The organism is Paenibacillus polysaccharolyticus (assembly GCF_023714295.1).
Lineage (GTDB): Bacteria > Bacillota > Bacilli > Paenibacillales > Paenibacillaceae > Paenibacillus > Paenibacillus polysaccharolyticus_A.
In genome coordinates, this window is sequence record NZ_JAMAUN010000001.1 from 1 (window position 1) to 115,343 (window position 115,343).

General features: G+C 45.2%; 114 protein-coding genes, 1 pseudogene and 1 riboswitch (1 of these 116 running past the window's edge). Of the genes and pseudogenes, 86 read left to right on the forward strand and 29 right to left on the reverse strand.

The features are described 5' to 3' along the window. Window positions 1-413 precede the first annotated feature (413 nt). On the reverse strand, window positions 414-1,835 hold the full coding sequence (locus M3629_RS00005) for a PLP-dependent aminotransferase family protein (RefSeq protein WP_435368156.1): 1,422 nt from the start codon (window positions 1,833-1,835) through the stop codon (window positions 414-416). A gap of 120 nt (window positions 1,836-1,955) precedes the next feature. On the opposite strand from M3629_RS00005, the gene M3629_RS00010 reads away from it, so the two are divergent. Next, complete coding sequence (locus M3629_RS00010) at window positions 1,956-2,879, forward strand: DMT family transporter (RefSeq protein ID WP_251502349.1); 924 nt, start codon at window positions 1,956-1,958, stop codon at window positions 2,877-2,879. A gap of 319 nt (window positions 2,880-3,198) precedes the next feature. Here the strand turns inward: M3629_RS00010 and M3629_RS00015 are convergent, their stop codons facing one another. Together M3629_RS00015 and M3629_RS00020 are read right to left on the reverse strand one after the other, a co-directional pair. After that, on the reverse strand, window positions 3,199-4,002 hold the full coding sequence (locus tag M3629_RS00015) for a Cof-type HAD-IIB family hydrolase (protein WP_145333445.1): 804 nt from the start codon (window positions 4,000-4,002) through the stop codon (window positions 3,199-3,201). 367 nt (window positions 4,003-4,369) lie between these two features. Beyond that, window positions 4,370-5,374 carry a lipoate--protein ligase gene (locus M3629_RS00020; RefSeq protein WP_090918025.1) on the reverse strand — a complete coding sequence of 335 codons (1,005 nt, stop codon included), beginning with the start codon at window positions 5,372-5,374 and terminating at the stop codon, window positions 4,370-4,372. A 263-nt stretch (window positions 5,375-5,637) separates the two neighbouring features. On the opposite strand from M3629_RS00020, the gene cobD reads away from it, so the two are divergent. The 11 genes from cobD to M3629_RS00075 all read left to right on the forward strand — a co-directional run bounded on the left by cobD (window position 5,638) and on the right by M3629_RS00075 (window position 17,141). Continuing rightward, window positions 5,638-6,828, forward strand: a complete 1,191-nt coding sequence (gene cobD, locus M3629_RS00025; RefSeq protein WP_251502350.1) for a threonine-phosphate decarboxylase CobD — start codon at window positions 5,638-5,640, stop codon at window positions 6,826-6,828. After that, window positions 6,825-7,622 carry an adenosylcobinamide amidohydrolase gene (locus M3629_RS00030; protein ID WP_251502351.1) on the forward strand — a complete coding sequence of 266 codons (798 nt, stop codon included), beginning with the start codon at window positions 6,825-6,827 and terminating at the stop codon, window positions 7,620-7,622. Before cobD ends, M3629_RS00030 begins: the two co-directional genes overlap by 4 nt. A gap of 37 nt (window positions 7,623-7,659) precedes the next feature. Beyond that, complete coding sequence (gene cbiB, locus M3629_RS00035) at window positions 7,660-8,637, forward strand: adenosylcobinamide-phosphate synthase CbiB (protein ID WP_251504360.1); 978 nt, start codon at window positions 7,660-7,662, stop codon at window positions 8,635-8,637. Then, on the forward strand, window positions 8,631-9,278 hold the full coding sequence (locus tag M3629_RS00040; RefSeq protein ID WP_251502352.1) for a histidine phosphatase family protein: 648 nt from the start codon (window positions 8,631-8,633) through the stop codon (window positions 9,276-9,278). The genes cbiB and M3629_RS00040 overlap by 7 nt, the downstream gene beginning before the upstream one ends. Window positions 9,279-9,464: 186 nt before the next feature. After that, a riboswitch (adenosylcobalamin (AdoCbl) riboswitch) is annotated at window positions 9,465-9,613 on the forward strand. A gap of 332 nt (window positions 9,614-9,945) precedes the next feature. Beyond that, window positions 9,946-10,938, forward strand: a complete 993-nt coding sequence (locus M3629_RS00045; RefSeq protein WP_251502353.1) for an ABC transporter substrate-binding protein — start codon at window positions 9,946-9,948, stop codon at window positions 10,936-10,938. Next, a complete protein-coding gene (locus M3629_RS00050) occupies window positions 10,935-11,981 on the forward strand; it encodes a FecCD family ABC transporter permease (protein ID WP_251502354.1) in 1,047 nt (348 codons plus the stop codon). The genes M3629_RS00045 and M3629_RS00050 overlap by 4 nt, the downstream gene beginning before the upstream one ends. Then, window positions 11,978-12,790: an ABC transporter ATP-binding protein gene (locus M3629_RS00055; protein WP_251502355.1), complete on the forward strand. Its 813-nt coding sequence runs from the start codon at window positions 11,978-11,980 to the stop codon at window positions 12,788-12,790. The genes M3629_RS00050 and M3629_RS00055 overlap by 4 nt, the downstream gene beginning before the upstream one ends. Window positions 12,791-12,836: 46 nt before the next feature. After that, complete coding sequence (gene cobT / locus M3629_RS00060; RefSeq protein ID WP_251502356.1) at window positions 12,837-13,994, forward strand: nicotinate-nucleotide--dimethylbenzimidazole phosphoribosyltransferase; 1,158 nt, start codon at window positions 12,837-12,839, stop codon at window positions 13,992-13,994. Beyond that, on the forward strand, window positions 13,991-14,551 hold the full coding sequence (cobU, locus tag M3629_RS00065) for a bifunctional adenosylcobinamide kinase/adenosylcobinamide-phosphate guanylyltransferase (RefSeq protein ID WP_251502357.1): 561 nt from the start codon (window positions 13,991-13,993) through the stop codon (window positions 14,549-14,551). Before cobT ends, cobU begins: the two co-directional genes overlap by 4 nt. Continuing rightward, a complete protein-coding gene (cobS, locus tag M3629_RS00070) occupies window positions 14,548-15,447 on the forward strand; it encodes an adenosylcobinamide-GDP ribazoletransferase (RefSeq protein WP_251502358.1) in 900 nt (299 codons plus the stop codon). The genes cobU and cobS overlap by 4 nt, the downstream gene beginning before the upstream one ends. Before the next feature lie 149 nt (window positions 15,448-15,596). Next, entirely contained in the window at window positions 15,597-17,141 is a 1,545-nt protein-coding gene (locus M3629_RS00075) for a cobyric acid synthase (RefSeq protein WP_251504362.1), read from the forward strand. 238 nt (window positions 17,142-17,379) lie between these two features. Here the strand turns inward: M3629_RS00075 and M3629_RS00080 are convergent, their stop codons facing one another. Then, window positions 17,380-19,080, reverse strand: a complete 1,701-nt coding sequence (locus M3629_RS00080; protein ID WP_251502359.1) for a methyl-accepting chemotaxis protein — start codon at window positions 19,078-19,080, stop codon at window positions 17,380-17,382. 349 nt (window positions 19,081-19,429) lie between these two features. On the opposite strand from M3629_RS00080, the gene M3629_RS00085 reads away from it, so the two are divergent. The 3 genes from M3629_RS00085 (at window position 19,430) to M3629_RS00095 (ending at window position 22,378) form a co-directional block, all read left to right on the forward strand. Then, window positions 19,430-20,827, forward strand: a complete 1,398-nt coding sequence (locus M3629_RS00085) for an L-cystine transporter (protein ID WP_090918005.1) — start codon at window positions 19,430-19,432, stop codon at window positions 20,825-20,827. A gap of 383 nt (window positions 20,828-21,210) precedes the next feature. Continuing rightward, window positions 21,211-21,894: a queuosine precursor transporter gene (locus tag M3629_RS00090; protein ID WP_154890919.1), complete on the forward strand. Its 684-nt coding sequence runs from the start codon at window positions 21,211-21,213 to the stop codon at window positions 21,892-21,894. 130 nt (window positions 21,895-22,024) lie between these two features. Continuing rightward, window positions 22,025-22,378, forward strand: coding sequence for a hypothetical protein (locus M3629_RS00095; RefSeq protein WP_154982787.1), 354 nt, complete (start codon window positions 22,025-22,027; stop codon window positions 22,376-22,378). A gap of 214 nt (window positions 22,379-22,592) precedes the next feature. Here M3629_RS00095 and M3629_RS00100 read toward each other — a convergent pair whose 3' ends face one another. Then, entirely contained in the window at window positions 22,593-23,681 is a 1,089-nt protein-coding gene (locus tag M3629_RS00100; RefSeq protein WP_251502360.1) for a M24 family metallopeptidase, read from the reverse strand. 408 nt (window positions 23,682-24,089) lie between these two features. Here M3629_RS00100 and M3629_RS00105 point away from each other — a divergent pair, with 408 nt between their 5' ends. Beyond that, the gene (locus M3629_RS00105; RefSeq protein WP_251502361.1) at window positions 24,090-25,298 is read left to right on the forward strand and encodes a PQQ-dependent sugar dehydrogenase; all 1,209 of its coding nucleotides are present in this window, start codon (window positions 24,090-24,092) and stop codon (window positions 25,296-25,298) included. Between the two features lie 778 nt (window positions 25,299-26,076). Here the strand turns inward: M3629_RS00105 and M3629_RS00110 are convergent. Further along, entirely contained in the window at window positions 26,077-26,811 is a 735-nt protein-coding gene (locus M3629_RS00110) for an MBL fold metallo-hydrolase (RefSeq protein ID WP_251502362.1), read from the reverse strand. Between the two features lie 120 nt (window positions 26,812-26,931). Next, entirely contained in the window at window positions 26,932-27,498 is a 567-nt protein-coding gene (locus tag M3629_RS00115) for a hypothetical protein (protein ID WP_251502363.1), read from the reverse strand. A 168-nt stretch (window positions 27,499-27,666) separates the two neighbouring features. Here M3629_RS00115 and M3629_RS00120 point away from each other — a divergent pair, with 168 nt between their 5' ends. Continuing rightward, on the forward strand, window positions 27,667-28,530 hold the full coding sequence (locus M3629_RS00120; protein ID WP_251502364.1) for an SDR family oxidoreductase: 864 nt from the start codon (window positions 27,667-27,669) through the stop codon (window positions 28,528-28,530). Window positions 28,531-28,534: 4 nt separating this feature from the next. Here M3629_RS00120 and thrS read toward each other — a convergent pair whose 3' ends face one another. From thrS to M3629_RS00135, 3 genes are all read right to left on the reverse strand, one after another. Next, on the reverse strand, window positions 28,535-30,559 hold the full coding sequence (gene thrS / locus M3629_RS00125) for a threonine--tRNA ligase (RefSeq protein ID WP_251502365.1): 2,025 nt from the start codon (window positions 30,557-30,559) through the stop codon (window positions 28,535-28,537). A 563-nt stretch (window positions 30,560-31,122) separates the two neighbouring features. Beyond that, complete coding sequence (locus M3629_RS00130; protein WP_251502366.1) at window positions 31,123-32,874, reverse strand: sensor histidine kinase; 1,752 nt, start codon at window positions 32,872-32,874, stop codon at window positions 31,123-31,125. After that, window positions 32,871-33,638: a response regulator transcription factor gene (locus tag M3629_RS00135; RefSeq protein WP_251502367.1), complete on the reverse strand. Its 768-nt coding sequence runs from the start codon at window positions 33,636-33,638 to the stop codon at window positions 32,871-32,873. The genes M3629_RS00130 and M3629_RS00135 overlap by 4 nt, the downstream gene beginning before the upstream one ends. A gap of 220 nt (window positions 33,639-33,858) precedes the next feature. Here M3629_RS00135 and M3629_RS00140 point away from each other — a divergent pair, with 220 nt between their 5' ends. Next, entirely contained in the window at window positions 33,859-34,914 is a 1,056-nt protein-coding gene (locus M3629_RS00140; RefSeq protein WP_251502368.1) for a M23 family metallopeptidase, read from the forward strand. A gap of 398 nt (window positions 34,915-35,312) precedes the next feature. Next, complete coding sequence (locus tag M3629_RS00145; RefSeq protein ID WP_251502369.1) at window positions 35,313-35,849, forward strand: GNAT family N-acetyltransferase; 537 nt, start codon at window positions 35,313-35,315, stop codon at window positions 35,847-35,849. Between the two features lie 76 nt (window positions 35,850-35,925). On the opposite strand, the gene M3629_RS00150 is transcribed toward M3629_RS00145, so the two are convergent. Beyond that, complete coding sequence (locus tag M3629_RS00150; RefSeq protein ID WP_221787235.1) at window positions 35,926-36,420, reverse strand: DinB family protein; 495 nt, start codon at window positions 36,418-36,420, stop codon at window positions 35,926-35,928. Window positions 36,421-36,711: 291 nt separating this feature from the next. Here M3629_RS00150 and M3629_RS00155 point away from each other — a divergent pair, with 291 nt between their 5' ends. The 10 genes from M3629_RS00155 to M3629_RS00200 all read left to right on the forward strand — a co-directional run bounded on the left by M3629_RS00155 (window position 36,712) and on the right by M3629_RS00200 (window position 46,389). Beyond that, window positions 36,712-37,131: a hypothetical protein gene (locus tag M3629_RS00155; RefSeq protein ID WP_090917976.1), complete on the forward strand. Its 420-nt coding sequence runs from the start codon at window positions 36,712-36,714 to the stop codon at window positions 37,129-37,131. After that, window positions 37,128-38,417, forward strand: coding sequence for an ammonium transporter (locus M3629_RS00160; RefSeq protein WP_251502370.1), 1,290 nt, complete (start codon window positions 37,128-37,130; stop codon window positions 38,415-38,417). The genes M3629_RS00155 and M3629_RS00160 overlap by 4 nt, the downstream gene beginning before the upstream one ends. A gap of 146 nt (window positions 38,418-38,563) precedes the next feature. Continuing rightward, entirely contained in the window at window positions 38,564-39,514 is a 951-nt protein-coding gene (locus M3629_RS00165; RefSeq protein ID WP_251502371.1) for a DUF1963 domain-containing protein, read from the forward strand. Window positions 39,515-39,743: 229 nt separating this feature from the next. Next, window positions 39,744-40,205 carry a DinB family protein gene (locus M3629_RS00170; protein ID WP_251504365.1) on the forward strand — a complete coding sequence of 154 codons (462 nt, stop codon included), beginning with the start codon at window positions 39,744-39,746 and terminating at the stop codon, window positions 40,203-40,205. Window positions 40,206-40,348: 143 nt separating this feature from the next. Then, entirely contained in the window at window positions 40,349-41,302 is a 954-nt protein-coding gene (locus tag M3629_RS00175; protein WP_251502372.1) for an aminoglycoside phosphotransferase family protein, read from the forward strand. A 68-nt stretch (window positions 41,303-41,370) separates the two neighbouring features. Beyond that, window positions 41,371-42,075 carry a response regulator transcription factor gene (locus M3629_RS00180; protein WP_251502373.1) on the forward strand — a complete coding sequence of 235 codons (705 nt, stop codon included), beginning with the start codon at window positions 41,371-41,373 and terminating at the stop codon, window positions 42,073-42,075. A gap of 30 nt (window positions 42,076-42,105) precedes the next feature. Further along, window positions 42,106-43,239, forward strand: a complete 1,134-nt coding sequence (locus M3629_RS00185; protein ID WP_251502374.1) for a sensor histidine kinase — start codon at window positions 42,106-42,108, stop codon at window positions 43,237-43,239. Window positions 43,240-43,387: 148 nt separating this feature from the next. Further along, window positions 43,388-43,828 (forward strand): hypothetical protein, encoded by a 441-nt coding sequence (locus M3629_RS00190; RefSeq protein ID WP_251502375.1) that lies wholly within the window; start codon window positions 43,388-43,390, stop codon window positions 43,826-43,828. Next, on the forward strand, window positions 43,822-45,699 hold the full coding sequence (locus M3629_RS00195; RefSeq protein ID WP_251502376.1) for a transglycosylase domain-containing protein: 1,878 nt from the start codon (window positions 43,822-43,824) through the stop codon (window positions 45,697-45,699). Before M3629_RS00190 ends, M3629_RS00195 begins: the two co-directional genes overlap by 7 nt. Before the next feature lie 138 nt (window positions 45,700-45,837). Beyond that, window positions 45,838-46,389, forward strand: coding sequence for a DUF2569 family protein (locus M3629_RS00200; RefSeq protein ID WP_251502377.1), 552 nt, complete (start codon window positions 45,838-45,840; stop codon window positions 46,387-46,389). A 139-nt stretch (window positions 46,390-46,528) separates the two neighbouring features. Here the strand turns inward: M3629_RS00200 and M3629_RS00205 are convergent, their stop codons facing one another. From M3629_RS00205 to M3629_RS00265, 13 genes and pseudogenes are all read right to left on the reverse strand, one after another. After that, a complete protein-coding gene (locus M3629_RS00205; RefSeq protein WP_251502378.1) occupies window positions 46,529-46,987 on the reverse strand; it encodes a threonine/serine exporter family protein in 459 nt (152 codons plus the stop codon). 18 nt (window positions 46,988-47,005) lie between these two features. Further along, a complete protein-coding gene (locus M3629_RS00210) occupies window positions 47,006-47,785 on the reverse strand; it encodes a threonine/serine exporter family protein (RefSeq protein WP_251504368.1) in 780 nt (259 codons plus the stop codon). A 194-nt stretch (window positions 47,786-47,979) separates the two neighbouring features. Continuing rightward, on the reverse strand, window positions 47,980-48,285 hold the full coding sequence (locus M3629_RS00215) for a hypothetical protein (protein ID WP_145328501.1): 306 nt from the start codon (window positions 48,283-48,285) through the stop codon (window positions 47,980-47,982). 114 nt (window positions 48,286-48,399) lie between these two features. Then, complete coding sequence (locus M3629_RS00220) at window positions 48,400-49,737, reverse strand: DUF4179 domain-containing protein (protein ID WP_251502379.1); 1,338 nt, start codon at window positions 49,735-49,737, stop codon at window positions 48,400-48,402. Continuing rightward, window positions 49,734-50,249, reverse strand: coding sequence for a sigma-70 family RNA polymerase sigma factor (locus tag M3629_RS00225; RefSeq protein WP_251502380.1), 516 nt, complete (start codon window positions 50,247-50,249; stop codon window positions 49,734-49,736). The genes M3629_RS00220 and M3629_RS00225 overlap by 4 nt, the downstream gene beginning before the upstream one ends. A 286-nt stretch (window positions 50,250-50,535) precedes the next feature. Continuing rightward, window positions 50,536-51,081, reverse strand: coding sequence for an ankyrin repeat domain-containing protein (locus M3629_RS00230; RefSeq protein WP_251502381.1), 546 nt, complete (start codon window positions 51,079-51,081; stop codon window positions 50,536-50,538). 107 nt (window positions 51,082-51,188) lie between these two features. Then, the gene (locus M3629_RS00235) at window positions 51,189-52,064 is read right to left on the reverse strand and encodes a helix-turn-helix transcriptional regulator (protein WP_251502382.1); all 876 of its coding nucleotides are present in this window, start codon (window positions 52,062-52,064) and stop codon (window positions 51,189-51,191) included. Next, window positions 52,061-52,507, reverse strand: coding sequence for an NUDIX domain-containing protein (locus M3629_RS00240; RefSeq protein WP_251504370.1), 447 nt, complete (start codon window positions 52,505-52,507; stop codon window positions 52,061-52,063). The genes M3629_RS00235 and M3629_RS00240 overlap by 4 nt, the downstream gene beginning before the upstream one ends. Before the next feature lie 141 nt (window positions 52,508-52,648). Further along, window positions 52,649-53,134 (reverse strand): annotated as a pseudogene (locus M3629_RS00245) (GNAT family N-acetyltransferase); the annotation flags it as partial. Between the two features lie 640 nt (window positions 53,135-53,774). After that, on the reverse strand, window positions 53,775-54,185 hold the full coding sequence (gene flgB, locus M3629_RS00250) for a flagellar basal body rod protein FlgB (RefSeq protein ID WP_090917944.1): 411 nt from the start codon (window positions 54,183-54,185) through the stop codon (window positions 53,775-53,777). Window positions 54,186-54,421: 236 nt separating this feature from the next. Beyond that, on the reverse strand, window positions 54,422-55,237 hold the full coding sequence (speD, locus tag M3629_RS00255) for an adenosylmethionine decarboxylase (protein WP_090917942.1): 816 nt from the start codon (window positions 55,235-55,237) through the stop codon (window positions 54,422-54,424). A gap of 145 nt (window positions 55,238-55,382) precedes the next feature. After that, complete coding sequence (locus tag M3629_RS00260; RefSeq protein WP_251502383.1) at window positions 55,383-55,961, reverse strand: DUF1273 domain-containing protein; 579 nt, start codon at window positions 55,959-55,961, stop codon at window positions 55,383-55,385. 81 nt (window positions 55,962-56,042) lie between these two features. Beyond that, window positions 56,043-57,185, reverse strand: coding sequence for an RluA family pseudouridine synthase (locus tag M3629_RS00265; protein ID WP_251502384.1), 1,143 nt, complete (start codon window positions 57,183-57,185; stop codon window positions 56,043-56,045). Between the two features lie 190 nt (window positions 57,186-57,375). On the opposite strand from M3629_RS00265, the gene M3629_RS00270 reads away from it, so the two are divergent. Further along, window positions 57,376-57,783, forward strand: a complete 408-nt coding sequence (locus tag M3629_RS00270; RefSeq protein WP_090917938.1) for a hypothetical protein — start codon at window positions 57,376-57,378, stop codon at window positions 57,781-57,783. 277 nt (window positions 57,784-58,060) lie between these two features. Here M3629_RS00270 and M3629_RS00275 read toward each other — a convergent pair whose 3' ends face one another. Beyond that, complete coding sequence (locus tag M3629_RS00275; RefSeq protein WP_251502385.1) at window positions 58,061-58,771, reverse strand: GT-D fold domain-containing glycosyltransferase; 711 nt, start codon at window positions 58,769-58,771, stop codon at window positions 58,061-58,063. 312 nt (window positions 58,772-59,083) lie between these two features. Between M3629_RS00275 and M3629_RS00280 the strand changes: the two genes are divergently transcribed. From M3629_RS00280 to M3629_RS00300, 5 genes are all read left to right on the forward strand, one after another. Continuing rightward, a complete protein-coding gene (locus M3629_RS00280; protein ID WP_111268253.1) occupies window positions 59,084-59,773 on the forward strand; it encodes a glycosyltransferase in 690 nt (229 codons plus the stop codon). Between the two features lie 17 nt (window positions 59,774-59,790). Further along, window positions 59,791-60,780 carry an SDR family NAD(P)-dependent oxidoreductase gene (locus tag M3629_RS00285; protein ID WP_251502386.1) on the forward strand — a complete coding sequence of 330 codons (990 nt, stop codon included), beginning with the start codon at window positions 59,791-59,793 and terminating at the stop codon, window positions 60,778-60,780. A 34-nt stretch (window positions 60,781-60,814) separates the two neighbouring features. After that, window positions 60,815-62,704 (forward strand): nucleotide sugar dehydrogenase, encoded by a 1,890-nt coding sequence (locus M3629_RS00290; protein WP_251502387.1) that lies wholly within the window; start codon window positions 60,815-60,817, stop codon window positions 62,702-62,704. Then, a complete protein-coding gene (locus M3629_RS00295) occupies window positions 62,691-63,437 on the forward strand; it encodes a class I SAM-dependent methyltransferase (protein WP_251502388.1) in 747 nt (248 codons plus the stop codon). Before M3629_RS00290 ends, M3629_RS00295 begins: the two co-directional genes overlap by 14 nt. Window positions 63,438-64,279: 842 nt before the next feature. Beyond that, entirely contained in the window at window positions 64,280-65,386 is a 1,107-nt protein-coding gene (locus tag M3629_RS00300) for a glycosyltransferase family 2 protein (RefSeq protein ID WP_251502389.1), read from the forward strand. A gap of 326 nt (window positions 65,387-65,712) precedes the next feature. Here the strand turns inward: M3629_RS00300 and M3629_RS00305 are convergent, their stop codons facing one another. Together M3629_RS00305 and M3629_RS00310 are read right to left on the reverse strand one after the other, a co-directional pair. Then, the gene (locus M3629_RS00305) at window positions 65,713-66,237 is read right to left on the reverse strand and encodes a DUF5412 family protein (RefSeq protein WP_251502390.1); all 525 of its coding nucleotides are present in this window, start codon (window positions 66,235-66,237) and stop codon (window positions 65,713-65,715) included. A gap of 16 nt (window positions 66,238-66,253) precedes the next feature. After that, window positions 66,254-67,147 (reverse strand): AraC family transcriptional regulator, encoded by an 894-nt coding sequence (locus M3629_RS00310; RefSeq protein WP_251502391.1) that lies wholly within the window; start codon window positions 67,145-67,147, stop codon window positions 66,254-66,256. Between the two features lie 211 nt (window positions 67,148-67,358). Here M3629_RS00310 and M3629_RS00315 point away from each other — a divergent pair, with 211 nt between their 5' ends. From M3629_RS00315 to M3629_RS00495, 37 genes are all read left to right on the forward strand, one after another. Beyond that, window positions 67,359-69,131 carry an ABC transporter ATP-binding protein gene (locus tag M3629_RS00315; protein ID WP_251502392.1) on the forward strand — a complete coding sequence of 591 codons (1,773 nt, stop codon included), beginning with the start codon at window positions 67,359-67,361 and terminating at the stop codon, window positions 69,129-69,131. Between the two features lie 309 nt (window positions 69,132-69,440). Continuing rightward, on the forward strand, window positions 69,441-71,324 hold the full coding sequence (locus tag M3629_RS00320; protein ID WP_251502393.1) for an ABC transporter ATP-binding protein: 1,884 nt from the start codon (window positions 69,441-69,443) through the stop codon (window positions 71,322-71,324). 337 nt (window positions 71,325-71,661) lie between these two features. Continuing rightward, entirely contained in the window at window positions 71,662-73,542 is a 1,881-nt protein-coding gene (gene recQ, locus M3629_RS00325; RefSeq protein ID WP_090921798.1) for a DNA helicase RecQ, read from the forward strand. Between the two features lie 1,264 nt (window positions 73,543-74,806). Next, a complete protein-coding gene (locus M3629_RS00330) occupies window positions 74,807-76,849 on the forward strand; it encodes a B12-binding domain-containing radical SAM protein (RefSeq protein WP_251502394.1) in 2,043 nt (680 codons plus the stop codon). Between the two features lie 132 nt (window positions 76,850-76,981). Next, window positions 76,982-77,215 (forward strand): hypothetical protein, encoded by a 234-nt coding sequence (locus M3629_RS00335; RefSeq protein ID WP_251502395.1) that lies wholly within the window; start codon window positions 76,982-76,984, stop codon window positions 77,213-77,215. A gap of 60 nt (window positions 77,216-77,275) precedes the next feature. Continuing rightward, a complete protein-coding gene (locus M3629_RS00340) occupies window positions 77,276-78,091 on the forward strand; it encodes a tyrosine-type recombinase/integrase (RefSeq protein WP_285887954.1) in 816 nt (271 codons plus the stop codon). Window positions 78,092-78,261: 170 nt separating this feature from the next. Continuing rightward, complete coding sequence (locus M3629_RS00345) at window positions 78,262-78,954, forward strand: hypothetical protein (protein WP_251502396.1); 693 nt, start codon at window positions 78,262-78,264, stop codon at window positions 78,952-78,954. A gap of 386 nt (window positions 78,955-79,340) precedes the next feature. After that, window positions 79,341-80,396, forward strand: coding sequence for a GTP pyrophosphokinase (locus M3629_RS00350; RefSeq protein WP_251502397.1), 1,056 nt, complete (start codon window positions 79,341-79,343; stop codon window positions 80,394-80,396). Window positions 80,397-81,025: 629 nt separating this feature from the next. Beyond that, window positions 81,026-81,649: a DUF3885 domain-containing protein gene (locus M3629_RS00355; protein ID WP_251502398.1), complete on the forward strand. Its 624-nt coding sequence runs from the start codon at window positions 81,026-81,028 to the stop codon at window positions 81,647-81,649. A gap of 216 nt (window positions 81,650-81,865) precedes the next feature. Further along, complete coding sequence (locus M3629_RS00360; RefSeq protein WP_251502399.1) at window positions 81,866-82,948, forward strand: phospholipase D-like domain-containing protein; 1,083 nt, start codon at window positions 81,866-81,868, stop codon at window positions 82,946-82,948. Window positions 82,949-83,158: 210 nt separating this feature from the next. Next, window positions 83,159-83,812, forward strand: a complete 654-nt coding sequence (locus tag M3629_RS00365; protein ID WP_251502400.1) for a hypothetical protein — start codon at window positions 83,159-83,161, stop codon at window positions 83,810-83,812. A 154-nt stretch (window positions 83,813-83,966) separates the two neighbouring features. After that, window positions 83,967-84,683 carry a hypothetical protein gene (locus M3629_RS00370; RefSeq protein WP_251502401.1) on the forward strand — a complete coding sequence of 239 codons (717 nt, stop codon included), beginning with the start codon at window positions 83,967-83,969 and terminating at the stop codon, window positions 84,681-84,683. Window positions 84,684-84,857: 174 nt separating this feature from the next. Further along, window positions 84,858-85,976, forward strand: coding sequence for a DUF3800 domain-containing protein (locus M3629_RS00375; RefSeq protein WP_251502402.1), 1,119 nt, complete (start codon window positions 84,858-84,860; stop codon window positions 85,974-85,976). 160 nt (window positions 85,977-86,136) lie between these two features. Continuing rightward, window positions 86,137-87,183: an ankyrin repeat domain-containing protein gene (locus M3629_RS00380; RefSeq protein WP_251502403.1), complete on the forward strand. Its 1,047-nt coding sequence runs from the start codon at window positions 86,137-86,139 to the stop codon at window positions 87,181-87,183. Window positions 87,184-87,314: 131 nt separating this feature from the next. Continuing rightward, window positions 87,315-88,229, forward strand: coding sequence for an HNH endonuclease (locus M3629_RS00385; RefSeq protein WP_251502404.1), 915 nt, complete (start codon window positions 87,315-87,317; stop codon window positions 88,227-88,229). Window positions 88,230-88,705: 476 nt separating this feature from the next. Then, complete coding sequence (locus M3629_RS00390; protein ID WP_251502405.1) at window positions 88,706-89,197, forward strand: NUDIX hydrolase; 492 nt, start codon at window positions 88,706-88,708, stop codon at window positions 89,195-89,197. Between the two features lie 55 nt (window positions 89,198-89,252). Further along, window positions 89,253-89,741, forward strand: coding sequence for a hypothetical protein (locus tag M3629_RS00395; protein WP_251502406.1), 489 nt, complete (start codon window positions 89,253-89,255; stop codon window positions 89,739-89,741). Window positions 89,742-89,786: 45 nt separating this feature from the next. After that, on the forward strand, window positions 89,787-90,209 hold the full coding sequence (locus M3629_RS00400) for a GNAT family N-acetyltransferase (RefSeq protein WP_251502407.1): 423 nt from the start codon (window positions 89,787-89,789) through the stop codon (window positions 90,207-90,209). Between the two features lie 73 nt (window positions 90,210-90,282). After that, window positions 90,283-91,050 carry a nucleotidyltransferase domain-containing protein gene (locus M3629_RS00405; protein WP_251502408.1) on the forward strand — a complete coding sequence of 256 codons (768 nt, stop codon included), beginning with the start codon at window positions 90,283-90,285 and terminating at the stop codon, window positions 91,048-91,050. A gap of 16 nt (window positions 91,051-91,066) precedes the next feature. Next, on the forward strand, window positions 91,067-91,459 hold the full coding sequence (locus tag M3629_RS00410; protein ID WP_251502409.1) for a hypothetical protein: 393 nt from the start codon (window positions 91,067-91,069) through the stop codon (window positions 91,457-91,459). A gap of 19 nt (window positions 91,460-91,478) precedes the next feature. After that, window positions 91,479-91,898 (forward strand): DUF7674 family protein, encoded by a 420-nt coding sequence (locus M3629_RS00415; protein ID WP_251502410.1) that lies wholly within the window; start codon window positions 91,479-91,481, stop codon window positions 91,896-91,898. Window positions 91,899-91,966: 68 nt separating this feature from the next. Beyond that, the gene (locus M3629_RS00420) at window positions 91,967-92,461 is read left to right on the forward strand and encodes a GNAT family N-acetyltransferase (RefSeq protein WP_251502411.1); all 495 of its coding nucleotides are present in this window, start codon (window positions 91,967-91,969) and stop codon (window positions 92,459-92,461) included. 183 nt (window positions 92,462-92,644) lie between these two features. Beyond that, window positions 92,645-93,226, forward strand: a complete 582-nt coding sequence (locus M3629_RS00425; protein ID WP_251502412.1) for a DJ-1/PfpI family protein — start codon at window positions 92,645-92,647, stop codon at window positions 93,224-93,226. Window positions 93,227-93,260: 34 nt separating this feature from the next. Next, window positions 93,261-93,584, forward strand: coding sequence for a hypothetical protein (locus M3629_RS00430; protein ID WP_251502413.1), 324 nt, complete (start codon window positions 93,261-93,263; stop codon window positions 93,582-93,584). A gap of 81 nt (window positions 93,585-93,665) precedes the next feature. Further along, window positions 93,666-93,989: a DUF2834 domain-containing protein gene (locus M3629_RS00435; protein ID WP_251502414.1), complete on the forward strand. Its 324-nt coding sequence runs from the start codon at window positions 93,666-93,668 to the stop codon at window positions 93,987-93,989. A gap of 88 nt (window positions 93,990-94,077) precedes the next feature. Next, window positions 94,078-94,539 carry an SRPBCC family protein gene (locus tag M3629_RS00440; RefSeq protein ID WP_251502415.1) on the forward strand — a complete coding sequence of 154 codons (462 nt, stop codon included), beginning with the start codon at window positions 94,078-94,080 and terminating at the stop codon, window positions 94,537-94,539. A gap of 140 nt (window positions 94,540-94,679) precedes the next feature. Continuing rightward, window positions 94,680-95,255 (forward strand): dihydrofolate reductase family protein, encoded by a 576-nt coding sequence (locus tag M3629_RS00445; RefSeq protein WP_251502416.1) that lies wholly within the window; start codon window positions 94,680-94,682, stop codon window positions 95,253-95,255. 141 nt (window positions 95,256-95,396) lie between these two features. Beyond that, window positions 95,397-96,152 (forward strand): hypothetical protein, encoded by a 756-nt coding sequence (locus M3629_RS00450; RefSeq protein WP_251502417.1) that lies wholly within the window; start codon window positions 95,397-95,399, stop codon window positions 96,150-96,152. Between the two features lie 35 nt (window positions 96,153-96,187). Continuing rightward, window positions 96,188-96,778 (forward strand): GNAT family N-acetyltransferase, encoded by a 591-nt coding sequence (locus M3629_RS00455; protein ID WP_251502418.1) that lies wholly within the window; start codon window positions 96,188-96,190, stop codon window positions 96,776-96,778. A 47-nt stretch (window positions 96,779-96,825) separates the two neighbouring features. Next, window positions 96,826-97,383 carry an HAD-IIIA family hydrolase gene (locus M3629_RS00460; protein WP_251504376.1) on the forward strand — a complete coding sequence of 186 codons (558 nt, stop codon included), beginning with the start codon at window positions 96,826-96,828 and terminating at the stop codon, window positions 97,381-97,383. Between the two features lie 19 nt (window positions 97,384-97,402). Beyond that, complete coding sequence (locus M3629_RS00465) at window positions 97,403-97,912, forward strand: hypothetical protein (RefSeq protein ID WP_251502419.1); 510 nt, start codon at window positions 97,403-97,405, stop codon at window positions 97,910-97,912. Between the two features lie 56 nt (window positions 97,913-97,968). After that, window positions 97,969-98,469: a hypothetical protein gene (locus M3629_RS00470; RefSeq protein WP_251502420.1), complete on the forward strand. Its 501-nt coding sequence runs from the start codon at window positions 97,969-97,971 to the stop codon at window positions 98,467-98,469. 29 nt (window positions 98,470-98,498) lie between these two features. Then, window positions 98,499-98,813, forward strand: coding sequence for a hypothetical protein (locus tag M3629_RS00475; protein WP_251502421.1), 315 nt, complete (start codon window positions 98,499-98,501; stop codon window positions 98,811-98,813). A gap of 492 nt (window positions 98,814-99,305) precedes the next feature. Further along, on the forward strand, window positions 99,306-100,100 hold the full coding sequence (locus M3629_RS00480) for a hypothetical protein (RefSeq protein ID WP_145328601.1): 795 nt from the start codon (window positions 99,306-99,308) through the stop codon (window positions 100,098-100,100). A gap of 148 nt (window positions 100,101-100,248) precedes the next feature. Then, the gene (locus M3629_RS00485) at window positions 100,249-100,914 is read left to right on the forward strand and encodes a hypothetical protein (protein WP_251502422.1); all 666 of its coding nucleotides are present in this window, start codon (window positions 100,249-100,251) and stop codon (window positions 100,912-100,914) included. Window positions 100,915-100,942: 28 nt separating this feature from the next. Beyond that, window positions 100,943-101,506: a hypothetical protein gene (locus M3629_RS00490; protein ID WP_251502423.1), complete on the forward strand. Its 564-nt coding sequence runs from the start codon at window positions 100,943-100,945 to the stop codon at window positions 101,504-101,506. A gap of 86 nt (window positions 101,507-101,592) precedes the next feature. Next, on the forward strand, window positions 101,593-102,072 hold the full coding sequence (locus tag M3629_RS00495; protein ID WP_251502424.1) for a hypothetical protein: 480 nt from the start codon (window positions 101,593-101,595) through the stop codon (window positions 102,070-102,072). 66 nt (window positions 102,073-102,138) lie between these two features. Here the strand turns inward: M3629_RS00495 and M3629_RS00500 are convergent, their stop codons facing one another. Then, the gene (locus M3629_RS00500; protein ID WP_251502425.1) at window positions 102,139-102,744 is read right to left on the reverse strand and encodes a hypothetical protein; all 606 of its coding nucleotides are present in this window, start codon (window positions 102,742-102,744) and stop codon (window positions 102,139-102,141) included. Window positions 102,745-102,915: 171 nt separating this feature from the next. Here M3629_RS00500 and M3629_RS00505 point away from each other — a divergent pair, with 171 nt between their 5' ends. The 9 genes from M3629_RS00505 to M3629_RS00545 all read left to right on the forward strand — a co-directional run bounded on the left by M3629_RS00505 (window position 102,916) and on the right by M3629_RS00545 (window position 109,836). Continuing rightward, window positions 102,916-103,449 carry a hypothetical protein gene (locus tag M3629_RS00505; RefSeq protein WP_251502426.1) on the forward strand — a complete coding sequence of 178 codons (534 nt, stop codon included), beginning with the start codon at window positions 102,916-102,918 and terminating at the stop codon, window positions 103,447-103,449. Next, window positions 103,446-104,132: a hypothetical protein gene (locus M3629_RS00510; RefSeq protein WP_251502427.1), complete on the forward strand. Its 687-nt coding sequence runs from the start codon at window positions 103,446-103,448 to the stop codon at window positions 104,130-104,132. The genes M3629_RS00505 and M3629_RS00510 overlap by 4 nt, the downstream gene beginning before the upstream one ends. 33 nt (window positions 104,133-104,165) lie before the next feature. Beyond that, window positions 104,166-104,747, forward strand: a complete 582-nt coding sequence (locus M3629_RS00515; RefSeq protein ID WP_251502428.1) for a chloramphenicol phosphotransferase CPT family protein — start codon at window positions 104,166-104,168, stop codon at window positions 104,745-104,747. Between the two features lie 467 nt (window positions 104,748-105,214). Then, window positions 105,215-106,042 (forward strand): transporter substrate-binding domain-containing protein, encoded by an 828-nt coding sequence (locus M3629_RS00520; RefSeq protein ID WP_251502429.1) that lies wholly within the window; start codon window positions 105,215-105,217, stop codon window positions 106,040-106,042. A gap of 27 nt (window positions 106,043-106,069) precedes the next feature. Further along, window positions 106,070-106,765 carry an amino acid ABC transporter permease gene (locus M3629_RS00525; protein WP_251502430.1) on the forward strand — a complete coding sequence of 232 codons (696 nt, stop codon included), beginning with the start codon at window positions 106,070-106,072 and terminating at the stop codon, window positions 106,763-106,765. Continuing rightward, window positions 106,762-107,472 (forward strand): amino acid ABC transporter permease, encoded by a 711-nt coding sequence (locus tag M3629_RS00530; RefSeq protein WP_251502431.1) that lies wholly within the window; start codon window positions 106,762-106,764, stop codon window positions 107,470-107,472. The genes M3629_RS00525 and M3629_RS00530 overlap by 4 nt, the downstream gene beginning before the upstream one ends. After that, window positions 107,469-108,221, forward strand: a complete 753-nt coding sequence (locus tag M3629_RS00535; RefSeq protein ID WP_251502432.1) for an amino acid ABC transporter ATP-binding protein — start codon at window positions 107,469-107,471, stop codon at window positions 108,219-108,221. The genes M3629_RS00530 and M3629_RS00535 overlap by 4 nt, the downstream gene beginning before the upstream one ends. A gap of 48 nt (window positions 108,222-108,269) precedes the next feature. Further along, window positions 108,270-109,280, forward strand: coding sequence for an LLM class flavin-dependent oxidoreductase (locus tag M3629_RS00540; RefSeq protein WP_251502433.1), 1,011 nt, complete (start codon window positions 108,270-108,272; stop codon window positions 109,278-109,280). Between the two features lie 61 nt (window positions 109,281-109,341). Next, window positions 109,342-109,836: a DinB family protein gene (locus M3629_RS00545; RefSeq protein ID WP_251502434.1), complete on the forward strand. Its 495-nt coding sequence runs from the start codon at window positions 109,342-109,344 to the stop codon at window positions 109,834-109,836. A 142-nt stretch (window positions 109,837-109,978) separates the two neighbouring features. Here the strand turns inward: M3629_RS00545 and M3629_RS00550 are convergent, their stop codons facing one another. Next, window positions 109,979-110,317: a hypothetical protein gene (locus M3629_RS00550; RefSeq protein ID WP_251502435.1), complete on the reverse strand. Its 339-nt coding sequence runs from the start codon at window positions 110,315-110,317 to the stop codon at window positions 109,979-109,981. Window positions 110,318-110,488: 171 nt separating this feature from the next. On the opposite strand from M3629_RS00550, the gene M3629_RS00555 reads away from it, so the two are divergent. The 5 genes from M3629_RS00555 to M3629_RS00575 all read left to right on the forward strand — a co-directional run. Beyond that, window positions 110,489-110,782, forward strand: a complete 294-nt coding sequence (locus tag M3629_RS00555; RefSeq protein ID WP_251502436.1) for a hypothetical protein — start codon at window positions 110,489-110,491, stop codon at window positions 110,780-110,782. A gap of 157 nt (window positions 110,783-110,939) precedes the next feature. Next, complete coding sequence (locus M3629_RS00560; protein ID WP_251502437.1) at window positions 110,940-111,986, forward strand: ABC transporter substrate-binding protein; 1,047 nt, start codon at window positions 110,940-110,942, stop codon at window positions 111,984-111,986. Window position 111,987: 1 nt separating this feature from the next. Then, window positions 111,988-112,764, forward strand: a complete 777-nt coding sequence (locus M3629_RS00565) for a (2Fe-2S)-binding protein (protein ID WP_251502438.1) — start codon at window positions 111,988-111,990, stop codon at window positions 112,762-112,764. 45 nt (window positions 112,765-112,809) lie between these two features. Next, complete coding sequence (locus tag M3629_RS00570; RefSeq protein WP_251502439.1) at window positions 112,810-114,537, forward strand: helix-turn-helix domain-containing protein; 1,728 nt, start codon at window positions 112,810-112,812, stop codon at window positions 114,535-114,537. A 297-nt stretch (window positions 114,538-114,834) separates the two neighbouring features. Next, window positions 114,835-115,343 carry the start of an S-layer homology domain-containing protein gene (locus tag M3629_RS00575; protein WP_251502440.1) on the forward strand. It continues 2,260 nt past the right edge of the window, so the window shows 509 of its 2,769 coding nt (coding positions 1-509); it begins with the start codon at window positions 114,835-114,837; the stop codon falls past the right edge of the window.

The following is a 115,343-nucleotide window of genomic DNA, read 5'->3' on the forward strand; positions in this document are numbered from 1 at the left end:
GTTTCTTGAATTCTTCATTGTATCGTTGCCGTTGTTCTCCCATGTGGACACACCTCCGTTAGCCTTATTATCCTTCTGTCCGTTAATGGGTGTCCACTTTTTATTCTAGTTCCATGGTGATCGTTAGCGTTGGCATAAGTGGACGTAAACGTGCCCACAGAGGAAACAGCCATTTTTGACGATAGACAAAAAGTGGTCTGAGCTAAGCCTTGGACACCTTTCCCCATTCTCGTTGGCTCTCTGAGTTTTCGTTTACCGACTGTCAGTGGGTACATTCAGAATTCTGCACACTTCTAAGGCTTGCCGAGGTTCAATCCACTTTTCAAACTTCCGTATCTCACCTGAATTCCGCTACTACTTCGTATCTCTGTTGCTCTTAGGTTCTCAATGTCGATCCCAAACTAAATTTCGTTTTAACTTCTCGCTGCCAAGGTGACCAGTCTATCCATGCCTTCCCGAATCTGCTGTTCACGGGCATAGGAAAAGGAGAGGCGAAGTTTGCGGCTACCGGATGCGTGTGAGGGATCAAACACGGTGCCAGGCACAAAAGCAATGGAGTGCTCCATGCTTTGGTGTAACAACCTGCCTGTGTCGATCCCCTCGGGAAGCTCGGCCCAGATGTTCAGACCGCCCTCGGGGCGTGTCCATGTCCAGTCAGTCTCCAGCAGACACTGCTCCATAACTTCCATTCGCAGCTGAAGCGCGGTTCGTAGTTTGGACAGATGTGGATGCATGCGTTCCGATTGAAAATACCGCAGAAAAAGTTTCTGATTCAGTAGCGGTGATCCGTTGTCGGTTAAACCTTTGATCGCTTGTAATCCCGGCATGAGATGTGGACGGCACATAATAGCTGCGATGCGCAACCCCGGAACAACATATTTACTGTAGCTACGGATGTACAGTGTATGTCCAGAAGTATCATAAGTGAAGATCGGCGCAGGCGGTTTTTCTTTAAAATAAATATCGTATGTGCTGTCATCCTCTACCAAGAAACAGCCGTATTGTTCAGCCAGTTCAGGTAACTGTTTGCGTTGCTCTACAGATATGCTGATGCCTGTTGGGTTTTGAAACGTCGGTGTCATATAAAAGAGACGCGGCTTCTCTGTTCTCATCAGATGCTCGATCTGCGCCAGATCATACCCTTCGGGACGGATATCGGTAAAAACAAGCCGTGCACCCTGTTTGCGGAAAATTTCCATGGCAGGGCCGTAAGTTGGTCGCTCAATCAGTACCCGATCTCCGGGTTTGACTAATGCGCGTGAAATCACATCAATCGCCTGTTGAGCGCCGGATGTAATCAGCACTTCGTCAGATGACAGGTAGAAACGTTCTTTCGCCGTCAGATGACTTGCCAGACTGCTACGCAGTTCCAGATCACCTTGAATGGTCGAATATGTGCCGAGTAGACGAGGGTATTGATCCAGCAGATCGCGCATTAACTCTCCCCAATACCGGTTAGGAAGGAGGGATGGATCGATCAATGACTTGGAGAACTGATACTCTGCTTCCAGTGATTGCACACGATCCAGTGTATCCCAATGGAGCCATGCTGACACAGAGGGATCGTCCGCTTGATCCGTGAGCGATAATGGTTTCGCAGGACTGACGAAATAACCAGACTTGTCTCTGACATAGACGATGCCTCGCTGTTTTAAATCCTGATACGCTTTGAAAACCGTTAGCCGGTGTACGCCGAGCAGTTCGGACAAGCTTCGTACCGAAGGCAGTTTTTCCTGTTCAGCCCATTCCCCTGCCTCAATCCGTACCATGAGATAGTGGATAACTTGCTCGTACCGTTTCATGCTGTTGTCTGCCATCATTACCGTTCTGCTCACCCGACCCACGCTCCTTTTGATCTCCATTGTAACAGTTAATGAGAGATAACTGTTCTATTTTGTTCATTCTGTTCTATAGACCATGAGCTATGATGGAGAACAGATAAAGGAGTGGTTAACATGGTAGGGATTGCATTTACCGTAATGTGTCTCGTTTTTGGAACAACGTTTCTGGCGATTAAAATTGGTGTGGAGGCAGGCATGCCGCCTTTTCTATCTGCTGGACTACGGTTTGTGATTGCGGGAGCTTTAATGTTTACATGGATGTGGATGAAGGGGAAAGTGAACTTGTCCCTGTTATTCCGCAAAGAAATGCTGATCACAGGTGCAGGTCTGACATTTGCGACCTTTGCCACGTTATATTGGGCGGAGCAACATGTCAGTTCCGGTGTAGGAGCTATTCTATCGGCAACAGGACCGCTGATGATTATGCTCATGCAAACGGCATTATTGCGGCAGAAAACCTCTGCCCGCATGGTGATTGGCTGCCTGATCGGGTTTACAGGCGTTGTACTAGTCGTTTTGCCAGGCGTATCGCTTGGAGCAGGTTCTTTATTTTTGTGGGGATGCATCGCAGTGCTGGTGGGGGAAGTCTGTTATTCCGCAGGTACGTTATATTCCAAAAAAGTCATTCATCAATTCAGTGAGATGAATCCTGTTACCATCAATGCGGTGCAGATGATGTATGGCGGTGTGCTGTTATTCATCCTCTCTGCACTGACGGAATCCTGGAATATGTCGACACTGGATGTGCTACCGGCCGTGTCGTCCGTAATCTATCTGACGGTCATCGGTTCAATGGTCGGGCACAGTCTGTTCTATTGGATTATGTCACGCACTAATCCGCTGTTCCCGGCAACCTGGTTATACATATCGCCTCCAATTGCCGTTGGGCTCGGTGCGATCGTGTACGGAGAGCATGTCAGCTGGGTGACGTGGGTCGGTGTCGTTTTGGTTATTTCGGGGCTGTTAACCATGAATGAGAAGGTGAGCAGCTGGTTGAAGAAAGGGAGACGTACGAAGGTGATCGTACAAGGCTCTTAGAATACTGCGTGAATCTTCTCTATAGTATAATAGTAAGAGTTCTTACTTTGAGGAGTTGTGTGTAGTCTATGAGGAAAATCTTCCTGAATTTCCTAACCAGTGTGATCCTTTCTATCCTTGTATTTATTCTTGTTTTATTTTTCGTTCATATGTCCGATTCAACGAATATCATGGTCTCGGTTGGGATTACTGTGTCGTTACAGATTTCTTTTTTTACTGCAGTATTGCTGGCCAAAAATAAAAAATAAAACTACAAACAAGAAAGCCCGGAACCACAAATTATTGTGGTATCCGGGCTGTTTTTTATAAGAACTTTCGTTTATTCCGCATTCAGTACAAACTTCTCGATAACTTCTTTTACGCCGTCTTCGTTGTTGCTCGCCGTAATGTAGTCTGCTAATTCTTTCAGCGCAGGGATGGCGTTGCCCATCGCTACACCAAGACCAGCGACTTCCAACATCTCGTGATCGTTCCAGGAGTCGCCGATGGCGATGCACTCGCTGAGTTCGTGACCGAAATGGTCGGCCAGGAACGTCAAGGCGTGACCTTTCGTGCCTTCTTTATGCATAATTTCGAGGAAATACGGCTTGGATTTGGTGATATGCACTTCAGGCCCGAGCAACTCACGCAGCTCTACAGCCACTTGGTCCAGATAGTCTGGCTCGTCGATGATGAGCAGTTTTGGTGTTGGTTGTTCGATGACTTTGATGAAGTCAGACTCGATGTAATATTGCGTGCCGTTTAACTTGGCATAGTCGAGCAGTTTTTGATTTTCTTCGCGAGCATACAGTTTGTCGTCGATGTATGTTTGCAAGTGCAGATTTTTCTCCAGGCAATAATCAAACAGTTTGCGGGAAGCTTCTTGCGGTACATAACGTTCGTAGAGTACTTTCTCATCCAGCAGGTTTTTCACCAAAGCACCTTGATAGGTAATAATTGGCACGTTCAGCTTGGTTTGGCGTGCAAGTGCCTGTGCGGAAGCGTAAGCGCGTCCTGTCGCGAGGGTTACTACTACTCCGTGTGCTACCGCTTGTTCCAAAGCCGTTTGCGTAGCGGGTGTAACTTCCTTGTTGTCGTTAATCAGGGTGTCATCGATGTCGATAGCAATGAGTTTGTAAGTCATATGATGTTTCTCTCCTTTTTATCTGGTTCTATTTCATTGAACGAAATAAATAGATTACACGAGTCACTCCAAACGCAGAACCACCGATGATTTACACGAACACTCCGAAGACAGAATAACCTTACGATCGCTGTTATCCCCAGATTTTTTGAATCCCTTTTAGAAGGGGGGAAATCCGGTGATAAGCATATGCTTCCGATGTAGCTTTCTTGCAGAAAGCTTTTAGGCGAACGCTTCACTTCTCCAGGTTTTTTCTGTCTTCTCCGTTATTTTGTAAACGAATAGTTCTGCCTTTTCCGTTAGATGTGTCATCGAAAATTCGTTCAAACAACCTGTACCCATCTAAATGTCGTATTTCCTTCTTTATTTACTCTTCCAGGAAAACAAGACCGATAAAGTCTTCCAGCTCCAGGTTGCCGAAGTAATGTTTTACATCGAGACCTTCCAGGGCTGAACGCACTTCAGTCTCGTCATAACGTTTGCCACGCAGCATGTCCTCGATATCCGCTACATCGCCAACACCGAAGAAATCGCCGAAGATTTTGATATCTTCGATGCGTCCATCCTTGATGTTCATGCGCAGATCGATGATGCCCACCGGGAATTTGCGAGTATGCTTCACATTGCTTTCCGGTGACAGGCCGTAGTTCCAGTCCCAATTGTTATAACGCTCCGCCGAGATCTCCTTGATCTTATCCCAGTCCTTCTCGGTCAGCTTGTACTGAGGAACGTCCTGTGGCTCCATGCGGAAAATGTGACGGAGCAACTCATCACGGAACTCTTCAATTGTCAGATTGGTGTCAATCAGATCACGAATGTTGGCAACGCGGCTGCGTACCGACTTGGTGCTCTTGGATTTGAATTTCTCGGGATTGACGTTCAGAGATGCCTGAACGTGCTCCAGATTCAGATCAAACATCAGCGTGCCGTGACTGAACATGCGTCCGCGGGTAGCGAATTGGGCGTTGCCCGAAATTTTCTTTTCGCCGACTTGAAGATCATTGCGCCCAGTCAACTCGGCATTGACGCCAAGTTCGTGCAGCGCTTCAACCACAGGCTGGGTGAATTTGCGGAAGTTATGGAAGGACTGACCGTCATCCGCGGTAATAAAACTGAAGTTCAGGTTGCCCAGATCGTGATACACCGCCCCGCCCCCGGAAAGACGACGTACCACCTGCACACCGTTATCCTGAACGTATTCGATATTAATCTCTTCAATCGTATTTTGGTGTTTGCCAATGATGATTGACGGACGGTTGATGTAAAACAGCAGGTAGCTGTCATCCTCCATCGGCAGATGTTTCAAAATGTACTCCTCAATCGCGAGGTTTACAGAAGGATCTGTAATGCCCTGGTTATCTACAAACAGCATGGTCATTCCTCCATTAATGTATGTGAGAGGCGCGTAGCCCCTTATGTAGTGATACTCGTGCAAAAGAATCAGAAAACCGAAGTTTCTGAAATTCCTCTTCTATTGTAAACGAATTGTCGTTGGGACACAAAGAAAACAAGTAGATAAAGGCGGATTTGGGCCCGACTCTTGACAAACAGATGAATGGAGAAGGAATACAGGATTGACCCATCCCACGTACGCCATCCATAATAAAAAGAAGATACAGAGAGGATGACGGAAGAATGACCGGTTATATCGAAGTGTTCGGACATGGTGGAGATGTGGAGACCGCAGCTTCGAGGTTTGGTGGAAGTGCAGCGGCTTTTCTGGATTTTAGCGCTAATATCAACCCTTTAGGCCCTCCCAAAGAGGTTTTGGAAGCATTACAGCAAGGTCTGCATTCGGTGCTTCGTTACCCTGACCCGGGCCATCGGGGATTCAAAGCGCTTCTGGGTGAACGTTTGGGAGTAACACAAGAGCAAATTTCCGTAGGGAATGGTGCGGCTGAAAGTATGGCATTGATCCTGCTGGCACTTGCTCCGCGTAAGGTTGGAACAGTGGAACCGGGTTTCTCGGAATATCGCGCTTTGGCTCGGCAATTTGGTGCGGAGATTCTGCATACGGAAGGGTTTGAAGAGCTGAATTGGAAAGCGCCAGCTGAACATATCGAACAGTTGATGGAAAAGGTAGACCTGCTCTTTCTTGGACAGCCAAACAACCCAAACGGTGTACAATATCCGGTGGAGACACTGCATAGGTTAGCGCGTAAAGCCGAAAAGACGGGTACCGTGCTCGTTATTGATGAAGCGTTTATCGATTTTATTCCACCGGCCCTGCGACAGTCACTTGCTCCTGATCTGAATCAATATCCGCATGTGATCATCATCCGTTCGATGACGAAGTTTTATGCGATTCCGGGCTTGCGTCTCGGATATGCTATAGGTCATTCGAAGTACATACAGGCGATGACGGAGAAACAAGTCACCTGGAGTGTCAACGGACTGGCTCTTATTGCAGGAGAAGCCTGTCTGCGTAGCGGGGAACGGTTCGAGCTGGACACGATATCGCAGATTACGATTGAACGGACACGTTTAATCCAGGCACTGGAGTCGTATGGGTGTAGCGTAACGTCTGGTGAAGCCAATTTCATTTTGGTGCGTGTGCCAGAGCCTTGGACGGCAGCTTCTATGCAGGAAGCTTTGGGGCGGCGGGGTATTCTGATTCGTAGCTGTGCCATGTATCCCGGGCTTGAGGCAGGACATGTACGTTTTGCGGTCAAAGGTGCTGAAGCCAACGACAGGTTGCTAGACGTGCTCGGAAGTGTGCTTGAACAAAGCGGGGATCAGGACGTGGATATGGCATCTGTTGAGCAGGGGATTCAGCAGGGGCATACGCAACATGTTGAAAAAATAAAGGGAGGGAAACGCTTGTGACACTCCCGTTTTATAACTATTTTACAGATGGAAATAGAGACGAGAATATCTACGTGTCCTCTTCCTGGCCGGGTCTGCACATCGCTGCCCATGAACGGCATGTTAAAGCTCAGAGCCCACAACCTGCTCTCGCACTTTCCAGCGCTGTATATGGCGGCGGGATGCTTGAATTAAACCGCGTCTTTAACATCTATGTGGACAAACATTACCGATGTGATGATCCACCCCGTGATATCGCAGAGGCGCTGTATGAATGGCAAGAGCAAGCCGATCAGTGTGCCGGATTGTTAACTGCGGTCAGATTGGAGCATACCTCCATTCAGGAGTATTCGAGTTCGGCATTTGGTCTATTGTGCTGTACAACTGCCGGCGTATCCAATGCAGCACGAGCAGGTTCCGATAGAACCGTGTTTGATGTCCGTGGGAAAAAACAAAACAGAATTCCATATATCCCTGGTACGATTAATATCATGCTGTGGTTCAACGGACAGATGACCCCTGGAGCGATGGTTAATGCGGTTCAGACGGCCGTGGAGGCCAAGTCCGCTGCCCTTGCCGATGCAGGTATTGCCGATTCGGAGAACGGACTTCCTGCCACAGGTACAACAACTGATGCCATTGTATTTGCTGTAAGTCAGATTTCTGCAGATGATAGCCAGCCGCTTCACTCATATGCGGGCACGGCTACAGCATTGGGAGCGGTTATCGGCAGACTCGTATATGACACGGTGACAGAAAGCCTACAGGCCGGATTGCAATGGAAAGAAAGGAACGGACACAGTAATGACATTTGAATTGGAGCATCTATGGACATCATCGTTCTGGATTGGCATGTCTGGAGCTTGGATCATCATTCTTGCATACATATTAGACCGATGCATCGGAGACCCGCGCTGGATTCCGCATCCCGTTATTGGAATGGGGAAAGGCATCTCGGCACTGGAGCGTATTATTAGGGCACGTGTACATACCAATAAAGGACTGAAAAAAGCGGGGATCTGGTTCCCGATCTTGATTGCGGGAGGTTCTTTTGCTGTCACATGGGGTCTGCTCCTTCTGCTGGGTCTGATTCATCCGATCTTGGCGGCTGCAGCCGAAATTATTCTGATTGCCACAACGATTGCTTCCAAAGGATTGCGTGATGCAGGCATGGAAGTGTACCGCCATCTGAAAGAGCAGGATTGGCCTGGAGCCAGGCGTTCACTCGGTATGATTGTGGGACGTGATACGGCACATCTGGATGAGCCGGAGGTGGTTCGGGGAACGGTGGAGACCGTTGCAGAAAACATTGTGGATGCCATTGTATCGCCGCTATTCTATGCACTCATTGGTGGTGCTCCGCTGGCTATGGCCTACCGTGCCGTCAATACGCTGGATTCCATGGTTGGATATAAAAATGATAAATATCTTCATCTCGGCTGGGCTTCCGCACGGCTGGATGATTGGGCTAACTGGATTCCCGCTCGCATGACCGCTCTGCTGTTAATTGTAGGCGCATGGGTGCTGAAACTGGATGCCAAAGGCGCAGCGCGTATGGTTGCCCGGGATGCGAGACTACACCCCAGCCCGAATAGCGGTTTTCCCGAGTCGGCAGTCGCTGGAGCACTAGGCATTCGGCTGGGCGGGCATAACGTGTATCACGGCGTTGCTTCATTTCGAGCTTATATGGGCGAGGCTACGCGGCCGATGGAGTCGGAAGATATCGTGCGAACGACACGGCTGATGTTTTGGTCGGCGGGAGCTTTTGTGGGCCTTTGTTTCTTGGCAACCTTGGGAGTGTGGTTAGCAGGAGGTGCGCTATTGTGGTAATTAAAGAATTAGAACAGCTTGGATCAAAACAGTCTCCGTACAAGCGTAGCATCGTACTGATCCGTCATGGAACAACCCAGTGGAATGTGGAAAAAAAATATTTGGGGCATACCGACATGGGGCTGTTGCCTGATGCACAAGAAGAGCTGGCTCAGCTACGCGAGCAGTGCCGCGAGCTTATATGGGATGCGGTGTATTGCAGTGACCTGCTTCGTTGTCGCCAGACGCTGGCACACATCGCACCGCAGCTGATTGAACAGGCGAAGTTTGATTCGCGCCTGCGCGAGAATGATTTCGGACAATGGGAAGGCCTGAATTACGAGCAATTGAAGGATAACTCCTTGTACCGGAGCTGGATTGATGATCCCCAGAAGGTAATCCCGCCTGAAGGAGAATCGTGGCAGACTTTTGCGGAACGAATGGATTCTTTTCTTCACGAACAGATCTGGTCGGAGCATTCACACAAGGCACTTATTGTGACTCATGGCGGTGTCATCCGCTATATGATGTCCCGGCTTATCAACGGCGTAGGTTTTTGGGATACTCATGTTATCCCTGGACAGGCAATTCAGGTTCAACTTGAAAAGCAAGGGGATTACTGGCTTGGCAGACGAATGGATTTTCCGTACATCGGGTTGTAAGGTGGTGCAATATACCCTATAATCACAACAGAAGTGTGACTCGGACGGACATATTGGGTATGATGGGCTGAGACGCCTGAACTGACGTGATTCGTGCGAAGAGCACTGCGACTATGTTTGACCTGAATTAACCATCTTTAGCGACTAAGGGTCCCGCGTGCCAATCCGTTGTTCATGAAGAACAAGGACAAGTTATCATGCGCACAAGGGTAAAATGGGGAAGCTGGTGCAAATCCGGCACGGTCCCGCCACTGTGAAACAGGAATCATCCTGTAAGTCAGATTACCAGCCCTTGACGTACAAGCCGGTGTTCCTTCGAGGAAAGGACAACGTTTCGGGCCATTCTGTGCGCATGGACAGCTAGCCGCTGTTACATGTACAGATTGCCGTATGCGAGACGTCATCCCTGATCCTTGTTTTAAGGATAAGGGATTTTTCTTGTTGTACACGATATAGTGGAGTCATCATATACACGTTTAACGGAGAGTGCAGAACCAATTTGGAGAAACGAAGTGTTCGCATTTATCACCGGATTTTTCCCTTTGAAAAGGAATCAAAAAAATCTGGGGATAACAGCGATCGGAAAATGGTACTGCAATCGGAGTGGCCTCGTGTATATAACAAAAGCAACAACAATAGTACAGATAGAGAAGGGGAGTTTAAATCAATGATTAAGAACTGGAAAGCACTCACATCACTGTTGAGCGCAGCAATGCTGGCACTGGCGCTGGCTGGATGCGGTAATGCCGCAACAAAAGAAGGCGCGGGCAGCTCACAGCAACCTGCACAGGAGCAGTCGCAGGAACAAACGCAAGCGGATCTGAAAACTCAATACCCACTGACCGTTACAGATGCAACGGGTGAGTCTTTCACTTTTGAAAAAGCACCAACCAAAATCGTCTCTGTATCTCCAGCTGAAACGGAGTCGCTGTTTGCCCTCGGACTGGATAATGAGATTATTGGCGTATCCGACTATGACGATTACCCAGAAGCGGCAAAAACCAAAACGAAAATGGGCGGTGTCACCAAGCCAAACGAGGAGTCCATTATTGCAGCAGATGCGGACATTGTGTTCACTGGCATTTCTATGAGTGAGGATGCGGTGAAGAAGCTGCGTGAACTGGGCATTACCATTTTCAAAACGGATCCTAAATCTATCGACGATGTAATAAACAATATCGAAACCTTCGGTAAAATCACCGATCATCAAGAGCAAGCTCAGAAGCTTGTCACGCAGATGAAGAAAGATGTAACGGATGTAACGGAAGCGGTAAAAGCCGTAAAACCGGAAGAGAAGAAAAAAGTATACATCGAGTTCTCCCCAGGCTGGACGGTTGGTAAAGGTGAGTTCATGGACGAACTGATCAACGTAGCCGGGGCTACCAATATTGCTGCTGACAAAGAGAGCTGGTATCAGATTAACGAAGAAAATGTCATTGCCTCGAACCCGGATGTTATCTTGTACGCCAATGACGTAGTTGAGGACAACAAGACGCTGGATCAGATCATCAAGGCACGTAGCGGCTGGGATCAAATTACGGCGGTGAAAAACAATGCTGTAATTGGGCTCGATGCTAACTTGCTGAGCCGTCCAGGACCGCGCGTAACTCAAGGGTTGAAAGATGTTGCCAAAGCGATCTATCCTGACCTGTTCAAATGAGCAGAAAGCTGATCCTGTTCGGAACGATGGGCATGGCGCTGCTGGTGCTTACCGTGCTCGTCTGCACGGGCATTGGTTCAGTGGCGTTGCCCATCGGGGACATCGCTGGTATTCTCGTTCACAAAATGCCATGGGTGGGTGACTGGATTACACCTGATTGGAGCAAGGCTGCCGAACAAATCATATGGAAGGTGCGTTTCCCGCGTGTCTTGCTTGCGATGCTCGTAGGTGCTTCGTTAGCGATTGCAGGTGCAGGATTTCAAGGTGTGTTGCGTAATCCGCTTGCTGATCCATTCACACTGGGGGTTTCCTCTGGTGCTTCGGTGGGGGCGGCGTTCCTGATATTCTTTGGTTTGCAGTACGCTATCATTGGTATTTGGACACTGCCGCTGGTTGCTTTTTTGACCGGGGTAGTCACGTTATGGTTCGTGCTGTCGCTGGCTCGTGAAGGACGTAAAATACCAACGCATAGCCTCATTCTGGCAGGTGTGGTCATGCAAAGTTTCTTGGGGGCGGTCGTTTCCTTCCTATCGACCATGTCGAAGCAGACAATCAACGAAATTATATACTGGACGATGGGAAGTCTGGCACTGCGCGGGTGGTCGTATACGACCATCCTTTTCCCGTATTTTCTGCTTGGACTGATTTTTCTATGGAGCCGGGCACGTTCGCTGAATGTTTTGGCACTAGGTGAACGTCAGGCAGCGCATATTGGTGTTGGTGTGGACAGGCTCAAGTTATCTGTGCTGGCTGTAGGTACATTGCTAACGGCAGGAGCTGTTTCGGTTTCGGGAGTCATCGGATTTGTTGGCTTGGTAATTCCGCATATTTTGCGATTGCTGGTGGGGCCGGACTATCGATTGCTGGTACCTTTGTCTGCGATTGGCGGTGCGATTTTTATGGTATGGGCAGATACCATAGCTCGCTCCTTGCTGGCACCGACTGAAATACCGCTAGGCGTCGTGACTGCTTTTGTCGGCGCTCCGTTTTTCGCCTATTTGCTGCATCGGAACAAAAAGCTGCAGAAGGGGATGATGCCGTGACGACCGACAAAAATTATGCTGCCGCTTCTCTAGTATCTGTTGTCCGGGCGGGCAAAACATACGGTGAACATCATGCCCTGCATCCTACCGATTGGCAGATCGCAGAAGGAGATTGGTGGGGTGTCGTTGGCCCAAACGGAAGCGGGAAATCAACATTACTCCAGCTTATAGCAGGAACGGAATCGTTAAGTGAAGGCCAGATCAGCATTGCTGGTCGTGATATCCGATCATATAGTCGTAAGCAATTGTCACGGATGATCGCGGTTTTGCAGCAGGATGGCTTACCCGCAATCTCCTATCCGGTTCGGGATGTCGTCGAAATGGGACGGTATCCGTACCAAAATTGGTTAGGCCGGGAAACGGCGGATGGAGCACGTGTGGTGGACAGAGTGCTCGAAGAGCTGGGACTAATGGAACTTGCGGATCGGCCGCTGGATTCCCTAAGCGGCGGACAACGGCAGCGAGTGGCCCTAGCCAAGGTCATGGCACAGGAGCCGCGATTATTATTGCTGGATGAACCAACGACGTTTCTCGATATTAAATATCAGTTGCAATTTATGGAATTATTAGCTGCATGGCAAAAGAAGAGCAATATTACGATTGTAGCAGTGTTACATGATCTTAATTTGGCTGCATTGTTCTGTAATCATATTTTGGCTTTACGGGAAGGCAAGGTGGTTGGAGAGGGGGCACCTCACAGCTTGATGACGGGAGAGCAGATTCAAGAGATTTTTCGCGTTAAACCTGCGATGGTATCCCATCCGGATCATGCTGTTCCCCAACTGTTGTTGCGGCGGGACATGGATTAAATGAGGACGAGAGAGCCTCTATTTTGATGAAGGAAGTGCTGGTTGAATGAAGACAGAAGAACAGAAGTTGGAGCAAGTATTAAATAAGATTGTTGCTCCTGACCCAACCATTGCTGCGGAAACGTCTGCTCATGTGGATATACTGACGAAACCGCCGGGTAGTCTCGGGAAATTGGAAGACCTTGTGATTCGACTTGCAGGGATGACAGGTCAGGCTCGTCCATGTTTTGATCGCAGGGCTGTGATCGTTATGGCTGCGGATCACGGGGTCGTAGCTGAAGGGATCAGTGCTTTTCCAGCCGAGGTTACACCGCAGATGGTCATGAATTTTCTGGCTGGAGGCGCTGCAGTCAATGTCCTTGCTCGTCATGCCAGAGCAGAAGTGATCTGTGTCGATATCGGTGTAAATGCTGACCTTGATCATGCTAACCTGCTCTCCCGTAACATTCGTAAAGGCACGGCCAACATGGCTCAAGGAGCCGCGATGACTCGGGATGAGGCGATTCAGGCTATTTTAGTAGGTGTGGATGTCGTTACCGCGGAAGTAGCAAAAGGGACAGGGGTGTTTGTCACCGGAGAAATGGGGATTGGCAACACAACGGCAAGCGCCGCAGTGATGAGTGCGCTCACCGGTATTGCACCAGCATCAGCTGTTGGGAGAGGAACTGGCTTGGATGATGCAGGTGTGCTACGCAAGGCTGCTGTTATAAGTCAGGCTTTGAATGTTAATACACCTGACCCTGAGGATGCGCTGGATGTGCTATGCAAGGTGGGTGGATTGGAGATTGCAGGACTCGCGGGCGTTATTCTCGCAGCTGCGGCCCATCGTTGTCCAGTTGTTATAGATGGTTTCATCTCGACTGCGGCGGCACTAATCGCAAGAAAGCTGGCTCCCCTGAGTACAGCTTATATGATCGCTTCCCATACCTCCCATGAGAATGGACATGCGGCGCTGCTTCGTGAACTTGATTTAAAGCCGATGCTGGACCTGGATATGCGCCTTGGAGAAGGCACAGGTGGAGTACTCAGTCTGCATCTCATTGATGCAGCATGTCTGATTTTGAATGAAATGGCGACCTTTGCAAGTGCGGGTGTGTCAGACGGAACGAATCAGGCTTCCGACTCTGATTCCAGTGAGAAAGAGCATTCGACGGGTTCCTCCATTTTAACGGTCTCACCTGTTCTAGGAGATGGCTCCCGATGAGTGTATTGGTTACTGGCGGTGCACGCAGTGGTAAGAGTTCGTTTGCCGAACGTCTGTGCATGCAGCGTTCCTCCGAAGCCTGGTATGTAGCCACTGCTCAGGCGTATGATGACGAGATGTGTGAACGCATAGCAATGCACCAGAAGCAGCGTGAAAGTTCCGGTTACCTCTGGCGTACGATGGAGGAACCCTTGGCTTTGCCTGCGCTAATTCAGCAGATGGGCGAAGGGCATACGGGCACGTCCGCACCAACGATTCTGGTGGATTGCTTGACTCTCTGGCTGACGAATGTGTTACTGGCCCATGAACATGACGAAGGTCACGTGTTGCAAGGTCATCTGGATGCACTGGTAGAAGCGGTCCAAACCTATCCCGGATTACTTGTGCTGGTTACCAATGAAGTAGGGGATGGAATTGTACCCGAATACAAGCTTGGTCGTGTGTATCGTGATCTGGCAGGTGTTCTTAATCAGCGCATTGCAGCAATCTGTCGTGAGGTGTTTCTCGTGACGGTAGGCATTCCAATCGAATTGAAAAGTAAGGAGTATCGCTTATGAAGCATGGCTCAGCGGGTTCAGCCGTTCCGCAGCGGAAACATGCGGCTGCAGCGGCCTTTCAATTTCTGTCTCGTTTTCCTGTGAAAATGCAGCTCGATTTTGTTCCGCCATTGCTACGAGAAAGTGTGGTGTATTATCCACTGGTCGGTGCTGCAATCGGTCTCTGCGTGTGGCTGGTCGCCGCACTGAGCGGTGCCCTGCTTCCGGCTTTTCCGGCAGCGGTTTTGACCTTGACCGTATGGGTCTGGCTTACCGGAGGATTGCATCTCGACGGATGGATGGATACAGCAGATGGCCTGTTCAGTTACCGCAGCCGTGAGCGAATGCTGGAGATTATGAAAGACAGCCGAGTGGGCGCGATGGGGGTTATTGCCTGTGTGCTGCTCCTTATGATGAAGGCGGCACTGATTGCCGATATGATTGCTCGTGGGAACTGGTTGTACGGTGCGTTGCTGATTTTGCCTATGATCTGGAGCCGATGGTTTATGGTCTATGCCATGTCAGCCTGGCCTAATGCTCGTGGGGATGATGGACTTGCCGTTCTATTCAAAGGGCTGGGGGAGTGGAATGAAGTCCAGCGAGCACGTCGCGCTGCGATTGGACTTACGCTGGTCTCAGGAATCATTACAATGGCTGTCGTGTCGCTGTTTAAACCGGATATAGCGATTGCCGATGCCATGGTGAGCGGGTTTGGGTCGCTACCTTGGTGGCTTTATCCTGTAACGTCAGTTATCGTACTGCCTGTGGCCTGTTATTTTATTGGACGTTTCGTAGCCACGCGGATCAGTGCCCGGCTCGGAGGGCTTACTGGGGATACGTATGGTGCCATGAACGAATTGTTGGAAGCGGCCTTATTGACGATATTAAGCGTGCTTCAAGGACTGTTTTGGCTGTAGAGGTTGAGGTGTAGATGTTGAGTTGCCCAGAATTTCACTTGCGAATTTTCGCTTGGTTTGAACATTATCGTTGTGTAGCAAGTTAATTGCGCGAAAGACAGGGGTGAGGGACCGTGGAAGATCAGGTAAAACAACCAGCGGCTGTACTCATGCTGCAAGGCACGGCTTCTGATGTAGGTAAAAGTGTCATTACAACGGCACTGTGCCGGATTTTCAAGCAAGATGGTTTCAGTCCCGCGCCGTTCAAATCGCAGAATATGGCGCTGAACTCTTATGTTACGGAAGACGGCAAGGAGATTGGGCGGGCACAAGGGGCACAAGCTGAAGCATGTGGCATTGAAGCAACTACGGATATGAATCCGATTCTAATTAAACCCGTAAGGGATATGCATTCACAGATCGTGGTACATGGCGTACCTTTTGCCCAGATGAGTGCGTCGGATTATCGTCAGCATTTCTTACCTGAAGCGAAGCAGACCGTAATGGATGCGTTAAATCGGTTGCGCGATACATATGACATCGTTTTAATGGAGGGAGCAGGCAGTCCGGCAGAGATTAACCTGAAAGATCGGGATATTGTGAATATGAATCTGGCGGGATGGGCCGATGCGCCGGTTATTCTGATCTCTGACATTGATCGTGGCGGCGTGTTTGCTTCGATCGTGGGTACGCTCGAACTGCTGGAGCCACATGAGAAAGCCCGTGTAAAAGGATTTATCATCAATAAGTTCAGAGGGGATCTCTCTCTGTTGCAACCAGGGTTAGACTGGCTTGAAGAACGGACTGGAATACCTGTGCTGGGTGTGCTGCCCTATATAAGAGATATTCAGATCGAGGCAGAAGATTCGGTGGTGCTGGACTCTCTTCGACATGGCAAAAAAGAAGAGACAGAACTGGATATCGCCGTCATTCGTTATCCGCGCATCTCCAACTTCACGGACTTCGATGCATTATCCCGTGAACCGGACGTGAATGTACGTTATGTGACTTCACCGGAGGAATTGGGTAGCCCGGACGCCATTATTTTGCCAGGCACTAAAGATACGATCGGAGACCTGATTTATGTAAGGGAAATTGGATTGGAACTGGCGATCCATTCTCACTCAGAGCTTGAACATGTTCAACTTGTGGGGATATGCGGTGGGTATCAAATGTTGGGGCAACACTTGGTTGATCCGTATGCTGTCGAGGCAAACCAAGCTCAGGAAGCGGTGGGACTTGGCAAACTGCCTTTATCAACAACATTTCTTCAACACAAACAGACGGTCAGAGCTATGGGGAACGTACAGCCTGAACATCCCCTTCGGCTACATGGCGGAAAACAAGTTGAGCCTTCGGCCATATCTGTTAAGGGATACGAAATCCATATGGGTGTAACGGAATGTCACGAACCTGAACAGGTAACCGCTTTGTTTGAGATCGCTCATGCTGGCGGACAAGCATTCTTGGAAGGATGGGGCACATCAGATGGGAAAGTGTGGGGAACGTATCTGCACGGTTTGTTTGAAAGCGACCAATTCCGGCGTTCCTGGTTGAACGGACTGCGTACAGCAAAGGGACTTGCTCCGCTGGAGGAAACATACAGTGCTCAGGAGCGCAAAGAAATGGAGTTTGATCGAGTAGCCACCTCTTTGCGCTCATCACTGGATATGCAACGAGTGTATGAGATTATGGGCCTGACACAGCCTGAATAATTAACATGTGCACTTTGTTCAGGACTTATCTGTAATGATCCGAGTGAGAAATATGGATGAATAGCAAAAAACACCCCCATGACCCGCGATCTGTTCAGTCATTGAACGATCGCATCTGGTAGGGGGTGTTTTTTTATTGGAGTATTTACAATGTTTAGTATAGCAAATGCAGGGTTATAGATATGTGATCATTATTGATGATTGTTGACGGATGATTCGATTGAAGCTTAATCAATCATTAGTCGATTTTAAACTTCTTCATCGCTGTTTGCAGCTCGACAGCTTGTTCATGCAGATGGCGCACCGTGCTCGAATGAGAGTCCATCTCGCTGAGTTGCATTTCTGCGGTAGTTGCAATCTGTTCCATGCTCTCACGAGACTTGGATGTGATCTGTGCTGTTTCTTCCACCGAAGCGCTAACTTCTTCTGCACCTGCAGAAACTTGCTGTGTGGAGGAGGAGACGGTTTGAATGGTGAGATTGACATTCTGGATCAGTTCATTGAGTTGCTGGAAGGCTGAACCTGCTTGCTGTACAACAGCAGTTCCAGAACCAATCTCTTGCGTTACCCGGTTCATCGCACTTACGGATCGTTCGGCATCTTCACGAATCGTACCGAGATAATCGGCGATTTCTTCGGTCGCTGTCTTGGATTGTTCCGCCAGCTTGCGGACTTCTCCAGCAACAACGGCGAATCCTCGTCCGTGTTCACCCGCACGGGCCGCTTCAATGGATGCGTTAAGGGACAGCATGTTAATCTGTTTCGTAATTTCAAAAATAGAATTAACAATGGTTCCGATGGCAACGGAACGTTCGTTCATCGTTTCGATATAACGCAGCGATTCGCTGGCGGTTTGTCCGACAAGTTCCATCTGATTCACTGCATTTTGTGCCAGTTGATTGCCGTTAAGCGCCTCTGTTGCAGCTTCATTGATTTGTTCGGATACTTCGGCGGCAGAAGATGCGATATGCATAATTCCTTGGGTGATCTCTTCCATCGCTCTTGCGTTCTCGGATGCACTGGAAGCGATACTGACGCTACCTTTTCCCGCTTCTTCAGCAGCATGGCTGGAGTTCTGCACCATACCGGACATGGACTCTACACGCTCAAGCAAGTCATTGGAACCGACAACGACCTCATTAGAGGTAGTTAGGGCACGGCTAATCATTTCTTTGAGATTATGTGTCATCGTCTGGAAGCTGAAGGCCAGTTGGGCGATCTCGTCTTTGCCTTTAATCTGCAGCTCAGCGGTAAGATCACCTTGAGAGATTCGTTTACTATGTTCTACAAGTTTAATGATGGGTTTGGTGACTCTTTTGATCATACTAGTAGAGATGAGCCAGCCAAGGATAAATACCAACGCGGTAATCCCAAGGCATAGCCAGAAAATTTGAGCAATTTTATCCTGAACAAACTTGGCATCCATGCTGACGGCCATGAGCATATTGCTTCCCGCAATCGGCATAAATGCTGCTTTATGTACACCATAAGAATCAGAGAAGACCGGGCTGATGACCACTTGTTTCTTCTCGCTTGCTTGGGCCATGGAAGGTTCTACATCAATAGCATCTCCAGTCTTGAATTTGGAGTTGATGCTAGCGACAACAACGGTGGCTTTGCCATCCTGTACGGCAATGACATAAGCCGCATCCAGGCTATGTTCTTTGGATTGATCCGCCAGGTAGGATCCGACCGTCATGGCCGCTCCTTCAGCGCCTGCACCGCCACTTTGGATCTGCAGAAGTTTGGATGAGGATGTATTTTTGTAAATATCCTGAATGGACGTATTCAGAACTTTGTCGAACTGAGGTAGCACGTAACTTTGAATAATATTCATGGATACGGCATAAAAACTGATACTAAACAACAGGGAGGCAACGAGTAACACTAGGAATAACGTGCCCCTGATCTTGCCAGCAACGGTGCGTTTGCGAAACATAGAATCACCCTTTCACGTCATCTTCAATAACATTGTCCCTTATTCCGTTCTCTATGGCCTTTTTTACTAACGAATAAAGACCTATTTTTTAGTTTTACGAAACTCTCGAATAAGCGGATATACCCATTTTACAAAATTAACCGCGGGTTGAATAGCAGAATTTTCATAAAACTGCATAATTATTTTCATTGATCCAGAATGATTAACATGAATATTACATAATATCAATTAATACCTACCAGAATAGTTTGATATATGTTATATTGTTCATTGTCACATTTGAAGGCCAAATATAAATTAGAAAATCGGTTCAAGACCGATGATACATGTCTGAGGAGGAACAAAGGTAATGAATACATTTCTATTAATTGTGAATGTAGTGGTCATGCTGGCGCTGCTGGGTGTTCTCTACTGGATGCAGAAGAAACACATCTCGTTTACGAAACGTGTATTTGCGGGTCTAGGTATGGGTGTTGTGTATGGTGTTATTCTGCAATTGATCTACACATCGGGTTCGGATGTGATTACGAAGTCAGTCGATTGGTTTAATCTGGTCGGTTCAGGATATGTCCGTCTGCTACAAATGGTAGTTATTCCACTCATCATGGTGTCGATTATCTCGGCGATCATGAATCTGAAGGGCAAGCAAAACCTCGGCAAGATGAGTTTCTCCATCATCGCTATTTTGCTAATTACGACAGCGATTGCTGCTGGAGTCAGCATTGCAACAAGTCTGGGATTCAACCTGACTTCCATTGAGATTCAAGGCGGAGATCGGGAAACGGCTCAAATCCAGAAGGTGGAGGAACGTTTGGCTGATGTGAAGGATCAGACGATTCCACAGCAGGTGCTGGAGTTCATTCCTTCCAATCCATTTGCGGATATGACGGGTGAACGCCGTACGTCTACACTGGCTGTCGTTATTTTCTCAGCCTTTATTGGTGTAGCTGTATTGGGACTGGATCGCAAAAAACCGCAACAGGCGGAAACGTTCCGTGGCATGGTGAATGCCGTCTACGCCGTTGTAATGCGGATTGTCACGCTGGTACTGAGGCTTACGCCTTACGGCATTTTGGCGCTCATTACGAAAGTAACGGCGACCACCAATGCAGAGGAAATTTTGAAGCTGATCAAATTTGTCATTGCGTCTTACGTGGCGCTGGCGATTATGTTTGTCATCCATCTGATCATCATCTCCCTGTCCGGATTTAACCCGGTTACGTATGTGAAAAAAGTACTGCCAACGCTGGTATTTGCTTTTACTTCTCGTTCAAGTGCGGCAGCGATTCCGCTGAACGTGGAGACACAGACGAAGAAGCTCGGCGTATCCGACGGGATTGCCAACTTGTCCGCAAGCTTTGGTGCTACGATTGGGCAAAACGGCTGCGCCGGTGTATATCCGGCCATGCTGGCGGTTATGATTGCTCCGACGGTTGGAATCGACCCGCTGAGCTGGGACTTCATCGTGACGTTGATCCTCGTCGTTATGATCAGTTCGTTTGGTGTGGCAGGCGTCGGCGGCGGGGCGACCTTCGCTTCCCTGATCGTCTTGTCCACATTGAATCTGCCTGTGGCTCTGGTTGGACTGTTGATTTCCGTTGAGCCGTTGATCGACATGGGTCGTACAGCGCTCAACGTGAACGGGTCCATGACATCCGGATTGTTGACAAGTAAAATTTTGAAAGAAAACGATCGGGACACGTTCAACGATCAAAGCCGTGAGCTGGATTCTGCTGCTCACGCGTAAGCTGCGCGAAGCTTGCCGCGCATGGCTTGTGCACTTGGTGATGCAGCGTGTGCAGAGCGAGCTGCAATAGAGTGGATGAAAGGCCGTCCTTCGGAGACATTCCGGAGGGCGGCTTTTGCGTGTGGGATTACACCGGAACGTGCAGATGCGGCACGAGTGGTGGGAGTCTTTTTTTCAATAGAGAAGGGGGATCGGGGTGATAGCGGGTATAGAGCGTGTGAGGATATATGTGTTGGGTTAACGGTGTTATGCAACGCTGGAGGGATTTAGTGCTGTTCAATGTTGCAGAAATGTGATAGAGTTATTCATGTTTTGGCGCTGCGCCAAACCGCGGTTCGTAACCATCCCGCGTAATCAAAACTAGGAAGGCAGTGTATGTATTCATGTTTAATTTGGTGTGGGGAGCGGTATTCGTTCTCGTGACGTATGGATTTTTTCTTCTATGTTATCGTCTGTTTGGCAAAAAAGGTCTGTATGCCTGGATCGGTGTAGCAACGGTCATTGCCAACATTCAGGTAACCAAAACGATAGACATTATGGGGATCGTCTTGACGCTGGGTAACACGATGTATGTCAGTATGTATCTGACCAGTGACCTTCTCAATGAGAAGTACGGGGCGGATGAGGCACGCAAGGCGGTATGGTTCGGATTTTTCACATTGATTATGACAACCGTTCTGATGCAGATGGTGTTGTTCTTTAATGCGGCACCGACGGACTTTGCACAGGAATCCATGGAAAAACTATTTGGACTGTTGCCACGCCTGGCACTCGGCAGTCTGTCTGCCTATTTCATCAGTCAGTTTCTGGATGTGCGTTTGTTCAGTTGGCTGCGCAAAATCGCACCGGGACGGAATCAGCTCTGGATTCGAACGAACGGAAGCTCGATTATCAGTTCCTTTGTGGATACGCTCGTATTCTGCACGGTTGCCTTTGTGTTCATCTATCCATGGGATGTGTGGCTGGAAATTTTCCTGACGACGTACCTGATCAAGTTTGTGCTGACTGCGGTAGGAACACCGTTTTTGTATGCCGCGCGTAACTTTAAATTGGAAGATGAAGCTTAAAATAGGATCGCCACTTCAAATCCCTCTGCGGAGCCACAGTTGCAATATGGACTCTGCAGGGGGATAATTTATACAGAATTTGTTTCCTGATATTATCGTCTACGATTACATAAGACAAGGGGGATTGAGCATGTATTCCACACTGCGCTACAAACTGGAGAGTAATGGCACAACCTATGAGAATGAGAGCCTTAATGCCTCGGTATTTGTGGATTTGATTACGGATCTGGAATTGCATGATTTTGTCGTTCTGCAACCGTCAGAACGGGTAGAGGGAAGTATGTATTTGCAGGCTGCTTCGCTTGAGGAGCCGGGGCAAATGGTGGTAGAGACCCGTTTGCAGGAAGGTGAGAGCGGATTTCGGCATTACAGTTACACCACGGCAGATACAACCAAGGTGATTCAGTGGTTTTTGGATTACTGGGGGAAACAGGAGTTGCCTGAACTGGAGGATTGGCAGGATATAACCCATGAAATGGACTAATGAAGATGGATTGAGCAGATATACAGATTCCATACCTATGCAGCAGTCTCAGTGATAGAATCAAGATGCTGATGTATGCGCACAGAGTGACGTATGATCTGTGAAGAATATAATTAAAAGATCCCGCAAAGCATGTTGACATGCGTTTGCGGGATTTTTTGTGCGAATTGCGGTTTTAATTGTCATGTTCTGCTGTCACTTACTTGCTTGCAGATTAGTCCGTCAGGATTTGCAGTTCTTTGGGATATGTCGTGAGTACTTCTACACCTGTCTCGGTAACAAGTACATCGTCCTCAATACGCACACCGCCAGCTGCGGTGTAAATACCCGGTTCAATGGTAAACACGGTTCCAGCCTGAAGCAGATCCATGTTTTCTCCGTGCAGGGATGGATATTCGTGTACATCAATGCCGAGTCCATGTCCGACACGGTGCATGAAACGCTCGCCGTATCCCGCATCAATCGTCACCTGACGGGCAGCGTGGTCAACGGATGCACAGGTAATGCCCGGCTTAACCACCTGAATAGCGGCTTCGTTGGCGGCGAGTACGGTATTATAGATGGTTTGCAGTTCCGGTGATATGTCTCCAAAAGCAAAAGTACGCGTAATGTCCGACGCATATCCTCCAGCGTACACACCCATATCAAACATAAGTAAATCCCCGTGCTGTAGTTTACGATCCCCAGGCGTACCATGCGGCAAGCCGGTTTTGGGTCCAGTCAAGACCATGGTATCAAAGGAGGGACCGTCGGCTCCGAGTTTTTTCATCTGATATTCCATCTCTGCGACCAGCTCGATCTCCGTAACACCTGCACGCACATGGGTAAGACCTTGGCGTAGTGTTTCTTCAATTAAATAGATGGCATGGCGAATACGAGCGACTTCTTCCGGTGTTTTGTTCACACGCAGTGCGCGCAGCAACGAACCAACATCTTCAAAGCTTGCACCGCCTAGAGCAGAGTTCAGCTGCTCATAACGAGAGACGGTGACGTAATCTTTTTCCAAACCTACCCGGCCCAGCCGTCCTTGATATCGGTCAAACAGCGCGTAGGGATTATCCGTGTCCGAATGTGTAGCAATATCGGATACAGTAGAAGCTGCCGCAGCGGCATCCGCGTCCAGTGCAGGCACAATCAGTAACGGATCTTCACCGCGTGCCAGCATCAGGCCCATAAAACGTTCGTGCGGATTGCTCGCGTATCCCGTTAGATAATAAATATGTTTTGGATCTGTGATGAGCATGGCGTCGAGCCCTTGCTTGGACAGATCGGCTTCGAGTCTGGATAAAGGAGTTTGATTCATAGTAGATATATCCACCTTTCATATGTACGCTCTTTTGAATACACCGTGTTTTCTTAACACTATAGCGTCTGTTTCTTCTATTATAGAAGATGTTGAAAAAATTCTAAACTGGCGGCGACTTATGAGCCAAGAAATGCCTGTTTTTACCGTTTAGGGGAAGAGTGGCAAGGGTAATACAGGACGAAACCGCTTTATCGGTGGAACGTTGGCTGAAAGAAAAGACGCATATATACTAGACATATAGACCTTGTAAGACACATACACGAAACAGCCACACAACGAGACACAATACAGACTTGCTATACAGTCACATGACACAGAGACACAGACGAGTTGGCATACAGTACAGTCACATGAAATAAAGACTCGCACATATTCAAAGAAGCTGAAAGGGGAGTTTAATCCGTTATGAACAATCGATTAACTGTGCCGCTCTATGCCTCATTGCTTAGCATGGCTCTGTTAACCGCATCCTGTGCTCCGGGCACCCCGACGTCAGATTCGCAACGGCTATCTCAAGGAGAAGGAACGGGTCAAGGACAGACGGCAACCGGAGGCAGCACTGAAACAGGTACTCAAGAGCGGGATGAGCAAGGGAATACAGTCGTTCCCTATCAAGCTTCTGTTCTGGTCGAGGGATTGAACGCACCTTGGGAGATGGTGACGGTTGCAGATGGGCGAATGTTTGTGACCGAGCGCCCGGGCGTGATCCGAGTCATTACGAATGGAAAACTGGAGTCTGAGCCGCTGATTGAATTCGAGGCACCCTTTAACGAAGAAGGCGAAGGTGGATTGCTCGGGCTGGAGGCAGATCCGGACTTTGAGAGTAACGGTTATCTGTATGTGTATCACTCGTACTTGGAGGGACAGGATATTGCCAATCGCGTGCTGCGCCTGAAGGTGACGGATGGAAAAGCGGCCATCGATAAGGAGTTATTGACGGGCATTCCAGGTGGGGTGAATCACAACGGCGGAAGAATCAAGATCGGCCCGGATCAGCTGCTGTATATCACCACAGGCGAGCGCTATGAACCGGAACTGGCACAGAACCGGGATAGCCTTGGTGGAAAAATACTGCGCATCGGTCTCGATGGGTCGATCCCGTCAGATAACCCTTGGCCGAATTCCCCTGTATACAGTATGGGGCATCGTAACGCTCAAGGGCTGGCATGGAATCCGGATAACGGGTATCTCTATGCGACCGAACACGGTCAGCGCAATCATGACGAGATTAACCGGATTGTTGCCGGGGAGAACTATGGCTGGCCCGAAGTAGAGGGCGACGACGATGATAACGGAACTTATCAGGCTCCGCTGGCGCATAGCGGGAATGATACCTGGGCGCCTTCGGGTGTAGCGTTCATTACAGAAGGCCCGTGGGCGGGTTCATTAGTGGCTGCGAATCTGCGAGGGGAGCAGTTACTGCGGGTTGTATTGTCCGAAGACGGTACGAAAGTCGAGCAGGTGGTCCCTTTTTTCGAAGATGAATGGGGCCGTATACGTAATGTCACCGCCGGTGAAGACGGTAAGCTATATGTGCTGACGAACAATCGCGATGGCCGAGGTACACCGCGTGAAGGAGATGATAAGTTGATTGTGCTTACGCCCGAAGGGTAGCGGTTATTTAGCTGGATTGGTTGGAATTCGGTGATCTGTAGATCGGGAAATGAGAGTGCAGGTAAAGTGGATTACAGAGTAAATGAGGGAAGGTGCCAAATTAGGAGTTAGGAGTAAGGAAGTAAAGGGGAAGGAATTGGGTGTCACAGGGGGACAGGAAAGGCTAGGGTTTTGCAGACTGCTAAACGCCGGGTTTATGGGGACTGACTCCGACTTTTATTTCTAACGATCACAGGCGAGCTTATTTGCTGGTTTTTGAGGGTTTGAGAATTTTAACGATCACCACAGACGTTATTTTGCTGAAAATGCGCATAATGGGGCGAAATCGTCACGAATTGGAGTAAATAAGCTCTCTGGTGATCGTTAGAAAATAAAACGTGGCGAATCAGGCCTACTAAGGCTTCTGGTGATCGTTAGAATTTTGGCCGACTGCGGGGCATTGAATAGGTAGAAGGTGAATACTCATCTAAAGGTAGATAGAGGGCTTCGAACACTCGATATAGCTCTGCTGTGTTAGTTTACAAACGCATCCATCGCGATAAAATTCAAAAAAAGCTGTCCCCGCCATATACAGACGAAGGGCAGCTTTTGAATTACAGGGAATCTACTATGGCACTTAGATATGAGAGAACGCACAAACCAACTTAGAAAGTCAGTGTACCAATGTACACTGTGAGAAGATTTTACGTGATTCAAATGCTAAACAGTGTGCCGTACCCACAAATTATAATGCTTAAACGTTAACACTGTACGGCGGTGACGAAATGTAGCATGACACCTAAGATTCCGAATTCTCAGCCAGTTCGGCGATGCGCTTTGCAGGCTCTTTTGTATATTCTCCGCCATGGTAGCAGAGAACTTTATCTACGTTCAGGCCCGTCAATTTCTTCAAACTGCGTAGTGCTTCGGGCATGTCCGGCGTTGCTGGCGGCGCTGGGCCGACCAGTTCATCGTCAACGACTCGCAGTTCATCGGCAGCAAGCAGGAACTGTTGCTCGCTAAAATAAAAACACAGGTGGCCTGGCGTATGTCCCGGTGTATGAATCACCTGTGTTCCGCCTTGGAGCGGAAGGATGTCGCCGTCCGCAAGTGTTCTGCTGATGTTGATCTCAGGCAGTTGCATCAACAATTGATCTGCCAAAGCCAGCACAGGGGCAGGCAGCATGGCTCGGCGTTCCTGCGTGAATTTGATCAGAGGTTTTGCACCTGTCAAATAAGGAATTTCATCCGCATGAGCCCAAACTTCCAGGCCTGGAATAGCATCCAGCAGAGCACCCAGATTACCAATATGATCGATATCCTGATGTGTTACAATCACACGTTTAATGTCGGAGAGAGGGACGTTCAACTCTTCGAGTGCGGATTGAAGTTCGGCAAATTGGCCGATCATGCCCGTGTCTACCAATGTGTATCCATCCTCGTCACGAAGAAGCACAGGATGAATAGGGCTGTTGCCCGAAGGTGTTGGAATGTTGAGTGTTAGCACTGTGATGGATGGTATAGGTTGGCTCATAAAATATCCGGATTTGTGTCCGGAGCACCTCCTTATATGGTTGTGTTTTTAATGACAGTAAACTTAGCTTGTACCTCGTTCATTTTCCCATGATGCATCAAGCTAACGTATAGGTAATCATTAATCTCTTACGTACGCCTTATTCTGAACCTTCCGTTCATAGCTCAGATGTTTTCTATATTTTTTCACCGCATGTAAAATCGTTTCGAACGTTTCTTCCTCGTTGCTGCCGTCCTTCACGATCGCTGCGAACGAGAAGTTCTCGTGAATCAGTCTGTTCCTTGTCTGGAACGCCTGATGGAGCGCTGTGCTGCATGGCTCTTTGCCCACTTTCAAGGTAATATGTTGCTTGCCCAGTTCGGACTCCAGCATCTCCATGTTGGAGCGTGCCCGGTAAGCAGGAGTTTTCATGAGCTGGGTCGAATTAAACTTTTTCTGATACGTACGTTTGTAAAGTTGTAATAACATTTGTTCCATAATAGAGCATAACTCCATCGTTAGCGAAGCGTATCTCCGGTTTTTGCGTTTGCGGGTAAGTTCGCTTGACTGCTCTTCGTTCAGCCATTCGTATTCTTCGTACAGTGAGGAATCGTCATGGTTCAGAATATCACGATACTCCTGTTCCAGCAGTTTAATCTCAAGCTTGGCGAGTTTCTTGACGTGTTTGAAATCCTCTTGGGTTAGCATAGCACTTGTCCTCCCATGGGTACCGAGATGTGAATGGAGCACGATCTATTCATGAATGATGCTGATCAGGTGATCGCTTCATTATCTCATATTCTGGAACATAATGCCTTAGCGCTTTCATTATAAAATAATTCACGGAACCTCCGGTTCAGAAGGGAAGGACACCTCATGTCCATTCAGACAGCCATCGTTACAGGAGCCAACTCAGGGATGGGACTGGCCACCACTATTGAACTTGCCAAGCAAGGGTATCACGTCATTATGGCCTGCCGCAGCGAAAAGAGAGGACAAGAGGCGCTTGAACAAGCCTTGCGTCAGTCCGGATCGGCCAGTATCGAGCTGCTGCTGTGTGATCTCGGCTCGCTGGACAGCATCCGTCAGTTTGCACGCCAGTACCGTGAGCGCTATGTTCACCTGGACGTACTGGTGAATAATGCCGGCGTGGTGATGGTGAAGCGCAAAGAAACGTCAGATGGCTTCGAGCAGAGCATTGGCATTAATCACCTGGGTCACTTCCTGCTTACATTGCTTCTCATTGAACCATTGAAAGCGGCTAAACAGGGTCGAATCGTAAATGTGTCTTCTGGGGCGTACAAAGCCGGTAAAATTCATTTTGATGATCCGCATTTGCAAAAAGGCTATAATCCGATCAAAAGTTACGCCCAATCCAAGCTGGCTAACGTATTTTTCACACGGGCGCTTGCTCGTAAGCTCGCGGGAACTTCCGTTACGGCGAACTGTTTACATCCAGGTGCGGTAGGAACCAGCATCGGAGTGGATCGCAACACCGGATTTGGCACCCGCATCATGGCAATTGCAGCCAAGTTGCCGTTTTTCCTGACACCGGAGGAAGGGGCCCGGACTGCAATCTACTTGGCAACAAGTCCAGATGTCACCGGGGTGACTGGGCGATACTTTTATCAGCAGAAGGAGCAGCGCTTGAAAGAGCATGCTTTGGATGATGCGGCTGCCGAGCAGTTATGGACGTGGAGCGAAGAACAGGTTGGTTTGCAACCTGACGAGAGGTTATAACCTCTTATACCTGTCCGAGCACAATTTTATTCATCACCGCGTGTTGAATCATCTGGACAAAAGCATCGATGTGTTGCATGCCTTGATCTCCCTGACCGTATGCCCGGACAGAGGCGGATGAGGCCTTTTTCTCTTGTTCACCAAGTACGAGCGAATAAGGGACTTTTTCCATTTGGGCTTCCCGAATCTTATAGCCTAGCTTCTCGCTGCTTAGATCGGTTTCCACACGGATACCCGCTGCCCGTAGCTCACTTTGCACCTCAAGTGCATAGTCGGCATAATGATCCGATACGGGAATCAGCTTAACCTGCACAGGAGCCAGCCAGAGTGGAAACGCACCTGCATAGTGCTCAGTCAAAATGCCGATAAAACGGTCAATCGAGCCATAGATGGCTCGATGAATCACGACTGGGCGGTGTCTCAGACCACCTTCACCGATATAAGTCAGATCGAATTTCTCCGGCATTTGAAAATCAAGCTGGATCGTTCCGCATTGCCAGCTTCGCTTCAGCGCATCAAGAATATGAAAGTCGATCTTCGGACCGTAAAAGGCGCCGTCGCCTTCGTTAATGCGATATTCCACACCGCGGACGTCTAACACATTGCGTAACGCCTGTTCCGCCTGATCCCACAATTCTTCGGAGCCCATGGAATCTTCGGGGCGTGTGGAGAGCTCGATTTTATAATCGAAGCCAAAAATGTCGTACATCCGTCCAATCAGGGAGATGGCCCGATTAATCTCGTCTTCAATCTGTTCAGGCATCACATAGAGATGGGCATCGTCTTGACAGAACGTCCGCACCCGCATCATGCCATTCAGGGCTCCTGAGAATTCATGACGGTGAACCTGACCGAATTCCATCATGCGAATTGGCAATTCGCGATAGGAATGCAGTGTGTTTTTGAAAATCAGCATATGTCCCGGGCAATTCATTGGTTTTAAGGCAAATGTAGCGTCATCCACGTCCGCAAAGTACATGTTATCCTTGTAGTGCTCCCAGTGACCTGACTGTTCCCACAGGCGGTTGTTCATCATGAGCGGAGTGCGAACCTCCTGATATCCTTCCTGAAGCTGCAACTCCCGTGAAAATTGCTCCAACGCTGTACGCACTGTCATGCCTTTGGGTAGATAGAAGGGCATGCCAGGCGCTTCCTCAGAGAACATAAATAGCTCCAGCTCTTTGCCAAGCTTGCGGTGATCCCGCTTTTTTGCCTCTTCCAGCATGTGAAGGTGTTCCTGCAACTGGGCCTTGTTCGGAAAAGCAGTGCCATAGATACGCTGCATCATTTTGTTGTCGGAATTTCCACGCCAGTAGGCACCAGCGACATTCAGCAGTTTAAACGCTTTGATTCGGCCAGTGGATGGGAGATGTGGCCCGCGGCACAAGTCGAAAAACTCACCCTGCTCATAAATCGAAAGTTCAGCGTCTTCTGGCAGATCACGAATAAGTTCCAGCTTGTAAGGGTCATGGATGGCTTCGAATCGCTCCAAGGCTTGCACCCGACTAACCACTTTGCGGCGGATGGGCCAATTTTCCTGAATAATCTTGTTCATTTCCCGCTCGATGGCATCTAGGTCACGGATGGAGAGGGACTGCTCCAGATCGACATCATAGTAAAATCCATCTTCAATGACCGGACCGATACCCAGCTTCACGTGGTCTGCGCCATATAACCGTTTCAATGCCTGTGCCAGCACATGTGCTGTGCTGTGACGATATCGGTGCAGACCTTCCTCGCTATCCAGTGTAACAATGATGAGTTCGCAGTCCTGCTCCAGTTTTTCGCTCAGATCGACATTCTGGCCATTCACGATCCCACCGATCGCCTGTTTACCAAGACTTGTGCTAATCGAAGAGGCAACTTCGCCTACAGTGATGCCTGCTTTGTAACTACGTACAGCACCGCCTTGCAACTGGACTTCAATCTTTTCAATCGACGATTTGGCTGCCAACGACTCAGACACTTCTGCGTGCTGATCACCCAAGGATAAATGCTCGCTTGCATACTCATGTTTTTCTTGACTCATGTGAACCACTCTCCCATATTTTTTGTGTTGGAAGCGCAAAAAACACCCGTCCCGGAGAAGGGACGAGTGCGCTTGGCTCGTGGTTCCACCCTAATTTGGTTATGCTGCATTCTGCTCTCGGCCAGCCGCCGCAAACAGAACCATCATAACCCTCATTGGAATCCGTTAACGGGGATCAGGCGGTGAACTCTACTGACCGTACGAGTAACTATCTTGCGAAATCATCGATTGGAATAATCTATTGAGATGATCTGCGCAAGTTCTTTACATCGTCGGAGGTTCGAGACCACGGCTACAGAGGGGTAACTTGAATTCGTTCGCTGAAGAAGGTTTCACCAATCCCTTCTCTCTCTGGGCAGCACGCAATGCAAATCATGTCTCTGGTCATCGCTAAATATGAAGGATGCAACGAGCTGAATAACACAGGGATATTTCAGATCCGTTGATCCTGTAGTGTGTAGAATTAAATGTAACCCTCGGAACAGGTGTTACTTGAGAACCGATTATATAGACTGAAAATGGAAAGGTCAAGTGGAATGTTCGAATGCAGGCTAGCCCATTTCTTATGCATTTTGCATCCAGATTAATCGAATCGTTGTTCCTTCTCCAGGTGTGGAAGACACTTCAATTCGGCCTTTCATGGCCTCGATTAATCCTCTCGTAACCGCCATGCCGAGTCCTGATCCAACATCACTTGTTCCCGTATCTGTACCACGGTAATACCGTTCAAATAGCTTCCACACGGTCTCGGGGCTCATGCCTCGTCCATTATCGGCAAACTCGATTGTAAATTCACCGTCACGTTCACCGGTCTCGACACGAACAACGAGGACAGACTCGGGTGGGTTGTGCAGCAGAGCATTAGCGGTGAGATTATCTACAATCCGTTCAAAAGAAGGAACGTGTACTAGCCCATAGACAGGCGCGTCTGCAGATTGAAAGACAATACGTCCTTCTCCGTACGCAGGGTTGCGCTCGGCTCGCTGCACGAGATCATGAAGTAGCGTATTTACGTCAGTTCGTTCAACCTCGGGTTGATACCCTCCACTCCGTAGCCGATAGGTCATCGCGAGGTCATTCACAAGTCTGTCCATATACATGGATTTGTCGATCATGATGCCTGCGAATTCTCGAACTTCTTCAGCCGTCCAGGTGTATTTGTCCGTTTCCAGCATATGCGCGTATCCCTGAATGGAGGAAAGAGGTGTCTTGAGATCATGCGTGATGCCAGCGATCCATTCCTCTCGAAGGGAATCGGTTTGTTTCCGTAGTTCCTCATCCTGCTTGAGTGTATGGGACAAAGCTTGCATGGAGTGGAGTACGTCGCCATACACTTGGTATTTACGTTTCCATTTTCCATTGCGGCGTTGGCTCCGCGGAATACCTGCTGCCCCGGTTGGTTCCTCATACTGTCCTTTCTCCAGACGTTGCAACCACTGAAGCATGTGCAGCATCGGAGCACCGAATCGATTAGCGTACCATAATGCGAGTAAAATCAGCAGCGCAACGATGGACAAGATCAGGACGATTAGCGCCGGTTCAAGAATAAAAGCGTATGGATTCTGTTTCTCAACGACAGTTGAATCAATCCGTACACTTACCATCCAGGTCGTTTCGTTTTGGTTATCGTACCATGTGGCGACCGATATGCCTGAACGATTCGGGTAACGAACTTGGAGAACGAGATTCTGAATACTGTACTGGTTCGGCACGCCTACGGCCGGTTTGTTATAAGAGTCGATTTCTTTTCCATAGGGGTCCAATATTTGGATGTAGGCATCTGCTTTGCGAATCGTTTCTTGCTCCGCAGGTTTCACAGTCAGTTTGCCGCCCTCATACGACAGCTTTGGACGGATCTCATCAAGTAAGGATTTGGCCGCATTTCGCTCTCCGTATAACAACGTAAAATATTTCCCGTCCTTCTCCCGGATCAGCATGGATAGCTGGTATGAAAATTCTTTATTACCTTCCGAGTAGGCAATTAATTCGCCAGGTTTGTAGTGAGCAGGCACATCGGAAGGAACGTGATAATCGTCAATAACAAAACCTTTTTCATCGAGCACCTGCAGCCAGCCCTGATTTTTATCGACTTGCTTCAATAGTTCGGGATCATAGCGTATGGTATTGTCCGGCATGATCTCCGCTGAATTAATGAGCTGATCCAGTCCGTTAACTGCAAAGTCATCTACAATATTCACTTCATTCACTTTTTGCAAAACCCAAATGGTAGCCAGTGATCCTAGCAAAATAATCAGAATGACCGTGCCAGTGAGCATACCGATGAAGCGAGTTAATAACTTACGGCGAATACTCATGTCCGTGACAGGTTGCTAGGCTGGATCAGTTTGTACCCCAAACCGCGCACATTAACAAGAAAAGCCGGATTGGAAGGATCTTTTTCAATGCGTTCCCGAATGCGGTGGATATGCACCATAACGGTGTTATCGTCGCTAATGGCTTCTGAACCCCACACCCGCTCATACAGTTCAGACTTGGTGAAGATTCGGTTCGGATGTTTGCAGAAGAAGAGAAGCAACTGGAACACCAGTGCCGGGCAGGTTACAGCCTGTCCTTCAACGCGAAGCTCCCCAGCCAGTTCAAATACTTGAAATCGTCCAAAATCATAAATGCCTTGCGTTAGGTCAGAAGATGACGTATTTACGTGTGATGGAATGTTTTGTTGTTGCTGCAAAACGACTGTCTTGGAAGGCAAATAGCGATTAAGCAACGATTTAATTCTTGCAACGACTTCCAGCGGGTTAAACGGTTTGACGACATAATCATCACCGCCAACGGCAAATCCGGTCAGTTTGTCATAGTCCGTTGTTTTGGCGGTTAGAAACAGGATAGGGGCATCTGTGACCTGCCTTAGAAAAGGGCAGATTTCCAAGCCGCTTTTCCCTGGAAGCATAATATCAAGCACGATACAATGATACGTTTTGTTGTTGCATGCTTCGAGCGCTGCTTCACCTGTCGTGACCGTATCAATATCGAGAAACTTTTCTTTGAGCAGTACGGTTTTGAGCATATGTAAAATCGCTTGTTCATCATCAACAAGCAGTAGTGAGACATGATCCATGATGTAATGCTAACCTCCTTCTTAACTCTCTTTCTTGGTATATTGCCCATCATAACATTCTTGAGACCAATTGGAAGATAGGTTGCCTTAACAGAAGCTTAATTATAAAGCTTAGGTAGGGCGATAAATTTAACTAGATGTAAGTGAAGGTTAGACAAACCATAAGACTCATGATGTAGATTTGAGGTAAGTAAGAAAAGATAAACAGAAAGGGTGTTGAATGATGAATAGGAAATGGAAACTACTCCTTCTAACCGTGACAGCATGTGCTGTACTCTCTGCTTGTACAAGTAACAAAATTACCTCCGATGAAGCTGAGCAGGCTGAGAAGCAAGCTACAGAGCAGGTGAAGGATCAAAAGGATAACGGTGACACTTCAGGCAAAGAACAAAATGATGGTTCGACAGCTCAACAGGTAACACCAGATAATCTCATGGATACATTGACGAAGGGCTCCAAAGATGCCATTTATAATCAGTTTACTCCTGACATGAAGCAAGCTGTTTCCTTGGAAGATTTCAAGGCGTCTGCTGACAGCTTTTTGAAAGGAGTGAAGTCGTGGAAGCAGGTGGTAGATTCTGAGATGAATGGTTTGACGGAACATGCGTGGACAGACGATTCAGGGACCAAGGGGATCCTCGCCTATTTTACAGAAGATCATCAGATTGCCGGATTAAGCATTACTCCTCTGGAACCACATCCCGATACAGATAACAAGCTGACCAAGACTGAGTTTCAGTTCCCGATGAAAGGAGAGATGTATGTCTTCTGGGGAGGTCATAGTGTTATGGAAAATTATCATTACGAGCATGAAACACAGCGCTATGCACTCGATATTGTTCAGACGAAAGACGGGGCGAGTTATCAGGGCGATGCCAAGGATAATGCCAACTATTATGCGTTTGGTCAGCCGCTCTATGCTGCTGCGAATGGTACGGTAGTGGAGATCCAAAATGATATCGAGGATAATGTACCCGGCGTGATGAATCCGGAAGAACCGGCGGGTAATTATGTGGTTATCGATCATGGCAATAAAGAATACAGTATCACGGGCCATATCAAAAAAGGCAGTGTAGCGGTGAAAAAAGGGGATAAAGTCAAGCAGGGGGATCACATCGGTGATTTAGGTAATTCGGGCAACTCCAGTGAAGCTCACTTGCACTTCCAGGTATCCGATGGTCCAGACCTGTTCACGTCACGTTCCCTCAATATTCGCTGGGCCGATCAGAGCCAGGAGTTGACACGGGGGAATACCGTTCAGGGACTGCCGGAGTAAGCGGGTCAGGAGAAAAACATTTTAAAGGTAATACTTGTTGTCGCGGTATGGATATTCTACATGCTGTACGCCAGCTTCCTTTTTCCATTATAATAGCGTCTATAATTAATTATAGTCTTGAACTTGGTTGTGAATGAGATTAGAGCTGGATAAGGTGAAAATTTTATTTACACTTTAACGGAGAGGACAGAAAAAAACTGAAAAAGCGAAGCTAAAAGCTTTCTGCAAGAAAGCTACATCGGAAGCATAAGCTTAGCGCCTTTATCACCGGATTTTTCCCTTTGGAAAAGGAAATCAAAAAAATCTGGGGATAACAGCGATTGAAAAGTTATTCTGTCATCGGAGTGGACTGTGTAAATTCTTAGTTCAACTTATAGAGGTCAATGGAGGAATAGGGAATGACACTGGAAAAGGTACAGATCGAATATGCATGTCTCGAAGACTTGCCGAGAATTGTAGAGATTTATAATTCAACTATTGAGAGCCGCATGGTAACGGCGGATTTGGAGCCGGTGACGGTAGAGCAACGTTTGCCATGGTTTAATGAGCATACACCGAATCGTCGTCCTCTATGGGTCATGAAACGGGATGGGCAGGTTGTCGCATGGGCCAGTTTGAGTTCGTTTTATGGGCGACCAGCATACAATGGGACGGTAGAAGTCAGTGTATACGTCGATCAGCAGTGCCGTGGAATCGGGGCCGGTGGGTTGCTGCTGAATACGGTATTCGAGGCTTGTCCTGAGCTGGGAATCACGACGATTCTAGGATTTGTATTCGGGCATAATGAGCCGAGCCTGGGGTTATTGCGCAAGCATGGCTTCGAACAGTGGGGATTTTATCCGGAAGTGGCGGTGCTGGATGGCGTGGATCGAGACCTTGTGATTCTGGGCAAAAAAGTTGGAGCTGATCACCGCCTGAAAGAGGCGCAGATTTAAATAAAGAAAAAACCTCCGTATCCACTATAAGTGGAATGCGGAGGTTTTTTGCTTATTTTCAAACCACGAACCCATTTTACAGTCCCAGTTGCTGCTTGATCTCTCGAATCTGTCCCAGATGACGTTCCTCGTGGTAGCTTGTAAAATCGATCCATTGTGCCAGATCCAATTCACCGAACGCCGGGTGAGGGAACGACTTACTACGTAACAGGGCAACATCATGCTCGCGTGCAAACTGTTCCAGTGCTTGATGGGACTCAGCCAGATCCCTACGAATATCCGCAAGTCTCTCAGGCTCAGTTGGTGGCTGCACATGAGGAGGGGCTTCGACAGATCTGCTGCGGTCCAGAGACATTTCATAAGGTTTTTTCTCAATGGACACATTCTGTTCTTTTTCCACTGCAAGACGAGCTTGCTTGGTGATGACATTTTCCATCAGATTCAAGTGCCGTAACACTTGCATAATGCTCCACTGTTCCGGGGAAGGTTTCCGGTTCAATTGATCTTCATCTAACCCGGAGATAGCCTCCCAGATTTGGTTACGTATTTCGTCATTACGTTCAAACATCATAAACATCCTCTCTTTAGGTTTATTACAATAACATTACTGTTTCTATATGTCCAACCGAACATATAAGACCCTGTTTAACCAGCATAAAACACAAAATGAGCAAATGCGAACTTTACCTATATTACCCCTTGTTAGGTGAACCTGAGGAAAAAATAAAAAACATACCCTTAAATTGGGTATGCTGAATTGTATACAACGGCTTCCATAAAACGAAAAAAAGATTGACGGGTATGCCCCGGCAAACTATAATCGGTAACAAGTAACTTGATATGTAAGGAGTCCTGACATGATATGTTAGTAATCGACGAGGTGTATCACCATACAGCATTGCAAATATCATCGTCCGATCTATTGTACCTTATCGAACGGTTGAAGGTCAAAAAAGAAAATGAGATCGAAACGCTCAAGCAGAAGATTGAACAATTTGAACAAAAACGACGAGCCGAGGAAGTGGCTTATCAGTCGCTGTCTCCTGTTCGCAAATGGTTTGCGGGACGTCCGGCTTCTCATCACCAAGCGGTGGAATACATGGTGCAGGTGAAAGAACGATTCCGCAAGATGGAGCAGATTCGCAGGCGCATCCGTGATCTTGATCAGATTATGGAACGTATTCAGAGCGCTAATCATAATCGGCAGGAAGAGATTGAGCTTTCGCCTGAAATTATCCGCGAGATCAGACAGCTTAGTGAAACGGAGGATGTGCAGGCATGACTTTGGAAACGTTAAGCTCCGGGATCGACACGATCTGGGTTGTTCTCAGCGCAGCGATGATTTTGTTGATGGAGGGCGGATTTGCCCTGCTGGAGGCTGGGTTTGTACGTTATAAAAATAGTGTGAATATTATCATGAAAGTATTTGCTGATATTACGATTGGCACATTATTGTTTTACGCGATTGGTTTTGGCTTGATGTATGGTTCAGATGCTGGAGGGTTTATAGGAGTGACAGGTTTTTTCCTGAACGGTGATCTCTCTCATCTGAACGTTCCGGTATCCCTGGAGACGTTTTGGCTATTCCAAGCCGCGTTCACGATTGCGGTCATTTCCATCGTATCCGGTGCCGTAGCTGAACGGATCAATTTCCGTGCATACCTACTATATATCATCCTGATGACGGCGATTATTTATCCGATTGGCGGACACTGGGCCTGGGGTGGCGGCTGGCTCAGTCAACTGGGTATGCAAGATTTCGCCGGTTCAGCGGTGATTCACGCACTGGGCGGTTTCTCTGCATTGGCGGCAGCTATTATTATCGGGCCACGTAAAGGGAAATACACACCACTTGGTGTAAGTGCGATTGCATTGCCAAGCAATCTGCCACTGGCATCGGTAGGTGCTTTCCTGTTATGGTTTGGCTGGTTTGGGTTTAATGCGGGAAGTACATTGAGTGCGACAGATGTCAGAATCGGTCACATCGCCATCGTTACGATGCTATCCGCAGCTGCGGGTGGTGCGGCTACGTTGCTCTATACCTTGTTCCGCTTTAATCGTTCCGATGCACCGTCCGTGATTAACGGTTCACTTGCTGGACTGGTAGGCATCACAGCAGGCTGTGCATTTGTAGGTGATCTGGCAGCAATATTCATCGGCGCAGTTTCCGGTCTGTTGATGATGGCTGCTACGAACTGGCTGGATCGCATGCGCATTGATGATCCGGTAGGTGCTTTCCCGGTTCATGCCGTTTCGGGAATGTGGGGGACGGTTGCTGTAGGTCTGTTTGCCACGGAAGGAGGTTTGTTCATGGGCGGCGGCTGGAAGTTGCTTGGTGTTCAGGTGCTGGGTCTGACTGCACTGGTCGTATGGGGATTCGCCATGACCTGGTTCGGACTGAAGCTCATTGGCAAAGTAGTTCCTGTCCGTTCGACCGAGGAAGAGGAAGACCTTGGTCTGGACATCAGTTATCATGGGGTGATGGCTGCGCACCAGTCGCATGAATTTCTGGATGCCGAGGAGCATATGATTGCTTACCAGCAGAAGTCCTCTGATTCAAATCGATAACAAAAGTATATGAAAAGATAGGGGCTGACGAAGGTCAGCCTCTTTTTTACACAGAAAGCAGGGAAAAAAGACAAGGCGGAAGAATATACAGGTGTGAACGTGAATAAGTCTCAGCATAGGTGTAACGTCAAAAAGGGAGGATCTATATGATTAAGCCGGAACAATGTGAACGTCTGACTAGAAAAGCACGTAAAACCCTCGAAGAAGAATACGGTCTCGGTGCTGTTGCCGATCTGGTGCTGGATGCTGGGCGCTGGGGTATTCGCCTGGATGTGTCCACAACGGATGAATATCGCAGAACAGGAAACTCTCGTGTTGGTGGACATCCTGATCTGCCGGATAATCTGGACTGGCCGCTTACGGAAGACGGGGTGCCAATGACTTTTCTGGCCCAGCTGAATATGGTGGATTTGTCTCCGTATACACCGAATGACGGGCGCGGAACGTTGCCGGAGCGGGGTATGTTGTACTTTTTTATCGGCAGGGTGGATGCAGCTTATCCGATTGAACATCGAGTGATCTACGAACCATCTACATATAATCTTGTAAGACGCGAACCTGACGGGGCCACCGCTCTGGGGGGAGAGCCTACGATAGCCCATTCGGTTACTGTCTTGCCTAACCTTGAGCTTCCTACACATGCCTACATAGATGCTGCGGCGTTGGCTGAACAGGTGAATATTTCAGAGGCAGTTCCCGATGATGAGCGAGCTGTGGAAGGTAGCTTGCTTGAACGTTATTTGGAATTCGAATCAGACTGGAATCACCCAAGCCCGCTGAATTGGGGCGGCATGTTCGGTTACCCCGATGGGCAGCATCCCGATGCAGAACACCGGGCGTTGAGTTATATTGAGCTGGGTGAGGCACACAACGGAAGTGAGCAGGAATGTGTGAAGAAGCTGACTGCGCATTACGATGGAGAAGAAGAGCGCACGTGGGAGGAATTATCGGACACGTTGCTATTATTAAAAATTGATACGAATGATGCAATCGGTTTTCAGTGGTTGGATTGCGGTGAATTGCAGTTTTTCATTCGAGATGCTGACCTGGAGGCTGAGCAATTTGATCATACATGTTGTTCGATTTATTCCAGTTAAGTTTTAGTTCATTTTTATACCCAGGCCTACTGCCATTCCATAAATTAGGTGAATATTTATTCAATAGCTGTAACAAAATGTCCTGAATCCCCGTTTATAAGAGGAGGAGGGACTTTTTTTTGTACGCATATGTTAATCAGAGGCGCCAGCGTGTTTAAATAGTTAAAGGAAGTACATAGGTTGAAATGGGATCGTATGTTCTATATAATGGGATGAAAAGGAAGTGATAATGTTGATTCAGTCTGCATTTAAACATATTGATACGGCGGTTGCATCATTAGTTGATATTTGCGATCAGTTAAGTGAAGAAGATTTGGGCCTGACTCCGATTGAGGGCAAGCGTTCTATAAGGGAGTTACTTTCGCATCTAGCGTTAGTCTGTCGAGCAGATCTGTACATATCCGAAGGTGCATCAGAAGAGGAAATGACTCGATTTTATCAAGAGAACCGCGTGTGTTCTGTGAACCAGATCAAGGATTCTCTCATAGAGAACCGGAACTTCCTCTACCAGCGTTACATGCAGTTTACGACGGAGGAGTTGCTTCATGTAACAACATCATATTGGGGTGCTTCGTATAGCCGTTTGGAATGGTTGCTTGAAATGATGGGGCATATGTACCATCACAGGGGACAACTCTATACGATGCTAACCTTGACGGGAAGAGAACCCAAGACGGCCATGTTTGCCTAAACGAATACATATTATGAATACATATTAGGTAAAGGTATAAAGAGCATTAACCGGGATACAACAAGGGACAGTACATAAATTTATGCAGGTATTCTTTGATATAAGCCGACTTGTGACTTACATCTAATAATGGAGGGGTTAAGTTGGTAGAATTTATGGATAACCAGAATTCATCTTCGAGTGAGAGCGGTATGCTGGAGATTGTGACAAGGATTCCTGAACTTCGAAATGCTCTACAGGTTGAACGTATATCCCGAGGATATTCCCTGGATCATAAGTTCAAAGTCGTTGTTCCTGATCAAAGAAATATGTTGCTGCGAATCTTTCCTTGTCGTGATATGGATGACAAGCGACAAGAGACTCATGTTTTGGCAGCGTTGAGAGAGATGGGGGTTCTATGCTCTACACCGCTTGGCGTTGGAAGGTTGGATGAGAACAATGGATATATGATTTTGAGTTATCTTGAGGGTGAAGATGCTTCCGAGGTATTGCCTTCGATGAGTGAGCAGCAGCAGTATTCCATCGGCCTGAAAGCAGGTGCAGAGTTAAAGCGCATTCATCAGTTAGCTGTAGAGAAGCAGGCCGAGTCCTGGTACATACGGAAAAGTAAGAAGCATCGGCGGTACGTGGATCGATACAACGCGTGCCCTGTTGTGATGGAAAGTGATCAGCATATTCTGAATTTTATTGAAGAACATTTGGAATGGATGAAAGACCGTCCCGATGGTTTTCAGCATGATGATTTTCATCCAGCTAATCTGATAGTAAACAAGGGTGAACTGGCAGGGGTGATTGATTTTGACCGTTCAGATCAGGGCGACCCTGTGCATGAGTTTTTGAAGCTGGGGTTATTTGCTACAGAGATCAGCATTCCATACTCGATTGGGCAGATACATGGATATTTTGAGGGGCATGAACCGGATGAGGGTTTCTGGAAGATGTACTCTCTGTATATGGCCATGGCGCTGATATCTTCCGTGGTGTGGATTCAGAACGTGAAGCCAGAGGAGACCGAGCAGATGATGATGAAGATTGAACGTGTGCGGAATGATCATGATGATTTCCGTAGTATGATTCCGAGGTGGTATACTGTGTGAACAGATAGATTGCATTCGTAGTTGGGTTAAACCGATGTAGCATTTGTGAAGCAGAAAGGAAAAATGCCGTGGCACAACCAGCATCCATACTGCTTGTCGATGATGAGCAGGATATTATTAAACTGATGGAAATTTATTTTGGCAATGAAGGGTACCGGATTTTTACTGCGAATGACGGAATACAGGCTCTAGAGGTGCTTAAGACAGAAGACATTGATCTCATTATTCTGGACGTCATGATGCCCAATATGGACGGAATCGAAACCTGCATGAAAATTCGCGAAGAGCAGAAAATGCCAATTATAATGCTGTCTGCAAAAAGTACGGATATCGATAAAATAACGGGTTTAAGCATCGGCGCTGATGATTATTTAACCAAGCCGTTCAATCCGCTTGAGCTTGTGGCGAGAGCGAAATCCCAGCTTCGCAGGTACCATACATTTAATGAGGGCAGGGAAAGCAAGGAGCATGAATGGATCATTGATGATCTGATTATTAATACAGACACACATGAAGTGTGGCTGGATGACAAACCTGTGCATCTTACACCCCGGGAATTTGCAGTGCTTGAACTGCTCGCAAGGCATCAAGGATCGGTACTTAGTATGGAACAGATTTACCGCCAAGTCTGGAAAGAAGAATTCATGGAGTCTAACAACACGGTCATGGTGCATATTCGTAAACTTCGTGAGAAGATTGAGTACGATAGTAAACATCCGAAGTTCATACAGACCGTATGGGGTGTCGGATATAAGATGATTAAACCGATTTAGGTTGTACGTCACAAGCAGGGAGTTTCTACCATGAATTCGAAATGGATTAATACGGTACGCTGGAAGTTTATTTACGCATTTCTGTTAAGTGGCATTTTGACTGCGGTGATATTGTATGGAGCAGGTAAAGTGGGCGAGACGATTCTGGAAAATCAGCAATATCCGAATTATACGATTCCCGGGCAAGTGGTTCGCTGGCTAGTGAATCATCTTGGCTCTGTTCCGCTGATGATTGCTGTAGGAATCATTAGTTTTGTGCTGTTTTTCTTTCTGTTCACCCGCAAAGTGATGGTTGTGCTGGATGAGATCACGGCGGGTATCCAGGAAGTAGCCAAAGGAGAACTGTCACATCGGATTGCGGTGAAGACTTCCGATGAGTTTGGTGTGGTTGCGGCGAGCATCAATCAGATGGCGGAACAACTCCAGCGATCTCTTCAGGAAGAACGGAGTGCCGTTGCAGCCAAAAATGATCTGATTACAGGCATCTCGCATGATTTGAGGACACCCTTAACCTCGATTCTTGGATTTCTGGAGTATATCGAGAAGGATCGGTATCAGGATGAATTAGAGATGCGTTATTACGTCAGTATCGCTTATGAGAAATCTCTGACGTTGCGCAAGCTCATTGATGATTTGTTTGAATATACTCGAGTCAGCGGCGGAAGTCTGCCGTTGTCTTTAAGACCACTGAATCTGACCCCGTTCCTGATGCAACTCGCCGAAGAATTTGCTCCAATGCTTGAAGAAGCAGGCATGACCTATACGATCGTTGGAGGACAAGATCCATTATGGATTCAGGCTGCTCCGGGAGAACTCGTTAGAGCCTATGAAAACTTGTTCAGCAATGCGATTCGATATGGCGCCAAGGGCAAAGTAATGGAAATTGGCCTTGTTCTTGAAGAGGGAGAAGCTGTGGTGCGTATTAGTAATTACGGGGAACCGATTCCCGCTCAGGACTTGCCACATCTGTTTGAACGTTTCTATCGGGTAGATAAATCACGTTCTCGTGATACAGGAGGCACTGGATTGGGACTTGCCATTGCCAAATCCATGATAGAACTGCATCAGGGGCAGATTGCCGCTTATAGCGATCAGGGCCGGACGGATTTTGTTACCCGTTTTCCAGCCATAAAACCACCCGTCCATACGCCATTGGAAGAGTAGGAAGAGTAGAATGTTCATATCGTACCTCTCATATTAAGCTTTGGATATGTAAATTAAGAATTTGATAAGAAGTTAACAACGCTTCTTTAAGAACTATTCGGTATGCTACCTCTATCAATCTGTTCGAAGTATGAGGAGGGTACCGAAGATGAGTTCAAGATTTAACACCGTTCGAATGAAATACATCTATATTTGCGGAGCAAGCGCGGTTCTCAGCATCGTGCTTCTTTTTGTTATGTACCAGATCATGAGATTAGTTTATCGTTTGATGTTGCATGAAGCTGTCTGGTTTACCGACCTCGTACATTGGAGCATCAATCATATAGGAAAGAAACCGATCGGGTTGCTTATGGGCGGAGGTTTGTTTCTTTTATTTTTCTGGATTCGTTCTCAGAAAATAAGCGAAGACATGCAAGCTCTTGTGCGGGGAACTAATGAACTTGCTAAGGGCCGGAATCCTGCGCCAATTCAAGTCTTAAGTGGCGGTGAACTACGGCAATTGAGTGAGCAGATCAATGCAATTGCGGCGCTCACGGCGGATAAGGATAGCGCTAGAATGAAGGTCAAATCCGAGGAACCATCATGTTAAATGTGAAGATGAAACGTTCGATATACCGACTGTATGATGTTGCTGTTATTGCAGCGGTTCTAATGGTGCTGTTGTACATCTATTTGTTTTCGTATGGGAAAATGGTTGTTCTTCACCAACCGGAAGTTATGCATCAAGTGTCATCAACCGTCATTCTGGATGAGACTGGACAAGAGATCGTCAGGTTGACGACACCAAACGGAGGGTATATGGCGTATGCCGATCTGCAAGAAATGCCGGATATGCTAAAACAAGCCTTTTTAGTGACCGAGGATCGGCGTTTCTACCGACATGCGGGTTTAGATGTCATGGGTGTTGGCAGGGCAACGGTAGAAAATATACTACATATGAATTGGAGCCAGGGCGGGAGTTCGATCACACAGCAACTGGCTAGAAATCTGTATCTGAACGGCAACAAGAACTTCATCCGTAAAATAAACGAGTTATCCATCGCGATCGAGATGGAAAAGAAATATTCGAAGGACGAAATCCTGGAAATGTATCTGAACCGGATTTACATGGGACGCCAGCAGTATGGAGTCAAGGCAGCGGCCTCGCGTTATTTCGGTGTGGAAGATTTGAAACGATTAAAACTCTGGCAGATCGCAACGCTTGCGGCTATTCCCAAAGGACCGTCTATATACAATCCGGTAGATAACAAGATTCTTTCCAAAGAGCGACGTAATGTCGTTCTTTCCATGATGCATGAACAGGGAATCATTACGAGCAAGCAGATGCAGGAAGCCGCAGCTGTTGAATACCAACCACCTCCTCCAATTACAGGGAGCCCGTCGATGACGCATACATCGGAAATGAAGCAGCCTTCCTATACATCTGCCTTGGATGCAGCCATGCAGGAGGCCTCACTTCTCACCGGCAAGGGTGAAGCCGAGATTCGTTCCGCAGGATGGACCATTCGAACGGGCTTGAGCGCAAGCGCACAGCGCGCAATGGAGGAAACATTCGCGGAGCATGCCTGGTTTCCGGATGACCGAGATAATCAACAAGTACAGGCCAGTATGGTTATCCTTGATCAACATAACGGTGAAGTGAAAGGCATGATGGGCGGACGAAATCCTGTGAAGGGAGATATGAATCGTGCTTTGAAGGATGCAAGGCAGCCGGGCTCCGTATTTAAAACCGTCGTTGTCTATGGCCCTGCATTGGAGTCCGGAGAATTCGGGGCAGCAAGTATGCTGCCTGACCGACCTACGCGTTACGGGAATTACCAGCCGGGCAATGTGGGGGGAAGGTACAGAGGTACGGTATCCTTGTCGGAGGCGCTGCAAAAATCAATCAATGCGCCTGCGGTTTGGTTGTTACACGAGATCGGATTGAACCAAGCCAAAGGGTTCGCTGAGCGACTAGGAATTCAATTACAGGATGAAGATATGAATCTGTCCGTTGCCCTTGGGGGGATGCATCAAGGTGTCTCGCCGCTCAAGCTTGCACAAGCATATGCTGTTTTTGCCAATGAAGGGAGATTCAATCGTGCGCACCTTATACGCGAAATAACGGATGCCAGAGGGCAAATTATCTATAGCCATCGCTCAGAGAACAAACAAGTTATCACGAGGCGAACGGCTCAAGAAATAACAAACATGCTGCAGCTTGTCGTAAGCCAAGGAACAGGAAAGCGTGCCCAGTTGCCTGATGATCATGTCGCTGGCAAAACGGGTACGACACAGGCCGCATTGCCGAATGTACCCAAGCAAGCGAATCGGGATATCTGGTTTGCCGGATATACAAGGAAATGGACGGGGGTCGTGTGGATGGGATTCGATTATACGGATGCGAAACATTACTTAAAGTCCGGCAGCGGAACTGCAGCGGAGTTGTTCGGAACGGTGATGAAACGTAGCAAGCAATAAAGGGAAAAAAGCCTAAGGAAACGGGAAGGTCAATGTATACTCGTGCTCGATCTGTAAGAAGATATTCTCCTTTTTATAACACAACATACAGATATTAAGTTATAATAGATGCTCTTCTATTTTTCTAAGGAGGGTATCATGAATATGAATCGTTCATACGGTAAGCAAGATGAGGATGTAGATATGGTTTCGTCCAAAAGTGGCACCAGGCCCGAACTTCCAGGTATTTCGGGTTTGGGCGGCTGGTTGATTTTAATTCAGATTAGTCTTTGGGCTTCACTAGTATTTTTACTTTCGGATATCTCACAGGTTGCGGTGATCATGGATCCGGCACGATGGGAAGGAAGTCGGGGTATCGACCTGCAGCTGTATACGGAAGTCGTAAGGCCGTTGCTGTGGTTTGGATTCATTAGCAGCGTGATTCTGTCTGTCATCGTTGTTGTGAATCTTGTTCTTTTATACCGTAGAAAGCGGCTTTTCCCACGTTTGATGATTATGCAGTACATTGTCAATCTGGTGATCGGTATCGCCACCTGGATTCTTATCGCTCAGAGCGAGGTGGGAAGGGAAGAACATGTGCTGGATGCGACCCCTGCTTTTAACCTGATCATCCGTTCGCTGCTGACGTGCTGTATTTTTATTCCGTATTTTGTGAAGTCGGTACGTGTGAAAAATACGTTTATCAAGTAAACGAGCAAGAGATTGTTTAATTTTCATTCGATACCAAAAACGAAAAGGCCCATAGCCTACAAGAACGGAGCTAAGTCAAAACTCCAGCTTGTAGACGGTGGGCTTTTTTTGCGAGATGATCGACCTGCTGTTGAGGGTTTCATTTGGAGGTGGATTTGACGCGACTTGAACGGGAAAGGCTCTGTATCATCTGGTTTAATACCTCGGATAGGACAAGTCCTACGGCGATAGCACCCGACAACATAAGAGCTTTGGCGGCCATTTCCATGGCAGCACTGTAATCATTTTGCACAAAACTACGCATTGCATTATACGCCAGTCCTCCCGGCACGAGAGGAATAATACCTGCCACGCTAAAAATAATAACAGGTGCCCGGAACATGCGAGAAAATAGCTGACTGATGACACCAACAGCAATCGTTGCGGCCAGAGTGGCCGGGACAGCATCTGCTGCATACGCCAGCACAATATAAATGATCCAGCCAATCATCCCGACAAATCCGCCGTGAAGCAGCATCCGTCTTGGTGCGTTAAAGATAATGCCAAACGCGGCTGAAGCAATGAAGCTGGTTAAGGCTTGTCCAATAAAATGCAGCATATTCTGAAACCCTCCGTCTTACATCAAAAGTGAAAATACAACAGCAATGCCTGTGCCAATGGCAAAAGCGGTCAGAAAAGCCTCGGCACCCTTAGATAAGCCGGATACGAGATGCCCAGCCATCAGGTCGCGCACGGCATTGGTAATGAGTAGTCCCGGCACGAGCGGCATGACAGAACCGATAATGATTTTGTCCCGCTCAAAGCCTGCACCGACATACACGAGGAAAAAGGCGAGCATGCCGATGACAAAGGAGGCTGTAAGCTCGGCAAAAAATTTAACACGAACCCAGCGGTGAAAAAGAATGACCGCCGCGTAACCGATTCCGCCGCAGAGTAGTGCGGGAAGAAAATCTCCCCAGCCTCCGCCGAACATGATTGTGAAGCAGGCACTGGATAAGGCAGCGGCTCCTAGCTGGACAGCATACGAATAACCGGAAGGCTTGCGTTCGATCTCAAGTAGCAGCTCATGGGCTTCCTGAACGGTTAGTTGCCCTTGTCCGATGCGACGTGAGACGGCATTCACTTCAGACACTTTATCTAGATCTGTTGTGCGCTCCGAGATGCGAATCAGCTTCGTGGGTTCCGTGGCATCCACCGAGAAAAAGATGCCCGTGGGCACTACATAACTATGTGAGTGTGGCAGCCCCAATGCAGCGGCCATCCGCTTCATCGTATCTTCAACGCGGTACGTTTCGCCGCCGCTTTGCAGCATGATTTTACCAGCAAGCAGACAGATGGCGATGACTTGGGATTGCTCAGACGGTTCAGTCACAGGGTGTTGACTTTTGTTACGCATCTCCGGTTCGGATTCAACAGGAGAAGAGGGGTCATGACGTATGTATTCCAACCGGATCAAACTCCGTTTCATATGAAATAAGGCGTGGCACCGACACCATTGTATCATATTTCACACGCTCATAAGCAATCCCGGCACATGTAATAAAAAGCTTCGCCCAATCCTCGAAAGGAAAGAGACGAAGCCCTTTTGGCTTACATTAACAAGGTGATGACGAGCAATTCATACAGCACCAGCGGTAGAATCGTTGGGCCAAACAAAGCACGCGGTTCAGGGTAACCATGCATTGGTGTCACTTGAAGGTACAGTATTCCGCGGTCTGCACTAATAATGACTCCTTCCCAAACCTGACCATCGATGTTCTGAACTTGCACTTTCTTGCCGATATGCTGACGAGCCGTATGGTGCAGCATGTTCCGCACATTTTGCACGGATTGCAGCATCGGTTGATTGGCCTGATATACAACACGTGTGGTTGGTGTGGATGGCGACTCAGACATGATGCACAACCCTTCCTCAAAATAAAATGCTTCTTACTTCAAGGTATGCATCTGCCTACAAAAGGTGATTACACATATGACATGTGCAGAGTTCCACGGCCATCTTCGTAACCCTCAAGGATTTACAGGGATTTCGAGTGAAAAGGGTGACTTTACTTTTGACGGATAGGTAGCAATTTTCATCTGAAGCTGACCCTGTAATTTTGCACCATGTTCGATGGTGATTGAAACCGTGGTGTGATCCTGATCTTTTCCATAACCCGGGCTCCAGCTTGCACCAGGGGTTTGATAAGTTTTACCCGTACTGTCTTTTACTTTGCTGAAACCGAGTACGAAACTATCTTCCATGCTGTCAGGAACAGAGAAATCAATAATGAGATCCTTGCCCTCTACTTTGCTGCCAAGCATCTGAAGACCGGAAGGGCCGCCCGTGATCTCACGTGTTTTCAGGTCAAGGCTGAAATCAAGCTCTTTTTTATCCAGACCTGAGAATCCAGAGCCTTGTAAGGTCAGCTTTTTAGGTTTGGAGAAATACATGCTTTCAAAATAAATGGAGCGTGTATCTTCCCCGACGGAGGTATCGGTTCTCCAGGCACGTCCTTGTTCATCCACGAGTTGCAGATCGCTGAGACCAAAGATTTTTTTGGTGTTGTTTGGGTCCATCTGTACGTCAAGTACCAACCGGGTTGGATACATGATCGCCTGTTTCATCTGGATACGTTGTCCATCGACGACTAAGGTCTCGTTTACAGGGATAACCTTCTTCATGCCCTTGGTTAAATTTTTATCGACTGGCAGCGTTACCTTCCACACGCCTGGATTAGCTTTGTCTCTCGATTTGAATACCACCGTTAACACATCCGGAGGGGTGGCTTTGTCGGTAAAGATGACGTCAATAAAGTTTTCATATACTTGATCATCTGCATCAGAGTGGGTTGTAGAATAGCCAAAACCAACAGGAAGATCTTTACCGTTTCCATCCAGTAAATCGATGTCATAGTCGAATTTTTCTGTATTTTTCATGCCTTTCATCTTATAAAAAATAACCATGCGTGAGTCGTCTGTAATAATGCCTTCCACGGTTACGGAACCCCCATTATGCTCGTCGGTGATCCCGACTTTCTGCAACAGGGACTGATCAATCGCCATCATCAATCCTTTGTCTTGCCGGATCAGACTAACCACTCCCTCCATGCCAGGCAGTTGCTCGACAAAGGACGCAAAGGCAGGGGATACCCGAATACAGCCAGTGAACAATAAAATCAGGACTGCTGCGGAGATGGAGCTGGTCAGCCAGCGTAATCTGGTTTTTCGTTTACGGGAAGCTTGTCGAATCCCGGCCTGTACAGCTCGGGAAGTTGCTGTATCCGGTACGGGCATCGTATCGTATTCGGCTTTGCGTGCATGAAGACGGGTCTCCAAAGCTTCGAACGGATTTTGTTCGTCAGTCATGATAAGATCTCTCCTTTCGGTTCAAGTTGATCCCGGAGCTTGCCAAGCGCGCGGTGCAGTCGTGATTTGACCGTGCCTGCCGGAATTTCGAGAATGTCAGCGACTTCAGTTAACGAGAAACCTTCGAAATAACTCAGAATAATAATTTGTTTGTATTCCGGTTCAAGTGAAGCTACCGCAGCGGCAAGATCCGGATCTTCGGGACGATCCCAGCGGCCCGAGTCACGAATCTCGGTTACGGGACTGAACCGGATTTTGCGTTTGCGTTCATCTGCACAGTAGTTCAGAAGGATGCGGATTAGCCATGTACTGAAATAGGTAGGTTCTTTCAGCTTTTTGAGTTTGCGGTATGCGCGGTAGGTTGCTTCCTGTATCGCTTCCAGTGCATCGCCCTCATTATGCAGATACGCATAGGCGATCCGGTACAGGCGGCTCTGATGCATCTCCATTAAGGCTGCAAACGCTGCAGCATCCCCCTTTTGTGCAGCTCGCGTAAGTTCGGTAGGGGTCACAAGGCTCCTCCTTTACTGATGTTGTTTCGTATTAGACAGAGATCGTTGCCAAACGGTTCTTGTTTTTTGAAAAAAGTTTTGTGCATGTTGCTCTTCAGAAAGTTTCATTGCATTATACAGCAAAAACCGTCAGCCCTCCCACGAGCATTACGGCTCCAGGAAGATGCTGACGGTTACAAGTATGATCTCGAATAGCCTTCTAGGTACGATGCCGAGTCTTAAGTGTAGCATGAGTCCCAAGTATATTAAGGATTCACAGCGTTATCGCGGCTTATATCTATCCCGCTTAGGATAGCTTTGCCATCGCTTGCTCCAGACGAGCAGCGACAGAGGTATGACCACGTTGCTTCGCAATATCTAGTGCGATTTCGCCGGATGTGTTAGGTGCTTTGACATCGGCTCCATATTCAAGAAGCAAGTCTATAATGGCTGTCTGATCGGTATGAAAGGCAGCCGTATGAAGGGCTTGCTGTCCATCACTGTCAAGGATGCTTGTGGATGCGCCATGTTCCAGCAATAGCTTGATCACTTCCACTGAACGTTCTCCAGCCAGTGCGGCGTGTAGGGCTGTGTTGCAGGGAATGAAGGAGATAAGGGAATGAGAGATCGCATTCACATCCGCACCGTGTTCAATAAGGGCATGTACGCTCTCGGAGTGTCCAAAATGTGCGGCATATCCCAGCGGTGTCAATCCATCCTTGTTTTCCGTGTTGGCCAGTTCTGGTTGTACGGCTAGCAGGGACTTTATTTTTTCCACATCATTCTGCTGTGCCGCTTCAAATAGCTGTTCCAATGACTCTAGCTGCTTTGGACTCTGATCTGTGTCTTTCATCTGTGAAAACCTCCTCTTTCGTATCTATCCACACAGGGAGTGTGACGTAAGCTCGTTCGGAACTAACTCCATGATAGATCGTTCACACGGACAGTGCTTCTCGAAAATCACCTTTTTATCCGATGCTGTGCAGGGGAGTATTTAAATCGTCTGGAGAAAAGGGAGCTGAACGAGCCAAGGCTCTCAAAACCGACGTTGTAACAGATTTCTGTAACAGGGAGATCCGTATTGGATAACAGCTGACAAGCAGCCTGAAGCCTGCGTTCCGTCAAAAATTGATGTGGCGATATGCCGAATACCTTTTTATAACTGCGAAGAAAATGATTCACGGACAGATGCGCGGCTGAGGCAGTCTCCGCAAGCGTGATAGGTTTATTATAGTAGGCTGTCATGTACTCGTGTGCGATATAGATTCTTCGATATATCTCGTTTTGGGTTGAAGATTTCACCATATCCAGGCTATCGATTTCCGACCGAATATCCCGGTGCAAAACAAGCATATGCACGCCCAGTTGATAGAGTTGTTCCTCTAGTCCCCATACATCTACGGCCTGAGAGGCATAGGAGAAGCGTAGTTGCTCAAGGGCAGCTCCTAGTTGATCGGTCATAGGATATGTTCGTTCCATCCAGTCCAGTGTACCAGGGGAGGATGTGGCATAAGGCTCATCCAAGAGATAGCGGTTACTTCCTGAGATATTCCGACCGATCTCTTCGACCAGACCCGAAGGGAAGAAGATGCAAAAAGATTCGACGGGAACAGGTGAATCAATATGTAGCTGATATTCCTGTCCTTCGTTCAAAAGCAAATATCTGTCCTGATCGACTGCAAAATGTCCATGACCCGCTTCGTATAATGATGTTCCGTACCGGAACGTTTTCAGGGAAAGGGCACCTTGACCTTTCCAGTCGAACTGGTGTCTGGACTCATGCAGTATGAAAGGGACGCTACGTTGCGTTAATGTATTTCCCGTAAAGCTATTCATTGTGAGATGTCGGTGCCATGTTTCTGTGTATATTGTTGCTTCGCTGCTTCCAATGCCGGGACGGCAAAGCTGGCGAGTGGAGAAGGTAGCTCATGGAGCGGGAACCAGCCAATCTCCCCAATAGCTCCGCCTTCTTCCAGATTGCGTGCTTCTCCGCTAACGACCTTGGTGGAGTAGAGCACGGAAATCCAATGCTCTTGTCGTTCAGGGCGAATCGTTTCTGCGGTACAGAGAAGACTGTTGATCACAATATCCAGATTGACTTCTTCTTTAACCTCCCGGATAACAGCCGTCTCCAGTGTTTCGTACACATCGACTTTCCCGCCGGGAATACTCCAAGTGTGCTGTTCGGGCGCACGATTACGCCAAACCAAGAGCACTTCATCTCGTTCATTAAGGATCACTGCACCTACGCCGATCCGGGGAGTGGCCTCGACCGCCATGCTACCAACAGTAGTAGAGCCTGCCGAAGGGGAAACACTTGCACTACCCGAACTAGACCCTGGCTGAAACGAAACGGGATATCCAGTCTGAGCAGACCAATCCGTTGCCAGAATGCTCATCGAGATCAGATCGTACTGTGTACCGTCTCGAAGAACAGCAGCACGATGTCTGCCTTCCTCGCGGAATCCAGCCTTGAGATATGCCCGTCTTGCGGCTTCGTTGTATTCGATCACGTCAAGAGCAATCCGATTCAGGTTCAATTCATGGAATGCATATCGCAAAATCAACGCAAGAGCGTCACTGCCATAACCTTTGCCACGATCTCGTTCTTCACCAATGCCGATAGCCAGTTGTGCAGAGCGGTTATTCCATTCCAATCGATAGATGGCAACAAATCCGAGAAAGCGATTGTCTTCCAACGTGCGCAGGGCAAATTCGAAATCTTGACCGTTCCGAACGGAAGAAGATCCGGTCTCATCGGATGTTTGTGGCGTCACAATATCCGTATCCAAGTTACGCATATATTCGTAGTTTTGTGTAAAATGTGCGATTTGCACGCTGTCTTCGGGACAGGGTGCCGTGAGTCTGACTTTGGAGCCTTGAAACGCATTGTATTGACGAGTCATGTTGCACCTCTTTTTATATAATCTAACGTTCTTCGCTTATCCCATTATACTACAGCCCTAATAAATACCGAACTTCCAGTGTGGATTGGTTAGCGAAGAACTTGGATTAACGCTTGCAGACTCTACACTTGAAAGTACTAGAGCTGATCGGGAAATTGTTTTATATTATATACAAAGGGATAATGTGGGAGTGAGACTATGAATCGGTTCCATAAAATAATATTATGTAGTATTCCAAGTGCTATTTTTCTATATTTATTCTACCTACCACAACTAAACTATTACCGGATCACAAGATTAACGGGTTGGTCAAATAACACAATGTCACTTTTAATAAGTGTTATTAGTATTTTGCTTTTGGTTTCATTTGTGGTGTTGTTCTATTTCATAACGAAGAGAATGTTACATAATGAAAAATTTAAATACATTCCAACGGTCTCATGGCTTCCGTTCTATATTGTTCTTATTCTCATTAATAATTTTACAATTCCTATTACAGAGTCGGGAGACAAACCTTCGCCAGGAACAGGCATATTACTTATATTCTCTTATGTTTTATTACCTGTCATTCTAGCTTTCATCATCGGCGTTTCTACCTCATACACAAAAAAACAGCCACGAGGGCTGCTGGTGTAAGCTTTTATTTTAAATCATTCAATAAATTTTTCATTTTTTTGTAATGTCCGCTGACTCGATCAGCCATGTAGTTATACATGAGTTGATTCTCGGAAAGCATAGCCATCTCCCGGTCAATATCTACATTGTTGTTGTTATTATTCATGGCTGTTTCGTTGTTCTGCATCACTCGGTACTGCACGATGGAGGCATTCGGATTGCTGACGGGAAAATGCTTCTCATGTGTCCGTTGCATCCGGAGCTGCCCGGTTTTGCCGTTCTCGATGATACGTCTAAGCTCGTCTTGAAACTCAACGGTGGTCTTTTTGTAATTGGGCGTATCGGCGTTAGCAATGTTGTTCGTGATGGCTGCATGTCGCGCGTTTAAGGCTTGCAGAAGGGATTCATTACGCTTGGTCGTATTCGTTTCGATCATACCCTAGTCCTCCTTCACCGCATCCGAGTGCAGTTCTCTCTATTTTAAGAAATTCGCGCGCACACTGTCAATCTGTTCAAAGTAACATATGGCGGGTGGGCTCACCGTCACAGCCGAAATAAACAACAATAAAGACAAGTATATGACCCAAATATCTGCTTCTGTGAAGGAAGTCAGCAGGATCAGCATCACTTGTCTTTATTCATGATGACATCACTCCTGACTGGTCTGTCCAATCAGGAAGAACGGTCTATATTTTTGCCGTAATAAATCTCATCCATCTCCAGCTTCAGCCACTCGGTAATCTCCTGTTGTTCCGCTTTGCTGAGCTTGTCCTTGGTGTACCCGAACAGATAATTATCCAGATCGAATTCTTTCAGCTTACATTTGGTGTGGAAAATGTTCTCCTGATAGACGTTCACGTCAATCATATCGAAGCCGCTTTTGATCTCGTCCGGAATGTAGTTCTGGATCGAACTGATCTCATGGTCAATAAACAGCTTGCGCCCGCTCGTATCCCTTGTAAAACCACGCACGCGATAATCCATAATCATAATGTCCGTATCAAACGAATGAATCAGGTAATTCAATGCTTTCAGCGGTGAAATCTCACCACAGGTCGACACATCGATATCCGCACGGAAGGTGCTGATGCCCTCGCTGGGGTGGAATTCGGGATAGGTATGCACGGTAATGTGGCTTTTGTCCAGTTGCATGACCACGTTATCTGGCAGGGGACCAGGAGATTCATCAAAGGATTCTTCTGGAATCTCAACGATCGGGCCTTCCGATACCAGCATGGTTACACTTGCGCCCTGCGGCACATAATCCTGCTGTGCGACATTCAGGACGTGTGCGCCGATGATGTCCGATACATTTTTCAAAATATGAGTCAGTCGGTCTGCGTTATATTGTTCATCGATATATTCAATGTATGCTTCACGTTCTTCTTTGGTCTTGGTGTAACAGATATCGTACATATTGAAACTGAGTGACTTGGTCAGGTTATTGAACCCGTGCAGCTGGATGCGCTGCTCTGGCGTTAAAGTCATGGTTGCAGTTCCCCTTTGTCCCATACGACATAAAAATCGCAGTTTTAATACTACTTATACCCAACCTTGCCCGAAAAAAAACATGAGTTTCCCATTTGGGGCGATAGCAAAAAACTGCACAGCATTTGCTGTACAGTTTCTAAAGTTAGAAGGGGATGTCCCCATCATAAGCAAAATCATTCATGCGTTCTTCCTCCGCGAAAGATTGGATATCCTCGGAAGTGACCGTAATGATGGGATAATGCTCATTTTGTTGTTTCTTCAATGCCTTTTCCTTTACAAAACGCGGGCTACCTTCGCCGGCATCTTCGTCATAGACAAGCAGCAGGCCATCGCTTTTACGCAGCAGCAGATCGTCCCGTGCGGTGAACTGCCACGGCCCGATGTATGGCTGTTTGCTAATTGCACCATAATAGTCCACTCCAGACAGAATGGAACGGTAGTACTCCTGCTTGTCTTCTTTCCATTGTTCCTCCGGGTTCTGAAAAGCAGTGATAATCGACAGCTTCAGATGTGGATAGCTCTGTTTCAGATCCAACACAACCTCGCAGGCCCAAAGGTCGACACCGTATTGACCTGGAGTAAGCACCCATTCCAAGCCATCTTCCACAAGAGGTGTAAGGCGGGAGGCGATGGCTTTTTTAATGTAAGGGATACCCTCATGCTTCTGACCAAAAATTTGCAGTTCATGTGCACGGTAACCGGTAATGAACAGGTTTTGCAAACGTGTTAACCTCCTTTCAGACGGACAATGAGTCCGTGAGGAACGGCATCTTAGTCGGTTGTCCGTCTTCGTATGAGCACGTTATTGTGCAGGTGTTGCCTCTCCGCGGAACGGATACAGGAATGGCTTCGGAATATCCGTTTCGAATGTCATCAGTTTGCCTGTCGTTGGATGAATAAACGACAATACTCGTGCATGGAGTCCCAGACGTCCGAGATCTCTTGTACGTGCGCCGTATTTACGATCCCCCGCAATCGGATGTCCCAGGTCTTCCATATGAACACGAATCTGATTTTTACGACCCGTTTCCAGACGAACCTCCAGCAGGGAGAACTCACGGTTCGACTTCAGCCGTTTATAATGCGTAACCGCATGTTGCCCGTCGTTTGGACGGGAACTGGAGTACATTTTGAGTGTTTTGGTTTCCTTGAGCCAAGAGGAGATGGTGCCTTCTTCTTGAGCTACCGCGCCTTCAACCAGTGCGACATAAACACGGTCTTGTACGTTTTCTTTCCAGTTGTTTTGCAACTGCTGCTGAACCTCTTCACTTTTGGCAAACATCATCACACCCGAGGTGTCCCGATCCAGACGATGTACGATGAAAATCCGGTTCAGTTCGTTGGTACGACGCACATGTGACATCAGCTGGCGATAAGCGGTCAGATCGTCACTTTTGTCAGCCGCGATCGATAGGAGTCCGGCTTCCTTCCTAATCACAATGATGTCGTCGTCTTCATGCAAAATGTTAATACCTGTCAGAGAAGGAGCGGCTACAGCCCCTTCTTTGCTGATGGATACGATCTGTCCGGGTAGCAGAGGTTCGTTAAACTTCGTTACAACTTTCTCATCTATCGATACTTGTCCACGTCCCAAAATGGACTTCACCGCATTGCGTCCTGACTTCACATGCTTCAGCAGGAAATTCAGCAGTTCATCCGGTTCGGTTACCTTGTACTGACGTGGCGGTTCGGACTTGCGATAATGTGCATTGCCTGGACGCTTGGATGCCGTAGCCGGTTTGGCCGGTTTGCTTCCTTTGCCACCGTTTTTTGCAGGCGCCACGGACGAATGGGAAGCTGAAACCTTACTCGTATCCTCTCCCGAACGAGGGGAATTCGGTTTGGATGATGAAGTGTTGTAACGGCCGGAACGCGGCTTGGAAGAGCCTCCGTATGATTTTCCTTTGGCAGATGTACCGCCTGTTGAACGTTTGCGTTTATTCATGAATGACAATCTCCTTCTGAACAGCTTGTATCCTTTGTGTGCATACGATCCGTTCATTTCGTTATGCTGTTCAATATACCATTAACCGCGCGGAATTAAAAATAGGTTCATCAAATCTGCCAACCATCCAATCCGAAGAGTTGTCAGTTTCATAGAATATGTTATCCCATAGCATTGGAGGTGTTACTTCATGGGCGTGTTTCTCGATATGAGAACCTCGGAGAACTCGGGATACGTAGGGGCACCGGGATTACCTTTGTCCGAATCCCCTGAACCTTTCGGCGCAATCGGTCTTCAAACCCAGGGGGTCATTAATCCGATCATTACCTTGAATGGTACAGTGGGTGTTACAGGAGAACTGGGCGACACGTTTGTTGTAGAGATCGTGCGTGGTTTTGTGTACGATCCGTTCTTCATCATCTATCGAGCAGAAGGAACGGTCGGGCAAAATGGCGGTGCCGAGTTCCATTCGTTCACAGCTCAGGATCTGGCTGCACCACCAGCGCTGGAAAATGTATATACGTCATTCATCTCCGGTGTATCCACAGCTGTGCGAACCGGGCCGGAGATGTTCTACGGTATTGCCGCGACCAACTAAAGGAGCTTTGAAAGACTTTAGAGAGACTATCTTATAGTAACGTTTGTTGTACCCGTTTCAGTTACATGGCAATCAAGATCATTCCAATCAAGATATAACTCAAAATCCCCGCCTCGGTAGGCGGGGATTTTGGTTTTGAGATGAAGCAGAAGTGTAAGAGCATTGATTTATAAGAGAGAGTTGAAAGACTTTGATATAGAAGGAAAGGGAGAAGTAGAGATCCAAGCGGAGCTATCGATCATGGGCATAGAGAAAAACTGAATACTGTAGATGCAACTTAGTTGGCGCGTCCTTTCAAAATCATGTTATTAGCTTTGCCGAAATCGATGGCGACTTTACCTGCCAGCGCTGCTGTTCGTTCTGCAAGAATGACGGCGTTAACCCCGCAAGAGAAGAGTGCAACATCAAAGTCATCCTGATGCGTTTGAATCCATTGCAAGGTCTCATCCATCTGATCATAGTTGTCAAAAGCCAGTGTACTTACGATGTCGAGATAATAAGGCTCCTTAACGAGTGCGGCCTGTAACTCATCCAGTTCACGCGTTACAAGCAACACACGTTTGCCGGCAAGCATCTGCCAAAACCGAGGTACTTGCACAAGCTCACGATTCACACAAGCATGACAGGTCAACGCAGGCGCGATGCCGTAGTGAGCAAAGATCATATCCGTCAGCGGCCGCTTAAGATAATCCGGGGCCTTGATGGTGCTGTCTCCACGTGGAAGGACACCCACAATGGTGGCCCTTTTCAACGAAGCAGCGACTTCGTCCCGCATCTTCAGGTTGGGAAGCCGTAGTCCCTTTTGTCCAAGATTGGCTTTGACCGCCCAGCGCTCTTGTAGCACCTGCTCCATAGGCCATACGGATTCTTGCGACATCACGATATTTTCACCATCCCCCACACGCACCAGTGAGAATGGACGCTTCTCTTGCAAAGCTGCTTCAAGCTGATCCAGCACGTCCTGCATTTCTAGATAAGTAGAATTCATTCCGAATGCCTGCCCCCTTTGAAAATCAAGCTCCTCTATTCTATGTCGCGAGAGAAACCGTGATCTGTGCGTTCGACCTCCAAGAGATAACTTGGGGTGTATATCAATCTATTTATAAGAAAATCAGTACATATGTCGGTGCCAGATTGTTCGGGAGTTCATACGTTATACAGTGCTGGCATTTAAGAGAATGGAAGTGTAAGCGATCAGCGCGAGGAACGAGTTTCGTAGATGCGAGATTTCATTCTAAAAAAAACTATGAAAACGTCTGTACTCGCCATATAGGCTTACAGCGTGATGAGGAGGAAGGGTATGTCCAGGAAAGTTGTGATTGAGATTAACTTCAATAACTACGGGTTAGATCCGCAGCGGCTGACCCGCGAATGGCTGGAGCGCCGCATGACGATTTTTCGCACATTTACATTGCATTGTCTCAAGGCTCAGACCAACCAAGATTTCTTGACAGTGGTGAAGCTTTCGAAAGAATCCGGGGAACTGATGCAGGAGATTTTGGCGAGCCAGGAGCCGCTGCCTTCGAATATTCGTTTTGGAACCCACATCGAGAGTGTACGTGCGATTCTGGAGTTTGCCAAAGACGTAGAAAACATCTATATTGCCCGTCTGGATTCGGACGATCTGTATCACAAAACATTTGTGCAACAACTCTATGATGTGCAGCCTCAGCCAGAAACGATGGCATTGATTAATCAGAATGGTTATCTGTGGGACAGTGTGAACAACGAGATGGCCCCGGCCTTTCATCGCTCACCGCAATTTTATGTTTATCTCTACAAAACAGCGGAATATGCCGCAGGTTATCGGGTCAAACTTCCGGGCCGAGGCACGCATGGGAATGTGATCGACTTGCCACATGAACTGCTTGCACCGCGGAACTACGTCAATATCGTGCATTCCAGCAATACGTCTGTCAAAAAAGTACCGCCTAAAGACCGCTTAAGCCGCGAGGAGATGGCGCAGGTTTTACGTGAATTCATGATCTGAACAGGAGGGATTCATCCATGATTCAAGGACAAACGATTCTGGTCACCGGAGGAACTGGCTCCTGGGGTCAGAAGCTAACGGAGGTACTGCTTGCGCAGAACCCGGCGGAGATTCGACTGCTATCTCGGAACGAGTATGCCCAGATCGCGATGCAGCGGGAGTTCAATAATGATCCGCGTCTGCGTTTTATCATTGGAGATATTCGAGATTACCGGGCAGTGGAGGAAGCGTGCCAAGGCGTAGATGTGCTCTTCCATCTGGCCGCGCTCAAGCATGTTCCGGTCTGTGAGGATCAGCCGGATGAAGCATTTAAAACAAATGTGATTGGAACTCAGAATATTATTCGGGCGGCCATCCGTATGGGGATTCCAAAAGTCATTGACGTATCCACCGACAAGGCAGTCGATCCGATTAACGTATATGGCATGACCAAAGCGCTGGGCGAAAAAATGATGATTCGTGCCAACTGGCTGAGCGAGAAGACCCGGTTTGTATGTATCCGCGGCGGCAATGTTCTGGGCACAAGCGGCAGTGTTGTACCTTTGTTCCGCAGACAGATTGACGAAGGCAAAAGCCTGACAATTACAGATGAAGGCATGACCCGCTTTTTCCTGACCCGTACCGAAGCTATTCATTTATTACTCAAAGCAGCGGAGGCGGCGGTAGGTGGAGAAACATTCGTCATGAAAATGAAAGCTTGCAACATGACGGAACTGGCATCTGTCATGCTCGAACAGGCAGGTCGCCCGTCAGGCGATTACAAAGTGACAGGCATCCGTCCGGGGGAGAAGCTGCACGAAGTGCTGATCTCGCCATTTGAAGCACCGCGTACTCGCCAGTACGATGCGCAGTATTATGTCATTTTGCCGGAGCATGCCGATCAAGGTCTTACGAAACATTATGATCATCTGCCACGTGTGAAGTTTGATCAGTATCGCTCTGACAGTGAAATGATGAACAAACCGGCGATAGCTACGTTTTTGCGTGCCGGAGGATATATCGACTAACGGAAGGGAGGCGGAACGTTTGGAGGTGGAAGAGATGAGTGAGAACAGCCTGAATCCCGAAGAGAAACGTCAAGATGAAAAGGAGAAGCAGGCACAGACTCCAGGAGAGCGCCGTGGCCGGAAACAGCAACGATTGAAGCAACTCTACCCGAAGCCACAGCAGACCACGCTTCAATGCATTCATGACCGCTCCCTGAAGGCTGTTGTCATCGGTCTTGGTTACGTGGGACTGCCGATGGCCGTTGAGATGGCACAGTCTGGTTACCAAGTGCACGGCATTGATATCGATGCAGGCAAAGTAGCTAAGCTTCGTGCTGGCCATTCGTATATTATCGGCATTGAAGATGAGGTGCTTCAAACGCTGCTGGAGGCGAATTTGTTAACGGCAGGCACCGATTATGCAGCAGTTGCAGGTGCGGATGTCATTGTCATCTGTGTACCGACTCCGTTAACGGATAAACATCAGCCGGATATATCCTATATTTCATCAGCCGTGGGGGGCATGACCCCCTATCTCCAGCAGGGCAGCCTTGTCATTCTGGAGAGTACGACGTATCCAGGCACGACGGAAGAGCATGTGAAACAGCCCATAGAGGCAGCGCGCGGTTGGACAGCAGGTGAACATTTCTATGTCTGTTATTCGCCAGAGCGAGTTGATCCGGGTAGCGTGCATTACGGGGTGAAAAATACCCCGAAAATCATTGGCGGTTCGACTCCCGCCTGTCTGAGTTATGGAACACAATTCTATGGCTCGTTTCTGAACGAAGTCGTGCCTGTTAGCTCGACAACGGTGGCCGAGACAGCGAAACTGTTCGAAAATACGTTTCGCAGCGTAAACATTGCGCTGGTTAACGAGTTAACCCCGGCTTGTGAGCAGATGGGCGTGGATATCTGGGAAGTATTACAGGCAGCGGCAACGAAGCCGTTTGGCTACATGCCGTTTTATCCTGGACCGGGTATTGGCGGGCACTGTATTCCGATTGATCCGATCTATTTATCATGGGCAGCCAATCGCCAAGGATCGGAGCTGCGGTTCATTGAGCTCGCAGATGCGACGAACCGGCAGATGCCAGAGCACGTAGTCCAGCGTGCAGCAGCCCTGCTGGAACAACGTGGTCATTCTATTCGCGGCGCCCGCGTTGTACTGGCGGGTATGGCGTACAAAAAAGACATTGACGACCTGCGCGAATCCCCTGCGCTCGACGTTTTTCGGCTACTGAGCGCAGCGGGTGCCGATGTTGTTTTCACCGATCCGATGGTGCCCTTATTCCGTCAAGATGACGGCTCCATGCTCCAGTCCCGGCCGGCTTCGCCCGAATTGTGGACATGGGCCGATCTGGTGATCATCACGACAGACCATTCTGCGTTTGATTATCAGGAGATGGCGGATCATGCACCGCTGATTTTTGATACACGTAACGCCACAGCCGGATGCCGCGGAAACAATATCGTTGTACTGGGTCAACCTGAGCGACATGACCATGGGAGAGCACACAGCTTGGAGCATGACAAGGGGGCTGAAGGGGATACGGGTACGCAATTAGAACATCTAAAGCATGCAGGCCATGAGAAACATGTGGAATATGAAGAAGTTGTGGAAGATGCTGAACATGGGGAAACAGAACATGTAGCGCATGAGGAACAAGGGATGGAGAAAGAGGATTTTCAAGATACAGAGCATGAAGCGTCAGGATTGGAAGGTCATAGTAACAGCGGTCAAGTCACGAGAGAGGGAAATTCAGCAGGGGAAGACGTAAAAGGACAAAATGGAAGATATCCGAGTCCGAAACGCGAGGGCGTTCCCTCGGGAGAAGGTGCAGCAAACGAGAACGGTGAATCGCATGGAAGCCAAGATGAGGCCTGGGCGGATCAAGATATGAAAAATGTGCACGGGAAAACGGGAGATGGCTATGGCGAATCATGATCGGGTGAACGAGCGTTATTACGGAGAGATTAATTCCGAAGATTCTCATGAAGCGACGAGGACCCGTATACACTGGATGTGCAGGGAGACCACAGGCAAACGTATTTTGGATGTGGGATGCAGCCAGGGAATTACGTCTATTTTGCTGGGGCGTGAAGGCTTTCGGGTGACAGGCGTGGATTTGGAGGAAGAAAGTATTCGCTATGCGCAAGAGGAGCTAGCTAAAGAATCCAAGCCCGTCCGCAACCATGTCGATTTTCGCATGCTGGACATCACGCAATGGAAGGCGAGAACCACGTTTGACACTGTCCTGCTAGGGGAAGTGCTGGAACATTTTGCGCATCCCGAGAGACTTTTGTCGCAGATCCATCGACTGCTTGTAGAGGAAGGTACACTTATCGTGACTGTTCCGTATGGTTACCATCCCTTCTACGATCATAAACAGACGTTCTATGCGAGCAATCTGGCGATGTGTTTATTGCCGTATTTTGAAGTATTGAAACTGGAAATTCATCATAAATATCTATGTTGTGTGGCCCGCAAACGCCAGAAAATACAGCTCGACGTAAAACCGCCTCTGAACCAGGTGCTGGACTGGATGAAGCTGGACCATACCCATTTTGAAGAGGTGGAGCAGCAACATCTACGCTCCATGAAACAGCGCAAAAAAGCGCTGGACAGTGCCGTGGAGCAACTGAAACGCATACGTCGTCAGGAGAATGAGGAAGGGTAATCGGAGAAGCATTGTCGTAACACCAACACCAACACCAACACCAACACCAACACCAACACCAACACCAACACCAACACCAACACCAACACCACTAACTTAAACCTGACATCAGTAACTGTACCATTAGCATGTGGAACCGTTACACCAGTAACAAAACCGCAATCACAGTGAGAGTATGGACCAGCACACGAATACTAACTACAAACACTAACTACACAAACACTAACCTTACCGCCACACACATTAGAAAAAAGTAACTGCTCTAACTCAATTACCACTATCAGCGACTGAGCCATTAGCATGAGTACCACCGAGACCTACGGTCATTAGCAGTACCAACACTACTGTACTAGTACCAGTAGAAATTACTATAGAGAATACAGCGTATTAATGAGGCAAGTTTTTCTAACGATCACCAGAAGCCTTATTTAGGTCATTTTGAAGCTCACCGAATTCTAACGATCACCAGCGACGTTATTTGCCTTAAATTCAGTGATTCCCCTCAAATGTAGGCCAGAAATACGAAAATAGGCTCATCTGTGATCGTTAGATTTTCAAAAGCGCTGAAATGTGCTAAATAGCGTCATCTGTGATCGTTAGAAATTTTACGAAGTTACGATATATGGTTACTGTGGAAAGTAGGAATTCAGTCAGAGCAGCAATAAATGGACGGATGATAGCAATAGAGTTAGGTACGCAGTCTAGGTACTTAGGGCTTGGCGCCGGATATGATGTGTTATGTGACAAAGCATCATTAGCGAATAGGTATGTAAGCAAGCAACGAATCTATGGATTTGGTTGCTTGAACCACAGTACGCGTACGACAGGAAGGGGCTCAAAACGTGGTCACTATCAGTTTGTGTATGATTGTGAAGAACGAAGAACGCACACTGGCACGGTGTCTTGAATCGGTGGCTGACCTTATGGATGAGATTATCATTCTGGATACGGGGTCGTCGGATCGAACGATGGACATCGCTGCAAAGTATACCGACCGGGTCTATACGTATACATGGAATGAAGACTTTGCCGCAGCGCGGAATGAGTCATTCGCCCAAGCTACACAGGAGTACATCTTGTGGCTTGATGCGGATGATGTGCTACTGCCCGGGGAACGGGCGAAGTTTGCGATGTTGAAGGAGCAGCTGCCGTCCGGGGGGAAGACGGCGGGTGTGATTATGGGCTATACGCTGGCCGAGGGGCCGGAGGGAAGTCCGCTGGTGGCGGACCGCCGGCTTCGCCTGGTCAGGCGGGATGCCGGTTGCCGCTGGCATGGCCGGCTGCACGAGCAGCTGCGCTTCCCGCAAGGCGAGGTCATTACGGCAGATATTGCCGTCACCCATCGCCGCGAGGCGGGCAATCATTCGGCGCGAAACGTGCGCATTCTGCGCAAATGGATCGCTGAAGAGGGCATAGCCCAGGGACGCCTGCTGTTCTACTATGCAGGCGAATGTTATGACCGCCAGCGCTACGCGGCGGCGGCACGCGGTTACGCGAAGCTGCTGGAGCAGCCCAGCGGTTACCGCGAAGATCGGCTCATTGCTTGCGCAAGGCTGGCGGAATGCTATGAGCGGCTTGGCGAGCCGGGCCGTAAGCTGGGCGCATTGCTGCAGTCGTTCCAGTACGACCTGCCGCATGCCGATTTTTGCTGCGCCATTGCCGCCTGCTTCCATGAGCGGCAAGAGATCGTCACCGCCATCTATTGGTATATGCAGGCGGTGGATGTAAGCAGCCGTGATCCGGGTCTGCGCCCTGTACCGGCTGCTTGCCGAACGTGGCTGCCGCATGCTCGGTTATCGCTCTGTTATGCCCATCTGGGTAACTGGGAGCAGGCGTTGTTGCATAACACGAAAGCTCGGAAGTATCTGCCGGATGATCCAGGTCTGATCGGAAATAGAGAGAAGCTCGAAGCCGTGATTCGCAAACAGAGGAAAGAGAGAGAAGGATAGCACATGTAAGAAGGAACAAAAACGGAAAGTGAAAATGGGGCATCCAATTGTATGAAGCTAGCAATCCATTGGTGAAAGGGAATCATAACAGTTCTCAAATATAGCAATCAGATATAGCAATCAAATTAGCAATCCAATAAGGGTCTTCTACAGAGGCCTAATAAAAATAAACCCCGTTTAGCCGAGAAAGTCGGTAAACGGGGTTTGCTGTTGCTTTGTTTTAGTATGAACAGTGTAAACCGCGTTTAGAACAACTGAACTTATCGTCCGTATCCATGTTCTGAAGCAAAGTTGTCATGACATGATATTTCATCAGCATATGTTATTCACGATTCAGGTTCCAAACATCTTACATACTGGTCCTTTGTACGCAAGCTGCTGCAAGCCCAGCCCCATCCATCATAAATTTCTTCATCTATATTCAAGGTAACCGTCTCGTTACTATACTCGCTCCAGTTTTCGATGCGAAGGGTATTGTCACTTTCCCATTCGAGGTGATTTCCGCCATGAAACTCTGCGCGATAGATGCTTTTGGCATTCGAAGCGTTTGAATCCGCTGTTTTCCGTACGTCTACCCAGATCGTCACCCCGCCTGCTGCGCCGCCGTAGGGAACACCGTATAGTTCGGCCGTGTATTCTCCATTTGGGGATGACATGGACGAGCTCAGATCGCCCTCGCCCGAACGATCAAATGTGGAAAGATAGGGCCGGAGCGTAAAGAAAAGCGTTAACGCCACGATGGGCAACATAAACAAGGCGATGAATATGGAAGTGTTTGGATGCCTGAGAACCCAAGATTGGTGTGCGTTTATCGGAGATGAATCCGGGCGAGGAGTTCTATCTTTTGTCATAGTCATGCACCTTCCTTTAGAGCGTGATCTGTTTGGCAGGGATATAGATATCCAGTTCTCCGTAATGCTCCTGGGCGAGACTGCCGTCTATTCTTTCAAAATAATAAGCATCACTTTTGCTATATCCGGAATGACTTTGCCAGTATTCATCGATAAATGTCCAGACACTATCCAGATGATCGATATTAATCAGGCTTGGATGGAAATCACAGACAAACTTGAACACGGCATACTGATTGGCAGGTACTTCGATGCCGTTCAGTTCTTCGGGGATATCTTCCAAACTCGTAACTTCAACAGATGGCTGATAGGTACTGTAATGTTCTTTAATCTCACTGGTCAATCCAATGTATACGTTGTCGTGCAGCACGTTAGGGATCAGATGAAAGTACTTTTCGTAAAAAAGGTTGCCTACGGAATTGGATTTATAATATTCCTCGTTATCCACATATCGAATCTGAGATTGCTGACCGATAAGCTTCATCGCAGGTTTCCGTACATAAATCGGATGAAAAATATATCCATACGGAAGGATCGTAATCATCGACGAAGTCATACGAGCCGTAAACTGTAAATCACCAGCACCCTGTTTGCGGTATTGCAAAGGTGTTATCCCAAAGGCCTGTTTGAAAGCCCGAATGTAAGACTGCTCATGTTCAAAAGAATAATGTCCGCTAATATCAATGATCTTCCAGTTCAGATCGACCAGCTGCTCCAGACTGCGGGCCAATTTGCGAGCACGAATATACTCTCCAGGTAACTGGCCGCTGGCATGCTTAAACATGCGATGCAGATGGAACTTGGAGATATGGGTTAACGACGCGAGATGATCCAGTGTCAGCTTCTCATGAATATGGTCTTCTATATAATCAAACAACGTATCCAATATCTGTAGTAAATCTGGTTGCATATAGAATCTCCTTATTTCGTCCTGATTTATGGGGGATAGCAAGAAATGTTCATTTTTTCCTTATCACTGATGATATCATAACCAGATACTTAATTTGATGACAAGATTGGAGTAATTACATATGTTAGCCGACCAAACGATAACAGACAAAAGAACGTATAGGCCCACCCAAATACTAATACGGTTATGGACATTAACTGGAAAATATCGCATGTTCATCATCCCACTGCTCTTTGCGGCTTTGGCTGCCTCATTGGTAGAAGTAGGATATCTGGAATCCATTCGCAGATTGGTCAAAGGGGCAGCGGAATCACAGTTTTCCGTAATGTATTCAGGGTTGATCATCGGCGTTTCAATTGTCGTGCTCCGTGCCGTTGTAAGCCTATTCACAACATGGTTGGAGACGATATTTCAACAGAAAACACAGGTGTTTTTACAGTCTAGGCTGCTACATTCCCTTGTACGAACAGATACACAAGAACTGGCAAAGTATCATACGGGGGATCTCACATCCAGAGTATGGACTTCAGCTACGGAGGCTCAGAAAGGCATCAATCAGCACGGGATTGAGCTTGCGAAAAATATCATACAATTGGTTTTGGCTTTTGCCTATTTCAGTTGGGTGAACTTGCCGCTCACTATGGCCATTATTGCGTTCACGCTCATTTATCCGTTGGTAACAGTAGGGCTTGGACGAAAACTGCAACGAGAACATGATCGATTGAATGCAAGTGCAGCGGCGAGGGATGAGTTGCTGACAGATATCATTCAAGCCCCGGTGGAGATCCGTAGTTACGGACTTTCGAGTCTAATGCAGCAGCAGTTTAGCAGACGAATGAATCAGGTATTTAAGCGTACGATGTCCGTTTCGGTTTTACAGCGTATGACAGAGGCAGCCGGACGCGTGTCCACTTACGGGGGGATGATCCTAATCTTATATCTCGGCGGAATACAGGTGCTACATGGACAGATGGATGTAGGCGGATTGGCGGCTTTTCTCGTCGCAAGTAGTCAGTTGACACGTCCGATCGAAGCACTGTCAGGGCTATGGAGTCAGATCATTGGATCGGCGTCTCAGGCGGCTCGTATTTTTGAAATATTGGATTTGGGAAAAAAGAAATCAGCTGCTGTTCAGCCGCAGCACAAGTTTATGACCGAAGGTGTTCATGTAGACAAGGTTTTCTACAGATATTCAGAGCAAGAAGAAGTGTTATCGAACATTTCTTTTACAGCTGCCCAAGGCAAACTTACGGTAATTACAGGCCCTAGCGGATGCGGAAAAACGACTTTACTGAAAGTGATAGCTGGTTTAAACGCGCCTGCGAGCGGTTCAATCCAGATGAATAATCCAAATGATTCAAATCACTCAAATAATTCAGCACTTGCCTATAAGGACTCTGTGGGATTGGCGGCCCTTAAATACCCTGCTCAGGACATAGAAAGGGATATAAAACACGTTTATGTTCCACAACAAGCCTTCATTTTCTCAGGAACCGTAGAGGAGAATATTAGATTTGGTGCAGAAGGGTTGTCTGTTGAAGAGGTGCAGCTTGCTGCCCGTATGACTCATGCACATGATGCCATTATGAACCAGACGGAAGGTTACAAGACAGAACTTCAGCCGCAAGGTGGACACATGTCTGGCGGAGAACTTCAACGGATCAGTCTCGCCAGAGCAGTGTTAAGAAAACCGGGAATTTTGTTGCTGGATGAACCGACCTCCTCACAAGACCCGTGGCATGAGCAACAGTTGAACGAGCTATTTACGGTGTTAGCTACGGAGTATGACACAACGATCATAGCTGTCACTCATCGGTTAACTTTAATTGAGCGTGCAGATCAGGTGATCTATATGCAGGATGGAGAAGTTATTGACATCGGTACTCACCGTGAACTGTTGAATCGTGAGAATGGTTACCTTGCTTACCTTGCGGAGCAGGATGCCGAAGAACAAATATACGGAGAAGTGCCGGAACAGTTGTAAACAGATCGAAAGAGTAAACGGATCGAAAGAGTAGCCAGATCGATATAGTTAAGACGTCTGAATAAATAACAGGGCAAAAAAGCTGAAGTACTCTTAAAAGTAAATGTGAAGAATTAGATTGAGATATCCCGCGAAGGTAAAGGTAGAAGTATAAGTGAAACTGGGGGAACAGCATGTCATATGAATATGAAGAGCAGAAAGGGAATGAAGCGTGTCCACAAAAGATATGCACATGAAGCATGAAGTATGAAGCATCAGTGTCGATGGAAAATGAACATGAGCGTATAGAGGTGGAGGGCAAGAGCATAGATGGAAGAGCAATATAAGAACTATGTTACAGAGGGAAATGAGCGTATAGATGGAGAGGAACATAAGCACATAGATGAGGAGAGACCTAATAGCAGTGATGAAGATCAGGGTTTGAATAAGGCCAAAGAAGCAGCATCTCTGAGAAAGGTTTGGCCGATTATTGTCCGTTATATGAAGCCCTATAGATGGGCGGTAATCATTATGTTTCTTTTTATTGCGGCGGACGCGGTGTTCGATTGGGGTCTGGCTTTTGTGCAGGGATTTTTCGTTGATGCAATCCATGACGGCGGACAGGAGAAACTGAATGCTACGGCGATAACCTTTATCGCAGTGTTGATCGGGTTTATCGTATTACTGGGGATGCATCGCTATGTGCTAGTACGGCTCAAAGAATCCATGCATAGGGATATGTCAATGAACCTGCTCCAGCTTTTCAACCAGATGCCTTATCCGTGGGCGCGTAGACAGAAATCCGGGGATATGATGCTGCGAATCAAAGAAGATACGAAACATGGTGCGGAAGTGGTGGAAGCCATAGCAGAAGGAGTAACGGTCGTTTTTATTATCGTTCTCTCGCTTGGGTACTTGTATCGTGCAGATGCATGGGTTGCAGTCATTGCACTTGTCAGTGCGGCGGCGATCTGGTTTATGGCCAGGGTATATGACCAGCGCATTATAAGGTTGTCGGATGAAGTGGAGTCTATGGAGGGTGAGTCACAGCAGCAGATTCAGCAATACATGGAAGGTGTACCTGTGATCCAGGCATATAATGCTTCGCCATGGTTTCTCACACGCTTGCGCATGCAGCAACAATCACTTAACCAAGTACAGGCGAAGCTGCAGATGACCTTAAGCATATCCGATAATGTGGCGATGGCCGTATTTGGTCTGGCTCAACTAACAGCGTTATTTCTAATTGCTTTAGCTGCAGCGAGAGGAGCATTGTCTCCAGGAATGGTAGTGGCAAGTAGCTTGCTGTTTGAACTTGTGGTCTGGCCTGTACTAGGCTTGTCCAGTCAGTGGAGCCAAATGCAGTCGAGTATAGGCGCGTTTGCACGGATTTCGTCATGGCTGAATCTAGCGCAGCAAGCGCAACAAAATGATGTAAAAGAATACAATTCAGGGCACAGAGGACTTCCGCAAAATGAACAGCCTGTCCTGACACTGGATCAGGTCACGGTGTCTGATGAAAGCAGCGGTCGAACTATTCTGGATCGGATTACGCTCAGATTGGTACCCGGTGAACTGGTGGCTGTAGTGGGCAGCAGCGGAGCCGGAAAGTCCACACTATGCCAGGTGTGTGCGGGGTTAATCAAGCCGACTTTTGGACGTGTGATGCTGGGGAACGAAGATGTAGAGCAGATTATGGCTCAGGACCAACAATCCCGGCTAACGTATATGCCGCAGTCACCGGCTTTTTTTACAGGCACGATCGAAGAGAATATACGTCTTGGCAGGAACGCTACATTAAATGAAGTAAAACTTTCAGCGGGACAGGCTGGTTTACATGAATTTATTGAGGCCCAGGAAGGCCAGTATGATGCGATTTTGCAAGAAAAAGGAGCAAATCTGTCTGGTGGACAGCGTCAGCGTCTGTCCCTTGCCCGGCTTATGATGAGATCCTCAGATGTGTATATTTTGGATGAACCGACATCATCGCTAGATAACCAGACCGAGCAGTTTGTCATGCAACAACTTCGTCGTTTGGTGCAGGAGAAAACGGGATTGCTGGTGACTCATCGCATGGAGCTCGCTCGTCAATGTTCCCGGATTCTAGTGATGAACCAAGGACGAATTGCCGAGGATGGCACGCATGAGCAGCTGATGGATCAAAAAGGCTTATACTATCGCATGAATGTTAGGGATGCAGCGTCGGGGGAGTAATATATAGAGGAAGGATGTAAAGTTTGATTTTCATGCTATCGTTAAAATAGTATATAATGAAATAAATGTAATAACGGAAAGCAGCCGTTTGTCTCCACCCGGGATGAACGGTTGTTTTATTTGTGTTTGAGAAGGGTCAACCGATTTTACATTAAAACGCGGTTGCTCATTCGGGCTGTGCCCGTTAAACTAAAGGGAGCGGCGTTTTGCTTGACGGACAAGTCATGAGAACGCCATTTTGTTGTCAGGGATGCGGCGCTGGTGCCGCGTCTAGATGTCAGAATCGGATAGAACCAAGCCGGTGCAGGAACACCGGTGACAAGTAAGGAGTCTTTACATGAGTGTGCAAGCACCTACTTTAGAAGAAGCGCAGGGTCTCCTGCAAAAATATTATGGTTACCCCGATTTTCGTGAGGGTCAAAAAAAGATCGTTTCCAGCCTGCTCGAATATGAGGATACACTGGGCATTATGCCGACCGGGGGCGGGAAGTCGATCTGTTACCAGATTCCCGCTTTGTTATATCCGGGGCTGACGCTGGTCGTCTCCCCGCTAATATCATTGATGAAAGACCAGGTCGATGCGCTGACGACCGCGGGCATTGCCGCCGCTTATATTAATAGTACGTTAAGCGGCAGAGAAGTGAATGAGCGCATCCGCGCGGCGCAGCGCGGTGAGCTGAAGTTGCTCTACGTCGCGCCGGAGCGACTGGAGCTGGACTGGTTCCGCGATGAGATGGGGCAGCTGCCGATCTCGTGCGTGGCAGTGGATGAGGCCCACTGTGTGTCGCAGTGGGGCCATGATTTTCGGACAAGCTACCTGGCGGTAGCGCCGTTTGTGGACAGTTTGCCGGAGCGGCCGGTGGTTGCGGCCTTTACGGCGACGGCGACGCCCGAGGTCATGGGCGATATTCTGCGGCTGCTGCGTTTGCAGGACCCGCAGACGTATGTGACTGGACTTGGGCGAGATAATCTCGCGTTTAGCGTGCTACGCGGCGAGAGCAAAAAGGATTTTGTCTTGAACTACGCGCGCGAACATGCCAGCGAGCCAGGTATTGTATACGCCGCGACCCGTAAGGACGTGGACGATCTGCATCAGCGTTTGTTGCAGGCTGGTTTGCCGGCAGGACGTTACCATGCAGGCATGACGGACGATGAACGGGCGCAGAGCCAGGAGCAGTTTTTGTACGATGATATTCGCGTGATGGTTGCGACCAATGCCTTCGGAATGGGGATCGACAAGTCCAACGTGCGTTACGTGCTTCACTACAGCATGCCGAAAAACATGGAGGCATACGTACAGGAAGCCGGACGTGCAGGACGGGACGGCGAGCCGAGTCAGTGTATTCTGTTATTCGGAGCACAGGACATCATCACCCAAAAGTTCCTGATCGAGCAGAACCCGATGGAGGGTGACCGCAAAGCCAACGATTACCGCAAGCTGCAACAGATGGTGGATTACTGTTATACCACACGCTGTTTGCGCAGTGCACAGCTGGATTACTTCGGTGAGGTGCACGAGGACAAGCCTTGCGGCATTTGCAGTTCGTGTACAGACGACCGTGAGCTGGTGGATATGACCATTGATGCGCAAAAAATATTCAGTTGCATTCACCGCATGCGTGAACGCTACGGGGTATCGCTGGTCGCTTCGGTACTTAAGGGTTCCCGTGCCAAAAAAGTGCTGGACTACGGCTTCGATTCCTTGCCAACATACGGGGTTATGGGCAATCGCACAGAGCGCGAAATTGCAGAGATCATCAACGTGATGGTATCCGAAGGTTACCTGATGTTGTCCGAGGGCCAATATCCAGTGGTTCGTTTGCAACCGCTGGCGGTGGAAGTGCTGAAAGGTCAACGCGAAGTCATGCAGCGTGTCGTACGGAAAACAGCAGCTACAGCTTCCGGTACAAACTACGGCGGACGCCGCGGACGTGACGCAATGCCTTCGGCTGTGAACGAAACCGTGTTTGAACAGCTGCGTCTGATCCGCCGTGATCTGGCTGCCAAAGAACATGTGCCATCCTATATTATTTTCAACGATGCCACCTTGCGCGAGATGAGTGTGGTATGTCCGAAGACAGAACGTGACATGCTGACCATTAAAGGGGTCGGTGAGGTCAAGTACCGCAAGTACGGACTGCCGTTCCTGGAATTCTTCCAGAAACAATCGGGTGAAGAAGTGGATACAGACGATGACGCCTTTTATGAATATGAGTGATATATGATAGTGATATGTCATGAGTAATGAGGATAAATGACAAGAGACAAGTGATATCTAATCAGTGATCTGTGATCCGTGACCTGTGCTTGAAGACTAATCTTAAACCTAAAACCTAGAGGTTAGAGATTGTACTAAAGCCTAGGAGATAGGAAATAGACACAGACAGAGATATGGGAAGAAACAGAAGCAGAAACTTATATAAATTGGACTAAAGAAAACGACATTATGCTGATTAACGGTCGATGATCGTCAAAGTGCCTTGGAATGGGGCAAGAATACCAGCCTTGAGATGCTGCTCAAGTAGAGGATGGAAATCTAACGATCACCATGGAGCTTATTTGCCCTGAATCGGGGACATTTGAAAGCTAACGATCTCCAGGAAGCTTATTTCATTCAAAATCCTGAAAAACGAGTCTGATCAAGCTGATTCTAGCAGAATAGCGTCTCTGGGGATCGTTAGAATTTTCCAAAGCCCGAATATGCCGAAATAAGGCTTCTCCTGATCGTTAGCGCTCGTAGTGGAGGGCAGCGGACTTGCACTAGCATAGGTGATGGGCGATATTTGACTAATGTGCATGGATGGATGAGCATATCGGAGTGGATTGTGCGCTGAAACGTGAACAGAAACAAACTAGAACTAGATCATACGCAGATAAAGAAGTAGAACAAGATAACGAACAAGATACGAAGCAACACAAGAAGCACAATAAGAACCAGTACCAGAGCCAAGATCGGGATAGAAACGGATTCAAAAATCAGGATAAGTATCTCATAAAGTGTGTCCCTGCTGAGTAGACAAAACGAGAGAGATTGTCTTTCAAAGGGTGGACATGGATGTTGAAGGTTGCTGAGGAGTGCTGGTGCAATATATAGAGATTTTGATGGGATTAAGTCTATATATTGTAATTTTTGTCGGCCGGGGAGTGTATGTGTTTTTAAAAGAGGTGTCCACTCTTTGAGAGACAAAATAGGAATTTGTTTATGAGGTGTGGACGGTTATAACATAAGGACTGGTTATTAGATCTTATTTAAGATCTTGTTTTTAGATCTTGTTAATAGTTCCTGAGCGTGTGTTGGTACTATTAAGTGATGCGTATGTACTTGCGCGGTTGTCGTTGTGGTTTTTTGCAAGTATGGCCATAGATATGGCTCGGAGTTGCATTGGAGGTTTGTCTGAACAGCATCCGGGGCAGGATGGCTGTGGAGCTTTACTTTTCCCAAAAAATATGTGGTCTGGGTGTCCAGGCAAAGGTTGTGAACCATGAAGGTAATTTTATCGACTTTGAATGCAAAGTACATCCATACCTCGCTGGCGCTGCGGTGTTTGAAGGCGTACAGTGAGAAGGATTTTGATATTGAGCTCGCGGAGTATACGATCAAGGACCCGGTCATGAATATTGTGTCGGATCTGTACCAGCGCGGGGCGGACGTGATTGGGTTTTCGTGTTACATCTGGAACATTGAAGAGACGATTAAAGTGATTGATAATTTGAAAAAGGTTATGCCTGACGTGAAAATTTTGCTGGGCGGGCCGGAGGTGTCCTACGACACCGAATATTGGATGAACCGGATTCCTAATGTCGATTTTATCGTCATGGGTGAAGGGGAAGAGACGCTTCATCAGCTTTTGACGGAGCTTGAAGGCAGCAAGAAGTTTCATTTTGTCTACGGACTGGCGTATCGCAAAGGGGAAGAGGTTATTCTCATGCCCGGACGCCCGAAAGCGGATTTGAACGATCTGCCCTCACCGCATCGATTTGAAGAGGATATCCCGGAACTCGGGAAGCGGGTTGTTTATTTCGAGACCAGCCGGGGCTGTCCATTTAGTTGTCAGTTCTGCCTTTCCAGTATTGAGGTCGGCGTGCGGTATTACGATATCGAGCGGACGAAGTCGGACATTCTGTACCTGATCGAGAAGGGTGCGAAGCTGATCAAGTTTGTAGACCGGACTTTTAATATTAAACGGGATTATGCGATGGAAATGTTTAAGTTTTTGATCGAGAATCATCAGGGAACGGTGTTTCAGTTTGAAATTACGGCTGACATCATGCGTCCCGAGGTGCTCGACTATTTGGCAGAAAATGCGCCGCCGGGTACGTTCCGCTTCGAGATCGGAGTTCAGTCCACGAATGATCCGACGAATGAACTGGTGAAACGCCGTCAGAACTTTGCCAAGCTGAGTCGTACGGTGAATAAGGTCAAAGCCAGCGGCAAGATCGACCAGCATTTGGATCTCATTGCAGGACTACCAGAAGAAGATTACAATACGTTCCGTAAGACGTTTAACGATGTATTTGCTCTGGGACCGGAAGAGCTGCAGCTCGGATTCCTCAAAATGCTGCGCGGTACGGGTCTGCGTCTGGATGCAGAAAAGTATAATTATACGTATATGGATCATGCGCCGTATGAAATTTTGGGCAGTGACGTGCTGCCGTTCAGCGACATTGTACGCCTGAAGCGGCTGGAGGATGTGCTGGAGAAATACTGGAATGCACACCGGATGGATCATACTTTGAAGTATTTGATGGAGCAGGAGTTTAATTCACCGTTTGATTTCTTCCAGGCCTTTGGCGATTACTGGGAGGGTCAGGGCTGGCAGAAGATCGGGCATCAGCTAGAGGATCTGTTCACTCGTCTGCACAGTTTCCTGGAGTCACGGAACACGCCGCATATGGATATCGTGCTTGGTCTGATGAAGCTGGATTATTTCCTGGGACATAAGTATAAGCCGCGTAAAATCTGGTGGGACGATGTGCTCCAAAAAGATCAATGGGCAGGCTATATGAAAACGTTGGCTGAACGTCCAGAAGACGTTCGATTGCCTCGTGTTGCCGGTGCCTCTGGCTCGGCTTGGCTAGAAAGCAGCGGCGCGAGTGGAGCAGCCGCTGCGGGAACTTCGGCGGCTGCCGGAGAGGACACTGCCGCGGATGCGGCGGGTGTGATCGGCAGCCATGCCGGGGATGTTGCGTCGCTTGCAGCGCGCGACGCAGTGGAGTCCGCCGCGGATGGAGCGGCGGACCTGGGGCAAGGCAACGCTTCGCGTGCGTTGCCGATGACCTCGGCCATGACCGCACAGACGGTCATGGGTGCCCGTGCTTTCGCCGATCTGGGACTCGGCGAAAAGGAACTGCAGAAGCACGCCGTACTGGACGTGCTTCCGTTCCGGCTTGAGCGTGTGCTTGCTGGCGCCAGCCCGCTTGCCGCGAAAGGCCAGACGCTGCTGGTCGTGGTATACCAGCAGCACGAAGACCAGCAGGCGCAGTATTACATGCTGCCGCTGGGAGAAGAAGCCGCTGCCATGTAGATGCAGCGACCATAGTTCTCAAAGCATCGGAAGATCATTGGATTCCCTTACGGGATGAAGATGATCTTCCTTTTTTTATTTTACAAATTCAATAGAACTCATATATCCAATTAAGCTGAAGGAGAATGTCGTATGAACAACCGAACAGAAGCTTCCATCATAATAACCAAAGATTCTGCTGTTACATTATATGTGCAAATTCCATATAATACGGTGCACATTCAGCGCATTCGTCAGGTAACAGGGAGAAGGTGGGAGACTGATGCAAAACGATGGATCATTCCCTACTCAGACGCATCTCTTCAGGAGTTTACAAAGCACTTTGATGCGCTAGATGTAGAGATCTCCCCGGAGTTGTGGGTATAGAGTGAGCTTTTAAGGAACTGGAAGTTAAGTGGAGAGCAAACACAATGGAAGAGGGAGGAATTGCAGCAAGGTTTGAAGTTAAGAGGATACAGTCGGAAAACGATTAAAGCATACTGCAATCAGATTGAACGATTTGTGGCCAGTCTTCCTCAGATGAATACAGAAATCCGTGCATCTCATGTTCAGGCATATTGTTTGAATCTGCTTGAGCGTGGAATCTCTCATTCCAGTGTTAATCAGACGATTAGTGCGATTCGATTTTATTGTAAACATGTGTTACTTCATCCTGCCGAGTTTCAATATATACGTCCCCAAAAGCAGGTGAAGCTGCCCAATGTTATGTCCGAAAAAGAAGTTACCCTAATGCTGAAAGCTGTGACTAATCTCAAACACAAGACAATTCTTTATCTAACCTATTCGGCAGGGCTTCGTGTCGGCGAAGTCGTTCGTCTACGCTATAGTGATCTGGATATTGAGAGTCAGACCATTATCGTAAAGCAGGGAAAAGGTCAAAAGGATCGGAGAACTCTTCTCTCCAACCTTGCTTGGAAAATAGTGCAGAAGTACATTGCCGAATATAAACCCGATCGTTGGTTGTTTCCGGGACAATCATCAGATCGACATCTTACGGAGCGTAGTGTACAAAAGATTTTTGAAGAAGCCAGACAACGAGCGGGTATTGTAAAAAAGTGTAGCATTCATGCTTTGCGGCACTCCTTTGCTACACATTTGCTGGAAAATGGAACAGACCTGCGCTATATTCAGGAGCTTCTTGGTCATACGAGTGTACAAACAACGCAACGATATACGCATGTCAGTACGAAAAATATTCAGCGTATTCAGAGCCCGCTGGATCGTATGGACATGGGAGAGTGAATATCTCAAACTTCTCCCTTTTTCACCAAATTTTTCTTCGCAAATATCGCCCCATAGGTTATCATATACGTAGTTCAGATATTACCTTGGAAGTGTGGTATTTACGAAGTACATAAATTAGATGTTATTCGACAGAACTAAAAAATATACACAAAGAGGAGCTCGAAAATATGAAAGATTATTTAAGGGAACTAGAGGTAGAGAAATTGAATATAACTGGAAGGGAAGGATTACCTTTTTGGACAATTATACATTTCTTTGAAAGAACTATAGCTCATCATATGAAGGTAACGACTATTCAAAGGATATGTGAGTTAACAGCTCAAGGAGCTCCAGATAATTATTTTTATATTGCTAAAAATTCTGTAGATGTATACCAAGACGAAAGAGTTGAATTCAATCAATTTAAAGATTTTAAAATATTAGAAAGCAAAGATAGACATCCCGAGGCATTTTGGGATCTTATTGTTAATTTGAAGAGACCAATTGTCTTTTTTGATGATGGGATTGAGAGAATACCATTGTATGATTTTACTTATAATGAGGCGTTAAGAATAACATCATTTAAGGAAAACTCACCCTTTAATGCAAATTTAGAAGGGGCAGGTGGATCTCTAGTAGACCTTTTCTATGCCAGAGAAAGGGAAGAAAGGTTAAGAAACGAACATCTAAACAATTATTTGGGCCAAGCAACAGAAAATATCGAAAGAATTGTTCGAACTAGTCAAGTTATTGAAGATCCTAACACTCCGGCTGGTGTACAGTATTATGCTCGTATGAATTTAATGAAGATAATGAGAGCTCAAGACAGACTTAATGAAAAAGTCGGTATTAATGATATACATATAGATGAAAGGGTATAGATTATCTGATTATCTGAGTAATTCGATGTAGCAGTTCCGTCGTATAACATCATATTCGTGCATCGGGCATATGCCCTCGGTCCGGCTCGAGGGATTTCGGAGAAGTAGACGCAGCCAGACACATCCGACTTCGTCGGACGTCTTGAATACAGGAACGTTAAGCGCAACTCCTGTAAGGAAATGATCTGTATAGCGTTAAAGCTATCTAAAGACTAAGTAATTCAATAAGCCAAGGAAAATAGGAGTATATATAATCAAATAGAATATTATGTATGTGCATTTAATGAAATTACTTAGCTTGAAACTATCTAATAAAGAGAGCTTTTCTTTATTTAATTATGAAAAATAATGATATTCAATTGTGAGGAAAGATGGTGTTTACAAAGATGAGTAATAAAGATAATACAGTCATTTGGTATCAGGCAAATAGAGATCTATTCAAAAGGCTAGCTATGAAAGTTGAGTTGATTTTGAAAGATATTCTTGAATTAGAAGGAATACCGTATCTTGATGTCACAAGTAGAGCGAAAGATTTGGAAAGCTATACTCAGAAAGCTCAAAAAGATAAATATGATGATCCAATCCAACAAATAAAAGACATGGCAGGAATAAGAATAATTGCTTATGTAGAATCTGATGTTGAAAAAATATCTAAAAAAATCGAATCAGAATTTCAAATTGATTGGGGAGAGTCAGTCAATAAGTCTACTACGATGGAAGTGGATAGGTTTGGCTATCGTTCTAATCATTATATTGCAAAGTTATCAGAAATTAGATGTGAGCTTCCTGAATTCAAAACATATAGGAATCTCTGGTTTGAAATACAAGTTAGGACAATTTTGCAACATGCTTGGGCTGAAATTGAACATGACAGAAATTACAAAATGAAAGGAACTAACCTTCCTAACGAAAAGGATATAAAAAGAAGATTTTATTTACTAGCTGGAATTCTTGAATCAACTGATAGGGAATTCAATTCAATTGTAAATGATATTAATCAATATGCAAAAGAAGTTTCAGAGGATACAAAAGAAGGAAATATTGATATACAAATAAATGCCGTATCCCTTGAAGAGTTTCTCTTAATCAAGTTTTCAGAAGAAATAGAACAAGAAAACTTACGTCCTGATTTCGGTAAAGCTATTAATATTATTGAAGAAATTAATGGTTACGGTATTAACACGTTAAGAGAGTTAGATAACTTAATCCAAAGTTCAATTCAAAAAGGAATTGTTTCAAAGATCTTTGAAATTGATAATGTAAAGAACTTCACTAGTTTCCTTAGACTAATCATGATAATTAATGATCCTGAATTATATTTTACTAAAGGAATGAAAAGAAAATGGAGAGCAAAGAAACCTTTTGTTGAAATACTTGAAATTAATGGAATGAATATTCAAGAGTTAGTTGAGAAATATGGTTTCAAAGAAGTGGAAGAATAATTGCTTAATTGATTTCATTAGCTTCATGTTCGCTTTTAAAAGTTAAACTTATATAGAAATTAACTTTGAGAAAATATGTTTAGCTAAAAAGTTAGGTATGTCTTTCTGAAAACTAGATATTTCTCTAAAAGTGAAGCCTAATATAATTTGATTAGAAAAATGCAAGTGATGACTGCTTAGAAAATACTTAAAGGATCCAGGAACCAAAATTAGTTCTAACAGCTAGAATTCGGACGGGACAGATACTTGATACTTAATTGAATGATACTTTAGAGCTTGATTCTTGAATTTTTCATTGTAATGTTGAAATTATTTATTCATATGATTCAACTCTTTCTTTATACCTTTATTTAGTCTCATTTGAGAGTCTGTTCGCTTATATTCTAGCTCTATTTGAGGTGAGAATTTTGAAGAGCTACTTAGATCATCGAAGTATTCTCAGCGGTGAGGAAACCTTCGAGAGTAACGCACGAAGACAGAAGCAACACTTAACATAATATTCACGCTGCGTGCATTTGCTCTTGATCCGGCATTTGCCAGACACATCCGACTTTGTCGGACGTCGTGAATACGAGAACGTTAGCCGAAAGATCACTAAAAGAGAAAAAATAAAAACTATAGGAGATCGAATGAAAAAAGAGATTATAGAATATCTGAACATTAAATTTCCGAACTTGAGTAGTGAAATACATATTAGATTTGAACTTGGAGAACCTTTTCCAAACGGATCAGACCGAAGAATCAAACAAGTGAATAAAAGAGCGATAACGATATTCGAAGAGATTTTTGACCCGGATGATTTTATTTTTTTGTATATCAAAGATTGGGACAATCGAGAAGATCCTATGTTTGGGAATACAACGCCCGAATATCTTTATGAGCTACTTGATGGAAAAGTCATCGAAGAAGAAAACGGTTTTGAATTAGATGAAGATGAGGACGAAGAAGGAAACGCTATTGAGATAAAGAATGAATATCAAATTAAAATCTTAAATGGACTTGTTTCTTCCTTTCCTTATCGCAAAATCCTTGAAGGAATTAGTCACTACGAACAGGGAAGAGAACCGTCACTAGGTCAAAGTGTATTTTTCATCAGTAAGAATAAGGACATTATATTTCACATGTATGATGATAGAGGTTGTATCATTCATTCAAACTCGAAGGAACAGTTAAGACCACTTTATGTAAAATACAATGATTGGATAGTCGATTACTGGAGAGATTACTTTGACAGAGTGTTCAAAGAAGAGTGATCCATCGTCTAACATAATATTCACGCTGCGGGCATACGCCTTGGGTCCGGCTGTCACCGGACACCCGACATACGTCGGGTCGTGAATACAGGAACGTTAAGTGAAATTACAAAAGATAGTCAGTGATTGATTTGATCAAATATGTTTGAAGAATATGAAAAAGAGAGAATTACATGAAAGATAAATCACGAAATTTAATAAAGAGGAGGAAAGTTAATGAGTTATCAGAAATTTTCGCTAATACCTGGTCAAATAGATATAGTTACTTCTAAAGGTGAATCTAATTATCAAGAGGTTCTGAACGATTTTGATTCAGCAGATTACATTTTTGTGACGACCTATAATATATCTCAGAATAGAAAAGCATTACTGAGTTCATTAAAAGGAGCAGCGGCACATGCAGAAGTCAGAATTGTAACCAACATACCGAATCGTTATGAAACTTATTATGGAGATAATGTACGTAAAAAAGCTAGTGAAAGTATAAATAATTATACGAAGAAACTTAATAGCAATGATAACGAAGAATCGATAGGCGCTTTCTTTAACTTTCAAAATCATTCTAAAGTTATTCTTACAAACAACATAGCATATATTGGTTCCGCTAACTTCTCTGAAGAGAGCAATAACAACAGAGAAACTGGATTTATAATAAGAGATAGAAGTCTCATTCAAGTTGTGATAGATAATCTTGTTCCAATAATTTTAGATGAAAGCATAAGATATTATGGAAATTCTTTCGAGGAGAAAAAGCTTGTATTATCTTTACTGGCTTCTCGCCTTGAGTCTGCTTCTATAAAAATTGAAGAGGAATCTTATACGTATGTTGGAAGATTTGAAGAAGTGAAAACTTATAATCATTGGGACCCACAACTTCGTCAAGAATCATTAGAAGGTTTACTAGAACTTTTGGAAGAAATCGAAGATGAAATATATAGAATCAATGAATTGTATGAAACAGATGAATTTGCAGACCTAATAGATTCAGATTCCATCGAACAAATTAAAATTCTATGTTCAGAAGACGACAATATCTCAGAATTGGCAAGCTTCAATGAGAATCATTATGCTTCAGATTTGATTGCTGAATGGAATGTTCATAATGACGATATGGATGAAGCTGCACAACGAGCCTCAGATCAGACTTTTGAGAGAAAACAAGAGTTAGCAGAAGCCGCGCAACAAGATATAGAGAGTCTTTTCTTGAATATTCAAAGAATTCAGAACAGTTTTGAATTAATCATTAGAAAGCTTGAAGAATTAGAAGATGAACAAGAAACAAATATTGATAACACATAATTTGAAAAAATTGAGTGGGTCGAAGCTAAAGACTCACTCAATTTTAAAATGATACTTATAAGATAAAAAAGTAGTAACTTCACTTAACATAATTTTCACGCTGCGGGCATACGCCCTGGGTCCGGCATACGCCAGACACTCGACATGCGTCGAGTCGTGAATACAGGAACGTTAGATGAAACTATCTGAAAGGATATCAAAGTGCGAAATATGATTGAAATTGATGAAATAATTAACTCTATACAAGAGATTATTTGTAAAGCCAAAAAAAACAGCATATTACATTTTGACGAACTAGCCTATATTTTTTCCACAAGTAAAAGTGAATCATATATACGCGATAACTTAGCTATGCTGCTACAAAAGAAATACAGGGACTTGATTATTGCTAGAGAATATTTGGACAAAGATTTACAAAGTGGGAAATCGAATGAGAGATTTGATATATGTGTTATTGAGCGGACAACCGAGAATTATATAAAACCTCTTCAAATTATTGAGTTAAAGAATTGGTACTGTCATGATATTCGTCAAAAAAAAGTATGGACAGCTGTTGAAGAAGACTTAAACAAAATTAATAATCTTTCAATTAGAACAGGATCCATTATTGGAGGAATTGTAGTTGTCACCTTCACACATGTAATGGGTGAACTTACTAACCTTCACAGCGGAATAATAAAGTATCAAGAAGATATTTATAAAGATTTGCAAAGAAAGAGTTCTTACAAGTATCCAGAAGATATCCTAAAATACTTTGAATCAAAACTTGGAAGTGATTTTTGTATAAAAGAAATAAAAACAGATCAAGGAATGTATCAGGAAAGGTTAGTAATTAATTATTTTTATGTAATTTCTAAGAAGTAAAAGCTTCATCTAACATAATATTGAAGCATCGGCTCTTGCGTAGCCTTGGTCTGCTAGAGGTATTTCGAAGAAGCATTTCATCAGACACATCCGACTCCGTCGAACGCATGAATACAGGAACGTTAGACTAAATTTAAAATAAAGGAAAAGAGAAATGAATATCAAAGAATTACTAACTATAGTCATTGCTAGTGTTGCTGCAACTGTGTCAATAATTGCATTAATTAAAACACATTATGATAAATTTAAACTAGTATTCTCTGGTAGAGATATTACTTTTAAAATCAACAAATGGAGAAATGGAAAAGATAATTGGTATCAAATATTCATATTTCTTCCTCTTAGAATTGCAAATTCAAGTAACTCTATTGGTAAGATTGATTCTATGAGAATGAAATTGATTTATGAGAATAAGCTACTGGCTCCAATCTATGAAATTTTCCCTGTAGATTTTGAATTGATATCAGAGAATGATGAGAGTTTCTCTCACAGGCTCAAGGGAGATTCTTTAGAAAAAATAATTCAAAATGATTGGCATCCACTAATCCTTAAAAATAAGGATGTAATTGAAACGCATCTTCTTTTTTCAGGCAGATGGGATAAATTACTTAACATTAGTGAATTTAGAGTTCAACTTGAAGTGAAAATGAGTCAAAAGTTAGGTTGGAAAAAGGTTGAGGAATGGGATGGAAACTTAAATATGATATTGTGGAGTGAATTAATACACAAAGATACAGCAGTAAATTTCCAAAGATCATATATTACTGTATCACCTAAAGATGAGCGAAATAAGAAGAAGGCCCATGAAATGTTTGAAGAAGAGTTTGAGATTCCCCAAATAGATATAACGCCTTCGATTTCGGATAAATAAGAGTTTGAGAAGTCGAATAGAAGTCCATTTATGTCAACCTGAACTCCGTCTAACATAATATTCACGCTGTGGGCATCTGCCTTTGGTCCGGCATTTGCCGGACACCCGACATGCATCGGGTCGTGAATACGGGAACGTTAAGCGAAATTTATAGTATGAGAGAAGGTTAATTGTATGACAAAAATTGATGTAAATGAATGTAGAGATAGTAGTATTAATTTGCATGAATTAAAAAATGTGAATAAGAAATATACTTTTTATTATGATGAGACTAACAATGAACGGAAATTTCATCTACAAAAAGGCAAATTCAATATAAAAATCGACCAAAATTTTATTTTAGGCGGATTAGCATTTGAAGGAGACAAAAAGGAATTTAAAATTAAAGAATTGTTCAAAGAGTTAAATTTACAAAAAAATATTACTGAAGTTAAATTCAAATATATTGCTTCAGGTAATTTTGTTGATGTATTAAAGTCTAAAAAAATAAATTTGATATTAAAATGGATTGATTCAAATAATTTGTATTTGCACTATACAAATTTGAATCCACTATACTTTGGAATTGTTGACATTATTGATTCAGCAGTAGTATCTTCGGAAACAATAAATGGATTCAATTTAATGTATCTTAACGATGTAAAGAATCAATTATATGTTGCACTTAATGATAATACCGAGTATACAGAAGCGATGTTTTTTGAATATGATTATCCTAATGTTGATAAAGATAAGATCGAAAAATTTATAGAAAATATTCTTGATATTTTAGAGCCGTATAGAGATGTTCCTGAAAGACATTTAGGAATTGAAACCGCAATACAGATACTTAAAACTTCTAAAAGAAAGAAAAGTTTACCCTTTATTCAAGACCAAACTAAACATGTTTTAATGCAAGACTATTCTTCTTTATATATTAATCCACTTTACATGTTCAAAAATTCTAAACATTATTTTGATAAAGAAGATCAAATACAGAAAGTGCTGAATCAATATGAGTTCGTAGATGAAAATAGAAAGCTAGATCATTATGAATTTGTTGATTCAAAGAATCACGATTTGATACAACTTTCCGATGTAATGATGGGCCTTTTAGGAAAGTTATATGCTTGCGTTAGACAAAATTCAATTTCAGATCTACAAAAAATATTATATCAACTAGATGATTTACAAAGAGAAAATTTGAATATAATAAACAAGCTCACATGGAAATCTCAAAGAGAATGTTCAGCATTTTTGACACAGATAGTGAGCTATGAAGAGAGAGCAAGAGAGCATATTTTGTTGCCTTAAAATACTGGAATATAAACTTCGCTTAACAATATATTAACGCTGTGAGCATACGCCCTTGGTCCGGCCTTCACCGGACAATCGATATGCGTCGAGTCGTGAATGCAGGAACGTTATATGACATTACTGTAAATCCTATATTGAGGGAGTTCTAAAAAAAGAGATGATTGATAACCAAGTAATTGAACTAGTAGAAATGAATGATCTAAATAATCTTAAAAAACTAATATTACAGGGACTTGATGTTAACGGTACTTATTATGGTTCTCCATATCTAGATTGGGCTTGGTCTTCATTCCCCGAATACAATTTTGAAATTGTAAAACTGTTAATTGATAATGGAGCAAATTTAAATGACAAGGACTTCCCATCAATAGTTAGTGCTGCACGACATGGAAAGAGAGAAGATTTTGAATATATTATTGATCGTGGAGCCGATATCAATTTAGTCAGCCATGTAGGGAGTTCAGCCTTATCACATGCAGCTAGTTGGAACAATATTGATGGAGTGCATGCACTTCTTGAGTTGGGAATTGATGTTCATACTCATGGAGGTATGGCCCTAAGGGATGCAGCTTATAATGGGAATTTGGAGTTAGTACAACTTTTATTGGAAAAAGGTGCGGATGTTAATTTTAACATGCGTGATCAAGTTCACACGGATTGTGCGACACCACTTCATGTTGCAACCTTAGGGAATTTTGAAGAAGTAGTTATAGCTTTAATTAATAGTGGTGCCGATCCAAAAATTAAAAATAAATATGGCGAACGACCTTTCTCAGTCGCTAAGAAAAATCAAAATGACAACCTCATAAAGCTTATTAAAGATAATGAGCCAATTGAATGGCACAATCATGAAAATAAAATTGAAGAATTGAAAAAGAAAAGGTTACCACTCTCAATTGTAAATTACTTGGGACAAGATCGAAAATATCTTGAGTTGAGTGGATCAAACTATATAAAGTTTATCGAACTATGCTCGATAGAGGATGTTACCGAATTCAAAGCTAAAGGAATTAAAATGCTAAATCTAGTATATGACGTGGATAGTTATGGAGCTATGGGTTTTATAGTTTGGATACCTAAATATAAAGCCTTAGGAAGTTATGATATGGAGCATGATAATCTTATAGTATTCAAAGATGTAAAATGGAAGGAGTTTATTCAAGATCCAAAGATTCTTGCCGATCGAGTTATTAATGGGGAATAGCATTAAGGAGTAGCGCTACATAACATCATATCCACGAATCTCAAACTAAACGGTTCTTCGGCGAGAAGTGTGGAGCGGATTTCTACAATGCCTAAACAACAACTTAAACGCTAAATTAGGAGGAAATAATTATGGAATTTATATTGTTTATATTGACAGCTTATATCGCGTACCGAATTTATGTCATGGTGTACTTCAGAAGTGATCAGTTTACTACTATCCAAAGGAGCATAGAAGCATATACTGCAAATTGCAACGACTTAAATCATCATATCCAAGAACTCAAAAACGCATATGTAGATGTTAGCTCTTATGATTATGGTATTAGCGTATTAACAGACAGTAGTAACTATAATTTTAAAAGAACAGAGTGGAATAATAATAGTAAAAATAGGTACGTACATAATTGTTCGGCAAGTGTATGTAAAAATGCAAGCGATCAGCCCTTTAAATATCTTTGCAAGTATTTTGATATCAAAGTAACAGAGGAATCACTCTCAAGCTTTGAAGCTGTGCTTAATGATTTCGAAGCGGCTGAGCAAGGCAAAATTCTGTTAAGAGAAAAACGTGATTCCATAGTAGAAAGTATCCGAAGTTCAATACCCGCAATCATTTACAAATTCAATAAAGAAAAGTTGAAAAGAAAATTGGGCTTTGAAGAGATAGATTTTAGTACATTGTATTTCCCGGTGTATACCTTCCAATATGTTTCCGCTGGCGGGAATAGCTCTACTAAATGTGAGATTACATTGGACATCAATAATTTAAATAAGTTTGTTGACTATTTAAATACACTTGTTAAATTCAGAAAGAGTATTGCGGGTCAAAGAGCATTGATGACTTCGGCTTTGAGAGAGAAAATGAAAGTACGCGATCATTATACGTGTCAAAGTTGCGGTATTTCAGCTTATAACGAAAAGCACTTATTACTCGAAATCGATCATATTATTCCGTTATCAAAGGGTGGAGAGACGACTGAAAGTAACTTGCAGACCTTGTGTTGGAAATGCAACCGGACAAAAGGTTCTAAAATCATTGCTTCATAAGGTCTCGTTCAAAACCATCCAGCTCTGGCTTTAGGAGGAATCATCTGTCGAAGGTAGTTAAGTCCTTGCCACGTCAAGAGTACTCTCCAATCCGCTTGAGTGTAGTTACTCAAAATAGACGTGCATTAAGTCTGTATCAGTCCATAGGATTCGATGTGTCTGCCGAATCTCTTTATTATGTGATTCCTATGGATAACCTTTAGTTGATTACGATAGGAAAAGAACGGGATACAAATTTAAAATTTTTATGGTACATCAAAGTATCAAAGAAAACGCTAAAATCCTATAAACTAGTGTTCACGATGCAGGGTTATCACCCTTGATTGTCAGATGCTAATCATGGAAGGAAGCTCAGACAACAAACGATCCAGCCTAAGATAAGAGCTATCTATGGTTGGGTCATTTTTTAATACAGGAATGTTATGCGAAGCTACTGTAGTATCACTAGAGATCGACATAAAAAAGGAGAATGCTTGATGTTCTATGTTAATGCAAGAGCAATTGTCGAACGTAAAGGAAACGATAATACGGAAATAATCATACAGACCCGAAATAAAAAGAATGAGGAATCATTAGAATTGCCAGGTGGAAGATTAGAATTATTCGAATCCATATTAGATGGTCTGAGACGAGAAGTTTTCGAAGAAACAGGTTTAACTGTTATTGAAGTGGAAGGTAGTCAAAAGCGTATAGATACACGCGGGATTAATCCCGATTTTGAAGTTGAGTGTCTAGAACCGTATTGTGTATATCAAACAATAAAAGGTCCAGTTGATTCTATCGGAATGTATTTTATATGTAAGGTTGATGGCAATCTCTTAGAAGTAGGAGATGAAACTACCAATATCAGATGGGAAAATGTTGAAGAAGTCTATAAAATGATGATAGAAGATCAGAAACAGTTTTCAGATGTAGATCGTGCTGGGTTAAAGTACTATTTGAAACATAGATTTGGAAAGCAAATCTAAGCAGGCAACATCGCATAAAAAATGTCACGCTTGGCTACTGAGGTGAATGTATCAAATGATAAAATTAAATATAAAAGTAATGACCTTGATCTTATTTTTAATTTTGCCTGCCTGTTCGGCCAGTAATGAAAAAGATCCTTCTGACTCCATCTTTCAGGTTGGCGTAGATGAATTTGCAAATATTAAGGTCAACAAACCCTTTCAAATCGTAGGGTATTTGAAAAACTCATCAAATAGGTCAGTGGAGATATCTCATGGCTCAGGTATGTTTAGTTATGAGATTTATAATGAAGATGGCGAAAGAATCCTTCCAAACGTAAATGTGTTATTAGAACACGCTATTGGCTATCAGGTGGAGATTCGTTCTGGTGAAGAATATAGAAATAATGGACAAAAACAAAGAAGTAAGGAATATTATGAATTCGTTATCCACCAGCCAGGCAATTACAAAGTTAAAACGAATGTCGAATTTATGATGAATAATGATGGCAAACCAAAGAAAATGAGCTTATCGAGTGAATCCAAAGAATTCAAAGTGCAGTAGAGGATTGCAGGGAATCTCAACATAAATTTAGCGGAGGTGATTTCAATGGAAGTACAAATACTCAAAAAACAAATTAGTGTAGAAGATTATATGAATCTGAGGGAAATTGTGGGATGGGGTAATCCTGAAAATATAGAGGCCATCGAACTTGGATTAAAGAACACTTTATATTCCATCTGTCTAGAGGTTGAGGAGCAGATCATAGGATATGGAAGAATCGTGGGCGACGGTGGTTTTACTTTTTACATACAAGACATTATCGTGTTACCTTCCTATCAGAGGCTCGGTTTAGGCCATACAATAATGACGGAACTGATGGAGTATATTACAAGTACGTATCCGCCAGGAAGTTCAGTTGGACTCATGTCAGCAAAAGATAAAGAGGATTTTTATAAGAAATTTGGATTCGTGGAGAGACCCAATGAAGGTTATGGTGCAGGAATGATTCAATACTTAACGAAACCATAGTAGAGGCATTTCGAGCAAGAGAAATTCACCGGACACATAGCCGAAAGAAGTTCTTTAATGAGGAGGACCCTATATGATATTAGAAAAAGTTATGAGTCAAATTAACATACAAAGTGAATATAAGGATTTGGTTGATACGTATGTAGAGCATGTCCTGAACGAATTCAAAGATAAGATTCATAGCATTTATATGTGCGGCTCGATTCCCAAAGGAACGGCTCAACCTTTTAAGTCCGATGCAGACTTTACGATTGTATGTGCAAATCCCAAAGATATTGATTACGAAAGATTGTCGAGTATCAAGGATAAGCTTTTGGAAGAATACCCATTTGTCACGAAGATGGATACGATTATTTGCTCGATGGATGATGTATTAAGTAGACCGAATGATTGGGGTTTTTGGGTTAAGATCATTTGTGTTTGCATACATGGGGAGGACATTGGTGAAAAAGTACCCCCGATCATTATCTCTCCAGAATTCATCTTAGACTTAAATACAGATACCAAGGAGGAAGTGGAGCGTGTACATCGTTCACTTTCTAATGCTAGTGATGACGCGATGAAAACGAGATACACTAAAGGTTACTCGAAGAGATTACTTCGTGCATTATACTCATTGATTATCGAAGATACAGGGATATGGGAAGATGACATCACTAAGATGAAAAATGCGATATTAAAATTTTGCGAGATTGACTCTGCTTTAGTTGAATATCTGTATGCTTGTTACTTGGATAGTCGTCATGTACCTGTTGAAGAGTTTCTGAGAAATGCAGAGGAAGTATATCGCTATTTCGAGAATGCCTTACATACAATGGCTGCTTCCAGAAATTCAAAATGAATGTGAGGTGGGACAGATGAAGGAGGCTACTCCTAAATATGTTGAACAAGCGTCCATGGAAAGTCTCATACAAAAGTTAAATCTGCCGCCACTCACTCCATTTTCACAGGATTGGGAATATACGTCGGCTGATGCATCGAGATTAGATGAATTTATTACGTATTACGAGAATCATCAATTAAACGATAATGAGAAATTTACACTGATGATCATTATGATCTCTTCATTGGATGACTACCTTTCCGAAGGAAAAGGAACGCATGGTCACAAACTATGGAATAGAATAAAACAAAATCTACGTAAAGACTATGAGTTACATATCCATACTATTAATTATTGGGCTCAAGATGAGAGCGATTTGGAAGACTGTTTTGCAGTCACACCCTATGTCAGAGAAATGCGAACCTAGAACGAAGGTGAATACGACAATGATTGAAAAAGAAGAAATCATGGAGAGGTTATTAATAGCCATGCCCTCCTATAAGAATAGATACGAACGGTACATTCAAGAGAACTATGAACTTGGGGAAGAGAGATTGATCTATGTCGATATAAGTGACTTCGTCAAACATGTTATTAAGTGTTATCAACGTAAAAACACGGATGAATTCGATGCACTATTCGAAGTCATTGAAGAGCTTCATACGAATGGAGATTCATTTGTTAAAGAATTTGCTACAGTCGGTATTCTGGAATCATTTCAGAACCAATTATCGGATAAGAATATCGAGTATATTGAATTTGAAAAATGTTTAAAACCAGAATCAAAACGATGGTGGAATCATGTAATTGATTATTGGAATGGGGAGACTCCATACATTGGAGGACCGAATAAGGAAACATCATAATTTTCTGGATGTTGGTGATTTTGAAGCTACCCTAAAACATTCAAAAGTACGAAAAGGAGATGATTCGGTTGAAAGTCACGCTTCGCTTTGTCTTACCTTGTGATGCTGAATATGTACAGCAATATGCAAGTTACCCTGAAATTTCAGAGACAAGCAACGTTCCATATCCTTATCCAGACGGAGCAGGAGAATCATGGGTGAACATGGTGATGGCTAGACGTGAACAAGGGATATCTTATGTATTTACTATTTTAACGGATGATCAATTTGCGGGTGTCATGTCTATAAATGCTGTGGATCTAACTGAGAAAACAGCAGAGTTGGATTACTGGATTGCAGTTCCTTTCTGGAATCAAGGCATAGGCACAGTCGCAGCTCAAAAGGCTATTGAATTTGCGTTTCATGAATTGGATCTTCAAATTCTTAGAAGTGCTTGTTTGGCGAGCAATAAAGGCTCGTTAAAGGTCCTTGAGAAGAACGGATTAAAAAAAGTGAATGACTTTATTTTTGAAGCTGGAAAATTTAAAGATAAGACAGGATGTAGACTTGAATTACATAGGTAACGACCTTTAGGTTGCAAATCCCGATGAAAACTTTATGGAGCCTGTGATTGATTAAATCGAGTGAGAGGGAAAGGCCGCCATCCTCTACTGCAGGCAATTCTTGATTACGATCGAAAAGAGATCGATAAGGGATTAAAGAATATTTCATAGAAGTGAATCACTTAATCTTGGAGGAATGATTCTATGAAGATGGCCTTCATTTTATTCAATGGAGTAACATTTCTTGATTTTGTTGGTTTCTATGACGTTATCTATCGATTGAACTTATTTGACCAAACCAAAGGAACGATGTGGGTCATCTGTGGATTGACTGAGGAAGTGACGGATGAACTTGGGATGAGCGTAAAGGTGAATGACATAAAACCTGATTTATCTCAATATGACCTTGTTTTTGTTCCAGGAGGCATGGGGACTAGAAAACTAAAAGAAGATATTGAATTTGTGGATTGGATTCGAACTGCCGAATCTGTAAGTTACAAAATCTCGGTTTGTACGGGTTCGCTTTTATTAGGAGCTGCCGGTTTCTTAAAGGACAAGATAGCAACAACCCATCCGAATGCATATGACTTACTTGAGCCTTACTGTAAAGAAGTAGTTGAAACGAGAATCGTTAAAGATGGAAACGTGATCACTGCGGGAGGCGTAGCGACATCGATTGATTTGGGACTATATTTGATTGAATTATTTGCAGGCCAAGAAGAGGCCAATATAGTAAAGAAGCAGATTGATTATCCCTACACTGCAGTAGGAATAGTTGAAGTTTAGGTTTTTGCAGAGGACGAATCAAAGGGTGAAGGTAATGAATAAGAAAACGTATCTTGTTAAGGTTGCTTATTTAATTGATCTAAGTGATGAAGAATACAAAGAAATGGGTGACCAATTGATTCCAGAACTTGAGAACGAAATGATAGTCGGGGAACATCTAAAATTAGATTGGCAGAGTAGTTCTACTATCTTACTGAATTCAGAAACAATGAACTGCGGAAAGTGCTTCAAATGTAACTCGTGGGTAACCGACAGAGAAAAACCGGATTCTATAGATGAACTAAACAACGGAGCGGTTGTCGATAATCGATTGCTCTGTGATGAGTGTTTGCCGGAGGATCATAGGTGGGCATTCTAGAACGCTGTCTGGATGCACGAGAGTCATTTCGAGTAGGTGAATTTAGATGGACAGGACAAAATATATTATTGAGGTGAGAGGTTGAAGTATTTCTTCGGGGTGTTAACTATTTTAGGAATAGCATTGCCCTACATGATGTTTATTCCTTGGATTGGTGAAAACGGATTCAATCTAACGATGCTATTGAGTGAAGCAAGACAGAATCGGATTAGCGAGTTTGCTTGGTTGGATGTACTGATCTCCGCAGTTGTTTTGATTGGATTTATCATATATGAAGGAAAACGAATTGGAGTAAAGCATATGTGGTTACCGATCATTGGAACATTAACCGTTGGCGTTTCTTTTGGACTGCCATTATTTTTATTATTGCGTGAAATTCATATGGATAAAATGAAGAATAGATAAACTGGGAAATGGATTATAAGTCAGTGGCAGCAGATTCATGTAGTTCTAATTCAATAAATCATTCGTTACGTATCGAGGTGATTGTGGAGTGGTTATAGTTGAGACAGAGATTCTAATCGATGCTCCAATCAAGTTATGTTTTGATATGGCGAGAGATATTGATGTTCATACACAAACGGTGTGGAAACATACGAAAGAGAAAGCTGTCGCAGGAATTACTTCGGGAAAAGTAAATCATGAAGATACGGTAACCTTCGAGGCTAGACATTTTTGGATTAGGCAAAAGTTAACGTCAAGAATCTCAGCATACCAAGCCCCTTATTATTTTGTAGATGAAATGCTGAAAGGTGCGTTTAAAAGCTTGCGACATGAGCATATTTTTGAAGAACATAACGGCAAGACACTCATGAAAGACCGGCTTACTATGGTTGCTCCGTTTGGAATTATAGGCTGGGTCACCGAACGACTCATATTAAAATCATATATGAAGCGTTTCCTCATGTATCGAAATCAACAATTGAGATTATTAATAGAGATAAAGACTGAATAGAAGAACGTGATATACATCGTTATGGAATAGTCGTATATTTCATTTGTGGTTAGCAAACCATATGAGAAAACAACATGAATCATGCCGGAGTTCAGTTCAGATTTAGCGGAGATATCCCTCATAAACAAGGAGAAGTGAAGATGAGAAAACTCGTTTTATTTCTGCATTCGTCGCTTGATGGTTATGTAGAAGGACCAAATGGTGAGATGGATATTGGCTGGGTTTCTTACGATGCAGATTTGGAGAAATACGCGAAAGAAGTTCTGAGCACTGCTGACACGGTCATTTGGGGACGTGGGACGTATCAGATGATGCACGGTTACTGGCCAGCTGTACGCTCGGACGCATCAGCTTCTCAGCATGAACGGGAGCATGCCGAGTGGATTGAGAAGACAGCCAAAGTTGTTTTTTCCACAACCTTGGATGACGTAGAGTGGAACAATTCCCGATTGGTAAAAGAAAATATCGAAGAAGAGATCAAACATCTCAAACAACAGCCAGGTCAGGATATGGTCATACTCGGCAGCCCACGGTTTGCACATTATCTTATGCAGCTTGGCTTAATAGATGAATATAAAATTACGGTTTCTCCCGTTTTAATCGGAAGTGGATTACCGTTATTCCAAGGTCTCAACCAGAAGATCAATCTTCAACTTATTGAAAATAAAACCTTTGATTCCGGTGCTCTAGGTCTCTTTTATCGGGCGATAAAATGAAGTGAACTTTTAAGATGAAAGGGAGAGAATCCCATCACACACACCCAGTCTAAGATAAAATGATCTAAGGCTGGGTCATTTCGTATTAGAATTATTCACAAGAACGTAATTACATAGAATCACGAAGAGGATGGAGATCATATGAAGCTATTTAAAAGCAAATTCAAGATTGCTGGATTGATCATGTTATTGTTCCTATTTTCAACTATAGCGGTTTCTCTAAAAGTCTACGCAAAACCTGTGAATGCTGTGTTAGTGGATTATTCAGCCATGGAACAAATCGAAAAAAATGTATTCATAGAAGCTGACGCCGGGAGCGACGTGAAAACTCAACTGCTTGAGTTTGTCAGGTCATCAGAAGATAAAGTGATTAATATATTCGGCAGTAGAGTTGCTTCTCCCTATGTAATAGTTGCATTAAGTCAGAGTGCATTAAATAAATATGCGGAAAATATAACGGGTCAAACGTACTATTATCCATGGAAGAATTATATAGTTATAGGACCGAAGGGATTAAATGAAAATGTAATTTCACATGAGTTCACGCATGCAGAGTTGAGAGAAAGATTAGATCATAAAGACAAAGTTCCTGCTTGGTTTGATGAAGGACTGGCAACCATGATAGACGGTCGATATGTCAACAACGAAGACGTATGGAAAGAACATACGAATAATGGCGAGAAGCCTATTGATTATCAAACACTGGGATCACATGATGCATTTAATAATTATGGAACCCGAGAGGCTTGGATTAACTATAACCTGGCATGTTACGAAGTTACCCGTTGGTTCAAAGTGGTGGGAAAGGATGGACTTCTCCAGTTAATTGATGGATTGAATAACGGTAAAGAATTTGATAACCAATATCAATTAATCGAAAGCGAAATGATTGATTAGCATTAAAGTCAAACAACAAACCGGAGGTGTGGAAAATGAAGATTGAAGATGTTTACAACGATTTACCTGTGCTTGAGACTTCGAGAACGATACTTAGAAAAATTGAAAAGAATGATGTGCAGGATATCTATTCTTACTGTAGTGACCCGGAAGTATCCAAATATACAACATGGCATCCACATATGAAAATAGAGGATACCGAGAATTTTGTTGATTTCATCATAGATAAATATAATAAAAGCCAGATCAGTCCATGGGGGATACAAGATAAAACAACAAGCAAGATCATCGGAACTTGCGACTATGTAGGCTGGGATATCCATCACCACAAAGCTGAGATTGGATACGCATTGTCAAGAGATTATTGGGGACAAGGTTATATGACGGAGTGTGTGAAGAAAATAATCGAATTTGGTTTTGAACATATGGACTTGGTTCGAATTGAAGCTAGATGTATATCAGCGAACACGGGTTCTTCAAGAGTCATGGAGAAAGCAGGCATGGGGTTTGAAGGGATTTACAGAAAGCATATATTCATTAAAGGGAAATTCGAAGACCTCAAAACGTATTCCATCTTAAACGAGAATTCAGCCAAGTTATTTGAAGCAAACTTTTCTACGCGATAACATAATAAAAGTAACTAAACCCTTTCATATGGAGGTTGATTATGGGAGTGCATAAAATAGAAGCTGTTTTTATTGATCGTGATGGTACAATCGGCGGTTCAGATGAAGTCCTTTACCCCGGAGAATTTGAATTGTTTCCATTCACTGAAAATTCTTTAGAAAAATTAAAAGCACTTGGAATTAGATTATTTGGATTTACGAATCAGCCGGGTATTTCAAGGGGGGAAGCGACAAAAGAGGTATTTGTAAAAGAAATGATAGATTTCGGCTTTGAAGATGTTTATATATGCCCACATCAACATACAGATGGGTGTGATTGCCGGAAACCGAACCCAGGAATGTTACTTAAAGCAGCTAAGAAGAATCAATTAAATTTAAGTCACTGTGTTGTAATTGGGGATAGATGGTCTGATCTATTGGCAGGTCATCATGCTGGATGCAAGAAAGTATTAGTTTTGTCAGGAGCGGGGAATGAGGCTTTGAGCAAATATAGATATAAATGGTCGGATATAGAAGCAGATTTCATTGCAAAAGATTTCGAAGATGCAGTTAATTATGTTATTAGTCTTCACGGAAAGGAAACAGAAGACAGGGCTAACCGCTAACCAATCTGGAGGGGAAATATTGCGAGTAAGTACATTTCTTGAAGAAAAAGATTTTAGATTGAAAGATGTGGAATACTTGTCTCCAGAAATCAAGGCGCTCGTAGTCGATCATTACATTAAGGTCACACAAGGAGAAAGTGAAAATATTGCACATATACATGTTCAATATAATGGTAACTTGTCTTTTCAATGTAAAGTGATTGATTTATATCAGGAGCATTCACCAAAGATCGAATGGATCAAAAATAGTTACGTAACAGATACATCGAATGATGATTTTGATTATGAGGATATTATGCCACCTTTTGGTGTTGTAGAGTTATATGATTGTGATATGGAATGTAACTCCGATTGTACGAAAGTCATGCTGCAAGCGTTGTATCAATTAACGTTCAATTTCTTATTGGAATATTTTAATTTGATTGTTTTCCATTCAAGGGAAGCTGCGAATATTATAGATGATGAGAACATGAGATTTAAGCGTTTCACGATACATGATGAACTATATTATAGGTCGACCGCTTACTGAGTATAAAGAATAGTTAAGTCATGCAACTGCAACGAAATTAGGTAGGAGGCTGGAAATTGCTGCAAAATATGATCCACATGATTAAAGGAAAAAACATAGAGGACATCAACTTGTCAGGGTTTATCTATTTGGAAGAAAAGGGTGTGTATGAATTCACTCCAATGCTTACATTTATATATGTCAAATTTGGAGAAGAATACTTGGAGTTTGCGTCCATAGAACAATATTCGAGACTTAGAATCACGATTGTGCCCTCGATCAGACATGATTTCGAATTGGTTGAAGATTTATATCCAGCGGTGTCTTCAATCAGCGATGTGGTACTCATTAATCCTACATCGCTGACGAATATGGTCTCGAGTATTAAAATTTTCAATTTGGAAGAAAAAGAAAATGAAATTATATGTGATAGCATGTTGATTAAGTTGAAGAATGAACAAGTGCTTTTTTTTGATCCAACTTTTCTCTCTGGCATTAATATAGGTGGAATAGAGCAATATGAATTTTGGCGCATTCATAATGAAGAGGAAAAACAAGAGGTATATATCGAGATTTAATCAATCTAATACATTGGAAGTGGTCTTCAGTGAAGAAAGTAGCGGTTGTTAGCCTGTATTTTTTGAGTGAGGCAGAGGGCGGACAGAAGTCAGCAATTACGAAGGACTTTTCAGCACCTATCGTTTTTGATGTGGATCCAGATTTGCAATTTGGGCTCTGGAGTGCTGTCGTGAAGTTACATAGTCAACCGGATGAACATGGGGAAGCCAAGGCTGATCTGTACTATCTATTCCATAATTCAGAAGAGGTACCGAATCATCTGTTGGAACCCGGTAACCGTTTTTCACTACAAACGAATAAGACTATTGCCAAAGGCACAATAGAATATTTAAAAGAAGGATAAAAACATCAAACCCTGTAGTTTCGATAATATAAGGTACCCATTCGAGAGATCGAGCAATATGAAACAACTAACAACTTTTGGACGTCTATATTATGTGACCAATAAATATTAAAGGGAGACTGATATGGAGATGAAAAAATTGAAATATCGTCTTATTCTACCACTTATTCAATGTTGTTTAGTGATCGCCGCTTTTGTTACAAATAAGAGTATGCATAACGGGTCAGGGGAAGGCATGAATCAGATCATTGCCAACATCTTAACGAATATAGAGTTTTATCTAAAAACATTATTCGGATACGATGATATTGTTAATTACCATTTTAGATTTGTGACTACATTTCTGGGGATACTTATCTGGTTGTTCCTTGGTTATCTATTAGATGTAATGATGCAACCAAAACATAAATTGAAGTTGAATCCATCCAAAGAATGATCACTAGAGCAAGCGTATATAGTAGACCACATACGTACAGAAGGAGTTATGCATAAATGGTAAATCATATGACCACATTGGGATTTCGTGTACATTCCCCGGAAGATTTTGAAGATATCGCCGAGTATGCACTTTCAACTGGAACCAGAATCAAAGCTACCTATGGGCAATATGCTCTGGCTCTGGCAGGAGAAGGGATTGAGATATGGCTTCAGATAGATAAAAAGAATCAGGTTATCGGACTGAATCCACATTTCTCAGGTTCATCCCGTATGAAGATTGGACTTACCGCAGAACTAGAACCAGACGAAAACAATAAACTAGATGGCAGATTTCATGCTTGGGCCGAACCAGATGAGTCGATGGAGTCGGGAATTTATCCATTCGTTTTTGACCTGCCGAACCGAGGGGTTTACGGGCAGATTCTTATTCCACAGATGATACATGTACAATTGTCTGCATTCGCACATGAAGTGACGATCTATAAAGACGAAGAAGAATTTAACCTATCTCAGGATAGTGAATACAAATTTGCAGTGGAATCCTTTGTTCCATCCGGACTATTTAGTGAAGGTACGCCAAGTGCAACTGCCATGTTCACAGGAAGAATCGTAGAAACAGCAGAGATTGTTAATGAGCAGTCGAAGCTGCGGTTCACCTGGGCATTAGTCAAGACGTTAGGTGGAGAGATTGATGTTCTCATTGATCAAGAACTCGTTAACAAGGAAATGATTGTCGGGGACATTATCTCTGGTTCATTTTGGCTTAGTGCAAAGTTCCAAGATGAACCTATAATGAAGAAAAAGAGCAACGTGATTAACAGAATGTTTGGAAGAAATAAAGAGAAATGAACGAAATTTGATGCCAAACATGAGCCCCGCGATTCATTGTCGCGGGGTTTCTCCATAAGGTAAGATGGAGAAGAAATGTAATCTTTTTACTATGAAGGATGATTGAATCGGATGGATCAAAAACAGCTAATCTGAGGAGTGATCACGAATGGATATGAAGAGTCAGAGCGGTGATTTTCTTGGTAGAATTCAGATGGAAGCGCAGGAAAGTGATTACGTCGTAGATCAAATTATACGTACTCTGAAACCGGGTGACGGAAAGGCGATTTACATTGCAAATGCTGGAGAGCACCAATTCACCCAGCAGACGAATTATGCTGCCGTTGAATGGGAGCACGGACTGGAGCTGTTGAAGGAAACGCTGACGGAGTGGCAGCCACAGTTGCCGGCCCATGCGGGGGTTGAGAGCATTCAGGTCTATTATGGATTCGATAATCTGACACCGGATGAGATTGAAGCTATGGCTGAAGAGAGCAGAACCACGGGACAGCAGGTCGTGATCCGCGATTTGCATCCAAACAACAAACTTGTAGGTATCCGAATCCGTTATCAAGGAGAAGGGGCACTGACCCTTCATATTTTTGGGACAACCAAAAGCCGAGTTTACCTGTCTGAGGATGAATTGTCCCAGGTGAAACCGCTACGTGTTCGGGGAGCAGAAGCATTTTATTTTTCAAATCACGGAATGGATCGGTTGATCTGGATTGAGGCTGCTGGAAGTAGCGGAAAAGCGCTACAGTATGAACTGATCGGGCAGCAGCAGTCCGCTCCAACTTTAATTCAAATCGCTGAAGAGATGAGCATAAAGTCTTAGTTAAGCATCAAAAAGGAAGGAAACAGATATGAATAACAGAAGATGGGTAGTACTTTCAACGGTTATCCTGATTGTAGCCGCAATATTTATTTATCAGTATTACAAGTCGGACTCCACAAGCGAGGCAATAACAGAGAAGGTTTTGAACCAAGATGGGTATACCGTTACGCTGAGATCAGAACATATTCCTGTAGAAGTTTTTGTAAAACCGGAATGGATTAATTTTAATGTCGATGAACCCATGAACAAAGATATCCAAGCAGCCGAGATTCACAACTCGACTCTGCTACTGGATGTGGTGAACAGAGGTAACGATATTTATTTTTCGTTTAGAACGATCTTTAATATGAACAATCCTTCGGGAGCATTTATATATAATGGATACTTTACTGAAGAGGGAATTCAAACTTATACGGATACAAATGTGAAATTGTACGATAAAAATGGTGAAGAAATCGCAGTAAGTCAAACAGGACTTGGTCCAGGTGCAGCATTTTCCTTTGGAATTGAGGAGGAACAACAGAAGCTTATCAAGGAAGGGTTCTATGTGAAGTATAATGATTTTAATGTTTACAATTATATGGAAAAATAGCAACTCATCATGACTGAGTTCAGCGATCTGATGTGCCTTGTCATGAGGTGGATGGAGGATGTAAGTAGCTATATATGGAGGGTATCATGGATATTGTAACCAAGCAGTTGAAGCTGGAAGAGCTTAGTGATTTGAAATATGAAGTCCATATTGGAGATTCCGAGGCAGTGAAATATTGCAAGATCATGATTCTAAAGTTCGTGGGTGAATATGGTTATGGTTCTGGTGGGAATTCAGATGCCATCTATATGTGTGCCATAGGCAAAGCGGTGTTGGAAGCATGGGAACCATCGGGTTTGATCCTTGATTTCAGTGTACTGATCTATGAATGGGGAGATCAGTTAGAGGATGTTTTTTATATTGGTGAAGAACAGTATCGAAACATCCCTTTTCCAGTGGCACTTATTGTAGGCGAACAGTCGGAAGAAGCGATCAGAACGTTAATATTAGGGGCATACAGTGATCAGACCACCGATGATATTGACTGGGTGCACCGTGATCGGAACAGCGCATGGACATTTATTGAGGAGAAATTGACGGAGTATGATCGGAATAAACGATTGTGAGATCTGTCGTGATAACCAAGGTATAAATAAATCCAAATGAAAAAGCCCCAACGTTGGGGCTAACTCCTAGTCCAGGTTGTACTTCTTCATAACGGCATCCCGAAAGATTTGGTAATCGGATATTTGTTGAGATGCGGAGGATTCAGGAAAGCTATATTGGCTTACGCCTTCCAAGCTGAATTTTCCCAAGTTATCATTAATCAAACCGTAATCACCATAGGAATTTCTCAGCAAAAAAATCACACTTGTCTCACCCTGCTGTAGTTCTACATAATCATTCGCTGTATACTTAATATCTCCATCCAAGCTAACAGGTTCAATGATGGTTAATTCATTCTGATCTGAAGGGAAATCCTCAGGTTTCTTTAGTATTTTCGTGATCTTTATATTGGTGTTGGTGTGGAAGGATTGCATGGCTCCATCATCAAATGCAGTTATCACATGCTCACGCTCCGAAAACTCGTCTGTTGCATAACCAATCACGATTAATTCAGCAAACGCATCGAGCTTTTCCACTTCACTAAAGGTGATGGAGTTGGCCGGTAGATGGACTACGGTATAAACGTTTTGCTCCGGTTTGGATTGAACATTCATATATGTGATGATTGATACAGTGACGACGACTATGCATACAACGCATATCAGAACAGATTTTTTTTGAAATGAAAACATTAGCTTATCCTCTCTTAGATATTCTTTTCTCCACTTCTACTATTACATAAATGAGAATTATTGCAAATTATACATAGGAGTAAATACAACCGGATATTTACCAATTACAATTTGACGGGATGAAGTTAGAGAAAATAACTACACTATGGGAAGAATAGGAGGATTGTTCCTATGAAGATTGAACCTACCAAAGAGTTTGCTTGTAAGCTGGGGATCATGCTTGAGAGTAAATTAATCTGGTACAAACACTTTCAACTCTTTTGTGATGACGTTATTCTGGAATACGAGAAGCCACCATACTGGATCATTGAATTAGCAACAGTGAAATATCAAGGTGACGCGATTGGAATCGTTAACAGATATATTCACTCCGAACCTTTCGTCGATGAATATCTTAACTCATTATACGATCATTACATCGCTTGTTTGTATATGAAGTACGATCGAAGAGAAATATCCTGGGCCAGCTTTCTGCTCGCTTCCGGACAGTATGCTGATCTTTACCAGGCAGTGAAAGTGGAGTGCGAATATTTCTATGAACTGTTAAATGAATATGAGGCTGAAGAGTTCGATGTGGAGCTTGAGCACAAACAAAGTGAGGAGATTCGGGATACGTTTCGGAATGAGATCATGGAAATGCAGGAGATCTATGATGTGTTCAGGGTGTATTTTCAACAATATATCAGGAAGGAAAGAGAATCATGAAGCTTTTTCATGGAAAAGAAACCATCGTTCAACAGGCGATGCCTGCGATGCCATCTATATGTACACCTCTGGGCACCGTGGAATTCTTACTTTCGGTCTCCAACCAATCCTATCTTGCAACAGATTGCGCCAAGCTCAACAGTGGTGGGTGGTTGTATAAGTATGATTACGACTCATGGGACTGCGAACTCGCAATTTGTAGAGTGGATGTAGAACTTGCTTGCGATCAGGAAGTAGAAGAATGCTGGGGAGCTGTATTCCGAATCCAACCGAAGAGTGGGCACCAGATTGATGAGTGTAGCTTCACAGCCTCGTGGAAAGAGGGATATAACTGGACAAGCTGTGGATCGGATACTGGAGAAGGACTCGAAGCGATTGAATATAAAAATCAAACGTATCAGTTACATATCGGTACACAAGACGGAACGCTGTTAATGATGAGGAGAAACCAAGGCGATCGGATTCCGAAATCCTATGGTGAAGGTATTGATGTTGAAGCACAGGGGTACATCCTGAGTTCTGGAAAAGGGATTAGTGTGCCCATGTCACAGATGGAATCGGATGAAATATGTGAAATTCATGTTGTAATCGCTTGGAAGAAGTATGTAGAAGAAGATGTGTCTACCTGGCTCGCTGTAGATCAATTTTCAAAGGATATCTTAAAGGGAGAAGGGCTCAGCTAGGCAACACCAATTTAATAGATAAGGGTGAACCATATGGAACGAGGACTGATTATCTTTTTAAACGGAACATCAAGTTCAGGCAAGACGAGCATTGCGCTGGAAATGAAAAAGCAAGGAGAAATGCCGCTGCATCATCTGTCCGTAGATCAATTTTTTCAAAATTATGATCAGTTCATCGATACAACATATCCCGATATGAAGCCAACAAGAGAAGTGGAGCCGGGTGTGATGTCAGATATCCTATTTGGCCCGATTGGCTCATTGTACTTCTCAACCATTAAACTGTTTTCGGAGCTCGGTCTGAATGTAATTGTGGATACGGTCATCAGCGATGACAAGTTGTTCAATGATTTTTATGATTTGCTTGCGGATTATCCGATATTGTTAGTTGGTGTACAATGCTCCAAAGAAGAACTTACCAGAAGAGAGCAGAGCAGAGGGAATCGCGAGATCGGGCTTGCTCATTCCCAGTTCGATTACATATACGCCTACGATGAGTATGATCTGGAAGTGAATACAGAAGAACTCAGTTCAGCTGCGTGTGCGGAAAAGATATTAAGTTATATGAACTCCAGGCATGAGTTCTCGGCATTTAAGAAGTTAAGTCGAAGATAACTATATAAGTTGAAGAAAAGGGAATCAAAAAAATCCGGGGATAACAGCGATGGGAAGTTTATTCTGTCGTCGGAGTGTTCCGTATAAACATCTTTAGTACAACTTATATAGAAGATAAGTGAAGGAGAAGGGGCGGCTAATTATAGTTTCATAAGGATGTTAGACATGTTGAACCTAACGATTCTTCGTTAGGTTTTTTCTTGTTTCTCCAAGATCACGTTAGATAAAGATAACGATCAGGTTTAGTGTAGAAGTCATCTATATTATTGAAAGTGGACAATGACGGTACGGTTGAGGCGAGTTGTAATCGTACCCATCGAATATTTTATTTATATATAGAATTGTTCTATAAGTAAACCCGTTGACGATGTTCCTGTTGGAATGCTATTTTTAGATCAATTAATTCCTAGTTAACATGTAAGAATTAGTGGTTTAAAACAATCGCACACATAACGGGGGAGAAAAACATGAAAAAATGGTCTGTTCTAACACTTACAACTGCAATCGTATTAGCGCTGACAGGATGCAGCACCGGGGGAGACACGAAGACGGCATCGGGAGCTGAGGGAGCGAAAGAACCAACCAAGATTATTGTGGGAACAGGCACGCAATTTCCGAATGTCGCTTTTATTGACGAAAATAACAAGCTGACGGGATACGATGTAGAACTCGTCAGAGAAATTGATAAACGGCTTGATGATTACGAATTCGATCTGCAGACGATGGAGTTCACGAACTTATTGCTCAGCCTCGAAACGAACAAGATTGACATGGTCGCGCATCAGATGGAGAAAAACCCGGAGCGCGAACAGAAATATCTATTCAATAAAGAAGCATATTCGCACTGGAAGAACAAAATCGCGGTTCTCAAAGATGACAATACCATTCATTCCATTGATGATCTGAAAGGCAAAAAAGTGTTAACGACAGCAACCAGCGCACAGGCCATCTTGCTGGAAAACTACAACAAACAGAATAACAATGCACTAGATATTGTGTATTCAAGCGGTGTGGCCAACGATTCCATCGCACAGCTCAAGGCTGGAAGGGTTGCAGCGTTTGTAGCAGCGGACTTTACGCTTCCGCTCATTGATCCGAGCGGCGAGCTGAAACTTGTAGGTCCACCACTCAGTGAATCGGATACCCTGTTTATGTTCCGCAAGGATGATCCCGAAGAACAGAAACTTGCGGATCGCATCGATGAAGCACTGAAGGAAATCAAGGCAGACGGTACATTGAAGAAACTGAGTGAGCAGTGGCTTGGCTTTGATGCTACGCAATCAGAAACGAAATAACACGTACAGGAAAGGCAGGTCGCAACGATGGGTGCACCATTTGAATTCAGTTATGTCATCGACTACTTTGTAAAGCTCCTACCCACCATCAGTACTACGCTTCTCATTGTAGTTAGTGCAATGGTGCTTGGTCTAATCATCAGCTCCATCGCGGCACTGCCGCAGATGTACAATATTCCGGTGCTGAAACAGCTGTCTAAGCTGTATGTGTCCTTTTTTCGCGGAACTCCGATTTTGATTCAGCTGTTTTTGTTCTATTACGGCGTGCCGGAAATTTTGGGTCTGTTCGGGATTAATGCGAACCGTGCACCTGCCATCTATTTTGTCATTATGACTTACTCGCTCAATAGTGGAGCGTTTATGGTGGAGATGATTCGGGCTTCCGTCGCTTCCGTGGATCGGGGACAGGTCGAAGCAGCTTATGCCATGGGCATGTCTGGCCCGCAAGCGTTCTTCCGGATTGTTTTGCCGCAGGCCTATGTGACGGCATTGCCTATATTCGCCAACATGGTGATTGGCAGCTTGAAGGACACATCCCTTGCGTTCAGTGTGGGTGTCATGGAGATGACGGGCAAATCGTCTACGCTTGCAACGATCTCTCGTCATTTTATTGAAGCGTATATCTCGCTGGCGCTCATTTATTTTGTTTTGAGTTTTGTGCTGGAGAGGGTGTTCGGTGTACTTGAGCGGAAAGTGCAGAAGAGGGGGGTTGCTCCGATATGAGCTTTGATGCTTCCTTTGTATGGACCGCGTTTGTGCAACTTCTCGGTGTGATCCCGACTACCCTGGCTATAACCGTTATCTCGGTAGTTCTCGGTTTTATCATCGGCACAGCGGTTGCCCTTCTCCGTCAGTTTCGGGTTCCTGTACTGAGCCAGCTGGCGACGGCCTATGTCACCTTTATTCGCGGTACACCGATGATTACACATCTGCTTCTGATCTATTTCGGACTGCCGATGATCATTGACAGCGTGTCTTCATCACTCGGACTTGGGTTTAACTCGTCGTCCATTCCATTGATCGGTTTTGCTTACCTGGCATTCTCGATTACGGCGGGTGCTTATGCGTCAGAGATTGTCAGATCCGGCTTGCTCGCGGTGGATCGCGGTCAGATTGAAGCGGCTTATTCACTGGGTATGACAGCGACGAAGGCACTGCGCAGAATTGTGTTGCCGCAGGCTTTTGCAGCCAGTCTACCTAACATTTCTAACATGCTGATTGGCATGTTGCATGGATCTACACTGGCATTTGCGGTCTCGGTGGTGGAGATTAACGCCAAGGCGCAGATCGTTGCATCGACCAACTGGAAATTTTTCGAGGCGTACGTGGCGGCAGCACTCATCTTCTGGGGTCTGACCGTCATGATTGAAAGACTGACCGCAGTGGCAGAGAAGCGGTTCAGATCGTACAACCGGGGAGGCGTGTCATGATTGAACTTAAGCAAATACACAAAAGCTTCGGAGACAATAAGGTGCTGTCAGGAATTGATCTAAACGTGGCCCGCGGAGAGGTCGTTGCGATTCTGGGGCCGAGTGGATCAGGCAAAACAACGCTTCTGCGCTGCATTAACTATTTGGAAAAACCAGACTCCGGGCATATCACACTCGGTGATTTCACCTTGGATTACGGCAAACACGCCAAAAAGGATATCCATGCCTTACGCCAAAAATCAGCGATGGTCTTCCAGCAATATAATCTGTTCCGCCACAAAACAGCATTGCAAAATGTCATGGAAGGACTTGTCGCTGTACGCAAAGTGGCTAAAGAGGAAGCGCGGACGCGAAGTGTCACTTTGCTTGAAAAGGTAGGTCTCGGAAACAAGCTTCATTCATACCCTAGCCAGCTCTCAGGTGGACAGCAACAACGTGTTGGGATCGCCCGGGCGCTGGCGATGAACCCAGAGGTTATTTTGTTCGACGAACCGACTTCGGCGCTGGACCCGGAACTTGTAGGCGAGGTGCTGGCTGTTATTCGCCAGATTGCAGAGGAAGGCATCACGATGATCATCGTGACTCACGAGATGGGTTTTGCGCAGGAAGTGGCGAACCATGTTGTATTTATGGATGGCGGGGTCATTGTGGAAGAAGGAGAGCCGAAGCAGTTGTTCCGTTATCCGAAGGAAGAACGTACGAAGCAGTTTCTCAAACGCATTACACCGGATACTGCATATTCCATATAAGAAAACGGGATCAGAAACATGATAAGGAATATCCAAGGGGGAAGAGATATGTCATTTACATTAGGGATTTTGGATCAGAGCATTGTGTTTCCGGGCCAGTCGGCTGCGGAGGCGTTGAAAAATACCGTAGAACTGGCGAAGCTTGGCGAATCACTTGGATATGACCGGTTTTGGGTAGCGGAGCACCATGACTCGGAAGGGGTTGCCGGATCATCGCCGGAAGTGCTCGTGTCGTACTTGCTTGCCCAGACTCAAAAGATTCGGATCGGCTCCGGTGGTGTGATGCTCCAGCATTATAGCCCATATAAGGTGGCTGAAAGTTTCAATGTGCTCGCGACACTAGCTCCGGGACGAGTTGAACTAGGGATTGGGCGAGCTCCAGGCGGCTTACCTCGTTCCACGAAGGCGTTGCAAAAGGGAATTGCCGAGCCGGAAACGCTGGATGACAAACTGGTGGAACTGAGAAACTTTCTGAACGCTCCGGCAGGTGAAACCCATGCACAGCCAGGACTGACAGCTCATCCGTTACCAGGGCAGCCGGCACGTATTTATATGCTGGGCACGAGTGTTTCCAGTGCGGAACTGGCAGCCAAGCAGGGGCTACCTTATGCGTTTGCGCTGTTTATCAACAGTGATCCCGAAACGGCACGCATCGCACTGGATACGTACCGCACGCAGTTTAACACGGAACATGGCGGAGAGCCTGAAGCCATTCTGGCCTTGTCGGTCATAGCGGCAGATACGGAAGAAGAGGCAAATGCGCTGGCGGGACAGCACAAAACCGTGCGTGCAACGCTGGCAAGTGGCAAAACCATAAATGTGCAGACGGTGGAGCAGGCAGCAGAATTCGCAAGACAGGCGGGAGAAACGTATACGGTGGTCGAGCGCGAAGCGGACATTACACGCGGTACCAAGGGAACGGTGAGGAAGCGGTTGCTGGAGCTGTCGGAGGAATATGGCGTAAACAGCTTTGTGTTTACAACGATTATTCCTAATTTTGAACAACGGGCACGTTCATTCCAATTGCTGAAAGAAGCATTTACAGGGGAACTGGTGTAAGCATAGCAAATTCTATCATCCGTATTGTAGTTAAACTTATATAGATCGGAGAGCGGTAATCATGGGGAACACAACAGTGAAGACAGAATCCATTATATCGGCATATGTACACGCTTATGAAGAGATTGAACAGGAGATTGCAGGTTTGACCGAGCAGCAGTTGAGGTGGAAGTCGTCTCCATCCACCTGGAGTGTTACCGAAGTGCTGGCACATCTGGTGGACCACAGTATCGTCGTTTCCTTCCGCATCCGTGAAATATTAGCGGGATCACCGGCGACGCTGCCCGGGTATAACCAGGATGCATGGGTTGCGGGACAAAAAGCAAACGAAGAGCAGATTTCTCAGTTGATTACGATTGCTAATGGTCTGGTTCAGTACAATTCAGGACTACTAGAGCGGCTGAGCGACGAAGAATGGGAGAAAACCGGCATTAACTTCAAAGGCGAGACGGTATCTCTAGCTGCAATTATTCCGGCTTTTGTCGCTCATGTGCAGAACCATCTCAACCAGATTCGCAGAATCAAGCAAGAGTTGGTTGAAAAGCAGGTGCAGTAATAGGAAATGCAATGATGAGAGCAACGGGAAGGCAGGTATCCGTTATGTCTAAATCCGTTATGTCTATGATTCTAAGATGGATAAGGATCTGGAATTGAATAGGAAGTGACCCGAAAGAGTTTAATATGGCTACACATGAAAGTCAGGGATTGGGCCAAATCTTTCTTTTAGCGTTGTCATGCCCTAATAAATAGATTTCATCAATATTCCCATAAGTATTAGAGAACGAAATGTTGAAGTCCTTATGACCTCCAATCGGAAGTTGGCTGCCTTTGATCTGGATGAATAGTGAATGATCATGATGTGAGATGTTGTAGCCGTGATATTTGCGGTTACTGTCTCCGAATCCACCTTGTATCGTAATAATCTCAGGAGAAACTGTAGTTTTCGTGACCATTATCTCGTCCGGATCGACAACCTTGTTCAACATATAAAATCCAATGATAATAGGAAAAGCAATAATGGCAACGGTGAAAACCATAGTTATATATTTCCTTTTTAGTCGCATACTTATGATTCACCTCATAGTTAGAGTCATCGATTCTTTTGTTTGATCAGATTATGTGACTGTACTAGGAGTTAGCAGCATTAGCTTCATTTGAATAATATACCAAAACATTTATGATGGATAGAGATAGGGGGAGGGCAATGAATGGAATCTAAAGCGATGACTCCAGAGGAGCATATTGGGCAAATGTTACATACCATCATTGAGAATACTCAATCCATCATCAAAGATAATCAGAAACAATCCTTCGGCTCTCTGGAATATTTCCTGGGACATATTAGGGAGTATCGGGATGAAAAGCAACACCTGACAGAGGATTGGCAGTTCCGCACACCGCGCTGGCTGGGGGAGTATGGCAATACACCGGAGGAAGAAGAACTTCTTGCAGACATTTACCGTCTACAGGCTTACATTGCTGAGAAATTAAAAGGTGCATAGTGGATAGGTGTAGATAAAATATCGATCATGATGTCGCATTAGTCCGACTGAAATGTCGCAAAAGTACATGGTAACATGATACACAGATCGTTTATACTCTCTTTATGTTTCGATAATGAAAATCATTATCACTAGTATACATAAGGGGGATTTACAAATGAAACAAGGAACACAGGGGCAAGCAGCCGGAAGCAAAGGCTATTCTGCTCACAAATCACGATTACTGATGGGCTTAATGTTGGCCCTGATTCTTGTCCTGACGGCGTGCGGTGCCGGAACAGGTACAGATAGCGGTAAATCATCTTCTGTAACATCAGCGGAGACACCTGCGAATGCAGAAACACAGACGCAGACGGATGGAGCTTTTCCTGTAACGATCAAGGGTATGAAGGGTGACATTACTCTAAACGAAAAACCGAAGAGAATTGCAATTCTCGATGTTAAGTTTTTGGATCAGATGTTAGCGATTGGCGAGAAGCCAGCAGGAAGTGTTATTGCAGGAGGAAATACCGATTTTCCTGAATATCTGGGAGACCAGCCGAATGGCGTAGAAGTTCTGGGTACACGGGACGAGCCTAACCTGGAAGCGATTGTAGCACTCGACCCGGATTTGATTATCATGACCGACTTTCAGGAAAAACAGTATGAGGGTGTGAGTAAAATTGCTCCTACCTTAGTACTTGATTTCTACGAAGACTGGCGGGATACGTTAGCTACAGTTGCTAAGATTACAGACAAGCAGGACGAGGCAGAGAAAGTGCGTACAGCGTATGAAGAGAAAATTGCCGGGCTGAAAACACAATTGTCTGAGAAGCTGGGCGATGAAACGGTGGCGATCATTCGTCCACGAAAAGAAGGCATTCGTGTACACGGGATTGAGCACCGCATTGGCGGTATTCTGTATAATGACTTGGGACTGAAGATGCCTGCTTTGGTGCAGGAGATTAATGAAGATGGTTCCGTTGAAATCTCGATGGAAAAGGTGCCTGAGATCGGGGCAGATCGTTACTTTGTATTGTCGGATGAGCTATTTGCGGCAGAAGCAGAGGCGATGGTGAACAATCCGGTATGGAAGTCTCTGGATGCTGTGAAAAATAACCGCACGTATGATGTAAACTCCACACTATGGATCGCATACTACGGACCGCTTGCGATTAATCTGATTGTAGATCAGGCTTCGGAAGCCCTGCTCGGATCGAACTAATATGAGCCGATATCTCTCAACAGACGCATGGAAAGAGACGGTGGAGGATCATTCGATTTTGCTCGGCGAGCCGCCTGAACATAGTGTCCGTAACATTGCGCTGAGTGAGCTGCATGACGAAGAGGCGTGCCGAGAGTATATCAGCTGGTTTCAACATTATATCGATGCACCAGACATGAAGGTTGCCGCTTCCATGTTAGCCAAGCGACTTGGCTATCTATGGACGACTCCGCTCGTGACTGCGATGACATTTCATCATCAGCATGTAACCTTTCAGCTGGAGAACAGCTTTCTCTATCATCCGAAGCTCGAAGAACATGAGGAGGGTACACGATTTCCTTTTCTAGCGGTGAACGAGCTTCGGGCTGAAGAGCTGACGGGAGATAGACACGTTTGGCGGGAAAAGGCAGTCCAAGAGATGTTTGCAGTACAGCTCACACCTCTCTTAAAGACACTTGCTGCAATTGCCCCCCTTTCGATGAGTATTCTCTGGGAGAATATCATGGTACGGATCGGGCGACTGTTCGCTCCTGATGAAGGCGAGACGGAGCAGGAACGTAAGATCATTCGAGAGGACTTCGCCTATCTGACGCAGGTAGCGTCCGGGCAAGTGTTTGGTGAGAGGAAGAATCCGTTAACCCGTTTTACCGAGTGTAAGAACGATGTGCATGTTGCCAAAAGTGATCGGCTCACCTGCTGTTTCTGGTACCAGATGTCAGGGGAATATTGCCTCAAATGTCCGAAAATTGACAATGAGAAAGAATCTCAACTACAATGACAACAGCAATGATTATACCTATGCGATTGTCAGGAGATGAGAGAAATGCCGCTGCAAGAACAGACAAGTGGTTGGAGTGATACAGCAATCAAGATGCTGGACGGATATAGCGGTACTTTGCAGACAGGTAGCGTTTTACACGAAACAAATGTAACTTCTAATGTGCTGCTGCTGGCATACGGAGGCGAAGGGGAGCTTGCAATGGATGGCGAGGGTTGCCACATTGGAGCTTCTTTTGCCTGTCATACGGTGAAGGGATCATCCTACACGCTGACGGCCAGATCAGAGGACATTCATTATATAGTAATCAAGTACAAGGCTTCTTCCATGGAGGGAGCCTCTCTTGTTATGCCTTCGTATCGCAAACATCCGCTGCGTAGATCATTTGTACAAAACTCGGCAGCCCACGCGGAATGGATCGAGAATGCGGAGAAAATTGTGGCCAAATGGCGCCGTGGCGAAGGACTGGAACGATTCTATGCGAACGCATTGCTCCAAGGGATGATCTACGAGCTGATCATGGCATATGAACGTGGTCAGGGGGGAGCGGAGTCCGATATGGTGGATGTGGTCGCTTCCTATATTGCGTCGCACTATCGTCAGAACCTGGAACTCAAAGAGCTGGCTGCCCTTGCGGACTGTAGTGTGAGACAATTGCAGCGCCGTTTCAAACAAGAAAAGCAGCTCGGACCGATGGAGTACGTCATTCAGCTACGCATGGAAAGTGCCTCACGCATGTTGCGTCATACGGATGCTTCGATCGGTGAAATTGCAGACAAGCTGGGCTATCGGGATATGTATTATTTTAGCAGGGCGTTTAAAAAGTATTACGGCGTTCCACCGCTGCATTACCGGCATGCCGCCGCTTCGAAAACCGATGCAGACTATGCGAATGCTCTGCTGCAAAACCGCACAGCTTCATCCTATGAATCAGCCCAAGGCCCGGTCATCTGTCACATGCAAGGGGAGTTTATTGTAACTGAAACACCCCAGCGTATAGCTGTCCTTGATGTGCAGTATGCCGATCATTTGCTGGCGCTGGGCTTGTATCCGGTAGGGAGTGTCGGACTAGGAAGCAGCGTGTTATCCTTTCCCCAGTCCCTTCGGGCAGGACTCCAGCACACCGAATTACTAGGTACATATGAATATCCCGATCTGTCAGCGGTAGAACGACTCGCACCGGATCTGATTATCTGTACCGAGGTACATGAACAGTATCTTGAACGATTAAGTGAGATTGCTCCAGTGCTCATGTTCAAACGTAATGAAAACTGGCAGACGATTCTAAGCTTGTTCGGTGAACTGACAGGCAAGCGATCAGAAGCCAAGCAGATTATTGCGGATTATCTTCGAAGAACGGCTTTGTTATCTGAGGAACTAGTTACAGTATTGGCAGGCAAAAGTGTGGCTCTGATCCGTCCGCTGGATTCGCTCGTTCGAGTGCATTCTGCGGCTCATCGCACAGGAGCTGTGCTGTACCGTGATCTTGGTCTGCCCGTTCCGTTATTTGTCGCAGACACCTCCGACACGGCCTATCACATCTCGGTTGAGAGATTACCCGCAGTGCAAGCGAGTCACTACTTTTTGCTGAGTAATGAGCTCATGCAGGACGGGATATCGGCGACAGAGCAACGGGTTTTGGTAATGCTTGGTGGGGGCGAGGAGCAGCGAGTGCATTCGGTAGATGCGGCGACCTGGATTGGCTGTTATGGGCCAATGGGTATCAATGGGATTGTGGATCAGGTTGAGCAGGCGTTGTTGGGGTTTACATAAAGCATTTACCTAATCAAGATTCAAATAGCTATTCTGAAGACTATAGACAGGTCATCTTTTCTCTCCGTAAAGAGGATAAGTGACCTGTTTTTTGGGTTTTAATGAGTTGGAATAGGGCGAAAGTTCTAAAGATAGTTCTTAAAGCACAGGAATTCTTTTTGATAATACCGCAAAATGGATTTTGTCTATGTAGTAAAGGTTTTATAAGGGGTTCAACTAATTTCGGTGTTAATTAATGCTTATGTTTCAGCAATAGTGAGATTCAGGATTAAATCTAAACGATAGGGAGAGTAGTCGATGAAGAGCTTATTACGAAAAATGTTAGTCCTGGTCACCATTGCGTTAACTTTTCAGACGGGATTCGGTAATTATATTACGCCGACAACCTTTGCAGCAACGGGTCCTGTGTTAACTCTAACTGGAGGTTCTGCTTCATTCGTGGCTGGAGATAATACTCCCTCAATTCCGGTTGCGATCGACTCTGGCATAACGGTAACCTCGGATAGCAGCACTACCCTTGAAAGCGCAACAGTGGCGATTACAGGTAATTTTCATGTTACACAAGATATGCTGATGTTCATTAATGACAGGGTGACCATGGGGGATATTACAGGCAGTTACAATGCATCTATTGGTGTTCTGACACTGACATCATCGGGCGCAACCGCAACGTTGGCGCAGTGGCAGAACGCTCTGAGATCAATTACTTATACCAATGCAGCGATAACGCCAAATACGGCGACACGTACGGTTAGCATCACGGTGAGGGATGGCGCCAATGTGAGCAATACAGTGACACGAACTTT

Coding starts and splice junctions, on each gene's coding strand:
- M3629_RS00010 (WP_251502349.1), top strand. CDS start 1,956: ATGGTAGGGATTGCATTTACCGTAATGTGTCTCGTTTTTGGAACAACG.
- M3629_RS00015 (WP_145333445.1), bottom strand. CDS start 4,002: ATGACTTACAAACTCATTGCTATCGACATCGATGACACCCTGATTAAC.
- M3629_RS00020 (WP_090918025.1), bottom strand. CDS start 5,374: ATGCTGTTTGTAGATAACCAGGGCATTACAGATCCTTCTGTAAACCTC.
- cobD (WP_251502350.1), top strand. CDS start 5,638: ATGACCGGTTATATCGAAGTGTTCGGACATGGTGGAGATGTGGAGACC.
- cbiB (WP_251504360.1), top strand. CDS start 7,660: ATGTCTGGAGCTTGGATCATCATTCTTGCATACATATTAGACCGATGC.
- M3629_RS00045 (WP_251502353.1), top strand. CDS start 9,946: ATGATTAAGAACTGGAAAGCACTCACATCACTGTTGAGCGCAGCAATG.
- M3629_RS00050 (WP_251502354.1), top strand. CDS start 10,935: ATGAGCAGAAAGCTGATCCTGTTCGGAACGATGGGCATGGCGCTGCTG.
- cobT (WP_251502356.1), top strand. CDS start 12,837: ATGAAGACAGAAGAACAGAAGTTGGAGCAAGTATTAAATAAGATTGTT.
- cobU (WP_251502357.1), top strand. CDS start 13,991: ATGAGTGTATTGGTTACTGGCGGTGCACGCAGTGGTAAGAGTTCGTTT.
- cobS (WP_251502358.1), top strand. CDS start 14,548: ATGAAGCATGGCTCAGCGGGTTCAGCCGTTCCGCAGCGGAAACATGCG.
- M3629_RS00075 (WP_251504362.1), top strand. CDS start 15,597: ATGCTGCAAGGCACGGCTTCTGATGTAGGTAAAAGTGTCATTACAACG.
- M3629_RS00080 (WP_251502359.1), bottom strand. CDS start 19,080: ATGTTTCGCAAACGCACCGTTGCTGGCAAGATCAGGGGCACGTTATTC.
- M3629_RS00085 (WP_090918005.1), top strand. CDS start 19,430: ATGAATACATTTCTATTAATTGTGAATGTAGTGGTCATGCTGGCGCTG.
- M3629_RS00090 (WP_154890919.1), top strand. CDS start 21,211: ATGTTTAATTTGGTGTGGGGAGCGGTATTCGTTCTCGTGACGTATGGA.
- M3629_RS00095 (WP_154982787.1), top strand. CDS start 22,025: ATGTATTCCACACTGCGCTACAAACTGGAGAGTAATGGCACAACCTAT.
- M3629_RS00100 (WP_251502360.1), bottom strand. CDS start 23,681: ATGAATCAAACTCCTTTATCCAGACTCGAAGCCGATCTGTCCAAGCAA.
- M3629_RS00105 (WP_251502361.1), top strand. CDS start 24,090: ATGAACAATCGATTAACTGTGCCGCTCTATGCCTCATTGCTTAGCATG.
- M3629_RS00110 (WP_251502362.1), bottom strand. CDS start 26,811: ATGAGCCAACCTATACCATCCATCACAGTGCTAACACTCAACATTCCA.
- M3629_RS00115 (WP_251502363.1), bottom strand. CDS start 27,498: ATGCTAACCCAAGAGGATTTCAAACACGTCAAGAAACTCGCCAAGCTT.
- M3629_RS00120 (WP_251502364.1), top strand. CDS start 27,667: ATGTCCATTCAGACAGCCATCGTTACAGGAGCCAACTCAGGGATGGGA.
- thrS (WP_251502365.1), bottom strand. CDS start 30,559: ATGAGTCAAGAAAAACATGAGTATGCAAGCGAGCATTTATCCTTGGGT.
- M3629_RS00130 (WP_251502366.1), bottom strand. CDS start 32,874: ATGAGTATTCGCCGTAAGTTATTAACTCGCTTCATCGGTATGCTCACT.
- M3629_RS00135 (WP_251502367.1), bottom strand. CDS start 33,638: ATGGATCATGTCTCACTACTGCTTGTTGATGATGAACAAGCGATTTTA.
- M3629_RS00140 (WP_251502368.1), top strand. CDS start 33,859: ATGATGAATAGGAAATGGAAACTACTCCTTCTAACCGTGACAGCATGT.
- M3629_RS00145 (WP_251502369.1), top strand. CDS start 35,313: ATGACACTGGAAAAGGTACAGATCGAATATGCATGTCTCGAAGACTTG.
- M3629_RS00150 (WP_221787235.1), bottom strand. CDS start 36,420: ATGATGTTTGAACGTAATGACGAAATACGTAACCAAATCTGGGAGGCT.
- M3629_RS00155 (WP_090917976.1), top strand. CDS start 36,712: ATGTTAGTAATCGACGAGGTGTATCACCATACAGCATTGCAAATATCA.
- M3629_RS00160 (WP_251502370.1), top strand. CDS start 37,128: ATGACTTTGGAAACGTTAAGCTCCGGGATCGACACGATCTGGGTTGTT.
- M3629_RS00165 (WP_251502371.1), top strand. CDS start 38,564: ATGATTAAGCCGGAACAATGTGAACGTCTGACTAGAAAAGCACGTAAA.
- M3629_RS00170 (WP_251504365.1), top strand. CDS start 39,744: ATGTTGATTCAGTCTGCATTTAAACATATTGATACGGCGGTTGCATCA.
- M3629_RS00185 (WP_251502374.1), top strand. CDS start 42,106: ATGAATTCGAAATGGATTAATACGGTACGCTGGAAGTTTATTTACGCA.
- M3629_RS00190 (WP_251502375.1), top strand. CDS start 43,388: ATGAGTTCAAGATTTAACACCGTTCGAATGAAATACATCTATATTTGC.
- M3629_RS00195 (WP_251502376.1), top strand. CDS start 43,822: ATGTTAAATGTGAAGATGAAACGTTCGATATACCGACTGTATGATGTT.
- M3629_RS00200 (WP_251502377.1), top strand. CDS start 45,838: ATGAATATGAATCGTTCATACGGTAAGCAAGATGAGGATGTAGATATG.
- M3629_RS00205 (WP_251502378.1), bottom strand. CDS start 46,987: ATGCTGCATTTTATTGGACAAGCCTTAACCAGCTTCATTGCTTCAGCC.
- M3629_RS00210 (WP_251504368.1), bottom strand. CDS start 47,785: ATGCGTAACAAAAGTCAACACCCTGTGACTGAACCGTCTGAGCAATCC.
- M3629_RS00215 (WP_145328501.1), bottom strand. CDS start 48,285: ATGTCTGAGTCGCCATCCACACCAACCACACGTGTTGTATATCAGGCC.
- M3629_RS00220 (WP_251502379.1), bottom strand. CDS start 49,737: ATGACTGACGAACAAAATCCGTTCGAAGCTTTGGAGACCCGTCTTCAT.
- M3629_RS00230 (WP_251502381.1), bottom strand. CDS start 51,081: ATGAAAGACACAGATCAGAGTCCAAAGCAGCTAGAGTCATTGGAACAG.
- M3629_RS00235 (WP_251502382.1), bottom strand. CDS start 52,064: ATGAATAGCTTTACGGGAAATACATTAACGCAACGTAGCGTCCCTTTC.
- M3629_RS00240 (WP_251504370.1), bottom strand. CDS start 52,507: ATGGCGGTCGAGGCCACTCCCCGGATCGGCGTAGGTGCAGTGATCCTT.
- flgB (WP_090917944.1), bottom strand. CDS start 54,185: ATGATCGAAACGAATACGACCAAGCGTAATGAATCCCTTCTGCAAGCC.
- speD (WP_090917942.1), bottom strand. CDS start 55,237: ATGACTTTAACGCCAGAGCAGCGCATCCAGCTGCACGGGTTCAATAAC.
- M3629_RS00265 (WP_251502384.1), bottom strand. CDS start 57,185: ATGAATAAACGCAAACGTTCAACAGGCGGTACATCTGCCAAAGGAAAA.
- M3629_RS00270 (WP_090917938.1), top strand. CDS start 57,376: ATGGGCGTGTTTCTCGATATGAGAACCTCGGAGAACTCGGGATACGTA.
- M3629_RS00275 (WP_251502385.1), bottom strand. CDS start 58,771: ATGAATTCTACTTATCTAGAAATGCAGGACGTGCTGGATCAGCTTGAA.
- M3629_RS00280 (WP_111268253.1), top strand. CDS start 59,084: ATGTCCAGGAAAGTTGTGATTGAGATTAACTTCAATAACTACGGGTTA.
- M3629_RS00285 (WP_251502386.1), top strand. CDS start 59,791: ATGATTCAAGGACAAACGATTCTGGTCACCGGAGGAACTGGCTCCTGG.
- M3629_RS00290 (WP_251502387.1), top strand. CDS start 60,815: ATGAGTGAGAACAGCCTGAATCCCGAAGAGAAACGTCAAGATGAAAAG.
- M3629_RS00295 (WP_251502388.1), top strand. CDS start 62,691: ATGGCGAATCATGATCGGGTGAACGAGCGTTATTACGGAGAGATTAAT.
- M3629_RS00305 (WP_251502390.1), bottom strand. CDS start 66,237: ATGACAAAAGATAGAACTCCTCGCCCGGATTCATCTCCGATAAACGCA.
- M3629_RS00310 (WP_251502391.1), bottom strand. CDS start 67,147: ATGCAACCAGATTTACTACAGATATTGGATACGTTGTTTGATTATATA.
- M3629_RS00315 (WP_251502392.1), top strand. CDS start 67,359: ATGTTCATCATCCCACTGCTCTTTGCGGCTTTGGCTGCCTCATTGGTA.
- M3629_RS00320 (WP_251502393.1), top strand. CDS start 69,441: ATGGAAGAGCAATATAAGAACTATGTTACAGAGGGAAATGAGCGTATA.
- recQ (WP_090921798.1), top strand. CDS start 71,662: ATGAGTGTGCAAGCACCTACTTTAGAAGAAGCGCAGGGTCTCCTGCAA.
- M3629_RS00330 (WP_251502394.1), top strand. CDS start 74,807: ATGAAGGTAATTTTATCGACTTTGAATGCAAAGTACATCCATACCTCG.
- M3629_RS00335 (WP_251502395.1), top strand. CDS start 76,982: ATGAACAACCGAACAGAAGCTTCCATCATAATAACCAAAGATTCTGCT.
- M3629_RS00345 (WP_251502396.1), top strand. CDS start 78,262: ATGAAAGATTATTTAAGGGAACTAGAGGTAGAGAAATTGAATATAACT.
- M3629_RS00350 (WP_251502397.1), top strand. CDS start 79,341: ATGAGTAATAAAGATAATACAGTCATTTGGTATCAGGCAAATAGAGAT.
- M3629_RS00355 (WP_251502398.1), top strand. CDS start 81,026: ATGAAAAAAGAGATTATAGAATATCTGAACATTAAATTTCCGAACTTG.
- M3629_RS00360 (WP_251502399.1), top strand. CDS start 81,866: ATGAGTTATCAGAAATTTTCGCTAATACCTGGTCAAATAGATATAGTT.
- M3629_RS00365 (WP_251502400.1), top strand. CDS start 83,159: ATGATTGAAATTGATGAAATAATTAACTCTATACAAGAGATTATTTGT.
- M3629_RS00370 (WP_251502401.1), top strand. CDS start 83,967: ATGAATATCAAAGAATTACTAACTATAGTCATTGCTAGTGTTGCTGCA.
- M3629_RS00375 (WP_251502402.1), top strand. CDS start 84,858: ATGACAAAAATTGATGTAAATGAATGTAGAGATAGTAGTATTAATTTG.
- M3629_RS00380 (WP_251502403.1), top strand. CDS start 86,137: ATGATTGATAACCAAGTAATTGAACTAGTAGAAATGAATGATCTAAAT.
- M3629_RS00385 (WP_251502404.1), top strand. CDS start 87,315: ATGGAATTTATATTGTTTATATTGACAGCTTATATCGCGTACCGAATT.
- M3629_RS00390 (WP_251502405.1), top strand. CDS start 88,706: ATGTTCTATGTTAATGCAAGAGCAATTGTCGAACGTAAAGGAAACGAT.
- M3629_RS00395 (WP_251502406.1), top strand. CDS start 89,253: ATGATAAAATTAAATATAAAAGTAATGACCTTGATCTTATTTTTAATT.
- M3629_RS00400 (WP_251502407.1), top strand. CDS start 89,787: ATGGAAGTACAAATACTCAAAAAACAAATTAGTGTAGAAGATTATATG.
- M3629_RS00405 (WP_251502408.1), top strand. CDS start 90,283: ATGATATTAGAAAAAGTTATGAGTCAAATTAACATACAAAGTGAATAT.
- M3629_RS00410 (WP_251502409.1), top strand. CDS start 91,067: ATGAAGGAGGCTACTCCTAAATATGTTGAACAAGCGTCCATGGAAAGT.
- M3629_RS00415 (WP_251502410.1), top strand. CDS start 91,479: ATGATTGAAAAAGAAGAAATCATGGAGAGGTTATTAATAGCCATGCCC.
- M3629_RS00425 (WP_251502412.1), top strand. CDS start 92,645: ATGAAGATGGCCTTCATTTTATTCAATGGAGTAACATTTCTTGATTTT.
- M3629_RS00430 (WP_251502413.1), top strand. CDS start 93,261: ATGAATAAGAAAACGTATCTTGTTAAGGTTGCTTATTTAATTGATCTA.
- M3629_RS00445 (WP_251502416.1), top strand. CDS start 94,680: ATGAGAAAACTCGTTTTATTTCTGCATTCGTCGCTTGATGGTTATGTA.
- M3629_RS00450 (WP_251502417.1), top strand. CDS start 95,397: ATGAAGCTATTTAAAAGCAAATTCAAGATTGCTGGATTGATCATGTTA.
- M3629_RS00455 (WP_251502418.1), top strand. CDS start 96,188: ATGAAGATTGAAGATGTTTACAACGATTTACCTGTGCTTGAGACTTCG.
- M3629_RS00480 (WP_145328601.1), top strand. CDS start 99,306: ATGGTAAATCATATGACCACATTGGGATTTCGTGTACATTCCCCGGAA.
- M3629_RS00485 (WP_251502422.1), top strand. CDS start 100,249: ATGGATATGAAGAGTCAGAGCGGTGATTTTCTTGGTAGAATTCAGATG.
- M3629_RS00490 (WP_251502423.1), top strand. CDS start 100,943: ATGAATAACAGAAGATGGGTAGTACTTTCAACGGTTATCCTGATTGTA.
- M3629_RS00495 (WP_251502424.1), top strand. CDS start 101,593: ATGGATATTGTAACCAAGCAGTTGAAGCTGGAAGAGCTTAGTGATTTG.
- M3629_RS00500 (WP_251502425.1), bottom strand. CDS start 102,744: ATGTTTTCATTTCAAAAAAAATCTGTTCTGATATGCGTTGTATGCATA.
- M3629_RS00505 (WP_251502426.1), top strand. CDS start 102,916: ATGAAGATTGAACCTACCAAAGAGTTTGCTTGTAAGCTGGGGATCATG.
- M3629_RS00510 (WP_251502427.1), top strand. CDS start 103,446: ATGAAGCTTTTTCATGGAAAAGAAACCATCGTTCAACAGGCGATGCCT.
- M3629_RS00515 (WP_251502428.1), top strand. CDS start 104,166: ATGGAACGAGGACTGATTATCTTTTTAAACGGAACATCAAGTTCAGGC.
- M3629_RS00520 (WP_251502429.1), top strand. CDS start 105,215: ATGAAAAAATGGTCTGTTCTAACACTTACAACTGCAATCGTATTAGCG.
- M3629_RS00525 (WP_251502430.1), top strand. CDS start 106,070: ATGGGTGCACCATTTGAATTCAGTTATGTCATCGACTACTTTGTAAAG.
- M3629_RS00530 (WP_251502431.1), top strand. CDS start 106,762: ATGAGCTTTGATGCTTCCTTTGTATGGACCGCGTTTGTGCAACTTCTC.
- M3629_RS00535 (WP_251502432.1), top strand. CDS start 107,469: ATGATTGAACTTAAGCAAATACACAAAAGCTTCGGAGACAATAAGGTG.
- M3629_RS00540 (WP_251502433.1), top strand. CDS start 108,270: ATGTCATTTACATTAGGGATTTTGGATCAGAGCATTGTGTTTCCGGGC.
- M3629_RS00545 (WP_251502434.1), top strand. CDS start 109,342: ATGGGGAACACAACAGTGAAGACAGAATCCATTATATCGGCATATGTA.
- M3629_RS00550 (WP_251502435.1), bottom strand. CDS start 110,317: ATGGTTTTCACCGTTGCCATTATTGCTTTTCCTATTATCATTGGATTT.
- M3629_RS00555 (WP_251502436.1), top strand. CDS start 110,489: ATGGAATCTAAAGCGATGACTCCAGAGGAGCATATTGGGCAAATGTTA.
- M3629_RS00560 (WP_251502437.1), top strand. CDS start 110,940: ATGAAACAAGGAACACAGGGGCAAGCAGCCGGAAGCAAAGGCTATTCT.
- M3629_RS00565 (WP_251502438.1), top strand. CDS start 111,988: ATGAGCCGATATCTCTCAACAGACGCATGGAAAGAGACGGTGGAGGAT.
- M3629_RS00570 (WP_251502439.1), top strand. CDS start 112,810: ATGCCGCTGCAAGAACAGACAAGTGGTTGGAGTGATACAGCAATCAAG.